Below are 111,490 nucleotides of genomic sequence, written 5' to 3'. Positions count from 1 at the left end.
AGGGGTATCGTGCTGTTTTTAGGGGCGCTCTGTTTCATCGTCTTCCTCACTGAAGGCGCAATCCTCGACTGGAGCGCGGTTTTCCTTGTCTCGAGCCGAGGGTTAGAGCCGAGCATCGCCGGCTTGGGCTACGCATCCTTCGCCGCTGCAATGACGGTGGGCCGCCTGACAGGAGATGCCATCGTTAGCAAACTAGGTGGCGTGCGCGTCGTTGCGCTAGGTGGACTTTGCGCGGCCGCAGGCATGATCGTGTCGCTTGGAATCGATGGCTGGGCCGCGTCCTTGATTGGCTACGCTCTGGTCGGTGCTGGTTGCTCAAACATTGTCCCTGTGCTCTTTACCGCCGTGGGCCGCCAGCAACGTATGCCACAGGCAGTAGCCATCCCCGCTGTCATCTCGATGGGCTACGCGGGGATTCTGATCGGTCCCGTATTTATCGGGGCGGTCGCCCATCTGAGCACCTTGTCATTCGCTCTTGGCTGCGTGATTGTTTTGCTGGTTTTTGTCAGTGCGACAGCTCGATTACTTCGCAATTAACCGAATCGTTTCAGGCGCGATTTCAGCATTGGCCATTGCGAATCGAGCTCAATCGTTCAGAAAGCCAAGAGACAGCTCGATGGATGTATCACTGAATTCTCAAAGTGACCTGCCTGGTATGTTCAAGAGGTAAAAGGTGATGCAGTCGTACTCACAGATGTCGGAACAAGAACTCCTGATACAGGGAGTGGTGATGCGGGAGGCACTCCTGCGAATCCTGGCCCGGTATTCTCAAGTGAGTAGTGTTGATGGCGTGGATACAGAAATCTGTGTTCGCTCCTTGAGCACTGCGCGCCTGGACATCGGCTTGCCTCCGTTCTCGGGCACTTCCCTGCCCGCTTGCCTGGAGCCCACGGTAGCGCGGGCATTGGCGGATGCTCCCCGAACGAATCGGGACTTCAAGATTCTGCTATCGGCTCTTGAGACCCTGTTGTCCAGTAGTCGCTGGATAAAGCGATCCGCTTCAGAAGGGGACGATGATGCGTTTGAAGAAAGGCACCGACATGCGCTGATTCTCGGCAAGGGCGCACTGCTTGAATGTTCAACTTTGACAGTGGGGTTGGCGGTAATGGAGCCCGAACTTTGCTATCCGTACCACAAGCATCCTCCGGCAGAGTTTTATGTCGTTTTATCGGAAGGTTACTGGTACCGAAAAGATGTCGGCTGGTGGAATCCCGGGCCGGGCGGCGTAGTGTTCAACCCACCATCGGCTGTCCATTCCATGAGGTCAACCGACAAGCCGTTGCTGGCACTTTGGGGACTTTCCCATGCAGTGGATTGATGCACCGACAATCCGCAGACTGCTCGACTATCCAAGCTTATGTGCCGCTTTTGCCCAGGCACATAGAGAGCCGCTGCCCGTCATCGCCGATCTATGCCTTGCGCACCCTGGTAGCGCTGATCGTTTCATGTTGCGCTCCGCTTGGAGCGAACGGCAAATGGTGGGAGTGAAGCTTGCCACCGAGTTTCCTGGCAACCAGCACCGACACCCGGCCTCCCCTTCGATTCAAGGCGTCTATGTCGCGTTTGATGGCATCACCGGCGCCCCTATATTCGTTGCTGATGGCGCGGCCCTTACGGCCCGCAAGACTGCTGCCGACTCGGCCCTGGGACTTGATCTGCTTGCGCGCCAGGATGTCCGAACGATGCTGATGGTCGGTGCCGGTGACATGGCAGGACCACTGATCGAGGCATTCACCGCGTTGAGGCCCTCGTTGCGCCAGGTTTTTATCTGGAACCGCACGCGACCTCGCGCAGAGAAGCTGGCTGCCGACCTTCAAATCCCCGACGTTGAACTCACTGTTGTCGATGATCTAGACGCGGCATTACCTGCGGCTGAAGTTATCTGCGCCGCAACCATGAGCGACCAGCCTTTGATCCGTGGCGCCCAGGTTGCTCCTGGCACTCATGTCAATCTGGTGGGTAGTTGGCTGCCGCACATGCGTGAGGCCGATAACGATGTTCTGATTCGCGGCCAACTCTATGCGAACTTTCGACCGACTGCTCTGGCAAGTGGCGAGCTCCAACTTCCGTTAGCAACCGGCGTGATCTCGGTCGACGATATAATTGGCGATCTCTTTGATCTGTGCGGTGGTAGTCCGCCTTGCTTCACCACAGATCAGATCACTGTATTCAAGAATGCCGGGGGAGCCCACCTTGACCTGTTTACGGCTCAACTACTGGCGAGACGAATGGGAATCGAACAAGCGGCGCGACGGGTCGGAAACGAGTCCACCTAGCCCTTGCTCGCGCCTCGAAGAAAAGACATTTCGATCAGTGCCACCATCCCCGACCGAGCCACACGGTCACGGCGCTCAGCATCCACCAGCCCGAACAGTATGGAAGCGAAGATCTCCGACAGCACAGGGGCGGCGATATCGATTCTGAACACACCCTCCGTCTGACCTCTCAGAAAAAACGCATCCAGTGCATCCGAGTAAGGCAACCAGCGATTACCTGCTTCTCCGTCCAGTGAGTCGGGACGCCATTGAACGATGAGGAAGACCATTATCCAAAGAGCCCATGCAGGAGCAATCCAGCCCGGGGATTTGAGACCACAACGCAAGTATTGCGTCGATTGACAGCGCTGGGGCTCGGCTAACCGACCCCAGCTTTATTTTTAGCAGGCTCAGCAGCAACCTTCCTGCCCTCAAGTGTTGGGCAGACGCCATCCACCTTTTCCCGTCTCATGGTAGCGTTCAAAGAAACTCCTTTCGGATGTCGATACTCGACCGTTCGCCAATATCCCGATAGTTCTCCGTGAGCCACGCCTCGGTCTCGCGTCGTCCGTTGTCGCGCAGTCCGCAAAGGAAGTCCCAGCCCGCGTTGTACTTGCTGGATACGCTGAGCGCGCACATCGCTTCGTCGGACCGAATGGAGTGGATCAGCATCTCCTTCATCTCGTTGCCATCGACCTTGCCTTGCTGGATGAGGTCGGTGACAAAGGCGATGGTGCGCATCTCACGCATCAGCGACGAGTTGAAGCTGATTTCATTGATGCGATTAAGGATATCGGCAGCGGTAGTGGGCACGCCCGGGCGAACGAGCGGGTTGATGTGGACGATCACTACATCGCGTGTATTGCAGTGGTAGATCAATGGGAAAATGGCCGGGTTTCCCATATAGCCGCCATCCCAGTAGTGCTGGCCTTCGATCGTGATCGCCTGGAACAATGTCGGCACACAGGCCGAAGCAAGCACCGCTTTGGCGCAGACGTCCTCGCCCGAGAAGATGCGTATCTTCCCCGTCTCGACATTGGTCGCGCACAGATAGAGATGGAGCGGGCATTGCTTTCGCAAGGCGGCGAAATCGACCTGACTCTCCAGCACCTCTCGCAGCGGATTCAAGTTGTGGCGATTGAACTGGTAAGGCGAGAAGATACGAAGCGCCACGTCCGCGAACGCGTACATGGGTGAATGGTCCAGACCGAAGCTGTGCGTCCCTTTCAGCCATGGCGTCCAGCGCAACGGGTTATGACGCTCGGCGGACTGCGCCACGGCGTACCAGAAATCGTGCAGCGCCTGGCGCGCGCCGGCCTCCTCACCCTGCAGCATGCCGTAGGCCAGCACGACGGCATTCATCGCGCCGGCACTGGTTGCGCTCACCCCTTCAATGGCAAGCCTGCCGTCCTCGAGCAACCGATCGAGCACGCCCCAAGTGAACGCGCCGTGCATCCCGCCGCCCTGCAAAGCCAGCGCGACCGGCTTACGCTCATCACTGCCCCGACGCGCTCCGTTCTTCGTAGTCATTCTTGGACTCCTCGCCGGTGCTGAGCAGCATCGGGCGCTTGGTGCGGTGCTTCGCCCCGTTACGCACTTACCGACGACACACCGATGCTCGATTCAGCGCCATGCGTCATCAATCGTTTACCCCCCCGCATGGTGCCCATGCATCGAGCAGCGCCTTGGCTTGTAGCAAATCAACGCTGTCAAAGCCTTCGGTGAAGAAGCTATAGATGTCGGCCAGCATTTGCCTCGCCGCCTCCTTGTCTTGTGCTTCCCATAACTGAGCAAGGCTCACTGTGGCTCGTAGCTCGAGTGACTTTGCCCCTTGTTGTCGAGCGACCAAGATCGCCTTTTGAAAGCATGCTTGCGCTTCCTGCTGCACGGAAGAATCCTGTCTGTCTTCGCTCTGACATTGGAGGCTAAGAGTTCCCTTGAGCCGGTACAGTTCTGCTTCGTAAAAGTGCTCGCCTGTTCTGTTCACCATAGCCAGAGCGCCGGTCACGACATCCAATCCTGCCTGCGGTTGCCCGGAGCACCCGTGAGCTGCGGCCAGCAGGGCCAGAAAATAAGAACATCCAAGCTCTGCTCCGGCTGCCTGGTAAGTGGCAATACCCTCGGTTATCTGAGCGATTCCCTCGTCAATGTTTCCCTGCTCGGCACAGGCCCAACCTTGGAGAATAGTCCCCCACGCCAAATAAAACGGAAACCCTCGTTCGAGTGAAAGCTTGATGGCGGCATCAGCACACTCTTCGGCGAGTTGTACGTCGTGCCGAAGCTGTCCCAGTATCGACGTAGCAGACAAGGTGAAGGCCAAGCCGAACGGGTCGGAAATCTTATTGGCCAGAACAAGGGCATCCCGGCCGCGCTTGCTTGCCTGATCGGGGAAACCCAAGAACCAAAGGCACCAGGTCGAAAATGTCAGGGAGTAGCCCGGATCCATACCGTACGTAATGACATGTGTGCGATGACGGTCCGGGTTGTAGAGGACACGCGCCCGCTCCTGGTGCTCAAGTGCATTGCGCAGATCACCCTGAAAAAGCAATGTCGCCCCGAGTGCCGCATGGGCTTCCACGAGCAAGTCCGGATCCTGCGCAGTTTGCGCGACACTGAACAATCGTTCACCCAGTTCGCATGCAGTTGAGTATTGCCCGCGCAACTCGTAGTAAGTCCGCAGCCCCAGCAGCGCAGGGAAAAGCGAGTCGTCGCCCACTTGCTCGCATAGCGCCAGTGCACGGGTGTAGGTGGCCTCCACCTCGGGCGCACCATAGCCTCGCACGGCCATCAAGGCTGGCCCCAGGCAGAGCAGCAACGTTAGTTCCTGATGAGCACGCGCGGGCGTGTCGGGCAAATGCTTGAGCAATTCCAGTGCCGCGCCGAGGTGACGCATCGCGTCAAGATGGGCGGAATGCTGGAGGGCCTGTTGCCCGGTACGGTGCAAGTATTCCACAGCCTTCGGGACATTGCCGCTCAGCCGGTAGTGGTGTGCCAGTTCGCTGCAGTAATCCGCTATGCGATTGGGGAACAGTGCCTCGATGGCCTGCGCCGTGCGTTCGTGCAGTGCGCTACGCCGCTCCGTGAGTAGCGAGTGGCCCGCGACTTCCTGGGTAAGCGCATGCTTGAACGAATACTCCACCTCCGGAAATGCGGGCCGCTGGTAAATGAACTCCGCGGCCTCCAGTCGGGCCAGCAGATCGTGCAAATCATCGTCCATCCTAGCGACCCGTCCATCACGGATGCGCTGGATCAGACTGAACGGAAACTCCTTGCCGATGACGGCGAGCGTCTGCAGCAATTCCTTTTGCGCAACCGGGAGCCGGTCGATACGGCCGGCGAGCACACCTTGCACGGTGGTGGGAATATGCAGCGCAGCCGGAGTTTGCTCGATCCGGTAACGGCCGGGTTCGCCGAGCAGCGATTTCTCCTCGACCAGCGTTTGGACCACCTCCTCCATAAAGAAAGGGTTGCCTTCCGTCTTATCCAGGATGAGCTGTTTGAGGGGGACAAGGGTGGGATCGTCCCCAAGCAGAGCCACAAGCAGTCCCTGGGCTTCGGCCGGGCCCAGAGGTTCGAGCCGCAGCTGGCTGCAATGGCCCCCGCGCGTCCAAACAGGCTGATACTCGGGGCGGTAGTTCACGAGGAGCAGAATCGGGGCGCTCGCCACGCGGCCGGTGAGGCACGTGAGGAATGCTTCGGTCTCTCGGTCCAGCCATTGCAGGTCCTCGAACAACAGCTCGATCGGCTGATCGCGGCTTTCGCGCACCAGAAGTTGCGTAATCGCGTCGAATATTCGATCGTGCCGGATCTGAGGATCCATTTCCGCGAGCGCCGAACTGCGTTCGCCGATACCCAGCAGATAGAGCAGGTAGGGCACGATATCCTCGAAGCCGCGCTCGAGCGTCAGAACCTTGCCCATGACCTTTTCCCGACACCGCCGCTCGTCGTCCAGGGCAGTGATCTGAAAATAGTTTTTCAGAAGCTCGATCAGCGGAAAATAGGCAAAGGCCTTGCCGTGCGACACCGAGAACGTCTCCAGCACCAGACAGCCGCGCCGCGAGCATTCCTTGAACTCATGGAACAGCCGCGACTTCCCGACCCCGGCCTCGCCTACCACCGCGACGACCTGCCCGTGGCCCGCTTTGGCCTGATCGAGCGCCTGATGCAGGAGGTCCAGTTCGACCTGGCGGCCGACGAACCTGGCCAGCCCGCGATGTGCCGCTAGTTGCAGGCGCGTGCGCAGCGCGCCGAGACCCTGCACCTCGTACACGAAGAGCGGCTCCGGGATACCTTTGACCTGGGTGGCCCCCAGAGTCCTGAACTCGAAATAGCCCTCCGCCAGCTTGTGGGTGGACTCGCTCACCAGGATCGACGATGGCGCGGCGATTCCCTCCATCCGGGACGCAATGTGGATCGTGTGCCCGACCGGATCGTAATCGGTGTGCAAATTGTCCGTTCGGATCGAACGCACTACGACCTCTCCGGTGTGGATGCCAACGCGGATTTGCAGCGGAATGCCTTTCTCCAGACGAATGCGGTCGCTATGTCGCTGTATCGCCTGCTGCATGCGCAGCGCCGCATACAAGGCCCGCTGCGGATGGTCTTCATGGGCGATGGGGGCGCCGAACAGCGCGAGGATGCCATCGCCCATCGTCTTGGCCACGTAGCCTTCGTAGTAGTGGACAGCTTCCATCATCAGCGCGACGACGGGCTCGATCAGGCGCTGGGCCTCTTCCGGATCGAGGTCGTGGATCAGCGCCATGGAGCCGGCCATGTCGGCAAACAGCGCCGTGATGGTCTTGCGTTCGCCGGAGGTTTCGCCCCGGGCTTCCATGGCTGCCTGTTCGGCGCGAATGCGTTCGGCAAGGTGGTGGGGCGTGTAATGAATGGGCGCTGGAGAAGGCCCTGTAACAGGTCGGGAGCGCGGTGATGGCGCAGCGGGTGCATCGGTCAGCGGCGCGCCGCATTCACTGCAGAATTTGGCGGTAAGGCCCGCCTCGTGGCCACAGCGCGGACAGCCGCGAGACAGCCTGGCGCCACACGCTTCACAGAAGCTGGCCCCGGAAGGATTCTCGAATCCGCAGTTTGCACAGCGCATACGACCCCCTCCCTTGCCTGGTGCCTACTACTTAACATTAGGCGCCGAACCCACTGGCGGCAAGACGCGACCGGACGAGACACTCTCCCCGGTGACTTCAACGTAACTCTCCCTGCTCCGTTCTCGATCGATATCCTGGAAATGGGCGTACCTTTTCAGATCGACCAGCCGCAGTGGGTGGTATAGCCGCGAATATCGATACCTGGATTGAAGTCGCCATCACCATTCGCTCGCGCTACTAAGCGCCACTGCCGGCTCGCTACGCGGGACCTTGCGCCCGCAAACGCAAAGTTATCGCTGTTACGGTCAGACACTTGTGTTTCCTTTTTTCGACTTGGCGGCTGACTGACTGCTGACGGAGGCTTTCTTTGCCGTCGGGCGCCGAGCGCGTAGCAATTGCTGTTCCAGGGCAACGGCGTCGAGCAGTTTGCGCATGCGTCTTGATGGCCGATTCATCTCCAACCCTCCTGGGTTTCGGTGGTGCGAATCATATGGCCGGAATGTTTCGTCAGTGTTTCAGCTGCACGAACTGGTTTTGAATCGCCGGCTCAGGCTGGTTTGACAGAGCGCCCCCCTGAGGGGTCGATTACGCTTGTAACAGCCCATCCGTGATGAAGCTACTCAGACTTTTCAATGACTGTGACACCTTGGACTACTGCGAGTACTGCAGGTCGCCTGACGGCCCAGTCGGGACATTTGAATTCTGGCAGCGCGACGGGGCTGATTCGGTCGATCTTTTGAATGACTCGGATCAAGAACGGCTCGAGCGTTTACTCGCTGCGCTCTGAACCTGTATTTGAAGGACGCCCTTACACGTCTGCCGACGCAGCGGGCAATTGAGATAGCGGAGCTGCAGCCACGTAAAATGGGGCCCGGTTTTGTTATGCACGACGGAGTGCCTAATGAATAGCATTCACGATAGGCGATGCATTTTTTGAATTGCCCGATCCTTATGAATCGATGGACTCGATAATTCCTAGCAACAATTACCGTTTTTTTTGATCGTTTTCAAAAGTAATAATCTGTTCACGATCTTGCTGGAAAAAGGTAGATGTCATGGCAAAAACTGAAAATTACACGAGTTCTGCGAAGTGGTTGCATTGGGGTATGGCACTCATCTGGATCGGCGCCTGGTTCATTGGAATCCTGGCAACTCACTGGCGCGATGAGTTCAATGCACATCATGAGCTGACATTCCTGCACAAAGCTGTGGCAAGCACGTTGCTGTTTTTGATTGTCGTGCGTATTTCTTGGAGGATTACTCACCCCGCGCCGGCTTTGCCTGAGACAATGAGTCCGCTGATGAAACGGGGCGCCTTCGTTGGCCACTTGCTGCTTTACGGAATCGCTCTGATTGGCCTACCACTCTCTGGGTGGTATTGGAGCTCGGTAGCTGATAAGCCCATCGTAGTCGCAGGGCTCTTTCTACTACCGCCCTTAGTCGATCCTGACCAGAGTCTCTATGATTTGGCGAAAGCGATTCATACCTATGTCTCCTGGCTATGTGGAGCTTTGGTGGGAGGGCACGTTCTCGTGGCACTCACGCATCACTTTGTAGAGAAAGATGAGGTGCTCAAAGGCATGCTGCCTAGCCGTAATAATCCGTAGTCTCGCGTACGAACAATTTTGCTCATGAGTTAGCCGCTCTTTCAGATTATTTAGGCCGGGCTTCAGTAACTTACAGACCTCCAGAGGTGTCAGGAGACCCAATGCACTGGCGCTTGATGCCGCTATATCTCACGCCATGCCCATTAAGAAGCCTTCGATCGACGATCGAATGGAGCAGATTTACCATGGACGCCGGTTCAACAGGAGGACTGCAATGGATCTGAAGTTCAGTCACGTAGATGTACTGGTCAAAAATCTAGACGAAGCCTGTGCTTACTACGCACAGATACTTAACGCCAGGATCTCCAAAACGCTCGTCTGGGAACGAGGTGGTCTGCACGTTCGCTACGCGATTGCGCTGATCGGTGAAGAGCGTTTCATGTTGGTACAGCCGTTGGCAGGGAACCTGAAAGAGCTATTGGATTCGTCGGGTGAGGGGATGATTTACCGCCACTGTTACTCGACACCGGACATCGAGAAAGCCTATGACGAATTGATGGTCGCCGGTGTTCAGCCAGAAGACGAAAGTGGAGAGCCATTGGCTCGCGCGAACCTGCAATCCCCGTCTGGGGCACGCATCATTTGGTTGCCCAAACGCTTCGGGCACTTCTCTATCGAGATACTGGAACACAAGGCGCTGGAGGCATTTGTCGAGGCTGCGTTTAACTGAGAAACACTGCGGTGGGCGTGGGCGTCGTGCGTACAATGCGCCCCCCCTAATTTGCTAATGTTTTCCAATGAAAAAATTGCTGTCCATAGTAACGCTGACCCTCTCGGTAATTACCCCCGCCTTCTCAAACCCTCCATCGACCTTTTCCGAAGCCAAGGTCATAGCCAAGCAGAAAATCTACCTCGACCAGGCGAACAGCTCCATGGGCGAGTTGTATTGCGGCTGCAAATGGACGTGGGTTGGCAAATCAGGTGGACGTATTGACGCTGAGTCATGCGGGCTTAAGGCCAGAAAGCAAGAGAATCGGGCAGAGCGCACTGAGTGGGAACACATAGTTCCAGCCTGGACATTCGGTAACCAACGCCAATGCTGGAAGAACGGTGGGCGCGAGCACTGTGTGGACGATGATCCTGTGTTTCGAGCAATGGAAGCAGACCTGTTCAACCTCTACCCATCTGTTGGGGAGGTGAATGGCGACCGTAGTAATTTCAACTACGGTATGGCCTCCGGGATAGCGCCGCAGTATGGGCAGTGCAAGACACGGGTTGATTTCGATCAGCGAGCTGCGGAGCCGCGTGACGAGGTTAAAGGGCTGGTCGCCAGGACAACCTTTTACATGTTCGACAGATACAACCTGAGCATGTCTCGTCAGCAGCAACAGCTACTGATGGCCTGGGACAAGCAGTACCCGGTTTCGGCGTGGGAGAAAGAGCGAGATCGACGCATTGCAGCAATCATGGGGCACCCCAATCCATTCGTGACTGGCGAGCGTCGATGGTCGCAAGGATACAAAGCGGTTGGTGATGGGGTAGTTAGCGCCCTTCCTGTTAATCCTCCGCGAGCCGCAGCCCAGCCAACCCTGGCGAGCGCGACCGGGGTAGGTACGATCATTGGTAACAGGAAGAGTCAGGTGTACCACCTCTCAATGGGGTGCCCTGGTTATGGTCAGGTGTCGGCGAAATACCAAATTACTTTTGACTCTGAATCTGGCGCCCAGGCGGCGGGATATAGAAAGGCAGGCAACTGCAAGTAGTTGCTGCTTGTTGATAGCCGGTCTCGCGAAACCAATGCCAATACCGAACATTAGGCTGAGACATGCGTCCGGTAGTTGCTATTTTCATACTTGATAACGTCATTCACTGCAGGCGGTTGGTGCTAAGGCTTGGACACCCCATCTCACACCAACCAGCCAATGAGCCAATCGCTGACTGCCAACTAGGAGTAACAAATTGCTTACCCGCCCCGACAAAGACGCGCTCCGTGCGATGCTGGAATCGCAAGTCCAAGAAAAACTGCAGCACGACCCTGACGCAGTAACGACTTATGCAGCCAAGCCTGAACCAGAGCGTAAACCGTACACAAGTAAGCCCACGGTTCAGGACAAGGCATTTCACAAAGAGCTCGAGCAGATGCGTGCAGATGCTGAAGCGGGAGTGATACATACGACTAAGCGTGATCCGGAGGACGGAGATGCTCCTAGCCTTAGGCTTGATGATTATCCGGATCTGTAAAAAGTGTCGCCGAGAATCTACCGGCTATGACCTGATAGAGAACCTCAACGGCTAGCTTTTAGCGTTTCAAGCATCGCCTCGGCGGCCAGGGTGTGGACTTTGCGGGTCGGGTGCCATTCATCCCAGTAGTAATGGGTATCTGGATTTTCACACACGGGCTTGACGTCCGGATAGGTGGCTTGGCACGGGGTATCCAGATCCTTCAACCCCACAACATCGGGTGCCGCGCGAAGCTTGTTGCTGAAGGCCAGGTGGTCAAAGTAACTGATACTAACGTGATGGGCTTTAGCCAGTGTTGTCAGCACGGCTGGCAGTTTTTGTTCGAGTATCTGCTGGTATTCTGTTGCACTCTTGACTTGATTGCCCTGCACCACAGCGGGCACATGACTCAAATCCGTAGTCCCCACGACCATCACGTGCTTCGCGCCTGCTGCAATCAGCGCCTCGGTGGCCTTCCGTATGTTCGCCACGCTGTTCTGGCTTAGCACGTCAATCGACTCTGGGCGCGAGAAGTCGGCCCATTCAAAAAAGTCGTTGGCTGAGATGAAAATGAAATAGAGCGCATTCGGATCCGCTTTGTGTGTTTCAGCGGCTTTCAGATGATCGGCGACTTGACCGAAAACCCCGGTGTCGCGAGATGGCTCCATCCAGGCATAGTAGTTGCCGTTGCCGCTCTTGGCGCCGCCAATCGCGTAGTCGGTCAAGGGTATTTTCAAAGCGTGAGCCAAGTCCTCGACGGCGGTGGGGCCATTGCTCCAGCGTCCCCTCCAATATAACGAGCCGGGTAGCTCCTGTGCATCTTTGACCTTCTGCGTGGTCAATGTTCCAGTGAAGTTTTCACCCGCACCATTGTCAGAGTAGCTGTCACCGAAAGCATAGAGATGATCGTAGCTGGGGGCGCCAAAGGCGGTTGATGCAGTCAGTGCCAATAGAGCGGCCAAGCAAGCACGTCGAGTCATTGAAAGTCTCCCGGGTTGTCATCTCAGACTACCGGCGGCGAAGTTTTTGCCTTGCGACGGTTGCGACCTATGTTTAGCCGGGTGCGCAAAGACTGTCCTGCTCGCGACAGGTGGGTAGCGGGTTAGTCCAGCAACGTCAGGCGCAGTCTTAGGTTCTGTACGAAAAATCCGAGCGACTATGAACGAGGTTAGTACGTTCGCCCAACACCCCTGCGTGGTTAAACGGGCGCCCACCTGCGCGGCAACAGCTCGGTAACCGATTTGTGATGGGTAATTTGCTTGTCCATGGGTTCGGTGGCGAGCCAGATGGAGTCGATGCGGATCACTGCGTTAACTCGCGAACGAATGCGAAAGACTTCCCGTCGTGCACTGGGTCTCCGACCGCGCGGGATCAGAGCATGACTGGCGTATAACGCCATGCTCCGTATTGCCTTCTGCTTCGGTTAACAGCATCGGCATCCCTGATTCCCGGGCTGAATAGTTGATGGCTACATCCCTGCACTATTCATCCTCGCAATGTTGATCGATGCGGGTAAGACATCCGGTCAAGTCACACCTCTAAAGTTCGGTGCCGGCTTGGCGCTCAGCCCCGACTTCAAAGCGCCTTGGCGAACACCTCACCCAACCAGTCCACAAACACCCGCACCCGTGGTGACATGTGGCGGTTGTGCGGATACAGCACTGAAACCGGCATCGGCGGCGGAGGCAGGTTGTTGAGGATTTCCTTCACCAGGCCCTGAGAAATCTGCGTTTTCATTCGGTAATGCGGGCATTGGATCAAGCCCAGTCCGGCAATCGCCGATGAGGCATAGATCTCCGCGCCGAACACCGATATCGCGCCGTCAATGGGCACTTCCTTCAGCTCACCGTCGACCATGAATTCAAATGGAAACAACTTGGCGGTAGTGCGTGAAACGTAGTTCACCGCGCGGTGGTTTTTCAGGTCTTCGAGGGTTTTCGGTTCGCCGTATTTGCGTAGATACGCGGGACTGGCACAGGTGATCTGGCGCAGATTGGCGACACGTTTGCCGATCAGCGCCGAGTCCCCCAGCGTACCGGCGCGCAGCACGCAGTCGACGCCTTCGGCGATCAAGTCGACAAAGCGGTCCGCCTCACTGATGGACAACTCGATTTCCGGGTAACGGGTCATGAATTGCGGCAACGCTGGGATAACAAAGTGCTTGGCCAGCGTGCCATGCAAATCCACGCGCAACCGTCCCTTCGGCGCCACACCGCGGAACGCCAGTTCGGCCTCTTCCAGTTCCGCCAGCAACTGCACGCAACGCAGGTAGTACGCCTCGCCATCCAGCGTCGGACGCACCTTGCGGGTGCTGCGCTCCAGCAATCGCGTGCCCAACCAGGCTTCGAACTGGTTCAGCGTGTGGGTCAGCGTCGCGCGTGGCAGGTTCAGGTCATCCGCGGCCAACGTAAAGCTGCTGCGCTCGTAGATCCGCACAAACACCTTCATCGCTTTGACTTGATCCACGTTGAACTCCTGGTCTTCGATTGTTGGTAATTATTGAACAGTAAAGCCAACTCTCGTGAATTTATCACCGGAAGTAAACATGTGAATCTAGCTCCATACCGAGCAAACCACTCATTACTTCAAAGGAATCACCGCCATGACTACTCATACATCGAAAGTTGCCATCGTAACCGGCGCCTCCCGCGGCATTGGCGCGGTCATCGCCAAACAACTGGCCAGCGAAGGTTTCGCCGTCGCCATCAACTACGCCAGCAGCGCCAGCGAAGCCTCGAAACTGGTTGTTGAATTGCGTCAGAATGGTCACCAAGCCATAGCGATCAAGGCAGATGTCTCCAAGGTTGACGACGTGCGTCGGATGTTCGACGAAACCGAAACACAACTGGGCAAGGTCGATGTGCTGGTGAACAACGCCGGCATCCTCAAGGTGCTGCCACTGGCGCAACATAGCGACGAACTGTTCGACCAGAACTTCAACATCCACGCTCGTGGCACCTTCAATACCCTGCGTGAAGCCGCGACTCGCCTGAACAGCGGCGGCCGGATCATCAACTTCTCCAGCAGTACCGTTGGCATGAACCTACCGGGCTACGCGGTGTACATCGCCAGCAAAGCGGCGGTGGAATCCCTGACCCAGGTGTTCGCCAAAGAAATGCGCGGTCGCAGCATCACCGTCAACGCCGTGGCACCGGGCCCGGTCGCGACCGACCTGTTCCTGCACGGCAAGAGCGAAGAACAGATCCAGACCTTCGCCAAGATGCCTCCGCTGGAGCGTCTGGCCCAGCCAGAAGACATTTCCCGCGTCGTTTCCTTCCTGGTTGGCCCTGATTCGGCCTGGGTCAATGGGCAAATCCTGCGCGTCAACGGCGGCCTCGTTTGAACCGTTCAACCCAACCTTGAAAGGAGTGATGATCATGAGCCACCCAGCCAACACCTCGCCCCGCACCGGGCAATCGAAACTGATGTTCACGCTGTTTTCCGCCGTCGCTGCTGCCACCGCCGCACTGGCGGCTGGTTCCAGCCTGCTGCTGACTCTGCCGGTCTGGGCGATGTTCGTCGGCTGGGTGGCGTTCTTCAGCCGCGGGCTGACCTTGCGCGATGGCCTGGTGAATCTCGGTTGTGTGCTGATGGGCATCGCCTTCGGCATGGGCGCGGCGCTGAGCATCGGTGCCCTGGCACCCACGCTCGGCCTGTTTGCCCTGCCGATCGTGGTGTTTGTCGTAGCGATGGTCGTGGTGTCGCTGCGGGCCACACGGACGATGAACAATATCGTCGCCTACTTCCTCGGCCTGATCGCCTACTTCGCCGCGCACCTGGAACCGTCCCTGGAAAGCTTCGCCGAACTGGGTGGGGCCGCCGGCCTCGGCTCCTTTGCTGGCTGGTTATCCCATGCCGTGCAACAACGTCTTCCTCGTCGTGCCTGACACCATCTTTAGCAGAGGTTATTCACATGAAATCGATCATTCTGATTACCGGTGCCTCAAGCGGTTTTGGTGCACTGACTGCCCGCGCCCTCGCCGACGCCGGTCATACCGTCTACGCGAGCATGCGTGAAACCCTGGGCCGCAATGCAACGCAGGTGGCACAAGTGCAGCACTACGCCGACCAGCATCAGGTCGACCTGCGCAGCGTCGAACTGGACGTCGCCTCAAGCGAGTCGGTCGAGGCCGGCGTCGCGAAAATCATCGAGGATTGCGGTCGGCTGGACGTGGTCATCCATAACGCCGGCCACATGTCCTTCGGCCCCGCCGAAGCCTTCACCCCGGAACAATTCGCCCAGCTTTACGACATCAACGTATTGAGCACCCAACGGGTCAATCGCGCCGCACTTCCGCAACTGCGTAAACAGGGTAAAGGCCTGCTCGTGTGGGTGTCCTCCAGCAGCGCACGCGGTGGTACCCCGCCCTACCTCTCGCCGTATTTTGCCGCCAAGGCCGCCATGGATTCCCTGGCCGTTTCATACGCCGGTGAGCTGACACGCTGGGGCATCGAAACCTCGATCGTGGTGCCGGGGGCGTTTACCAAGGGCACCAACCATTTTGCGCATTCCGGTTCGCCGGCCGACCAGGCATGTGCTGCCGAATACGACAACGGCCCTTATGCCGGGTTGCCGGAGCAAAGTCTTAAAGGACTTGCGGCCCTGGAACCGGCCGATGCCGATGTCGAGGAGGTGGCCAAGGCCATTGTCGAGATTATCGGTATGCCGGTCGGAACCCGACCGTTCCGACGTCACATCGATCCATCCCAGGACGGCGCGGAAATCGTCAACGCCATGGCCGACCGAGTGCGTGCCGAGATGTTCCGCCGCATCGGCCTGGAAGATCTGCTGCACGTCAGTCAGCCGTTACAACCTTAATCAACCGCGCCACAGCCTTTCAGTAATGCGCATTGGGCAGGTGACCAAACCTGCCCAATGCAATACGACCTGACCAATCTGTCGTGAGTCGCCTAACCCAACGTGTTCAAACACACCACCTTGGGTTGAGTCATTTCCTCGTAGGCAAAACGTACGCCTTCCCGGCCCAGGCTACCGTACTTGGAACCGCCAAACGGCATCGCATCGAAGCGGTAGTCGGAAGAGTCGTTGATCATCACTCCCCCGGCTTCGATCCTCCGTGCGGCGCTCATCGCGGTTGCCAGATCATTGGTGAAGATCCCCGCATGCAGGCTGTATTCGGGTTCATTGGCCAGTGCGATGGCCTCATCGAAACTCTCGAAGCATTGCAGTACCACCACCGGAGCGAAGACTTCATTGCGCCAGAGTCGACTGGCGTGATCGACGTTTTCCAACACGGTGGCGGCGTAGCACGATCCTTCACGCCGATGGCCGCAGAGCAACGTGGCGCCCTCTTGCAAGGCCTCGTTCACCACTTGCTCGGCATTCTGCGCGGCTTGCGCAGTAATCATGGGGCCGATATCGGTATCGGCCAGCAATGGGTCGCCGACCACAAGCGCACGGGCCTGACTGACAAAACGCTCTCGGAACGCTTCATAAATCGACGCCTGAATCAGCAAGCGCTGGGTGCCTATGCAGTTCTGCCCCGCTGCCCAAAAGGCTCCGGACACGCAACTCTCGACAGCCGCCTCAAGGTCGCAATCGCCCATGACAATTACCGGCGCATTGCCGCCCAGATCCATGGCCAGTTTCTTCAACCCGGCCGTGCGGGCGATCTGCTCTGCGGTGACGAAACCGCCGGTGAAGGAAATCATCCGCACCTCACGGGCGGCGACCAACGCCTTGCCCAGTTCCGCGCCGCCGGTGGCGACGGTAACCACTGATTCAGGCAAGCCTGCTGCGACCAGGTAAGACACCAGTTTAATGGCCGACAAGGGCGCGAGCTCGGATGGTTTGAGAATCACCGCGTTACCGCCCGCAATGGCCGGACCAAGTTTATGCGCCACCAGGTTCAACGGATCGTTGTACGGCGTGATCGCAACGATCAGGCCCAAGGGCTCGCGAGAAAACCAGCCCTGACGCGATTCGGAGCCTTCATAAGCGTCAAACGGCACCACCTCCCCGGCATTGCGCCTGGCCTCCTCTGCCGACAGCTTGAGGGTGTTGACGCAGCGTTTGACCTCCTTTTCCGCCTGTTTGAGGGTCTTTCCGGCCTCGTCGACGATCAGCCTGGCAAACACGTCGGCATCACGTTCGATGTTGATTGCGGCTTGCTCAAGAATGCGAGCCCGACGATGACGCGCTAACGCGGCGCACGCTCGTGCACCACTGCGTCCCGTCTCCAACAACTGCGGAACTTGCGATGCACAGACATTCGTTACGCTGCCGATGACGGAACCGTCATAGGCGTTAAAGACTTCAATGGGCGGCTCTACGATATCCAGAACCAGGCGCGATAATTTCACAGGCTTACTCCTGGTTGCGTGCAATGGATTGATGGATGCTGATGATGTCCGAGAGCAGCGCAAACGCTGTTTCCGTGCGCCCTGCTCCCGGCCCCGAAACTGTTACCGCACCGAGCAGTTGCGAGGTAAACGACACCGCATTGGTCGCGCCGCCAACACTGGCCAGCGGATGGTCGTTGTTCAACAGCCGCGGTTCGACACTGGCACTGATCGAGCCGTCGGCATGGCGCATCGCCGACCCGATCAGCTTCCAGCGAGCGCCGTCCTGCCGGGCTTTTTCGATGTCGCCAAGGCTGAGGGACGAAATGCCGCTGCACGTGACGTCGCTGACCGTCAGCTTCGCGTCCAACAGTTCATTCGCCAGGATCACCACCTTGAGGCGTACGTCATGACCCTCGACATCTGCCGTCGGGTCGGCTTCGGCGTAACCCAGCTCCTGAGCCTTGCTGACGGCCTCGGCAAACCCCAGGCCGCCTTCCATGCTGGTCAGCACGAAGTTGGACGTGCCGTTGAGAATTCCTTCAAAACCGACAATGGAGCTGCCGGCCAGTGCCTGCCTGGCCAGGCGGATAACCGGCGTGCCGCTCATGACCGAGCCTTCGTATTCAAAGGCGACATGCTTGCGTCGAGCCAGTGCCTTGAGCTCGGCGCCGTGCAAGGCGATCGGGCCCTTGTTGGTGGTGACAACATGCTGGCCGCCCTCCAGCGCCCAACGGCAGAACGAAGTCGCCGGTTCACCGTCCACCGGGTTGGTAAACGTGGCTTCAACAATAATGTCCGCGCCGCAATCCTTGATCACCGCTTCATTGAGGGCTGTGACGTCGCCACCCGACAGTTGCGCCAATGCACCTTTGACTGCCGGCAATTGGGCGAGCACATTGGCGTCCAGCCCTTCGCGGCCAATCACCGAACCGAGAAACAGGTCAGTCACGCCGACGATTTTCAGGGTGAAACCCAATTCTGTTTTCCACTGTTCGTTACGTTCGGCAATCAGCTGAGCCAATGCCCGGTTAACACCGCCAAAGCCAACCAGCGCCAATTTGTATTCAGTCATTTTGTTATGCCCTTGATCCGGGTGATGGGTTGTTGGGCACTAGGTTAGGGCTGAGTCCAGGGCAGTGACATAGGCCAATTTGCTCTATTTTGTGGGCGTTTTGACCACAGTCATGACATTGCTTCAGACATAAAAAAAGCCAACACAGGTTGGCTTTTGACGGTACGAAAAATGGGCTACACGACAGACGACAGCACAAAGGAGGTCACGGTGTTTTCTACACCAGGCAACGCGGCAATTTCAGTCCAGACCTTGTGCACCCGCTGCGGGCTCGCAGCGCCCACCCGCAGCATCAGGTCGAACTCGCCGCTCATGACATCGCACTGGATGACTTCCGGAATTGCCCGCAGCGCTTGCAACACTTCCGCCCCCCGCATCCGGTCGTAGCGATAAACGAAAATCACCGCGTTGATGTTCGACGTCGCTTGTCGCCCCTCCCCCGTGCGTACGGTATATCCCTGTATTACCCCGTCGCGTTCAAGTCTTTCTATACGCTGGCGCACCGCATTGCGTGACAGATTGACCTTGGCCGCCAGCTCGGCGTGTGCAGCCCTGGCATTGAGCTGTAGTTGCGCGATGATGTGTTCATCGAGAGGGTCCAGAATTCGCTTCACTTGGCCTCCTGTTGTCGCGCCTTCACAGCGCGCCGAGCAGTTCATGGATGGTATCGAGGTCGTCCGGTTGAATCCGGTAAACCTGCGCCTGTCCTAGCGTCGCGACCTCAGGGTGCAGCCCCGCCACACTGATGCCCAACTCGCCAAGCAGTGCCGCCGACTTGACCGGTGAGATTTCCCCCAGGGTCACCATTGGCGCCACCAGGCTTCGCCGATACAACCGGGCGGCCAGCACACCAGTGGCCGTATGCGGGTCGATGACGTATCCCGTGTCGCGATACAGCGAGGTGATTTCCGTCAGCGTCTGCTCATCACTGACCGCGTAGGAGTCGATGATCATCCGTGCCTGCAACCAGAACTCGTTGGCGATGACCATCTCGCCGCTGGACTCGAACGCAACCATCAGGGCACTCACCGCCTGATCGTCACGCCCGTAGAGCTCCCAAAGGAACCGTTCCAGATTGGAAAAGATCGACAGGTCCATGGCAGGCGAAAGCGTCTTGTTGGCTCGTGACCTGCTGTAGTGGTTCTTCTGAAACAACTGATGCAACGCGTCATTCTGGTTGGTCGCAACAATCATCTGGGTAATCGGCAGGCCCATTTTTTGTGCGATGTAGCCTGCATACACCTCGGCAAAACTGGCCGCCGGTACGCTGAAACCAATCGGTCGCTGGCCGCCTCCCAGTTGCAACACGGCGTGGAAGTAAAACACCAGTTGCGCCAACACACTGACCCAGTTACTGGAGTTGAAACTGATCACCTCGTACTGCGCATACGGCCATTGTCGGAACAGCCGGGTGACGATGGTCTGGCACTCGTCGAAGCTTCCGTTGACCGCGAACTGATGAACCCTTGGGTGCGCCGCTGCTTGCAAATGCTGGAGTTGGTCCCGGGGTACGCCCGCCTCCGGGTAAAACACCACCACGGAGGTGCCCTCGCAGTGCTTGAACGCCTCGATGGCCGCCAGCCCGGTATCGCCGTTGGTGGCACCGATCACCACCCCGCGACGCCCGCGCTTGCGCAGAAAATACGGCACCAGTCGTGCCTGCAATTGAGCGGCAAAATCCTTCGAGGAGCGAGTCGGCCCGTGGAACAGTTCGAGCACCCACTCGTTACGATCGACCTGATGCAAAGGCGCCAGGGAACGATGGCTGAATTGACTGCCAGCCTCTTTGAGCATGCGCTTGAGGTCTGTCTCGGGGATCGCCTCCCCCACAAACGGACTGATCACTCTGTAGGCCAGTTCGTCATAGGGCAAGGTCGACCAGTTGGCGATGTCCTGCGATTCAAACAGCGGCAGTTCGAGCGGTACGAACAGCCCACCGTCCTCGGCAATGCCAGACAATACGACCTGTTCGAAGTCGACCTGCACGGCCGAATTTCGGGTACTCACATAACGCATGGTTGGCTCCGGCCATTCATTTGAAACGATGTGCCTGCTCGACCAGCCAGGTGGAAAACATCACCGCGTCGGGGTGCTGCTCGGCCCCGGAACCGCGCACAAGGTAAAAAGACTCACTGGCTTCGATACGCTGGGTAAAGGGTTCGACCAACCGTCCGTCCTGAAGCATCTCCTCCACCATCGAGGACCGGGCCAGGGCGATCCCCTGCCCTAACTCGGCCATGCGCAAAGTGGAAATCAATGTGTCGAACTGCATGCCGGTCGAGGAGTCGACGGTGTCCGCACCGACCATGTTCAACCAGTAACCCCAACCCTCTTCGTAACCCAGAACATGCAACAGCGGATGGTGCGACACGTCCGCGGGGGCCATCAGCGGCGACCTTGCCATCAGGTCCGGCGAGCAGACCGGGAACAACGTGTCCCAGGTCAGGCGCTGCGACACCAGGCCGGGCCATTGACCGTGGCCCCAGCGAATCTCCATGTCATCCTCACCGTCCAGTTCCTTGACCCAGATATTGCTGATGTAGCGGATATCGACATGCGGATGCGCTTGGCTAAACCCCGCCAGCTTGGGTGCCAGCCAATGCACGAAGAACGCCAGGCTGCCACGCACCTTGATCGGCCGAAGTTTGTGCTGGCCAAAAATCTCGTTGGTCCCCACTGCCAGTCGCGTGATCGCATCCTGAACTACCGGCAGATAAGCCTGGCCTTCCTCGGTCAGTCCCAGGCCTCGGGGCAAGCGCTTGAACAGTGCCACCCCAAGATGGCTTTCCAGTTGGCGGATCTGCTGACTGACCGCGCCCTGGGTCAAAAACAGCTCTTCGGCAGCATGGGTGAAGTTCAAACAGCGGGCAGACACCTCGAATGCCCGCAGCCAGTTCAATGGGGGTAGCGTCTTTTGCTTCATGGCTTGAACCTCTAGGACGCCCCCTCCACCGAGCACGCTTGCCCATCCCGTCGATGCTGACTAGAACGCGTCGGACGGTTGTGCCAAGGGGGCAACCGCCAAGCGTCGCTCGCGGCTTTTGCGGGTAATGTAATACACGAAGTAGCACCAGGCGATGAAGGGCAAACCGAAGTACAACGCCACACGCTGCTCCGGATCGAACGCAATCCCGACACACGCCAGACTGCAGCAGACCAGTGCTCCCAACGGCACCCATGGATAACCCCGGACACGGAATTTCAAGTCGCGGATGTCACCGCCGTTGGCCACATAGTGACGGCGGAAAGCAATCTGGCTCGCAGCGATGCTCATCCAGACCACCACGACCGCCAATCCGGAGATCGACACCAGCGCCAGATAGATGGTGTCGGCGGCAAACACGCTGCTGAGCAACGAGGCAGCCCCACCCGCCATGCTGACGATAATGGCGTTGAGCGGCGTACCCATGCGAGTCAGGGCCGAGAACCGCTTGGGCAGATGACCCTGGTCACTCAGCGTCCAGAGCATCCGTGACGCGGCATACAAACCGGAGTTGGCGGCCGACAGCAAGGCACTGATGATCACGAAGTTCATGATATCTGCCGAATATGGAATCCCGATGTAGGTGAACACCGTGACGAATGGACTCTCTACCAGGCCGGCCTGCTCACGGGGTAACAGCGTCGCCAGGACGAAAATGGTACCTACGAAGAAGATCGCCAGGCGCAGCACGGTCGTGCGAATGGCGCGCGGCACGTTGCGCTGCGGATCCTTGGTTTCCCCAGCGGCAATACCGATCAACTCAGTGCCGGAGAAGGCAAAAGACACCGCCAATAACGTCATGGCTATCGGCATGACTCCGGTAGGAAAAAGTCCTTCGCGAGTGAAGTTGCTCAACCCGATACTGTGGCCCTGATCGATGTGCAGCAGACCGAGAATCGCGCCACCGCCGATCATCAGAAACACGATGACGGTCACCACTTTAACCAGTGACAACCAGAACTCGGTCTCAGCGAACAGGCGCACCGAAATCACATTGGTCAGAAACACCAGACCCGCAAATAGCGCACTCCAGATCCATACCGGTGTATCCGGGAACCAGCGCACCATCAAGATACCGGCGGCGGTGAATTCAGAACCGATGGCCACCGTCCAGGTCAGCCAATACAACCAAGCCACGGTATAGCCGGTACCAGGCCCGAGAAAACGGGTGGCGTAGGTACTGAATGAACCGGTTTCCGGCATCTGCACCGCCAGTTCGCCCAGGCACATCATCACCATGTAAACCATGAGCGCGCCGATGATGTAAGCAATCACCGCGCCCAAGGGCCCGGCCTGGTTAACCGTGTACCCGGACGTGAGAAACAGCCCGGTACCAATGACGCCGCCTAATGCCAACATGACAATATGCCGTGTTTGCATTTCCTGTTTAAAACCGGAACGCGAATGAAGTTGTTCTTCTTTTATGGACATGGTTGTTCTCATGAAAGTTATTAGGGCACGAATTAACGTCTGCAATGACTGACTGGGCAGAGTAAAAACAGGTCGCCACTAAGTTTTATTATTATTCCACTTCATGAACGCCCCACTCACATCCTTGCAGTGAGGTTTAACGCTAACGCTAACGCTTCAGCCTGCAACTTCGGCGCAACTTTCATTGATTGAAAGCTGCGTGTTTGATTGTGCGGGTTCGTTGCCCGCCCCCCTGACAAATGCGAACGCCTGTTTCAGGTCGTCGAGCAGATCATCAGTGTCTTCGATGCCGACAGAGATCCGCACCAGCCCTTCTGAAATACCCAGGGCCAGTCGTTCCTCCAGCGTGTTCTCGACATGGCTGGTGGTCCGGGCCGGACCGTAGATGGTTTCCACCGCGCCGAGATTGCCCGCGCAGTGGGCGAATCGCAGTCGTGGCAACAGCACCTTGACCGTGTCCATACCGCCCACCACGACAAAACTGACGATTGCACCGAAGCCGGACATTTGCGCGCACGCTACCGCATGATTCGGATGGCCGGGCAAACCGGGATAATTGACCGACTCCACCAACGGTTCGACGCAGAGGTACTCTGCCAGTGCACGGGCACTGCGTTGCTGCTGACGCATGCGCAGCACCAACGTTTTCATGCCGCGAATGATCAGGTAGGCGGAGAACGGGTCGAGCGTCGCACCGTTGATTTCCCGGTAATGACGCACCTTGGCCATCAGCAATTCGCTACCGCACACCAGGCCGCCAAGCACGTCGCCGTGGCCGCTGAGAAACTTGGTCGCACTGTGAATGACCACGTCCACACCCAGCGCCAGGGGGTTCTGATTCAACGGCGTGGCGAAGGTGTTATCCGCCACCACAATGGCGCCGACACGCTTGGCGGCAGCCACCAGACGCTCGATATCGAGTATTTTCAGCGTCGGGTTGGTCGGTGTTTCCAGATACACCAATTGGCAACCCTTGGCGATTTCACGTTCGATTTCTTCGTGATCGAACGTCTCGCACAACGTCACGTTCACACCGGTGCGCGGCAGGAACTCTTCGAAAATCTTGTTGGTGCCGCCATAGCTGTCCTTGGTCGACACCACCCGATCGCCATGGGCCAGGAAGGTGTAAAGCACGCTGCTGATCGCCGCCATCCCGCTGCTGAACGCCACGGCAGATTCGGCCAGCTCCAATTCGCGAATTTTTGCCTCGAGGGTCTCGACCGTCGGGTTGCTCATGCGGCTGTAAATAAAGCCTGGCGCCTTGCCCAACGCTACGTCGTACCAGACGTCGATATCGTCATAACCATAGGCGGCACTGACCACGATGGGGGTTTGAGTAGCATTGTAGGGATGCCTGACTTGCTCCCCGCCCCACACTGCCCGGGTCCCCGAACCCGCATTAACAAACCCTGCGCTGCCTGGTTTTTTATTCATAAAGACTACTCGCACTGAGGGTGGCGAATGTTGAGTCACTCACCGGATCTGGCGGCCAATATAGTGAAAAGCAGCGACTGCGAGAAACGATGTTATCGGTGCCAAAGGGCCGTTTTTTTTAATGGCTATGAATGCGTAGGACCAAGTGAATTACAGCTTTCGCCACAGGAAATAATCAGCCAAAAGCACTCACTCAAAATGTCGCACATTGATTATTTTGTGCCATTATGCTTGGCGCATATCTTCTTTTTTGTGCCATAGCGCCAGTCAACTAACAGAACCCTCCTAAAAGTGATGGGTTCGCTGGCACCCTCCCCCAATGACAAAACTCCCAAGGAGGCGTCATGAGCAGTGCATTGCTTGGTCCGATCAGTCAGATCGGTTATCTGGTCGAGAGCCTGGAACAGAGCATGGAACGCTGGCGACAGCATCTCGGTGTCGGACCCTGGACGCTCTTTCGCAACGTCAGCCTCGAAGGCAAGTATCGAGGTGAGCCGGTCACGGTCACGATTGATGTCGGACTTGCCTACCAAGGGGATATCCAGATCGAGTTGATCCAGGTGACCAACGATGCGAAGTCGCCCTATCGAGATGCTGAAGGCCAGCCCATTCGGGGTATGCACCATGTCGCCTGGGTGGTCGATGACTTCGACCAGACGCTTGCGCGCCTGACCGCGACCGGCTTGCAGATGGTTTTTGAAGCCAGCAACCCGGCGACACGCGTGGCCTATTTGGAAAACCAATCGGAGCCCGGAGTGCTCTACGAAGTAATCCATGGCATTGGCATGCGCGAATTGATCCAGCAGGGCATTGCGGCCGCCAGGCACTGGGATGGCACGGATGCGGTGCACATTATCGATGTGGGGGCGTGAGGGGCAGCATGTCGAAACGACTTGAAGGTAAAGCGGCATTGGTGCTGGGCGTGGCACCCGGCAACATCGGCGAAGCCGTGGCCCGACGCTATGTCGAACAGGGCGCGCGAGTGCTGGTTTCAGGGCGTCGCGCCGATGCGGTGGCGGCGGTTGCGCATTCGCTCGGGGTGCCCTGGCTGGCGTGCGATATCACCTCGCAGGCCGAGGTCGACGATCTGGTGGCGCAGAGCAAACAGTGCCTTAACGGCCTGGACATCGGCGTCAATGCCACGGGCTGGGGGCTCTTGAAACCGTTCCTGGAACACAGCCGCGAAGACCTGGAAAAAATGAACGCGGTGCAATTCACCGGTCCGTTCCAGTACTTTCAGGCGCTGCTGCGCAACATGCCGGCGGGGGGATCGATTATCCAGATCTCGTCGGTCACGGCCAGCATCATGTTCGACGACCACGCCGCGTACATGGGCACCAAGGCCGGCATCGACCACGTCATCCGCTGCATCGCCCACGAATTCGGCCAGCAGGGTATCCGGGCCAACTCCATTGCCCCCGGTGGCGTTGCCGATGCGCCGATGTCGGGTGGCGGGCTGCTGCACCCGTCTATCGCTGCCCTTTATCACCGTGAAATCCCGCTGGGGCGCAGCGGCGTATCCGCCGAAGTGGCCGATGCGGCACTCTGGCTGGCCAGCAACGAGTCCAGCTTCGTGACCGGTCAGGTCATTCATGTCAGCGGCGGTCAGACGCTGCGGCGCAACCCGTCTATTGCCGAGATCTATGCGGCGGCAACGGCGAACCCCGAGCAGCGCCTCTGACAAGCAGGTTGCCAAACCCAGGCACGGCCGGCGTTACCGGCCGTGCGACGGTTCAGGGTTTGATGATGACTTTGGCCGACTGCCGTGCCCACCACGCGGATCACCCCGGAGAACTCATGCCCCAATGGCATCGGTGCCCCATCGCGGCGAATGCCCCCGCTCTCATAGAAGCCCAGGTCACTCCCGCAAACACCGCGCGCGGCGACTTCGATCAGCACATCTGCCTCCCCCAGGGACGGCAAAGGGACTTCGTCCACCCGCAGGTCTCGAGGGCCGTGGAGTCTTACCTGTTTCATCATATGGGTCATTGTTCAGTCCTGTTGGTCGATGACGCCGATTCGGCGGCGATGTGATCCGCAGCGATGAAGGCAAAGGTCATCGCCGGGCCAATGGTCGAGCCGGGGCCGGGATAGGTCTTGCCCATCAGTGCCGCCGAGGTGTTGCCCACCGCATAGCAGCCGACAATGGCCGAGCCGTCCGGGCGTAGCACGCGCGCGCAGGCGTCGGTGCGCAGCCCGCCTTTGGTGCCCAGTTCGCCGGGATCGATGCGCAAGGCATAGAACGGTGCGCGATCGATCGGGCCAAGGCAGGGGTTGGGTTTGCAGGTGGTATCGCCGTAGTAGCGGTCGAACAGGTTGCCGCCCTTGCCGAACTGCGGATCAACGCCAGCGGCGGCGTATCGGTTCATCTGCAAGAGGGTGGTTTCGAGCCCCGCCGCGTCCACGCCGATCTTCGTCGCCAACTCCGCCGGTGTGCCGGCGCGGTAGATCACGTTGTCGAGCCAGCCGGCGGGGATCTTGCTGTCTGGCTGCACGCTGCCCGGCAGCAATACGCCGCAGGGATAGCGCTTGCGGTATTCGGCATCGAATATCAGCCAGGCCGGTGCGTTGGCCTGGGTGCGCTGATGGTCGGCATACATCGCATAGATGATGTCCGTATAGGGCGCGGCTTCATTGACAAAGCGCTGCCCCAGTCGATTGACCATCACGCAACGGGGTGCCGCACGCTCGACGAACAGGGCACGCTGGCTCGACTCCCCTGGCACCCTCACCGTCGGAGCGCCCCAGGTGTGTTCCATCAGCGCCACCGCACCGCCGACCTCCACCCCGGCGCGAATGCCGTCGCCATGGTTTATCGGCGGCGCCGCCGTCCATTGGGCCTGTGTGGGCTGGGGCAGATACAGTTCGCGCATCGCCTGGTTCGATTCAAAACCGCCACAGGCAAGCACCACACCGTGCCGCACCCGCAGGCGTTGAGTGCGCCCCTCGCGCAGCACATCGATGCCGACTACCCGGCCCTCATCCAGTTGCAATGACTGCATCGAGGTTTGCAACCACAAGGGAATACCTCGCTCGGCCAAGGCGGCGCGCAGGCTCGCTACCAAGGCATTGCCAAGCGTCAGGCGGCGATCTCGCCGGCTGCGTCGACGCCAGCGAAAATCACTCAGGTAGCGCAACGCCAGCCCAGCGGTCAGCAGCAGCCAGCCGCGCTCCTTGGCAAGGATGGTGTGGGCCTCGACCTGGGTCATGGCGATACGCCCGCCAATCAGGGTCGCCGGCGAAGCCGCCCGCAACAGCTCGAAGTGTTCACCCAGGCGTGCCGCGTCGAATGGGGCCGGCTCCATGGTGCGGTAGCCGGGCTTGCCACCCTTGCGGTCCGGGTAGTAGTCGGGGTAGCGCGGCACTGCGCGGAAGTTCGTGCGCGCCTGGCGTGCCAGGTACTCAACCATTTTCGGGCCATTGTCGAGATAGGCGTCGATGCGCTGCTGATCAAAATCCTCTCCAACCACGTCGCGCAGATAGCTGATCGCTTCGTCGTATGAATCGCTGCCCCCCAGTGCGGCAATCTGGTCGTTACACGGAATCCAGATCCCGCCCCCGGATACCGCCGTGGTGCCGCCATAGACATCACTCTTTTCAATCGCGAGTACCGACAAGCCGTTGTCGTGCGCTCGCAGCGCTGCGGTCAAGGCGCCGGCGCCCGAACCGACAATCACCACATCAAACTCATCGTCCCGGTTTGAGTCCTGCTGACTTCTCGTCATGGCTACGCTTCCCGTTAAATAGCTGGCTCTATGTCACACTATTTTGTATCTGTGCCAAAGATTGGCACGAAATGGATTTTTGTGCCATGCCATGTGAAAATCGGGCTCAATGGCTTTTCCCAAGGGCCGGGCACGATTGCCCGCCCCCCGAGCGCGTGAAGGTGCAAATGAGTCGACAATTACGCTGGGGTGATGCCAGCAGAATGGAAAACGCCAGCGATGGCCGATCGCTGATCCTGCGCGCCGCCCTCGATGCGATGATTGCCGAGGGCGCCGAGGGTTTTTCGATCGATGACGTGGCCCGCGGTGCCAACATCTCGCGCCGTACCCTGTACCGGTATTTCGGTTCCAAGAAAGAGCTGATTCAGGCTGTCGTCAGCGCAGAGAACGCTGCCTTTTTTGAGGAAATGCAACGCTCGCTGAATGAGTTCGAGGGTGACTTCGAGGCCTATCTCATAGAGTGCGTGTGTTTCTCCGTACGCTACCTGGACCGTCATAACGGCGGCTTCCACCATAGCTACCTGACGAAGAACTCAACCCTGGAGGTGTTCACCTACATCCTCGAAAACATTGCACCGATGTGGCGTGATTTGCTGGAAGAGCCCTATCGCCGCTATGTCGAGGGCCATAACGCATCCGTCGCCTCGCTGGAGAACATCATCGCGCTGATCAGTCGAATCGGGCTCGCGTACTGTCTCGTTCCTGCCGATGAACAGGCAATTCGTGAGCAATTGGCCATTCTTCAGCCGACGCTTACTTGCAGGGAAGCTCTTTGAGTAAGAGATTGATCCTGCGTTCTGGCCGAAAATTTAGCCAATCTGTTGCGTCGACCGGTTGAATCCACAGCCAAAAGCGATCGTATGTTGTGAATGGTGCGCTCAGAATGTGGAGATCGAATAACGCCCGATGCTGTGACGCAAAGCTGGGTATAGGTGCCGACGCTTTCAGCGACATCGACATCATGGTCAAGGCAGAGGTTGGAGGCTGGTTTTGATGGTAGTGACCACACGGTTACGGCCTTCGTGTTTAGCGTGATATAGGCGTTGATCGGCTGTACGCAGAATTGCCTCGATAGTGTCGCCGTCGCGGCCAGATTGCGATACGCCGATGCTAACTGTGACCACAGTTGACCGCGGCAGGCCATGAAAAGAACTATTTGCAACGGTGCTTCGCAGGCGTTCAGCAATTACGTGCGCGCCTTCAAGTGAAGTTTGAGGCAGCAGTATCATGAATTCTTCCCCGCCCACTCGGGCTACGCCGTCATATGGCCGGATCGAATCGAGGCATTTCTCCACGAAACTCTTCAGGATGTCATCGCCAACCTGATGCCCGAAGCGATCGTTGATGGACTTGAAATTATCCAGATCGAGTGCCAACACGGAGAACGGCGCACCACCGCGCTTGGTCCGGCCAATTTCGATTTCGACCCGCTCCATGAAGCGACGCCGATTATCAGCACCTGTCAGTGGATCGGTCGCCGCAAGGTGCCCGAGTTCTTGATTGGTGCGCTGGAGTTCCTGCAGGGCGCTCTCGGTGTACGCCATTGCTTCGGCAAGTCGCACCATTAACTCCTCTTGGCTGTAAATCTTCGAGAACGACCGCGTGGTGAGGAACGCTTGCACTACCCCATAGCTCAACATGAAGAATCCACCGGCGAAGATCGCATGAGCGAGCCACCACATATGGTTCCACGGACGTGCAAGGATGAAGGCGAAAGATGACAGCGCGAACGCGGTGACCGAGATGACAAAAATCATCATCAGCGGCGAACGGATACGGCGCAGCAGGAGCATTATCACGGTCAATGTGGAAAGAACGAGGGCACCACCTTCCATCGAGAGGCGCACCGAGAGATCGCTGGCGATCGGCGAATTCGCGACGTACGCCACTGCCACGTCAACCAGCAGGAACAGTCCTATCCAGGTCAACCACGGGCGGGCTTTCATTCGTTGGTCCGCGACATCTGGTGGGCGGTGGTACGACAGCATTCCGACTAACAGCAGAATCGACATAACCAGTCGAGAGGCCGGTCCATAAAGCAGGAAGAGCCAGATATTGTGGTGTGCTTGCCCAGTGAACACACCATGCAACGCGTAGATCAGTACAAAACCGAGAAAACCAAGCGTCATCCATCGCAGCAGCGGATCTCCCGATGACTGATAGCAGCGCCACGTTACGTAAGTAACAAACAAGCCTGCCAAGGTGGCTGTCGTGATCGCAATTATATGGATCAGGTGATTTTCGAATATAAGGGAGGGGTCTTGAAAGAAGTATAAGTAGCCAATCAGATAGGCCGGAACAAACGCAAATCCCACGAGCAGCAAGTAGGCGTAAATCTTGACCATGAGGCGAACAGCTTCGGGTGGCTCGCCGGTGGCGATGAGATTGCTCATGGCTCCCTCCAATTTCAATCCATTTAGCCAACACCGGTCCGGTGTTGGAGGCGCCTGCATGCCAACGGTCCCTGGCATCATTACGCAGATATGGGATGGACCGATCTATGGAATTTCAATATTAGACTCCTTACCAATTTCTGCTGCAGAAGCAGGTAAAAATGTTCACGCGAACACAATTAACCAACAACGAATGTCTCGTTATTCTCATCGGCCAAGGGTTCGCTGTCCTTCCTGAAAATCAGGTGGACACCATCCCTGGACTAGCGGAGTCAGCCAGATGACTTTGCCGGACGCGTACAGTTAATTGCCCCAGTCCTACAGCTCCCCGCCAACGCAAGCGAGAAGCGCGTCGCAGGATGAGTGTCATGGGATTGAGAGAGTCGTTAAATCTGTTGGCTATTTAGGTAAGGAACAACTGTTCTTTTACGATAAGCGAAAAGAACTAGCCTGATTCGATGGAGGCGTGTATTCACCCGTCATTAGGGCATACCTATGAACACAACCACCATAGCGACGGATTATCTGGTTATCGGCGCGGGGGCAACAGCTATGGCCTTCGTCGATACATTGCTCGATGAGTCGGATGCGAGTGTGTTGATGGTGGATCGACATGCTCAACCTGGTGGACATTGGAACGATGCCTACTCGTTCGTCCGCTTGCACCAGCCGTCTGCCTTCTATGGAGTTAACTCCTGCGAGCTGGGCTCCGGCCAAAAAGACGAATCCGAATGGGGCGGTGGCTTATATGAATTGGCCTCAGGCGCCGAGATTGTCAGTTACTTCGATCAGCTTATGCATCATCGATTCTTGCCGTCAGGTCGGGTGCAATATTTTCCGATGCACAACTACGAAGGTGATCGCAGCAATAATCATTGCATTACATCTTTGGTCACCGGCGAAAGTAACCTTGTCCAGGTGCGCAGGAAGCTAGTGGACGCGACTATTGCACAGACAGCCGTTCCTTCGACCCATCCACCGCATTACCGGATAGAGCCCGGTATACGGTGCCTACCGCTGAACGACTTGCCAAAGATCAGACAGCCTTACTTGCGTTACGTTGTGGTGGGAGGAGGAAAGACCGGCATCGATGCCTGTCTGTGGCTGCTGCAGAATGGCGTGGCACCCGGCAGGATTCAATGGATCGTTCCAAACGATCCCTGGCTGCTGGATCGCGCCAACCTTCAACCCGGCCAAGAGAATGTTGTACGGACAATCGGTAGCCTCGCGAACCAGTTCGAATCAATAGGTGCTGCAGATTCGATCCCAGACCTATTCCTCAGACTCGAAAGCGTCGGCGAACTGGTGCGCATCGATAAAGCCGTCGAACCCACCGCCTTCCGCGCTGCGACCATTTCACAGGGTGAATTGCGTGCACTACGGCGCATAAGCAATGTAGTGCGCCTGGGGCGGGTTTGCGCGATTGAAGCCAACCGTATATCCCTCGAAAGGGGCAGCATCGCTGGAGATCCCGACGCCCTTTACGTCGACTGCAGCGCAAGCGCTGTCCCAATTATTCCTGATGGAATCGTGAAAGCATTTGATGGCAATCGCATCAACTTGATGACAGTAAGCAGTTATCAGATCTTATTCAGTGCCGCAGTAATCGCATACGTGGAAAGTCACCTCGACGATCAGATGCAGATGAATAAACTATGCGGGATTGTCCCGCTACCACGCTCACCGGTGGACTGGGTCAGAATGTGGGCCGCTTATCTTGGCAATCAACGGCAATGGAAGAACCACGCGGGGTTGTCCAACTGGCTTGCGCAGTGCCATCTGCACCTTTTGCCGATAGTGATGAGAAGCCTGCAGGAGGGGGATCCTGAAAAGCTGGCAGTGTTGAACCGATTTACTGAAGCTAGAAAGAAAGCCTTGGAAAATATCCCCAGGCTCTTGCGGGCCGTAGAAGGTTCAGCGCAAGAGTCCTGAGCGAATGAATTGGGTCGGTTGTTGCCTACTCCCGCAGACAGAAATCGGCCAATAGCAGCCCTTGATGATTGGCTGCTATTGGCAAAAAGGTAGCACAAGCCGACACCGACCTACGGCGAGTGTCAGCAATGGGCCGCAAGATTTACTTCGTGACCACCAGCGCCGGTGGCTGCCAGCTGCCGTCGCCAGCGGGAAGAATCGAAGGCGGTGCGGTCTTCGGCCAGTAGAGGCGCATTACCAGAAAGACCGTGTCGTCAGGCGCGGGCAACCAGTTTGCCTCCTTAGCCTTGCCGGGGGAGTCTTTCTGGATGTACAGCGTCAGTGAACCATCCGTGTTTTTCTTCATCGCCGACAGCATCGGCGAATTGATCAGGTAACGGTTGAGCGGATTCTTGACCAGCAGCTGGCTCTTGCCGTCGTACATGGTCACCGACCAGAAGGCATTGACTGGCGGCAGTTTGCCGGCCGGGAAAGTCAGCGTGTAGTTGCGCTTGCTGGTATCCAGCGTCTGGCCGGTGCCGTCGGTGCGCGTGTTGGGATACATCGCCTCGACGGCGTCGTTGCCGTAGAGGCCGCCTTTCGCGGCACCAGCACGCTTCAGCCAGTCGGCCTTGTAGAACGTTTGGTCGCCGAAGTACGCGCCGACGTTCCAGCCGTTGATTATCTTCGTCCCGCTCGCGAGGAACTTGTCGACCTTCTCGTCACCGGCCTTCATCCCGAGCAGGACCACGGCCTTGTGCTCGAGCGAGAGGTCCTTGAATTCGAAGCTGCGACCGGGTCCCACCCCAATGCTCGCCAGCTTGGCCCGGATCTCCTGGTCGTCAGCCGATGGCGGCACATACTCCATCGCGGCCGACAAGTACTCGAAGAAGTTGGCCTTGATGCCTTCCGTCGTAGCCGGCACGAAATCAATCTTCGGCGCAGTGGGCGGCGCGGGTTGATGGAGGAAGGCGGACAGCGGCTGGACCTTGTAGCCCGCTTGCACCTTCTCGACATTCGGCATGTCCTTGGCATTGTAGAGCTGAGTCCGAATGGCGCTCACGGCGAAGGGAGTGGTCGAGGTGAAGACTTTTTTGATACCGGGAGGGGGCGCGCCTTTCCAATCGGGACCGACCACCATGTATTGGCCTGGCTCGCTGCCGGTGGCACGGCTGCCGATGTAACCGTAGTTGTAAGTGTTGCCGTCGATCATCTGCACCGAGTAGTAACGCCGCTTGTCCACTGCCGGCACCGAGATCACCATCGGCTCCGCGCGCAGGTCCAGCCAGACAAACGAGTACGGGGTGTCGCTGTTCGGAGTGATGATGGCCGTGTCTTGGTAGGTGAAGACGCGAGGCTCGTTCTTGATCTGGTTGAACGGCGCCTTGTATTGCGGGCCGCCCTTGTCCACAGCATATTCGTTCATCACGGCGTAGTTCATGACCAGCGGTAAGCCGTAAATAAAGCCTTCCTCGGCGATCGCCTTGGTCTGCTCGAGACTCGGCGCGGGTACGCCCTTGGTCACATCCGTCTTGTCTGCCTGCGTGATCGGATCGTTCTTGCTCGCACACCCCGCAAAAAGCGTTGAACCCACTACGACGAGTGCGGCAGCCATTGTCCAGCCCCGGTTAGACTTCCTGTTCATTTCCACCTCGTTAGTTTTGAGCAAGCTGGCACCGTGAGCGTTCATGGCCACGGTGAAATAATTTGAATGCTTGAAACCCTCCCGACTTTTTTCAGTAGTGCCAGGTCATGTGGGCGATCAGGGCTTCAATCCAGGCGTTGTCGAACTCGCCTGATACACGATTGCCAGACAAGGTTTTTTGCTGATCGACTGGCATGCCCCCACCCAGACCGCGACCCACTGAAATTCAGGTCTATCTCTTTACTTAGCGACTGAGTAAATCTTGTGGCGAAGCGTCTACTCACACGCTCAGGGAGTGTAGATCACAATAAGCCAGCATCCTCTTGCGCAGCTGAGCAGCTCAGATTTAGTTCCGTAATATTTACGCGCCGCCGTTACGGATCATTTGGCTTCGAGAACAGCCAATCGTGATCAGCAGCCAAAAAGCGGACAGTCAGAAATTAACTCTGGAGGTCCGCCAAAGACCGCTATGGGGCGTCTGCAGCCTGTCGCAACAGGTAGTAAACGGCCAGGAGCAGTCAGTCGTTACGGGTAGCGACGTTATCTACCAACAACGTTGAAATTCCTCATCAGCAACGCGCGCAATGAAAATAACCGTACTAGGCTATTGCGGGCGCCTTGAGTAGTAACGGGAGTTCTATCGCTGGGTTAGTTGACCCCCTTGAACTGTCCATGGGCAGGGTTGGGGGGATAACACACCAGGATTCTGGTCGTTGCGAACTCGATGTTTGAGTAGCAGCAACAAGGATCGACACTCGATAAAGGAAAGCCACTATGAAAAGGCTCCCACATCGCTCCAGGTTCTACGTTGCCTGTTCGTTACTGTTAGCGCTCAACAGTCTTGCCCAAGCCGCACAAACAGAAAAAACCAATATCCTGTTTATCGTCTCCGACGACACCGGTTATGGCGACCTCGGCCCCTACGGCGGTGGGGTCGGTCGAGGCATGCCTACGCCCAGCATCGATGAGCTGGCAGCAGAGGGCGTCACTTTTTACTCTTTTTATGCGCAACCAAGCTGCACACCTGGCCGGGCAGCCATGCAAACCGGGCGCATCCCCAATCGTAGCGGCATGACGACCGTGGCCTTCCAGGGCCAGGGCGGTGGCTTGCCGGCCGCCGAATGGACGCTGGCCTCGGTGCTGAAGACCGGTGGCTACGACACCTATTTCACCGGTAAATGGCATTTGGGTGAAGCCGACTATGCCCTTCCCAATGCGCAAGGTTATGACGTGATGAAATACGTCGGCCTGTATCACCTCAATGCCTACACCTACGCCGATCCAGAATGGTTCCCCGACATGGATCCGGAAACCCGCGCGATGTTTACCAAGGTGACCAAAGGCGCATTATCCGGCAAGGCGGGCGAAAAACCGGTCGAAGAATTCAAAGTCAACGGTCAGTACGTGGACACGCCAGTCGTAGATGGCAAACCCGGCGTGGTCGGCATTCCGTTCTTTGACAACTATGTCGAAAAAGCCGCGCTGGAGTTTCTCGACACTGCGGCCAAATCGGACAAGCCGTTTTTCATCAACGTCAACTTCATGAAAGTGCACCAGCCGAACATGCCAGCACCGGAGTTCATTCATAAGTCCATGTCCAAGTCCAAGTACGCCGACTCTGTCGTCGAACTCGATACTCACATCGGCCGCATTATGGACAAGCTCAAGGCGCTCGGGCTGGATAAGAACACGCTGGTGGTTTACACCACGGACAACGGGGCCTGGCAGGATGTTTATCCGGATGCCGGCTACACCCCATTTCGCGGGACCAAGGGTACAGTGCGTGAGGGCGGTAATCGGGTACCAGCCATTGCCGTCTGGCCAGACAAGATCAAGCCGGACACGAAAAATCACGAGATTCTCGGTGGCCTGGATTTGATGGCGACGTTCGCCTCTGTGGCTGGCGTGAAGTTGCCCGAGAAAGATCGCGAGGGTCAGCCAATCATCTTCGACAGCTATGATATGACGCCAGTACTCACTGGCAACGGCCCTTCGCCGCGCAAGGAGTGGTTCTATTTCACCGAGAACGAATTGTCCCCGGGTGCGGCCCGTGTCGGAAACTATAAGGCCGTGTTCAACCTGCGCGGCGATGATGGCGCGGCAACCGGTGGTCTGGCCGTGGACACTAACCTAGGATGGAAAGGCGCAGTAAAATACGTGGCCACCGTGCCGCAAGTCTTTGACTTGTGGCAGGACCCGCAAGAGCGCTATGACCTGTTCATGAACAACTTTACCGAGCGTACCTGGACCATGGTGCCGATCAGTCAGGCGATCGGCAAGCTCATGCAGACCTACATCAAATACCCTCCACGCAAGATGCAAAGCATGACCTATGACGGGCCGATCGAACTGTCCAAATACCAGAAATTCCAGTCGGTTCGAGAAGAATTGCAGAAAGAGGGGATTCACCTGCCGATGCCAGCTGGTAACTAGTTAATCAGGCAATGAACGGCGGCCTTATCAGAGGTCGCCACTTTGCGAGCTGACGTCATCTGCTTAGCTTTCAACGTAATGGCTAACCAGTGCGCTTTCTAGAAACTCAGGACTTAAAACATGACTTAGCGTTTTCTGAGTGTCTGCAATGGGTTGTGGATTCAACCGGTCAGGTGTGATCGGCTGTTTTCAAGTCTTTTCGCCAACCAGTACTTCGCTTTACTTCTGGCTGCACAACTCGCCCCTCAGGGTGACGGTAGATAGCTCATCACACGTGACTCGCCCATCAGTAACGGACGATTCAGTTCCGCGCTGGCGCGCAGGTACTCGGCCACCAGGGTGACCCGCTTCAGCTTGCGCAGATCTTCGCTGTAGTACATCCAGAACTGTCGCGTGACCTCCACTTCATCCGGCAGCACTTCGCACAAGCGGGGATCGGGGCCGGCAAGGAAGCAAGGCAGGATGGCCAGCGCCCGTCCTTCCAGGGCTGCGTGGTAATGGGCCACCACGCTGGTGCTGCGCAGACGGCTGTTGGCGCCGGGCATCAGGTCGTTCAGGTAGAGCAGCTTGAAGCTGAAGGCCAGGTCTTCGACGTAGGTCACGAACGGGTGGCCGGCCAGGTCCTCGCGACAGCCGATCGGCGGATGATTGGCCAGATACTCCGGCGTCGCATACAGGCGCAGGCGGTAGTCGCACAATCGCGAGCACACATAGGGACCGCGCTCGGGCCGTTCCAGGGTGATGGCGATGTCCGCCTCGCGCCGTGACAGGTTGATGAAGTGCGGGACCGGCAAAATATCCGCCGAGATATTCGGGTAGTGCTCGAGGAAGTGGCTCATCTGCGCAGTGATGAAACAGGTCCCGAAGGCTTCGGTACAGCCGATACGCAGGTGCCCGGAGAGTCCCCCGGTGGTGCCGAAAACCTGCTCGCAGGCTACCAGCAGCGTACTTTCCAGGGATTCGGCGTGGCCGACCAGACGCTGCCCCTCCACGGTCAGGACGAAGCCTGCGGTTCGCGATTTCTCGAACAACAGAGCGCCCAGGCACTGCTCCAGGGCGCGGATGCGCCGCGACACCGTGGTGTAGTCCACTCCCAGGCGGCGCGCCGCACCGCTGGCGGTGCGGGCACGGGCGACCTCGAGGAAGAAACGCATGTCGTCCCAGTTCAGCGGATTCTGCGTTGTGCTTTTTTGCATATCCATCGGGCTTTTCTGCCAATACATATGGGAAATATGCACTTATATACTCGCATCTCACCCAGCTTGGCCAGCGTCGTTTTCAGGCCAGGAAAGCCCCCCACCCCAATAATAAATATCGAGGGCTGACAGCATGAACGCATGGATAAACACCGGCTTTCACGCCGGACACAAGCAGCTGCGCAACAGCGCAATCGCGGCCACGATTCTCGTCTGCCGTTGGCCCGCCCTCCTGCACCGCCCTCTCTCCACCGCAAGGTCATCCGGGCGGCAGTAACTCCAGCACATCAGCATTCAGGTGGCGTCCCGCATCGGGTCGCTACCCGGGTACCCGTACGCCCCTCAAAAGGCCGAACAACAAAAACAACTAGAAATGCGGAGCCTCACCATGACGACTGACCATCCGACCCACGTCCAGACCTGTGCTCTGGTCAGGGCCAACCCCAAGTTCCAGCGCCTGGCGCGCCAGCGTGCACTGCTGGCCTGGTCACTGAGCGGCGCGGTCCTGGCGATCTACTACAGCTTCATCATGGTGGTGGCTTTCGCCCCTGCCTGGCTGCACCTGCCGCTGTACGACGGCAGCCACCTCAGCCTCGGCATGCCAATCGGCGTGACGATCATCCTGTTGTCCTGGCTGCTCACCGCCTGGTACGTGCACAGAGCCAACACCCGCTTCGACGTACTCAGCTCGCAGATCCTCCAGGAGTCCCGCGCATGAAACGCCTGTCCGCCCTTCTCGCCCTCAGCCCTGTGCTGGCCCATGCCGAGCCCATCATTGCGCAGAAGCAACCGCTCAACCTGCACGCCATCGGCATGTTTTTCGTCTTCGTCCTCGCCACCCTGCTGATCACCTGGTGGGCGGCACGACGCACCCGCTCCGCCGCCGATTTCTACAGCGCCGGTGGCGGTATCACCGGCTTCCAGAATGGCCTGGCCATCGCCGGTGACTACATGTCGGCGGCAACTCTGCTGGGCCTGTCGAGCCTGGTTTTCGCCAAGGGCTACGACGGCTTCGTCTACATCATCGGCTTCTTCGTCGGCTGGCCCATCGTCACCTTCCTGATGGCCGAGCGCTTGCGCAACCTGGGGCGCTACACCTTCGCGGACATCGTCTCCTACCGCCTCGATCAAACCCGCGTGCGCAGCTTCGCCGCCCTTGGATCGCTGACCGTGGTGTGCTGCTATCTGGTGGTGCAGATGGTCGGTGCCGGTCAACTGATCAAACTGCTGTTCGGTCTCGACTACCGCACGGCGGTGGTGGTAGTCGGACTGCTGATGCTGGTCTATGTGATCTTCGGCGGCATGCTCGCCACCACCTGGGTGCAGATCACCAAGGCGGTCCTGCTCCTGGCGGGCGGCACTACCCTGGTGCTGATGGCCCTGAGTCGCTTCGACTTCAGCTTCGAGACACTGGCCGCCCAGGCTGTGGCCGTGCATGCCAGCGGCGTGCAGATCATGGGCCCGGGCACCTTGCTGGCCGACCCGATCAACGCGGTGTCCTTGTCCCTCGGTCTGGTCTTCGGCATTGCCGGCCTGCCGCACATCCTGATGCGCTTCTTCACTGTGCCCAATGCCAAGGAGGCGCGTAAATCGGTGCTGTTCGCCACTGTGTTCATCGGTTTCTTCTTCCTGGTGGTCTGCGTCCTGGGCTATACCGCGATCGTCATCGTCGGCACAGATCCGCAGTACTACGTCGACGGCAAGCTCGGCGGAGCCATGATCGGCGGCGGCAACATGGTCGCCATGCACCTGGCCAAGGCGGTGGGCGGCAACCTGTTTCTCGGTTTCCTCTCTGCCGTGGCTTTCGCCACCATCCTTGCAGTGGTGGCCGGCCTGGCCCTGGCCGGTGCCTCGGCCATCTCCCATGACCTTTACGCTTCGGTATTGAAGAAGGGCTGCGCCGACGAGAAAAAGGAAATGCGCGTGTCGCGCATCGCCACCGTCTGCCTGGGCATCGTTGCGATTTCCCTCGGCATTCTGTTCGAAGGCCAGAACATCGCCTTCCTGGTCGGCCTGACGTTCGGCATCGCCGCCTCGGCGAATTTCCCGGTACTGATCATGGCCATGTACTGGGGTGGTCTGACCACCCGCGGCGCCCTCTACGGCGGCCTGACCGGCCTGGTCAGCGCCCTGGCCCTGGTGATCGGCTCGCCGTCGGTGTGGGTCGGTGTACTGGGTCATGCCCAGGCGCTATTTCCTTACGACCAGCCGGCGCTGTTCTCCATGCCACTGGCCTTCCTGGTCATAGTGGTCGCTTCCAGGCTTGACCGCAGCGAACGCGCCGACCGCGAACGCGCCGCCTATGCCGACCAGTTCGTCCGTGCCCAGACCGGCCTTGGAGCTGCCATGGCCAGCAGTCACTGACGCTGCTTTTTCCGGGGTTGACGCCCCGAGCGCGAGTCCGCTCCTTTGCTTCGCGCTTTTTTACGCCCGCCCTGCGCCGCTCGGCGCAGGGCACCCCAACAGCGCCCTTCCCTCACCAACTGCAAACTGCGTGGGAGCGGCTCGTCGACAACAAAAACAACAAAAGGCATCCAATGAAACCCACCACCCTCACCCTGTTCCTGGCCGGCAGCGGCCTCGCCGCACAGGCTCACGCCGACTTCCTGGCAGACAGCACGGCCAGACTGGAAACGCGCAACTTCTACTTCAACCGCGACTTCCGTCAGGCAAATGCCGCTCAGTCCAAGCAAGAAGAATGGGCCCAGGGTTTCCTGCTGCGCTACGAATCCGGCTATACCGACGGCATGATCGGCGTCGGTATCGACGCTCTTGGCCAGCTCGGCGTCAAGCTCGATTCCAGCCCCGATCGCGCCGGCTCCGGCCTGCTCAAACGCGATAACGAGCCGCCCAAGCGCGCCAAGGACGAGTATGGCGAACTCGGCCTGACGGCCAAGTTCAAAGCGTCCAATAGCGTGCTCAAGCTCGGCACCCTGACCCCGAAGTTGCCGGTGCTGCTGGCCAATGACTCGCGCCTGTTGCCGCAAACATTTCGCGGTGGCCAGTTGAACGTTCAGGAGATCAAAGGCCTGAGCTTCGATGCGGGGCGCGTGGATCGGGTCAACCAGCGCGACTCCTCGGACTACGAGAAAATGGCCATCACCACCACCGGCGCCAAGGGTATTGTCAGTGGCCAGGCCCGCAGCGACGCCTTCAATTTCGCCGGCCTTGCCTACCAGTGGAACGACCGGCTGAACACGGGCTACAACTACGGCGGCCTGGACGACTTCTACCACCAGCACCAGTTCAGTCTGGTCCACGTACTGCCGCTGGGCGCAGGCCAGACGTTCAAGAGCGACCTGCGCTACGCCCGCTCCACCGACGATGGCAACAGCAACATTGACAACAACGCCTTCGGCGCCATGTTCACCTATGCCCTCGGCGGCCATGCCTTCGGTCTCGGCTACCAACGCATGAGCGGCGACACCGGCTTTGCCTACGTCAATGGCAGCGACGCCTACCTGGTCAACTTCGTGCAGATCAACGACTTCGCCAACAAGGACGAGCGTTCCTGGCAGGCGCGCTACGACTACAACTTCGCGGCACTCGGCATTCCCGGCCTGACCTTCATGACCCGCTACCTGTCCGGCGACAGCATCGACCTTGGCGTCGGCAAGCCCGACGGCCACGAATGGGAGCGCGACACCGACATCGGTTACGTGGTGCAGAGTGGCCCGCTGAAAAACCTCGGTCTGAAGTGGCGCAACGCCACGGTGCGCACCGCTCACTTCGGTAACGATCTCAACGAGAACCGCCTGATCCTCAGCTATACCCTGGCGCTCTGGTAAGTACCCGCACAAGGCGGGCGCTGTTTGCATCGCTTGACGGTGCGGGCAGCGCCCGCCTTATGCATTTCTGGCGCATCAGGGATGCCGCAAGCCTGTGCTTTTTTGCACAACGCACGGGACTTTTTGAGCATTCTTATTTGATTTATGCCTGCCTATACTCGATTCAACCGCCTGGTCATGAACCAGGTCAGTCCCAATAAAAATAAACAGGGCACCCACCGTGAAGCCATTCTTGCTTGCCGTCGTCTCCCCACTTTCAGGTACCCGCGCGTGTCTCGGGAGACTCCAATGAACAACAACTGCCAACCCTTCCTGGCCGCTCGTGACTTCCTGCTGGCCCACCGTACCGACTACGCCACCGCCGTGCGTGACTTCCGCTGGCCGCAGCTGAGCGAATTCAATTGGGCGCTGGATTACTTTGACTCCATGGCCGAGGGCAACCAGGCCAATGCCCTGTGGATCGTCGAAGAGGACGGCAGCGAACAACGCTACAGCTTCCAGCAACTGGCAGCGCGTTCCAACCAGGTGGCCAATCACCTGCGTGCCCTCGGCGTGCGCCGCGGCGAACGCATCCTGCTGATGCTCGGTAACGATGTCGCCCTGTGGGAAACCATGCTGGCCGCCTTCAAGCTCGGCGCCGTCGTTATTCCCGCCACCGCCCTGCTGACCCCCGAAGACCTGCGCGACCGCATCGAGCGTGGCCATGTTTCCCACCTGGTGGTCGGTAGCGCCCATGTCGACAAGTTCGCCGGGCTGGGTGAAGGCTGCAGCCGCATCTGCGTCGGTCCGTCCCCCGCCGGCTGGATCCCGCACAGCGCCGCCAGCGATCATTCCGAGCAGTTCGAAGCAGAGGGTCGCACGCTGGCCACCGACCCGATGCTGCTGTACTTCACCTCCGGCACCACCTCCAAGCCGAAGATGGTGCTGCACAGTCACCAGAGTTACCCGGTCGGCCACCTCTCAACCATGTACTGGATTGGCCTGCAGCCGGGCGACCTGCACCTGAACATTTCGTCCCCGGGCTGGGCCAAGCACGCCTGGAGTTGCCTCTTCGCACCGTGGAATGCCGGCGCCTGCATCTTTATCCACAACGCCGCACGCTTCAGCGCGCCAGCCCTGCTCGGCGTGCTGGAACGCTACGGCGTCACCAGCCTGTGCGCGCCGCCGACCGTGTGGCGAATGCTGATCCAGGAAGACCTGGCCAGTTACAAGACTCGCCTGCGCCTGCGCGAACTGGTGGGCGCCGGTGAGCCGCTCAACCCGGAGATCATCGAGCAGATCTTGCATGCCTGGGGCCTGTTGCTGCGCGACGGCTTCGGCCAGTCGGAAACCACCGCACTGGTCGGCAACACGCCCGGTCAGCGGCTCAAACCGGGGTCCATGGGCCGTCCGCTGCCGGGCTACCGGGTGACCATGCTCGATCCTGATGGCGTGCCGGGTAACGAAGGCGAAGTGGCCCTGCCACTGGACGTACGTCCACTCGGCCTGATGCTGTGCTACGAGGACAGCCCGGAAAAGACCGCCGAAGTGATGCGTGACGGCTACTACCGCACTGGCGACACCGCACAGATCGACGAAGAGGGCTACATCACTTTTGTCGGCCGTGCCGATGACGTGTTCAAGGCCTCCGACTACCGCATCAGCCCCTTCGAGCTGGAAAGCGCGCTGATCGAGCACCCGGCGGTGATGGAAGTGGCCGTGGTGCCAAGCCCCGACCCGGTGCGCCTGGCAGTGCCCAAGGCCTATCTGATCCTGGCCCATGAAGCCCAGGGCAGCCACGAACTGGCCGGCAGCATCTTCGCGTTCGCCCGGGAGCACCTTGCGCCCTACAAGCGGGTACGGCGCATCGAATTTGTCAGCGAGTTGCCCAAGACCATCTCCGGGAAGATCCGCCGGGTGGAACTGCGGCAAATGGAAATGCAGCGCCGCCAGGGCGACGCACGTGGCCCGCAGGAATACTTCGAAGAAGACTTCCCGCAACTCAAAGGCTGAACCCCGGGCCGGCTCGCCGGCCCTCCCGAATCCAAACCCGACCGCTCGGCCAACCACGCCGAGGGGCCTCATTCGACCTAAAGAAAGCAGGCAGGACCCGTAAATGACCTCTTCCATCGTTCCCAGCGTCAAGCTTCTCATCAACGGCGAATTCGTCGAATCGCGCAGCACCCAGTGGCGCGACGTGGTCAACCCGGCCACCCAGGAAGTTCTGGCCCGCGTCCCCTTCGCCACCGCCGAGGAAATGAACGCCGCCGTTGCCAGCGCCAAGCAAGCCTTCAAGACCTGGCGCAAGACCCCGATCGGTGCCCGTGCTCGTGTCTTCCTCAAGTACCAGCAGCTGATCCGCGAGAACATCAAGGAACTGGCCGCCCTGCTCACCGCCGAGCAAGGCAAGACCCTGCCTGATGCCGAAGGTGACGTGTTCCGCGGCCTGGAAGTGGTCGAGCACGCCGCCAGCATCGGCAATTTGCAGATGGGCGAATTGGCCAACAACGTGGCCAACGGCGTCGACACCTACACCCTGCTGCAACCGCTGGGCGTGTGCGCCGGCATCACCCCGTTCAACTTCCCGGCGATGATCCCGCTGTGGATGTTTCCGATGGCCATTGCCACCGGCAACACCTTCGTTCTCAAGCCGTCCGAGCAGGACCCGCTGGTGACCATGCGCCTGGTGGAACTGGCGCTGGAGGCCGGGGTACCCAAGGGCGTGCTCAACGTCATCCACGGCGGCGTCGACGCGGTGAACCTGATCTGCGATCACCCGGACATCAAGGCCGTGTCCTTCGTCGGCTCGACCAAGGTCGGCACCCACGTCTACAACCGCGCCACCCAGAACGGCAAGCGCGCGCAATGCATGATGGGCGCGAAGAACCATGCCATCGTCCTGCCCGATGCCAACCGGCAGCAGACCCTGAACAACCTGCTGGGCGCCTCCTTCGGCGCCGCCGGCCAGCGCTGCATGGCCCTGCCAGTGGTGATCCTCGTGGGTGAAGCGCAGACCTGGCTGCCGGACCTGATCGAACGAACCAAGACCCTCAAGATCAATGGCGGCACCGAGCCGGGCACCGACATCGGCCCGGTGATTTCCTGCGCCGCCCTGGAGCGCGTCAACGGTCTGATCGCCAGTGGCATCGAAGAAGGCGCCAGGCTCGAACTGGATGGGCGCAACCCGAGCGTGCCGGGCTACCAGGATGGCAACTTCGTCGGCCCGACCATTTTCTCCGGCGTCACCACGCAAATGTCCGTGTACCGCGAAGAGATCTTCGGCCCGGTGCTGTGCGTCATGCACGCCGCCAACCTGGACGAGGCGATCGAGATCATCAACGCCAACCCGAACGGCAACGGCACTGCCCTGTTCACCCGCTCCGGCGCTGCCGCGCGTCACTTCCAGGAAGAGATCGACGTCGGCCAGGTAGGCATCAACGTGCCAATCCCGGTACCGGTCCCGCTGTTCTCCTTCTCTGGTTCGCGCGCCTCCAAGCTGGGCGACCTGGGCCCCTACGGCAAGCAAGTGGTGACCTTCTACACCCAGACCAAGACGATCACCCAGCGTTGGTTCGACGAGGACGACACCGGCGGCGCGGTGAACACCACCATCACCCTGAAATGACCTTTGCCGGCCGGCGCATGGCGTCGGCCGACGACAAGCGCGCGCAGGATTTCCTGCGCCACTGCCCCCTATCGTAAAAGGTAGCCAACATGCATATCGGATTTCTCGGCCTCGGTAACATGGGCGGCCCAATGGCCCGCAACCTGCTCAAGGCCGGCCACAGCCTGACCGTCTTTGATCCCTTCCCCCAGGCGGTCGCCGCTCTGGTGGAGGCCGGCGCCAGCGCCGCCGACTCCCCCGCCGCCGTGGCCAAGGCCAGGGTTGAGGTGATCATCACCATGCTGCCGACCGCCGACCACGTGAAGCAGGTCTATCGCGGCAAGGACGGCCTGCTGGCCAATATTGGTCCAGGCGTGTTGTTGATCGACAGTTCGACCATCGACCCGCTGAGCACCCGCGAGGTGGCCAAATACGCCCTTGCCCAAGGCAACCCGATGCTCGACGCGCCGGTATCCGGCGGCACCGGCGGCGCGGCGGCAGGCACCCTGACCTTTATGGTCGGCGGCCCGGACAGTGTGTTCGACCAGGCCCTGCCGATCCTCTCGGCCATGGGCAAGAACATCGTGCACTGCGGCGCCGCAGGCAACGGCCAGGTGGCCAAGATCGCCAACAACATGCTGCTCGGCATCTCCATGGTCGGCGTCGCCGAAGCCATGGCCTTGGGTGTGGCCCTGGGCATGGACGCCAAGGTGCTGGCCGGGATCATCAATACCTCCAGCGGTCGCTGCTGGAGCTCGGAGATCAACAATCCGTTCCCGGGTGTACTGGAAAACGCTCCGGCTTCGCGCGGCTACAGCGGCGGATTTGGCAGCGACCTGATGCTCAAGGATCTGGGCCTGGCCACCGAAGCGGCCAGGCATGCGCGTCAACCGGTCGCGCTCGGGGCTGTAGCCCAGCAGCTGTACCAGACCTTCAGCCTGCAAGGTAACGGCGGCCTGGACTTCTCCGCCATCATCAAACTGTTCCGCGGGGAAGCCTGAGCATGAGCGAGCAGCAAGCCTCGGTGCTGGCCAGCGTACGCAACCGCGTCGGCCACCTGACACTGAATCGGCCAAGCGCGTTGAACACCCTGGACCTGCCCATGGTGCGCCTGCTCTGCCGGCATCTGTGGGCTTGGGAGCAGAACCCGGAGATCGTCGCCGTGACCATTCGCGGCGCCGGTGAAAAGGCCTTCTGCGCCGGTGGCGATATCCGCATGCTGTACGACAGCTACAAGGCCGGCGATAACCAGCATGAGCTGTTCCTCGAGGAGGAGTACGCCCTCGACGAGTACCTGCATGGCTACACCAAGCCAGTGCTGGCACTGCTGGATGGTTTCGTCCTCGGTGGCGGCATGGGCCTGGCCCAGGCCGCCTCGCTGCGGGTGATTACCGAGCGCACACGGATGGGCATGCCGGAAGTCGGCATCGGGTTTTTCCCCGATGTCGGTGGCAGCTATTTCCTGCCGCGCCTGCCGGGTGAACTGGGAACCTATCTGGGGCTCACCGGCTGCCAGGTGCGTGCCGCCGATGCCCTCTATGCGAACCTTGCCGACTACTACCTGCCCAGCGAACGGCTGGCCGAGCTGGATGCCTGTCTCGACCACCTGAACTGGACCGCAGCGCCCGATGAAGACTTGCAGGACCTGCTCGCCGACATGGCCGCCGAGCGTCTTGCCGGGTCCGAGCTCAAGGCCTGTCGCCAGGCGATCGACGAGTATTTCGCCTTGCCCGATGTCCCGGCCATTCACGCCGCGCTGCAGCGCGAACAACGCCCCGAGCTGCAAGACTGGGCCGAGCAGACGGTGAAGCTGCTCGACAGCCGCTCGCCGCTGGCGATGGCTGCGACGCTTGAGTTGTTGCGTCGTGGTCGTTACCTGAGCCTGGCCGAGTGCTTCGCCCTTGAGTTGCACCTGGACTACCAGTGGTTCGACAAGAGCGACCTGATGGAAGGTGTGCGCGCCCTGATCATCGACAAGGACAAGTGCCCACGCTGGAACCCGCCAACCCTGGCAGAGCTGGTACCTGCCCGGGTGCAGGCCTTCTTCAACGACTTTCGCCCGCAGCGAAGTCGCGCCGCATGCCCAAGTCTGGGAGAAGGCTGGCTGGATCGATGACGCGGTGGTGACGCAGATGGGCGAGCTGGGCCTGCTGGGCATGGTCGTACCGGACACCTGGGGCGGCAGCTATACCGACTATGTGGCCTACGCCCTGGCCGTTGAAGAAATCTCGGCCGGCGACGGTGCCCTCGGCGCGCTGATGAGCATCCACAATTCGGTGGGCTGCGGCCCCCTGCTGAAATACGGCACCCCCGCGCAGCAGGACAGTTGGCTGCCACTTCTGGTCAGTGGCCAAGCGATCGGCTGCTTCTGCCTGACCGAGCCACAGGCCGGCTCCGAAGCGCACAACCTGCGTACCCGTGCCGAACTGCGCGACGGCCAATGGGTACTCAATGGCGCCAAGCAGTTCGTCAGCAACGGCAAGCGCGCCAGGCTGGCCATTGTCTTCGCCGTCACCGATGCGCAACTGGGCAAAAAGGGGCTGTCAGCCTTCCTGGTACCCACCGACAACCCCGGGTTCGTGGTCGACCGCAGCGAACACAAGATGGGCATCAAGGCCTCCGATACCTGCGCGGTGACCCTGAACGACTGCACCATCCCCGAGGCCAGCCTGCTGGGTGAACGCGGCAAAGGCCTGGCCATTGCCCTGTCCAACCTGGAAGGCGGCCGCATCGGCATCGCCGCCCAGGCCCTGGGTATCGCCCGCGCCGCCTTCGAGGCTGCCCTGGGCTATGCCCGTGAACGCGTCCAGTTCGGCAAGCCGATCATCGAGCACCAGAGCGTGTCCAACCTGCTCGCCGACATGCACACCCGGCTCAACGCCAGCCGCCTGATGGTCCTGCATGCGGCGCGCCTGAAAAGCGCCGGTCAAGCGTGCCTGTCCGAAGCCTCCCAGGCCAAGCTGTTCGCCTCGGAAATGGCCGAACGCGTGTGCTCCAGCGCCATGCAGATCCATGGCGGCTACGGTTACCTGGAAGACTACCCGGTGGAGCGCTACTACCGCGATGCGCGCATCACCCAGATCTACGAAGGCACCAGCGAGGTCCAGCGCCTGCTGATCGCCCGCGAACTGAGCCACTACGCGCTCTGACCCCCTCCAGCCGGACGCGACTGCCGCGTCCGGTATTGGGACAGTTTCGCGTATGAGGTGGATGAGCAAAATGCAGCCCTCCAAATCCCTATTTGCGGTGCCTGTCGACGACGCGCGCAACACGCGCTACCTGGAAACGCGGCACAAGGCGGTCGAGTTGTTCGCCAGGCATGGTTTCAGCCGGGTCAGCATGCGCGACCTGGCCACTTGTCTGGGGATCACCGCCGGCTCTATCTATAACCACATCGATAGCAAAGAGGCACTGCTGTTTGAACTGATCGAGGAGCTCTACGAAGCGTTGCTTGACGGCGCCAGCCTGTTGACCCGGCGCAAATCCGCACCCACTGTACGACTGCACGGCCTGCTTGAGGCGCACCTGCGGCTCCACGAGCGTATGGCCGCGCATTTCCGCCTGGCTGAGTACGACCTCCATTGTTTGAGCTGCGAACAGCAAGCCTCGATTCTGACCCTGCGCCGACGCTACGAAGAGCATCTGCTGGAGGCCATAGAGCAACTCACCGGTAAACCGGCTGGCGCGACTTTGCGCGCGACCATGAGCGGTATCGTTTCCCTGCTCAATCAACTACCGGCCTGGGTTGGGCAGCCCAGGGCCGGCATTGGAGCACGCCGCAAGCTGCTGCATGAGATGGTGATGAGTACTCTGCAGGGTGCATTGCGGGCAACCGAGGCCGCAGACCTGGCGGCAGTCGTTCACGGCGACGGCAGATAGGCCATCTGGTGCGACTCGCCCATCAGCAGCGGACGATTGAGCTGCGCGCAGGTGCGCAGGTAGTCGGCCACCAGGGTAATCCTCTTGAGGTTGCGCAGGTCCTCACAGTAGTACATCCAGAACTGTCGAGTGACCTCCACGTCCCCCGGCAGCACTTCGCACAGGCGCGGGTCGGGACTGGCGAGGAAGCAAGGCAGGATCGCCAGCGCGCGCCCTTCCAGCGCCGCATGGTACTGGGCGACCACGCTGGTGCTGCGCAGGCGGCTGCGCGCGCCGAGCATCAGGTCGTTCAGGTAGAGCAGCTTGAAGCTGAAGGCCAGGTCATCGACGTAGGTCACGAACGGGTGACCGGCCAGGTCCTCGCGACAGCCGATCGGCGGATGACTGGCCAGGTACTCCGGCGTCGCATACACACGCAGGCGGTAATCGCACAGCCGCGAGCACACGTACGGACCGCGCTCGGGCCGTTCCAGGGTGATGGCGATGTCCGCCTCGCGCCGTGACAGGTTGACGAAGTGCGGGACCGGCAAAATGTCCGCCGAGATATTCGGGTAGTGCTCAAGGAAGTGGCTCATCTGCGCGGTGATGAAACAGGAGCCGAAGGCTTCGGTACAGCCGATGCGCAGGTGCCCGGCGAGCCCTCCGGTGGTGCCGAAAACCTGCTCGCAGGCTACCAGCAGCGTACTTTCCAGGGTTTCGGCGTGGCAGACCAGTCGCTGCCCCTCCACGGTCAGGACGAAGCCTGCGGTTCGCGATTTCTCGAACAACATGGCGCCCAGGCTCTGCTCCAGAGCGCGGATGCGTCGCGCTACCGTGGTGTAGTCCACCCCCAGGCGGCGGGCTGCACCGCTGGCGGTGCGGGCACGGGCAACCTCGAGAAAGAAGCGCATGTCGTCCCAATTCAAGTGACCTTGCGTTGTACTTGTTTGCATATTCATCAGGCTTTCCTGCCGTACTTTGAGAGGGCCAGTGAATAAAAAGCGCGGGCCTGGGAGTGGCAAGGCGCCGCGCAACGCTCAATCGTCAGAACTGTTCGTCGGCAAGGCCGTACAGTGGCGCACTGCCGGCGCGGATGCTGGCTTCCAGACTCAGGGTCCGTGGCAGCAGGCGGGCGAAGTAGAACTCGGCGGTAGCCAGTTTGGCTGCGTAGAACGGCGGGTCCTGGTCGCGCCTGGACCGGGCCACGGCGGCCATGCGCGACCACATGTAGGCGTACGCGACATAGCCGAACAGGTGCAGGTACTCCACGGAGGCGGCGCCGACTTCGTTGGAGTTGGCTTTGGCCCGCTCCAGCAGCCAGTTGCTGAGGCCCTCCAGGCGTTCCAGGGCCTGCAGCAGTTCGCTGCCATAGGCGCTCTCGTGGTGCAGGGCGAAGTGGCGGATTTCCCGAGCGAACAGGCGCAGCGCGACGCCATCGTTGGCCAGCACTTTGCGTCCGAGCAGGTCCAATGCCTGGATGCCATTGGTGCCTTCGTAGATCTGTGCAATGCGCACATCACGGACCAATTGTTCCTGGCCCCATTCGCGGATGTAGCCATGACCGCCGAAAACCTGCTGGCCATTGATGCAGCTTTCCAGGCCGGTGTCGGTAAAAAACGCCTTGGCCACTGGCGTCAGCAGCGCAACCAGGATCTGCGCGCTATCGCGTTCGCTGGCATCGTCGGAAAACTTCGACAGATCCAGTTGTTGCCCGACATAGCTGGCAAACGCGCGGCCGCCCTCGGTCATGGCTTTCATGCCGAGCAGCATGCGTCGCACATCCGGGTGCGCGATGATTGGGTCGGCCGGTTTGTCCGGGGCCAAGGCACCGGTGGGTGCCCGACCTTGAATGCGTTCGCGAGCGTAGGTGACGGCGCTCTGGTAGGACGCCTCGGCGCAGCCGATGCCCTGAATGCCGATGGACAGGCGTTCGTAATTCATCATGGTGAACATCGCCGCCAGGCCTTTATTCTCCTCACCGACCAGCCAGCCACTGGCGCCGTCGAAGTTCATTACGCAGGTGGCCGAGGCCTTGATGCCCATCTTGTGTTCGATCGAACCGCAACTCACGGCGTTGGCCTCGCCGAGAGAACCGTCGGCATTGACCAGGACTTTCGGCACGACAAACAGCGAAATGCCTTTCGGGCCAGCAGGCGCATTCGGTAGTTTGGCCAGTACCAGATGAACGATGTTCTCGGTCAGGTCCTGATCGCCCCCGGTGATGAAAATCTTGCTGCCGGTGATCCTGTAGCTGCCGTCAGCTTCAGGTTCGGCGCGGCTGCGGATGAGCCCCAGGTCGGTGCCGGCATGGGCCTCGGTCAGGCACATGGAGCCGGCCCAGCGGCCTTCATACATCGGTGGCAGATAGAGGTTTTTCAGGGCGTCGCTGGCGTGGGCGTCCAGCGCCAGGCAGGCACCGGAACTCAATGCCGAATACAGTGCAAAACTTGAGTTGGCGCCGTAGAGCATCTCTTCGAACTGCACGGCGAGCATTTTCGGCATGCCCATGCCACCGAACCCGGTGTTGCCGGACAGTCCCACCCAACCGCCTTCGATGTAAGTCGCGTAAGCCTGTTTGAAACCGATGGGGGTGGTGACTCGCCCCTCATGCCACTGCGCGCCCTCTTCGTCGCCGCTGCGATTGAGAGGCGCAATCAGGTGCGAGGTGACTTTTGCCGCCTCCTCGAGAATGGCATCTGCCGTATCGGTGTCGATGCTGTCGGCCAAGGCTGGCAGGCGTGCCCACATGGCCGGGGCATCGAACACTTCGTGCAGCACAAAGCGCATGTCGCGCAGCGGGGCTTTGAATTCGGGCATAACGGAAACCTCGTTGGGACGCTTGTGTCATGGGCAGGGCACAGCCGAATTCGGCCTGCACGAACCCGCGGCAGCAGGTCAGACACCGGCTGCTCGATGGATGCAATGTCAGATCGGGTTAGAGCGCCTTGGCCCGGTCGCGCAAGACATACTTCTGGATCTTGCCGGTGGAAGTCTTTGGCAAGAGGGTAAAGATCACTGTGCGCGGTACTTTGAATCCGGCCAGGTGCTCGCGGCAGAAACTGATGATGTCAGCCTCGCGAACGTTCTGGTGATCCGCCTTCAAGGTCACGAACGCACAGGGTGTTTCGCCCCATTTTTCATCGGGACGGGCAACCACGGCTGCTTCCATCACACCCGGGTGGCGATAGAGCACGCCTTCGAGTTCGATGGTGGAAATGTTCTCGCCGCCGGAGATGATGATGTCCTTGAGCCGGTCCTTGATCTCGACGTAACCGTCGGGATGCCAGACGGCCAGGTCACCGGTGTGGAACCATCCACCTTCGAACGCTTCGGCAGTGGCGGTCGGGTTCTTCAGGTAGCCCTTCATGACGGTGTTACCGCGCAGGAAGATTTCACCGATCGTCTGGCCGTCACGCGGGGTCGGCTCCAGCGTTGTGCAATCGCCGACCATCAAGCCTTCCAGCGTCGGGTAGCGCACGCCCTGTCGCGACTTGATCTGCGCCCTCTCCTCCAGGGAAAACTCATCCCATTCGGCGTGCCAGGCGCAGACCGTCACCGGGCCATAGGTTTCGGTCAGTCCATACACATGAGTGACCTTGATGCCCATCTCTTCGACGGCACCGATGACTTTGGCCGGTGGCGCAGCGCCCGCGACCAAGGCATTGACCGGGTGATCGATGGCCGCTTTCGCAGATTCGGGCATGTTCACCAGTGCATTGAGCACGATCGGCGCACCGCACAGGTGAGTGACCTGATGCTCGCGGATCAGCGTGAGGATTTTCTGTGGATCGACCCGGCGCAGGAAAACGTGCACACCCGCCATGGCGGTGATGGTCCATGGGTAGCACCAGCCATTGCAATGGAACATCGGCAGGGTCCAGAGGTACACCGGATGGTTGCCTATGGCCCAGGTCATCTGGTTGCCCAATGCGCTCAGGTAAGCGCCGCGATGGTGGTAGACCACGCCCTTGGGGTTGCCGGTGGTGCCTGACGTGTAATTCAGCGAAATGGCTTGCCACTCGTCCGCCGGCCATTGCCAGTCGAATGCCGGGTCGCCTTCGGCCAACAGCGCTTCGTAGTCCAGGTCGCTCGCGGCCTGACCTTCACCGTATTCCGGGTCATTGACGTCGATCACCAGCGGCGGGTGATCCAGCATGCCAAGCGCCGCCTGGATCACATCATGGAACTCGCGGTCGGTAATCAACACTTTGGCTTCGCCATGCTGCAGCATGAAGGCGATCGCCTCGGCATCGAGGCGCACGTTGAGCGGGTTGAGCACGGCGCCGATCATCGGCACCCCGAAATGCACTTCAAGCATCTCGGGAATGTTGGGCAGCATCACTGCCACCGTGTCGTCCTTGCCGATACCGCGACCGGCCAGCGCCGAGGCCAGGCGTCGGCAACGGGTGTAGGTCTGCGCCCACGTGCGGCGAATCGAACCGTGGATGACGGCAAGGTGATCGGGATAAGTGCTGGCGGTGCGCTCGATGAAACTCAGCGGAGACAAGGCAATGTGGTTGACAGCCGAAGGCCCTAGGCCTTGGTCATAGATAGACATGTGCGGGTACTCGATGGCTGATTGTTAGCTCTATGGTTGACCTTGCAGCGCAGTCGCCGAGGTCACCTTCAAAGTCCGGATAACTTTATATAACATTCCGCCCTACATATGGAAGTAAACCTATGTAGTATAGTATATATACTATATCAACTTCTTTTAACTCCTAATCAATGCCGCCAACGCTCCAAGGCTGTTATATGCTTGGTTTCCCTGAAAAAGTGGACCCGCAATGACCCTGACGCCCGTTCGATTGCACAGTTGGTTGCGCCTGCAGCGCGAGGGTGTGTCTCTGGCCGCCCGGGCCGATGCATTGTGTCGGGCGCTGCAGGATTGCCCTGAGGTGCAACGGGCGTTTTATCTGAGTTGGCAGCCCAGTGCGCGGATCTACAGCCATGAGGGCGCCGCCCAGCATTTTCCGCCGGGACTTGGCGACCCGGCGCTGGCCAGCGACCAGTTGCTCTTCGAACATCTGGTCGAGGCAGGCCGCCTGGACCTGGCTCAAGTCCGTCAACTCGATTGCTGGTTATCCGGCCGGTTGCGCCGGGCGGCGATCAGCCATGGCCAGGTTTTTGATCTGGCCTTGCAGCCGGGCCAGCCGGGGTTGTTGCTGGTGGAAGTGCGCGAGGGCGTGAGTCTCGATTGGCTGGGCTGGGTGCAGGATTTGCTGACGACGCTGCTGAGCAGTATCAATGGCATGCTGCGTGGCTCACCGCTGCTGGGCCACGATCCGCAACCGAGTCTGTTGCTCGATGCTCAAGGCCGACCGCTGGAGTTCAACGCGGCACTGTTGGCGCTACTCGCCGAAAAGCCGTTGACCGATGTGTTGGGCTTTCTACCGGTCAATCATCGGGTGCTGGTTCGTGCCTGCCTGGACCAGCAACGCGCCGTCGAAGGCGTCGAGGCGCAGTTTGAAACACAGATCCTGATCTGGACATTTATCCCCGACCCCCAGGACAACCGAGTGCTTGCCCGTTGCCGCGACGCCACCGCTCAAGTGCTGGCGGAACGTGAAGCGGCCACCGCACGGCGGCTGTACCGGCTGATCATCGAAAACACGACCGACCTGATTTCCCGTCACACGCCGGATGGGCGCGTTATCGATGCGTCACCGGCATCCTGGACCTTGCTCGGTTACTGGCCCGAAGAGTTGCGCGGGCAAATGGCCCAGGGCCTGTTTCATGGCCAGGATCTGGCCGGCCTGGTGCAGCGCGCGCGCGATGCGCTGGAGCAGGATGGCTATCACACCATGACCTATCGCATTCGCCATCGCGACGGCCATTACCTGTGGTTCGAAACTGCCAGCCGGGCGATCCGGGAAACCTACACCGGGGCGGTGGTTGAGATCGTCAGCGTATCCCGGGACATCACCGCCCGGGTGCAAGCCGAGGAGAACAAGCGACGCCTGGCCGAAGTGGTCGAGGCCAACATCGACCCGGTGTTGTTCATCGCTCCCGAGGGCCAGGTCACTTACCTCAATCCAGCCGCGCGACGCATCCTCGGGATTGATGAGCAACAACCCATGCCGGCCCTGGCCGCGTTGTTCGCCAGCGGCGACCTTGCGCGCCTGCAACGCGATGGCTGGAGGTGCGCCGAGCGCGACGGTGTCTGGAGCACCGATGCGCGGTTGCAACCACCGGGCGGCGGCACATCGGTGCCGGTGTCGCTGGTACTGCTGGCACACCGTTCCGCCGGCGGCGAGCGTTATTACTCATTGGTCGCGCGCGACATGACCGAGCGCGAGTTGCGGGAAGTACAACAGCGCCGTCATCAGGACGAACTGGCACACACCGCACGCCTGGTCACTCTCGGTGAGCTGGCCTCGGGGATCGCCCACGAAATCAACCAGCCGCTGGCTGCCGTGGTCAATTATGCGAATGCGAGCCAGCGCTATCTACAGACGCTGGAGTCCAATCCCCAGGCCGCTGCAAGAGTGACCCAGGGCCTGGAACGCATTACCCATCACGCCACCCACGCCTCCGAAGTGATCCGGCGGTTACGCTCCTTTTTGCGCAAGGGACAGCGTCGCATGCAGGCGCTGAACTTGACCGACGTCGCCCGCGAAGCCGTGCGCTTGTGTGCCTGGGAGGCGAGTAATTGCCAAGTGACAATCGAGGATCGACTACCGGATAATCTACCCCCCGTTTATGCCGACCGCGTGTTGCTGGAACAGGTGCTGCTCAACTTGTTGCGCAATGCCATCGACGCCAACCGTGAGCAACATCCCGGGCAACCCTCTGTGATCGTGATGGCCGTGGAGCATGGCAGTGGCGCCTGCGTGGAAATCAGTGTGCGAGACCAGGGGCCGGGCGTCAGCGAGCCGGAACTGGAGCAGATATTTACCCCGTTTTACACCAGCAAGGCCGAAGGCCTGGGGCTCGGTCTGTCCATGAGCCGCAGCATCATCGAAGGTTTCGGTGGCGAATTGAATGCCCGGCGCCAGCCTGTCGGGCTGCTGATGTGTTGCCGCTTGCCGCTTGCCGGCCCAACAAAACAACAATAGGAATCAGGTAATGGCAGGTGTAACGGAGCACGTTGTGTACGTGGTCGATGATGACCAGGGCATGCTTGATTCGACGGTCTGGTTACTGGAGTCGGTCGGGCTCAAGGCCTTGCCGTTTACCAGTGGCGTCGCGTTCCTCGATGCCTGCGATGCAAACCTCGATGCCTGCGTGCTGCTGGACGTTCGCATGCCCGGTATGGGCGGGTTGAACGTGCAGGAAGAAATGCGCGTGCGCCAACTGAACCTGCCGGTCATCTTCGTCAGCGGGCATGCGGATGTGCCGATCGTGGTGCGCGCGTTCAAGGCCGGTGCCCATGACTTTATCGAGAAGCCCTACAACGAACAGCTGTTGCTGGACAGCGTGCAACAGGCGCTCAGCAACTGTGCCGCCAACCGTTCGGGCAGCCAGGACCACGAAGCCTTGCAGGCGCGCTTGCTGACCTTGACCCCGCGCGAGCGCGATATCCTGTTGCCGCTGGTGCAGGGTTACACCACCCGCGAAATTGCGGAGCAACTGGGGGTAAGTGCAAAAACCATTGATCTGTACCGCGCGCGTGTCATGAAACGCATGCAGGCCAACACGTTGCCGGACCTGGTGGGCATGGCCATCGCGGCACAGATGGTCGATCCGCTGAAGTTGCGTTGACCGGTTGAATCCACAGCCAATAGCCGTCATTCGGCATTCGCTTCCAACAATTGATAGCTAGCTGAACGGCATGGAAGGACACACTGCAACGGACACTGGATTTCAGAACTCTTAAGGTTTGCTTAAGGACTTTAAATGTCGCCGGCGGACAGACTTTCCTGAACGATCAGGAGAGCCGCCATGAACCCGCAATCGGTGATTTCAAACCATCCATGCACACTTGTACGGCCGTTGGGTGCCCTGTCCGGCTGGCAGGAGCGCCGCGCCAAGGAGCTGATGCTGCGTGACATGGGCAGCTGCGTTCGCATCAGCGAGATTGCCGAACACTGCAACCTGTCCCGTAGCCATTTTTCCCGGGCGTTCAAAAAGGTTACCGGCCACTCGCCGCAAGGCTGGCTAGTGATGATGAAAATCGAAAAAGCCAAAAGCCTGCTAATCACCTCGATGCCGATCACCGATGTCGTCTATGAATGCGGTTTCGCGGACCACTCGCATTTCACCCGCACCTTCAGCCGCCTGGAAGGGATGACACCCAGGGCATGGCGACGGGCCTTTGATCATGCAACGAGCCACCCTCGCCAGCCACCAGTGATTGATCGGGACATACCCAACTGGAGAATTCACGATAGCCTGGTCGACAGCGTGGGACAGTCGCGCGCGCAAGAGCTGCACGCGTGAACTGATCGAGATCGACAAAACGAACTCCTCCCCTTTGGCCGCTCATGCGGCCTTTTTTTTATCCGGCGCTGGCCGGTGCCAATGGCAGGTTGAAGCAAATCCGGGCGCCCTGTTCGCTGTCCTGGACCACCAGCGTCCCGCCGTGCGCGCCGATCACCGACCTGCAGATGGCCAGGCCCATTCCCATGCCGCTGCCTTTGGTGGTGTAGAACGCATCGAAGATCTGCTCGCGCTGGTGCGCGTCAATTCCGGGGCCGTTGTCCTGGAAGCAGACCTGGACATGAGCGTCCTTCACCGCTGAGCCGATGATGATGCGTCCATTGGGCAACCCTGCTCCGGCGATGGCCTCCAGCGCATTGGTGATCAGGTTGAACACCACCTGCTGGATCTGTACCGCGTCGACTGACACCGGGCATTGCGCATCGAGCCGGGTTTCCAGGCTCACGTTGCGGTTCGCCAGGTCGGTGGCGGTCAGGCGCACGACCTCACCGATCAAGTGATCGATTTGCACCGGCAACCGTTGCAACGGCACCTGTTTGGCGAGTACGCGAAGCGCCTGGACAATGTCCGCGGCGCGGGCGCTGTCCGAGCGAATGTCTTCCAGCCCCTGAATCGCCTCTTCCAGATCGGGTTGATCACGCTTGAGCCAACGCAGGCTCGCCGAGGCATTGGACACGATGCCCAGCAGCGGCTGGCTGATTTCATGGGCAATCGAAGCAGAAAGCTCACCCATGATCTTGAGGTGCGAGCTACGCGCCAGTTCCGCCCGGGAACTGCGCAAGTCCGCTTCCATCTGCGCGCGTAGCTGGTTGTCCTCGACCAGCTGTTCATACAGCTTGGCGGTTTGCAGTGACACCGCGGCCTGAGAGGCGAGAATTTCCAGCATAGTCAGGCGCTGGGCGCTGAACAGCTTGGGGACCAGGCTATTTTCCAGATAGACCAGGCCGATCAACGTGCCTTGTTTGAGCAACGGCAGGCATAACACCGACCGCACTTGGCGCTGTTGCAGATCGGTGCTGTAGGCCTCGGGACAATCGGCCTGGGCATCGTCGAGCACCAGGGTCGTGCGCGTGCGCATCGTGGCGTTGAGCACCGAGGCCGGCGCCATCTGTTCGAGCGGTTGCCCCGCGTCCAGAGCGACCCGTACATTGCCGGCTTCGACCGAAGCCGTCGCAGCCAGTTGCAGTTCGGCGCCGCTGACGATCATCAGCATGCCATTGTCGGCACCGGCCTGAATCATCAAGTGATTCATCAGGGTTTCGACCAGTCGTTCGAGCAGAACCTCCTGCGACAGTGCACGCGCCGCTTCGATCCCCACTTCAAGATCGAGGCGGACCTGGGTCACAGGTCGGACCGGTTCGAACGATGGCTCCGCACTCAGAAACGGGTGCAAGGTTTCCAATTGACGTGCCTTGCCTTCGGCGCCCCACAGGTTGTAGCAGTCGCGCGCGACACGCAGGTGGTGGCTGGCACCCGACACCAGCCCGTTGGGTAGGCAGATATCGGCCAGCTGTTCATGGGCCAGCGCCTGCTCATGGATGAAACCGGCCGCCGCCGCAGCGATCTGCGACTGATCGAAACAGCGGATGGCTACCAGTTCCTGACCGCGCAAACGGGCGATGACTCCCTCGATCAGCAGCAATTTGTTGCGGAAGGTTGTCGGATTGAGTTCGACCCACGGCAGGAACCGCTGGCGTTGCCGCTCGAGTTTTTCCAGTTTTTCCGCCACCTCGCCCGGCGCTTGCACGCTGCCCAGCGCCAGGCTGTAGAACAGGTAGTAATCGGCGAGATTGATATGCGCCGGAATGGACCAGGCCAGCGCGGCGGCTTCTTCGAAACGTCGCAATGCGTAAGGGATATCACCAAAATAAAACGCCGACATACCGGAATACAGCCACGAACAGAACAGTGTCGGTTGTGACACGCTGCGGCGATCAATGGGGCCGAACCTGTCATGTTCCGTGCCGTCCAGTTCGGCCAACGGCCGATGCAGGCGCCCGTCGCGCAGATCGGTGGCGAATGCCTGTTGCGCCAGCAGGATGCGCTCGATATCGATGTAATGAAATTGCCGCACCCACGCCAACCCATGCTCCAGTTCGCTCAACACGCCTTGCAAGGGTTCGCCCATGAACAGCAGGTCTGAGCCGATGTGGTTGCAGGCGTAACAGGACATGCCCAGGTCGCCGCCGGCCTGGCCGCACTCGAATGCGGCGAACGCCTTCTGTCGAGCGTAGGCCATCGGTCGGGTCCACGGGCTGACTTGATCGAGCGCTACCAGCGTGCCTGTGCGCCCTGCTTCATAGCCATGCTTGTCGGTGAGCTCAAGCGCTAATTCAGCAAAGGCTTGTCCGTCCACATATTCGCCATAGCGTTCAGCAATCATCACGCCATACCAGGCCAACCCGTAACCGCTGCCCGGCGTCGTGCCATGCATCAGCGTCAGTTCAACCATTTTCGCCAGATGCAACAAACTAATATCGTCGTTGACGAAGAACGAGGAAGTCAGCGTGCTGAGCAATTCCATGGCTGCTTCGACAGGCGGGTCAATCGCTTTGGGTAAATGCACCAGATCAGCGATCTGACGTGTGCCGACGAGTGCGCGTACCTGGGAAAACGCCAGGGTCAGCTGTTCCTGCGAGGGCTTGCGTTGCAGGGAAATATCCAGCAAGGCCAGACCGTTCAGCGCCTCGGTGATCGCCCCCTCGTAATCGGAGTGCAGCGTGCGCAAGGTGGCCCGTAACCGATAGGTCTTCGCTCGGTCGAGCACTGCGGTGGCGTGGGTCAGGCAATCGTCGAGGCGGTGCTGGGCACCTTCCAGATCGGCCAGGAGCATGTCGCACTCGGCAGCCAGCCATTGGGTGGCAAATGTCTGGCTGTAGAGGTTCGACCAACCTGTCTGGCCGAGCAGACTCTCGGCCGTGCGAAGATAGCCCACGGCCTGCTCGACAGCGGCGGTGTCGCGGGCGCGTTCGGCGGCTTCGACCAACAGTTCGACGAACGCGGCGCGGCGATGCGCCTCCAGTTCATCGGCGTCAATGCGCTGGAGCTGACTGGCGACTTCGAACACACGCTCATGGATCTGCTCGCCCCAATGATCAAGCATGGCGCCAGCGATACGCGCATGCTCGGCGGCGCGTCCCGCTGACGCCGCAAGCTGACAGGCCGCCTCAAGCACACGGTCATGGGGAAACACCAGTTGCTCGCGCTCACGCAGCAGAAAACCTGCATCGACCAGGCTTTGCACATCATGGGTGATCTGTTGCGACTCACACGGTAACAGCCGGTGCAGCAGTGATTCATCACAGCGCCCGCCGACATAGCCTGCCGTGCGCAGCACTTCGCGTTCCATCGGTGACAGGCGTTCGAGTCGCAGTACCATCAAGTCCGCGACGTTGTCGGCGTAGCGATAACCGTCCACCTCCTGTTGATTCCAGACCCAGCGGCGACCCTGCACGTCAAAGCGCACCAGACATTCATCGATCAATGCGCGCAACACCTGGCTGACGAACAGAGGATTGCCGGCCGTCTTGTAATGCACGACTTGTGCGAGCGCCTCAATCTCCTTTGGATCGGTGTCCAGCTCAGCGGCGATCAGCTCCGCGACCGCGGGCACCGACAATGGCCCCAGCATGACGCTTGTACAGGGCAACGATTGCTCACGGCCCAGCACCTCCAGCACTCCCCCCTCGCGCTCGAGGGCCTGCGACTCGGCCTCGCGATACGCCAGAATCAGCACCAGATGCCGGGGTCGCCGGGCGACGAAGGCCTGCAAAAACGACAGCGTCGAATCGTCCGCCCATTGCATGTCATCCACGAACAGTACCAAGGGGCGTCCCGGCTGAGCGAAGACTTCCAGTACATCGAGCAGGGTCCGGTTGGCGTGATCGAGCGCATGTCGGGCCGGCATGTTCGGTAGCTCAGGTGTGACCCCGATGACCAACTCAGCCTCGGGCGCCAGCTCCACCAGAAGCCTGCCCCGCCCCTTAAGCCGTTCGACCAGTTGCTCGCCCAGTGTCTGCAACTCCAGAGCCGGCTTGCCCAGCAACTGGGTCATCAGCGACTTGAAGATTTCTGCCAAGGGTGCAAATGGAATTTCCTGCTGCAGCAGATTGCTCTTGCCGCTGGCCCAGTAGCCGGGTGCCAGGGGCCGAACACCCTGATGGATCAGCGTCGACTTGCCGGCGCCCGGCGCACCGCCGACCAGCAGGACCCGGGCGATGCCATCGCTACCCACCTGATGCATCAGCTCGACCAACTGCGTGCGTTCGGCCTCTCGACCGAACAGCACATCGCCGCGGGCCGAGGAAGGCAACGCATCGAAAGCGCCCAGGCGGAACGCGTCGATACGCTCATGTTCCAGCCACTGCTGTTGGCACCAGGCCAGATCCGCGGCCATTGATTCGGCACTCTGGTAGCGGGCACCCGGTTCTTTCGCCAGGCCTTTGAGCAGCACCCGGCAGATGCCTTCCGGCAGATCGGCGATATGAATCGCTGGGGATTCCGGCTGGACAGCGGCGTGCACATGCAGCCATTGGGAAGGGGCGCGGGCGGTGAGCGGCAGTCGGCCGGTCAGTGCCTGATAAAGAATCGCGGTCAGCGCATAGATATCACTGCGCGCATCAAAACTGGCGGCATCGCGTCGGACCTGCTCGGGGGCCAGATAAGGCCATTGTTCCAGGCAGGGCAGTTCAACCGCGGGCGCCTCCCCGGCATGGCGGTGAAAATTCAGTAGTCTGACCGAGTCGGCAGCATCCACCACCAAGTGGTGGGGTAGCAGACTGGCATGTCGCACCTCCATCTTCTGGGCGCTCGCCAGTGCGTTGGCCGCGGCTACGGCGATAGCCAACAAGCGCGCCAGTGGCAGCCCTGTGTCACTAATTAAATCAGTCAGCGGCACCCCAGACGCGGGATAGATCAACAAAGGCCCCTCGGCCGAGCGGATGAACGCGACAGGGGCAATCGCCAAGGCCGGATCCAGGCGCAGGTGAAAATCGCGCTCCAGCCCCTGGCATATGACAGGCCGCTGAATCGGCGCCCGGGCGGCGAGCCAGCGTGTGCCCGATGCCCGATCCTGGAGCGTGAACCAGGTCAGGTGGTTTTCCCGGCGCAGTATTGTGAAGGTGCAACACTCCAGCCAGGCTTCATCGTGTGCGACATCAAGACTGTGGGAACCGGATGCTGAGAGAGGGCTGCTGGGCATAAACAATCACCGCTGAAGATTCGTTTCGGGCTGAGCCTCGGAGTATACGCAAGGCTCTGGCCCGAGGGCTGCGCTCGAGCAATCCTGTCCGTCATTGGCACCAGAATGGCAGTTGAGCGCCCCCGCCGCCTGTGGTTTTTGCGCACTGAAGTCGCCGCGTGTTATCCCTCGGGATAATTGCAATATGTCGGGCTGTCCCCTAGCGTGTAGCCCTGATGAATCGACGTTCCGGCGTCACTCCCCGTCAACGCAGTGCAGAGGAACGTATGATCCGACTCGGCCAAGCCACTATTTCCCTGGAACGGCGTGAAGCCTTTCTTGATGGACGGCCGCTGCGTGTCGGGGGCCGGGCGTTCGAAATCCTCTCGGTGCTGATGCAGGCCGATGGCCGAATCGTCAGCAAAGATGAATTGATCACACAGGTCTGGCCTGACACCGTCGTCGAGGAAAACAATCTGCAGGTGCAGATTTCCTCGCTGCGCAAGTTGCTCGGAGAAAAAGAGCTCATCCAGACGGTCCCGCGCCGAGGTTACCGATTATTGAAAGAACGTGAACCGCCCCTGCCCCTGTTCCATCCTGCGGTCCCGGGCCCCTTGGCGTCCGAGGATCCGCAGCGGATCGATCCTGACAGCGTGCAGGTGTTCATCGTGGACGATGAAGCCCTCGTGCGCACAGCGCTCAGCCGACTGCTGCGGGCCGAAGGCATCGTGCACCGGATATTCGCCTCGGCCGAAGAATTGCTCAGCGCTGACCTCGACATCGGCCCCGCTTGCTTGTTGCTGGACGTCAGCTTGCCCGAGGCGACAGGCCTGGAACTGCAATCCGCACTCGGGCGGCGCGGACTTCCGTGGCCGGTTATTTTCATGACCGGTTTTGGCACCATCCCGATGTCGGTGCAGGCCATGAAAGCGGGAGCGGTCGAGTTCCTGACCAAGCCTTTCAACGACGGCCAGTTGCTGGAAATCCTGCGCACCACCCGTCAGCGTGCAGCGACGGCGTTCGAGCAATGGCAACGCACTCAGAGTGCCCGTCAAAGGGCTACCCTATTGACCCCCCGTGAACACGAAGTGCTCCCGCTGATCGTCGCAGGTCTGTCCAACAAGCACATCGCCAACCGGTTGGGCACCAGTGAAGTCACCGCCAAGGTCCACCGCAAACACATCATGGAGAAGATGCAGACGCGCTCGCTGGTCAGTCTGGTCAGCCTGTATGGCTTGCTCAGCGCCGAGCCGGCGTTTGGCACGCAGGGTTCTTCATGACTATCGACACTGGCTGCACCGCCCCCGGATCATCCGGCAGCGTCATGATCATCGTCTGCATCGTGGACGACGATGCGTCCGTGCGCAAAAGCCTGGCCAACCTGCTTCGGTCGGCCGGATACCGCGCCCGGGTATTCGCCTCGGGCGAGGAGTTCCTGGCCCTCGAAAACTTCAATGACATCGCCTGCCTGTTGTTGGATCTGAAAATGAACGGCCTGTCAGGGATAGACGTCATGCGCGCGCTGACGCTCAAGGACAGAAAATTCCCGGTGATTTGCATGTCGGCACATTGGGATGAAGCGACACTGGCCGAATCCGGCCGTTATAAACCCATCGAATGCCTGCGTAAGCCCTTCAGCGGCGATGCTTTGCTGAGCGCTATCGAATTTGCACTTCAAAGTGAGTGTTGAAGGTTTTCCTGATAGCCGATACGGCATCTGACTAAGGCAGACGGAGTAATCATGTCCCAGGCTGGCAAGTTTGGCGGCGGGAGCTTTTTTCGACAGACCGCTATCGGCCAGAAGCAATGGGATGGACTCCTCCTCACCTCGGCATCTTGAGTGCCAGACTGAAGGTGCGAACCACAGTCAACCGTGAGAAGGAGTCCACACATGAAGCTTATGCGCATTGGGGTCGACCTGGCCAAGAACGTGTTTCAGATCCACGGCGTGGATTGTCATGAACAACCCATCTGGCGGCAATGCCTACCGCGTGATCGCTGGCTGCAAACGGTGCTGGAGAAAATCGAACCCGGCTGTGAAATCGGTATGGAGAGTTGCGGTGGAGCCCATCATTGGGCGCGACAACTACAGGATGCAGTCATGAGTCGCTACGAAGGCAAACCATTTCTAAAGCTATTGGATTTCTACGTTTTAAAATCCATCGGCAGGATTGAGCCAGAGCAATTGAACGCCTTGGCTCAACTGGAGCCCAAACTACGCGAGACCTATGCCACCCAAGGAACGTGGTTTGAGATAGTCGCCGAGCAGATGGATCTTCCAGATGAGCTTCCCAGCAATATCAACGCTGCGTGGGATTCCTATTCCAAACACATGCAGCAGAAGGGATTGACTGCCGACCCAATGGAGTTCACCTACCGATTTGTAGATACCAACCTGATCGCTAATTAAGACGTCCGCTTTTGGGCTGGCCTCGATCATCCGACCGGCCGCTATATCGGGTCGGGGCTGCCGGTCACGATCGGCAAAAATCGGCCATGTGAAGTCATTAGTAGTTGCCACGTAACCAGCATAAAAAGGGACAGACCACGATTTCAGGTAAATGCCGAGCCGTCGTGATCAGTTCCCTGTTTCCGCGCGGCCGTTTTCTATGTCTGGCACAACTACCCTGACATCGGTGGGCCTATACTTTAACGATCGGCACACTCGATGTGGCATGCAGTCGTGTTTGATGTATGGGGGACGCGTCGAGCGATCGTTCACGCAGGCCACGGCCTGCCTTCGTCGTAGGGAGGAACACATTCATGGCGCGTAAATACATCGACTGCCGCGAGTTTCCGAGCGATTCCCACTGCTCAATCGCACTGTCCGCAGACTCTGAAAACGAACTGCTCGAGGCCGCCGCACAGCATGCGGTCAGTGTTCACAAGCACACCGACTCACCAGAACTGCGTGCTCAACTGAAGACGATGTTTCACGACGGAACCCCGCCTGTTGAAGCACCGCGTCCTGCTTAGTACCCAGGGGTTTCAGAGGAGTGATTGTCATCGATAAGCACCTGCGAGGCTCATTTCGATGAGTTCCGCAGGCCTGAGGGTAGTTTTTTATGCCTGGCACAATCTGAATGACGAAGGAGATCCCCAAGGAGCTGCCGATGGCTGCTCCTTGGGGGTGCTTTGGATAGCTTGTTTAATGTGGCCGCGTGTTCATTCAAGCTAAGCTCAAGCTGATTCGACAGACTACTATCGGCCCAGCGACAGACGCCTCGGATGGCCTTGCTGTTGTCTTTTCGGAAGTTGGCGATGGTCTTGAAGTCCGGCACCAAACGCCCGGTCAGCCACATCAGCTCGACGTTACGCTGGGCTTCTCGCTCCAAACGTCGGCTCGACTGGATGCGGTTGAGATAGCCGTAGATGTAAATCTTCAGCAGGATCGCGGGTTGGTTTTGTAGTGGTCAAGCATCACCACAATGAACTCCTGCTCGACCACTTGTATGTGAGACCGAGCGCGCAAGGATCAGGGATAGGCTCTGCAGTTCTCACACAGATTTTCAAAGAGGCGGATGCGGCTGCGCGCCCTATTAAAGTTGGTGCTCTCAAAGAAAGCGCTTCGAATCGCTTTTATACCCGCCATGGCTTCCAATTCGTCGAAAGCAGTGAATTCGACAATTATTATGTTCGTCAGAGCGTTCCGCCGGTTGGCCCAGCTTGCTAGCTGGATGTGATGCACCTCGACGTACGTTTTTACACACTCTGGGCCAGAAGCTGCCTTTCACCAAGGGCAGCTATCAGCCATTCGCGGACATGCCATTGCTTTCCAGCCCCCTGAACTAGCCGCTAAAGTACTGGGCCATGGAGCTTAGAGACGAGCAATGAAACTGAACCACAGGCCAGTGAAGGCTAGCGACGTTAAAATGATCTGCGGCTTTCCTCAGAGCGCTCAAGAGTTGTTTTTCATGTTTCCAAAGGCGCACTTCCCGCTAACGGAAACGCAGTTGATTACCGCGATCTCCCAACGCTTTGACTCTACCGTCGTGGAGATCAGTGGGACTGTCGTTGGGTTTGCCAATTTCTATCGAGCTGAACGCAATGGCGTTTGCTGTATCGGCAATGTCATCGTCTCGCCGAGCGCTCGGGGCGAAGGAGTGGCGACGTTTATCGTAGAGACGATGACCGGCTTGGCATTCGAGCGTTACGGAGCCAACGAGGTGCAGATTTCCTGTTTCAACGAAAACACGGCAGGGCTGCTGCTCTACCCCAAGCTTGGGTTTGTGCCTTATGCCATTGAGGAGCGACCTTCTTTGGGAAACGGCCGATCGGCCCTCATACACATGACGCGCAGCAGAATCTCGACAGATTGAATACACAGACGATTGCTACCCTGGATGACAGGCAGAAAGCGGCCAGAGGCGGTCACAGGGATTCGCCTGGAGAACGAGTTGATTCAATGGGCATCAGAAATGACTGTGTGTGCCGATACGATGGCTGATATCTTTCCCGCGCACCAAATCGCGTCCAATCGACGCTGATCCATCAAGGAAGATAAAAACAATGAAAATATTATTCATCGCCTCGCTAGGAATTTTATCGCTAATTCAAACATCACTATCCTTCGCGGATAATGTTAATGGAAAAAATCTCTATTTACAGCGATGCACCATGTGCCACGGAATAGATCTCAAAGCAACAGGACCATTGGCTAATAAAAGCAATCCTCCTACACCTGATCTAACAACATCCGCTTTCAAAAAACGATTAAATGATTATCCGGGCGTGATTGTATCATCGATAATACTTCGTCCAAATGGAGACTTGATTCCAAAAACTTTGCGAGAGAATGGTGTAAAGCTATCGCCGTACTCATGGAGGATTAAAGATCTGCGCGATTTAAATCAATACATGAGTGGTGTGATTTCAAAAAATCGATGATTTTTGAGTTGAGAGGAAGGCACAGAAATCTAAGAGCCATTTCAGGTTTGAGGGCTTGTGGGGCAATGCCGGTGAGCCCGTCGACCTCTCGCGGGTACATCACTAATGAACAATCTCGGATTAATACAAGTTCGGGCGGCACTTCGCATCTCGCCGCAATCGACTGCGGTCGTGACAGGCAAATAGCGGCCAGAAGATGTCGTTGGAATAGCACCGCAGTTCTGTGGGAGCAACTGTCTTCACCATGCCACTCGTCACCGCCATTCGGTGCCGTCCCGCAACATGGCATTCAGCCTAATCAGTAAGACCCGCATGCAGGCAAGAGCGCGACTTTCGCGCTCTTGCCTCGCTCCCGAAGAGCGTGACCACTTTCGCCAATGAAGTCGGCTACTCCAACCCCAGTCACTTCGCCCCTGTATTTCGCAAGCACACCGGTCTTTCCCCAAGCGACTACCGGCGCCAGCGTTAGGGCTCTGCTGGCCGCAGATAGGGCTCGATAAAGCCGCAGCCAAGGATCTCGTTCAGGCGTTGCGCATCGTTCATTCGGCGAAACAGTCCAATAGTCTTCCACGGCGCGTGACCATCGACATTGGGCGCTCCCAATCCGGCCAACAGGTCGGCGATCAGTATTGATCGGGTCTCGAAAGATATGCGTGTCAGCCCGGTGCTATTGCCGACGCCGGCATGGGCATGAGCTCCGGAAAAGGCGATCAGGCTCCCCGGAGCGATATCGACGGCAATCCCCTCCTGCGGGCCGATCGCTTCCAGCAGATGCGGAATGGCTTCGTCGGCATCCACGGCATTGCGGCCGTCTCGATGGGATCGCTGCAAAATGGCGCGCATATCGAAATCTGCGCTCGAATTACCCAGCGGTCGCTGCCAGAGGCCTGGATACAAGGCGACGGTACGCCCTGCCGCGATGGGATAGATGGGCGCCCACCAGTTGGTTTGTGCATAGATATTCGACCCCCAGGTATCGCGGTGAAACGCGATGGTGGCCGTCGTGCGGGCACGCGGCGTCGACTGCCCTGGCTCGCAATGCGGCTGAAAACGCAAATGCAGGCGATCGCACGCCAGGGTATCGGGGGCGATGCCAAGGCTTTGCACGACGTCCTGCCAGCGCTGCTGGACCTCAGCCGAGCCTGCGAAGTCGTTCTGAATTTTCGCAAAGCGCTCAATCTGCTCAGGGTGGCTCAAATGGCGATGGATCTGTTGCGGCGACCAGGGATGCAGCGCGTCTTCGAGGAACGCACGCGTATATTCCACCAGCGCCGTCATGGGCTGCAGGTCAGCGAAGCGAATGATCTCGCCAGCATAGATCCGGTCATGCAATTGGCGAGCGGTGCTCGGTATGGCAAGCGAGCTGTACATGACTGGAAGTCCCCTGAAGGTGCGCCCCTGACTTTAGATCCACGCCGATTGTGGCGAAAGTGGCAGGTGGGGCGAAAAAGCGCGGATCAGACCCTGGGGACGTGAGCAACAGGCGACCTTCAAGCCATGAATGGGGCGCTTATGGCAGTTCTTAGCAGGCAGTTAACGGCCACTAACGGACATTGACCAAGGGCCGCTTTCGGCCAGAACAATCATTTGAATGCGCCGAGAAAAAACGATAAGGAGGCACAAGGATCAAAAATGATCTGGCACCTAACAAGCGTTAGATTCCCATTGTATTAGAAGACAGCCCCTTACGAGCTCATAGCCTGAGATGTTGTTTATCGTCAACGCCATGGACGATGAGAACTTCGCCTCAGCGGTCAAGGCTACGGGGCGCAAGAAACTGATCATCGCCGGGGTCACCTATGACGTCTGCACGGTCTATCCGGCGCTGAGCCTGGTGCGTGATGGTTATGAAGTACAGGTGGTTGCTGATGGCGGCGGTTCCCCTGGCGTAATGGCGGATGATATCGCCCTGCGCCGGATGGAAAAGGGCGGTGTGACGCTGACCACTACCAATCAGTTGATCGCGGAGCTCGCAGGAAGCTGGGCTACGCCCGAAGGTGGTCAGTTGGTACAAGTCCTGATGACGGCACTTCAAGGCTAAATACACCTGTGAGCGATTTGCAGAACCATGATGTGTGGTTCTGAAAATCCTCAGGTGGGCAAGAAGGCTCGCTCCTACTAGCTGTTCGAGGCTACCTCCGGCAGTTGCGGGTGCGAGCCACATTTGAGTCGACCTCTCATCGTCCGCATTGGGTTGAATCCACCGCCGAAAGCAGACGTTCCCAGGCACCTACGAAGTTATGGCGATTTAGTCTTGGTCCGTGGGAAATCAGTGCTCGCCATTAATCTTTCGTGAACATACTCCTCAAATTGTTCGGCTGGCAGTGGCGGGGAAAACAGGAAGCCCTGGTAGGTCTGGCAGCCATGCTTGACCAGAAAGGTGCGCTGAGCTTCTGTCTCCACACCTTCTGCAATCACCGAAAGCCCCAATATCTGGCTCAGGCTCACAATCGCGCAGGCGATGGCGGCGTCGTTGGGATCAACCAGCACATCTCTGATGAAGGACTGGTCGATCTTGAGTTGATCCAGCGGAAGGCTCTTCAGGTATGACAGTGACGAGTAGCCGGTTCCGAAATCATCCAGCGAAAGGCCTATGCCGATCACTTTCAACTCGATCATTTTGGCGACAGTACCTTCCATATCCTCTATCAGCAGGCCTTCGGTCAGTTCCAGTTTCAATTTCTTCGGATCGGCCCCCGTGTATCTCAGTACTTGCAGTACCTCCTCGACGAAGTCCGGATGGTGAAACTGGCGGGCGCTGACGTTCACAGCCATACCCAGTCGGGCGGTTTCCGAATGCTTTGCCCAGGCAACCAGCTGAGTGCAGGCTGCCTGCAGCGCCCAACGGCCTAACGGTAGAATCAACCCCGTTTCCTCTGCCAATGGAATGAACTCGCCTGGAAACACGACTCCGCGCTCAGGATTCTGCCATCTCATCAGTGCCTCTGCGCCAATGATACGGCCCTCACTATTCACCTGCGGCTGGTAATGAAGAAGGAATTCGTTGTCCTGCAAGCCTTGGCGCAAGTCTACTTCCAGTCTGGCGCGTGCCGTGGCAACCGCCTGCATTTCCGGATCGAAGAAGCGCATGGTATTGCGGCCCGCCGCCTTGGCGCGATACATCGCCAGGTCAGCGCGCTTCATAATATCGTCCACTGTGCTCAGCTGCCCCTGGAACAGCGCAATGCCGAGGCTGGGGGTGCTGTGATGCTCATATCCATCCAACTGGTAGGAAATGTTCAGAGAGTTGAGAATCTTTTCGCCAATAGCCTTGGCCTGGATAGCTGCTTCTGGAGGATTCTCATTAAGGCCATCCAGCAGGACGACGAATTCGTCTCCGCCCAGGCGAGCCACGGTGTCGCTCTCGCGTATGCAGCCGCAAAGGCGCAGAGCAACTTGCTGCAGCAACATGTCGCCTCTGTCATGCCCCAGCGTGTCGTTCAGTGCCTTGAAGTTATCCAGGTCAATGAGAATTATCGCGCTCGTATGCAGGCTACGGGAGCTGCCCGCCAGCAGATGCTGTAACCGGTCCAACATGAGCCGCCTGTTGGCCAGCCCGGTCAACTGATCGTAGAAGGCCAAACGCTGGACCTCTTGCTCAGCGGTCTTACGGTGGGTGATGTCAGTATTGATCGACAGAACGGATTGCGGCTGGCCATCATCGTCTCGCACCAGGGTTCGATGACTTTCGAGCGTGATGGTGCAGCCATCCCGGCGTCGAAGTGTAACTTCGTCCGCCCAGTCACCCGTTTCTATCAGGCTGTTAGTGGCCGCATTGAAAGCGGCGCTACCCTGGTAGATCAACTCCTGTGCCGATTTGCCGAGTGCCTCTTCCTTTGACAGACCGTAGAGACGCTCGGCACTTTTGTTCCAGTACAGGATGCGGTTATCCATCCCGTGAACGACAATGGCGTCCTGGGCCTTGTCCAGCAGCGATGCTTGCTGGCGGGCCTGCTTCTCGCTTTCGCGCAGCACTGCCAGATAACCTTCCCTTTCGGCTGCTTGCGACTCCATTTCGCGCCTGATCTTGCCCCCGTAGATAACGGCCGCACTGACCATCAGTAGCACGAACACCATGATCGCGTATTCGACCCGGCGCAGTTCTTCGACCGACTCAAGCTCCTCCTCCAGGAGCTTGCTTTGAATCAGGCCAACGCGATCCCGCACGGTACTGAGTGAGGCGAGCAACAGGGCAAACTTCCTGTCCATCGTTGCCATGCGTTTGCCGGCATTATCCGACTGCCCCTCCCTGAAGTAGGAAAAGATCAGCAAGGCCTCGTTCACCATTTCGACCATCGCGGCATCAATTGCACCCACCTCATCCTTCAATGCAAGGGTAAAGGCTTGTATATCTGCACTGTGTTCAGCCTCATTGGCGATCCGTACTTCCAACTGTTTTTTGGCCATTGCCAAATGCTCGTTGAAGGCGCGCAAGGCTTCATTCATGTTCCGCGATTCGGCTTCAACATTATGTGTATCGAACACATTATTGCCCGGCGCATTGACTGTGGAAGCCAGGCTGCCCAGCGTTGAATAGCTCGACAGCTGTTGGACCCACGACTGGTTTGCCTTGATGGAGCGGTGATAGGTATCGACGATCAGGTGATTCAATAGCACGCTCAGCACAACAACCAGCACGTCGAATCCCGCAAGAAAAAAGTACATGCGGTGCCATTTGGTCGAGCGCGGCTTATTTGAACTGGTGGGTATGGCTTGCTTTGCGGCGCTTTTATTCCTGAAAAAATCCATTTCACAATCTCCAAACATAATCCTTCTAAATTGACCAATAGAAGCGGTATTCGGAAACCAATTAACCTTTTGTGCCGACACCTGAACCTGAGAACACACCGCACGTAGCATTAGCCAAATTTTTTCTCTGTTCTGGATTCACGCTGGTTTTCGTGAGCGAAGCTCCCGAGACAAGCAATAGCTACCGAAGCTATACGTCTTAAGTGTCATGCCAACCAACTATTCGACACTAAGCAATGCATTTGGCGATGCTAATTTCATGGTGAAATTTTTTACTCTCGGAAGCAGTCTCTTAACATTTCGGCGATAAAACGAAATCATTTTCATTTGTTGTATTTGACATCATCGTTTCAGGTAACGATTCTCCTCGCTCTCCATTGTAGAACTGAATGTCGGCAATCACTTTTGCCAGATGTTCTGTTCCTTTCAATTTCCTCAGCCTCGTTCTGCGCCTCTGGCGAGCGTGCAGACCTTGGCCAGCATGTCTGGGGTGAGCATATCCCCGTTTTCGCAGTGCCCAGCCGCACCGTAGCGAAAGTCGATTCGATCCTGAGTGATCCCAACAGATCTAGTCCAAACCCTGCGCCTGCAGGTGCAGGGTTTGCTCCATGTCTTCCCGAGTGTCGTTGCGGATTTGCGCCCCTGAACTGGATGCTTCACGCAGAATAGTCGGGTGACATAGGCACGTTGCGGGTCATTTCCGCGCAGCCTGCCGGACTGCCTGATCAGTTTCGACAGCAGACCAAGCATAGCCACTAATTTGCCATTCTACTGTTCGCCGACTGCTCCAGGTCGGTAGCAGCCCTTGATGGTCGGCAGCTTTCGGCCAGCCCGTCAATCACAGCGTGAGTCCGTGTCCGCTATGGGTTGCAGCCCTTCGAGACAGGCAGCAATAGCCAAGAGCGGTCGTTGAGTCCCATCCGCATGAAATGACTTTCATCCCGAGCATGCTCACTTGCAAGACCGGCGCGCCACAGTTAAGGTCATGCGTCATGACTACGCCATGCATCGAATCGACCACAACCTTCACGACCGCCACAGGCGGGTCGTGGGAGGTTGTGTGAGTTAAAACAACGCATAACCCCAAAGACCCGCCAGTAATGGACCGGGTCTTTTTTTTGCCCCGGTTTTATTGGCACAAACGTAAGGAAACGCACATGTATGCACTTCTGATTCTCGACATGCAGGTAGGGCTTGTTCACGGCCCGGATAGACCTTGGGGCAGTGAAGCGCTTCTCGATACATTGAATAGGCTGATGAGAAGTGCACGGGAGACTGGCGCCCCCATCTTTCTCGCCCGCCACATAGGTCCGGCCGGGTCTCCTATCGAGCCGGGTAGTCCGCTCACCGAGCTTGTCCAGGAGTTGCAGCTAAGGGGTGACGAGGTGATTTTTGAGAAAAAACGTCCCAACGCCTTTGCTCAGACTGAGCTGGCCGGTCAGCTACGCGAACGCGGCTGTGAAGGCATCGTCGTTACAGGAATGAAAACTCAATACTGCGTAGATAGTACTTGCCGTGCTGCCCGCGATTGCGGCTTCGATGCTGTGCTCATCGCCGACGGACATACCTGCTCTGATACTCCAACGCTCAAAGCAGAGGCCATCGTTGCCCACCACAATGCAACCTTGGCGGGGCCATTCTGCCGAGTCGTTCAGGCTGAGGAATGGAGTTTCTAAGAAACTCCCCTGATCGACCCCGGCCAGGGTCGATCAGTCCGCTTGGCGCTGATGGGTTTCTTCTCCACTGGCCACTTTAGCCAAAAGCAGTCGGTGGCGATTGCAAAGCGGGGCCAACAACCGTCTCTTACCCTTGAGTATCTTTCGCAGGGGGCGATCATGAAGCGATTCATCGAAGGTGGCGATACGTGCAAATCGACCGGCACATTCTCGAACGGGTTATTGCCGACAACCCACCAACTACTGCGAAAGTATTCGCGGCAGTTGGTGCTGATTGACAGGCGGAACTGCATCACGCCCGTAGGGAAAATTGCCTATCGATTAAAGGCGGAAGGCTTGTGCAAATCGACGCCATTAAAAATGGAGCTCTGTCGATTAGTACCGATAGGTTGCCTGCACTGAAACTCCATTCGCACTATTGTCATATTTGGCACTGTATTCAGGCTGAAGACCGGAGTTGTTCGACTGTTTTACGGAAACTTTGGAATCCCAGAGATAACCATAAGCAAAGTCTATCGTCAGATCGGCATCCGGCGAATAAGCACCGCCCAAGGTCACGGCCTGGCGATTCCCAACCGGAACGCGCACGCTGCGATCGGCATTCCTGATAGGCGACGGATCATAGGCGTAGCCTGCGCGCAGCAGCCATTGTTGGTTCAATTGATAGGACGCGCCAACTGCGGTGGCCCAAGTGTCACGCCAGTTCATTTCTTCGGTCACACTTCCCAGGCCAGCCGCCTGGCCCAGGGGGGAAAGACCGCTGTTGACTGCCTCGACCTTCTTGATCCGGCTCCAACGTTTCCAGGTGGTTCCCAGGTATCCCGTCCAGCGACTATTGAAATGATGGGTGATAGACGTGTCCACGGATTCGGGCATAGTGAGGTCTATCTTGTTGTCATACTTTCCGTCCAGCGGGATAACGCTCGGGGAGCCGGAAATCTCAGTATGTCCTTCGAGTTCATAGTCAACCTTCGAGTGATAGTTAATCCCCCAACGGGTTGCCTCAGTAAAGTCAACCAAGATGCCGACGTTGTAGCCAAGCGCGGTGTCATCGCCTTTGATGGTGACCAGTGTGTCCTCGCCGTTGTTCAGGGCGCCGGTGGCCAGGTAATTCTGAAGCTTTGCATTGAAACGATTTATGGTCGGTCCGCCTCCAATGGACACGTAATCATTGATCCGATAGGCAATGGTGGGCTGCAGGGTTATTTCCTTGGTCGTGCTATAGGAACCATGGTAACGGCCCTGAAAAGTGCTCTCGTAATCATTGATCAGACCACTCGGAGCATAGAGACCCAGGCCAATCGAGAAACGATCATCAAGTGGCGTCGACATATAAACGAAGGGCACAACCCCCAACGGTACCGAGTCCCCTTTATTCGTTCCCGGGGCACTGCTCCGTGCATCACTGATGTCATCGCTCACCGAGACGACCGCGGCTCCGCCGGAAATCTCACTACGCTTCAATTTGGTCAAGCCCGCCGGGTTGCCAAAGATGGTGCTGGCGTCCAGCGCGGACGACGATCTTCCCGCATAAGCAGTTCCCGCGCTGCTTGCACTTTGTTCGTTCAAGGCAATGCCATTGGCCCCCGCGCTTGTGGAAGCGCTGAGTATTGCCGCGGCACCTGCGAATTTGATCCAGGAAGACACTTCTCGCACAGCTGAGTGACATGGGGTTGCACGGTTGCTCAGTTTCATTTCCCACCTCGTATTGTTGTTATTGATTGGTGCGCAGGCAAAGCTTCGCCTTCCGGTGCACTTGGCAGTGCCGGTTGGAGTTGATCGAAGTTGTGAAAGGCCCTGGCTGACTACTACCAGGGCTGAGGTGCCGAACTTACGCAGTCAGGATCATTTGAGCCACTCCACCTGAAAGCTATAGCGACCAAGAAGAAGGGCCAGGGACTCTTGATTCCTCCCGGCCCGGATGCACGCGACCAACCCGCGTTGTTCATGCGCAATGACCTCGATCTCGATGCCCTTCAGACACATGCGTTCCACTTCCTGCCGAACTACTCGGGTCACCTCGCGCTGCTGCAAGGCGGGTTTGAAGATCTTGCCAACCGCCGTCAATGGCAGTGCTTCAAGGATTTCGATCCGCTTGGGAATGGCCGCCCGCTCACTGATGTGGCGCTGAGCAAACTGCTCAAGTTCTTCAACATTGCAGACGTGGCCTGGTCGCAGTTGTACGTAGGCGACCGGCACTTCACCCGAATAGGCGTCCGGGCTACCGATGGCAGCAGCTAACGCCACCGCTGGATGGGCTTGCAGAGCCTCCTCGATTTGCTTGGGATCGATATTGTGGCCGCCGCGGATGATCAGCTCCTTTTTGCGCCCGGTCAGCCAGAAGTAGCCATTTTCATCCTGGCGCCCCAGATCGCCCGTATTCAGCCAGCGCTGACCATTGATGTTGATCCACAGGCCCCGGTTATGGCTTTCTTCAACATAACCCTCGAACAGGTTCGGACCCGTGATCGTGATCAGACCAACTTCGTCGGTGTCGGCGTCGCGCAGATACTCTCCAGCGTCATCGAGCATGACTGCACGCATGTCCTGGTAAGCAATCCGTATGCCGATGGAGCCAATGTAGCGCTCACCATGGGGCGGATTGATCGAGGAGACGCACGCGCCTTCCGTGAGTCCGTAGCCTTCGAGGATCTTCACCCCGGTCCGGCATTCGAATTCCCGGAAGAGCTCAACCGGCATCGGTGCGGCGCCACACATGGCAAAGCGAAGGCTGGAGAGGTCGCGCCCCTCCAGTTCATTTTGCAAAAGCGCGGAATAGACGGTTGGAACGCCAGAGAATAGGTTAATACCGAAGTGTTCAACCATCTCCCAGAAACGTGGGATAACACCCTCTCCTCGATAGCCTTGCGGCGTGCCGAGGATGACATGATCACCTTGGGTCCAGGGCATCAAGCCTGTCACCAGCTGTGCGTTCACATGAAACAGCGGCAACCCACAGAAAATGACTTGACCGCCACTACGTGGCTGCAAGTGTGCGGTCACGGCCCACGCATTGAAGACCTCCGCCCCATGCGTGCGCATCGCAATTTTGGGCAGCCCGGTGGTGCCGCCGGTGCAGAAATAAGAGGAACGCTCCTCAGGGCGCAATTGCCGGTCGCTCTTCAGGTGCGTGCCTGGCTGAGCATCCATCAACGTTTGTAATTCGTGAATCGTGGCCCCCCTGTGCACCTCACGTTCTTTCTGTGCCAGGGATTCAAGCGATTCACGCTGAGCTACATCAACATAGGGTCCCATACCAACCCAAACGACGTGCTTGACCTCGGGAAGTTGATCCAACTGCGAGGCCAACTTAGGCCATAGGTCACTGCCCGGCGTCGGTGCGAGCGTTACCACCACGCTGGCCTTGGCGGCCCGCAGCAAGGCAGCCATCTGTTTGGCTTCCTGCAGTGGGTTGATCGCCATGACGACACCGGCCGCTTCACCCCCCCAGATGGTGAAGTGAGTTTCCGGCAGGTTGGGCAGGATGAAGGCCAGCACTTCACCCGGGGTAATGCCCAGGTCGTGGAAAGCATTCGCCGCTCGAGTGATATCTTCGACGAGTTCGGCATAGCTCCATTGGTGGGTGTTCCTGAAGCAGGTAGCGTCGGCGAAGAAACTCAGTGCGGGCGCATTGGGAGAACGTTCGGCTGTACGCGCCAGTGCTTCATAGGTGCTGGAAGCCAAGCCACGTTCCGACAAGGGGACTCGTTCGAGACTTTCAATGTCGTTCAGGGTCTGCACAACCATTAGGCTTCCCCCACGACTCGGTTGCGTTGCACTCCGAGGTCGATGACGCCATCGGCGCTGCGAATACGCGCCTCAACCACGTCACCTGCCTTGAGATATTGCGTCCGGCCCTCCTGCGCCTTGAGGAAAAGCTTCCACTTGGTGGCTTCTGGCATCAGGGCCGCAATGCGCTGTTTGGCAGGCGAAGGTACCGTCAGAGCGCAGCCGGCAGGAGTACCGGTGGCGATCAGGTCGCCAACGGCGAGATCTTGCACTGAGGAGAGTTCGGTAAGGGTTTCAGCCGGACCGTAAACCAGGTTGGCCGTGCTGTCGTTCTGTCGCACCTGGTCGTTGACCGTCAGGCGCAGCTGCAGCTCTTTCAGGTAATGAATGCTCGTGGCATCCAGAAGGCAGAGGTACGGGCCGACCGGACCGAAAGTGCGGAAGCTCTTGCCCTTGTAGAACTGCATCTGGGGAATCTGAATGTCACGAGCCGAGTAGTCATTGACGATGACGACACCTGCAATGAACTCATGCAGATTGGCGTCGGTGACAGAAACAGAGCTGGTGATCGCGCGTTTCATCACAAGCCCCAGTTCAATTTCGTAGTCGAGAAAGCGCACGGTGCTCGGCTTGATCAGGACGCTGTCTGCGGCCACCAGGCAACTGGTCGCCTTGGTGAAGATCATGTTGAATTTCTTCGCATCCGGGTCCATGCCCGACTCGATCATGTGCTGACGATAGTTGGCGCCCTGGCAGAGGAACTGCTGGTTACGGGTCACCGGAGACAGCAGCTTTACTTCGCCCTCCTCCAGCTCAGGGCCTTTCAGTTGAGCGAGATCGTCGATGCTGTTCTGGTTGATGAAGTCACCGGTGGTTTCAAAAGCACCGGGAACCACCGTGATATGGCCTTGGCGTAGCACGCCCCAGTGGATACCGTTCTCGAATTCAAAGCGGACTACGTGTACAGCAGACATTGAAGGTACTCCTGGAGCAGCGTTTGTCCCGCGCTCGATGGCGCGAGAACTGTGGTGTTGTTCTGAGGGTGGGCTGGCGACGCTGTAGATCAACGATCCGCCGGCGATCAAGGCACCGGCTTTGAGTACGTCTCGCCGGCCATATCGTGTAGCGTTGCCCGACATGGCGGCCGCTCTACCCGAACATCCGCATCAGCGTGATCAACTTGCGAATCGTTAAGTCCGGGCTGCGCCGCAGGTTGCGGATCAGGGCTCGTACATTGCTGAAGCTCATCCTGGGTTTTGTAAAACTCTTGGGCATACGCTGCCCCCACTGCGCCATAGCCTCGGGACTCACGGGATGGATGCCCGTAGGATGTATGGTGGTAAAAACATCACCGTCGCAGTAGTGTTCGTGCTTATCACCCCAAGGGTCTTGCCAGTAATCGAAGATCTGACTGCCCAGGATGTGCCGGCCGATTCCCCATGAGTGCTCCCAACCCCGCTCTCGCAGGACCCGTTGCCCCATGCCCACCGCGTCTGCGTCGACAACTTCATAGGCGCTATGGCTGTAGGTCGCCATGAACCCCTGCGCGATCGCGAGCGTATGGTGATCCGCGGGGGTTTCACCGAGATCAAGGCGCATGAAGGCGACAATGGGGGTCCCGTCGGGGAGTACCTGCACATCGCTGGGAATAAACCCGAAATGCTGGGTATACCAGGCACAGGTCGCTTGGTAGTCGGCCACCTCCATTACGATGTGACCAAGTTTGATTACTTCAGGTGGTGCAATCGGTGGGCGCTGCGTGGCGTTGATTCGCGATTGCTCTTGCGCCAGATTCCAAGGAAGTGGGGCTCTGTGTGCCAGGGTTTTACTTGGCGTCTGGCCACAAACTGCTTCGACGGTAAACCCTGAAGGATCGGTCAGTCTGAGGTAATGCCCGCCGCCAGGATGTGTCGATGTCTGGATCGATGACGCACCTGGAATTTGCGTCAGCTTTTCCAGATCCTTGAGCGATTGGACTGCCAGCCCGAACCCGACAAAGCATGCATTTTCTGCACGGTGGACACGGTAACAATAGGGAGCCGGTTCAGTGCCGCGCAGATAGAGCGTTTCGGCGTTCTGATGACTGACGGTCAGGCCGAAGTCTGTCAGGAAATGCGCCGCCTCATTCAAGTCCGGCCTTTGAAAGATCAGGTGAGTCAGACCTTGGGCTTTAACCGTCGGTTGCGGATGCCGGACAGGCTGTTGTGTTGCCAACTGGGGCATTTCATTTTTGTTATTCATTGTTCTTGTTTTCCAGTTTTCAGGGCAAAGCGATCCCCGAACCCCTGAAAATTCCAGGGGTGTTTTTTGTTGAGTCGGTTACCGCGCTCAGTCGAGAGGAGGAAGTGCCGGCAACTCTTTGGTTGCCAGCGCTCTAGCCTCCTCGAGAGACACACCCAATGCCCGCAGCACGAGTTCCGCTGTGTCAGATCCCGATTCGCGCCACGTTCTGTGCCCTTCCAGCACCAGAAAAATCGATCCCAGGACGCTGCTGGAAATCAGCGTCAGTACTGAGAGCAATTGCTCCTGCGCAAACGTGTAGCGCCCAGTGGAAAGCCCGCTCAGAAGATCCGTAGTCGCTTGGCTGCTGAACATTTCGCGCAACGAAGAATTGCTCATGGCGAATTTATGGATGAAGGCCCCCCACTGGGAGTCCTCGTGCGCTCGACGAATGAACAATCGAATGCCATTGGCAAGACGCTGAGCCGGATCAGAGAGGGAATTGAAGCTCTTGTTGACGCGCTCATGCATCTCCTTCGCGAGATGGCTGGCGACCGCCTCGAACAGGCTTTCCATGCTGTCGATGTTGCTATAGACCGTTCCGCGCGCCACGCCTGCCTCTTGCGCGAGGTCGAGAATGTTCACTTGTGAGGTGCCTCTTTCAGCGAACAGGCGAAAGGCGGCTTGATGAATGCGGCGCTGTGTTGGATTCAGGGATTCCACGGTTCTCTCTCCAGGATTACCTTATGGATCGATTGAACACTTGCGTTCATTTTACGTCAACACTATTTTTTAGCATGTTGGATTTTCCGTCCAATAACCGACCGTAAACCTAACAATATGGACGCCATGATCGATGTCATCGGGTCAATAAAAGTCCTGCACATTGACATAATTGAACACGCGTGTTCAATTATATTGGCCGAATTTTTATTAATTGAAGGACAGAACATGACCGGCTCAAAGCTCTTCAAACCGCTTCGATTGCCCAACGGCACGGTGATTCCAAACCGAATCGCCAAGGCTGCCATGGAGGAGAACCTAGCCAATGAGGATCACGCTCCTGGGGAAGCGCTGGTTAAGCTCTATCGGCGCTGGGCGGAGGGTGGTGCCGGTCTGATCATCACTGGCAACGTCATGGTTGACCGCCATGCCTTGACCGGACCGGCTGGTGTGGTGCTTGAGGACGATCGCAACCTGGGCCAATTCAGGCTATGGGCCGATGCTTGCCGAAGTCGCGGAGCCCAGGCCTGGATGCAAATCAATCATCCCGGACGGCAGCTATTGGCTTCCATGGGGCAATCGGCACGGGGCCCCTCCGCGGTGGCTGTCGACATTCCCGGACTATCAAAGGCTTTTGTGCCGCCCAGGGCCTTGGATGAGCAGGAGATCGAAGAGCTGATTGAGCGCTATACCCATGCCGCAGCGCTAGCCGAGCGTGCCGGATTCACCGGCGTGGAGATTCATGCAGCGCATGGCTACCTGTTCAGCCAATTCCTTTCGCCCTTGACCAACCGGCGTAGCGACCGCTGGGGTGGCAGCCTGGAAAATCGTGCGCAAATTCTCCTGCGAACCATCGACGCAATACGTCAGCGAGTGGCACCGATCTTTTGCGTCGCTGTGAAGCTCAATTCCGCGGACTTTCAGCGAGGCGGTTTCGATGCCGAAGATGCGGCTCGGGTGGTGGAAATGCTCAACGCCAAGGCGGTCGACCTGGTCGAGTTGTCGGGTGGCAGCTACGAAAGTCCGGCAATGCAGGGGCAGACCCGCGATGGCAGCCGCTTGGCTCGAGAAGCCTATTTTCTCGAGTGCGCGGAGAAAATAGGAGAAATAGCGCGCATGCCGCTGATGGTCACCGGCGGCGTGCGCAGAAAGGAGGTCGCGGAGCGAGTGGTGAGCGGCTCGGTGTCGATGGTGGGGCTTGCCACCGCGTTGGCAATCGAGCCGGCCCTGCCAAGCCAGTGGATGGCAGGTCAGGACACCGAAGTGGAGCCCATCGTCGTGCGTTGGAAGAACAAGGCGCTGGCATCGCTTGCAGTGGCGTCGGTGGTCAAGAAGCAACTCGGCTTGTTGAGCCAAGGCAAACAGACAAAACCCAGGACGTCGCCACTCATGGCATTGATCGGCAATCAGCTGAAGTCTCGTCGCCAGGCGAAGAACTATCGGCAATGGATTGGCCGGGTTTAGCCTAATGCCAGTCAGTTAAGGCGCAAAACCTGTGGGAGCGAGCTTGCTCGCGATAGCGGACTGTCAGGCAACGCAGGTGTCGACTATGCGATCGTCATCGCGAGCAAGCTCGCTCCCACAGGAGTTGCGGTGTTCAAAGCGTTAACTGACTGGCATTAGGGCTTAGCCGGCCGATGATGACATCAGGACTAGGGTAGCGGCTTACCGGCGATTCTCTTGGCTCTGGCAGGTGTTACGCCCAGAGCCTTGAGAATCATCTCGGCGACCCGCTGGTCGTGTTCCGCCACTACACGCCCTTCGACAACCGAGCGCATGGCGCCGGTTGTGCACGATACGACCATGTCCAGGGCGATCCCCTCGTCCTCATAAGCGAAAGCCCCCGCGCGCAGCCCCTCACGCAGGTCGCCCAGCACATGAGCAGCCAAGCGCGAGCGCATGGCCTGATCGGAATGGATGATGCGCAGCAGCGCGTTGGCCCATTGATGGTCGTACGCGGCCCGGCATACGAACATGCGCACACCAATCGAAAGTCGCTGTGCACCGCAGTGCACGCCCGAACTCAGGGCGGAAATGGCATCGGAGAACTCACTCGCCATGGCGATGCCAACCGCCTCGAGCACTTCGTCGCGCGTTCGAAAATAGTTGTAGATGGTGCCGTTGGATACCGCGGCCTCCGAGGCGACATCGAGCAGTGCAATCTCCCCCACCTCCTTACGTGCGACAAGACGCAATGCCGCATCCACCAGGCCGCGACGGGTGCGTTCACGCTTCTTGTGGCCCCGAGTGAGAGGCTCTTGCTCAGTTGCTTCTGAAGGAAAAGTGGGGGAAGGCATCTTCAGGCTCTTAATCGAGGGGGCTCGTTAATGGTAATGGAAACGCTATCGGCTGTGGCGTCGGCGCTAGCCAACAGGTCCATACAGTCTCGAACAAGACTGCCTGCCTCTACTCCGGGGGCGTGGTGCATGATGATACGGTCGGGGCGAACCGCAACCAGCGTGCCTTTGGCAGCCAGCGGCAGGATGCCATGGTTCAGGTCTTCGATGAAGTCGCAAGTGCTGTCGGAGCGCTGACCGCAGGGTCCGATCTGCAAGAAGTGGCCTCCCATTTTGTCCCAGGAAACGACCTGAGCAGCGGTCAGCAGTGACAACGGGTCAACACCGAATCCAACCAGGGTCAGGTTGGCTCCAAGAGCATCGTCGCTCAGTTGGATCTGCTGCTGCATGTTGCGAACCCAGGCTTGGGGAAACAGACTGCCACGAACCAGCTTGTCGCCACGACGATGCTGCACGAACAGACCCTGTTTGAAGATGTTCTTTGGCTTGATGTCCAGCTGCTCGAAGTACTTTCTGGTAGCGGGAGTCAACGCCAGCGTGCGCATCAGGCCGTGGATGAAGAAAGCTGCGACCTTGTTTCTCGGCATCACCAGGCGGCCCATGAGTTTCGCCAGATTGATCATCGCCTGGGCATGGGGGCGACGCTCTACGTCATAGGTTTCGAGTACTGAAGGCGCGGCCTGGCCGCGAAGGACCCAGGCCAGTTTCCAGGCAAGATTGGCTGCATCGCGCAGTCCCGCTACGAGACCTTGCCCGACAAAAGGGGGGGTGATGTGGGCTGCATCTCCCGCAAGAAAGATGCGTCCCTTGCTGAATCTGTTGCAGCAGCGCGCGTGGAACCGATACACCGCCTTGCGCTCGATTTCCAGCTCCTGCGGATTGATCCATGGCGCGATCAGTCGGGCTATGCTTTCGGGGCTTTCCAGCTCTTCCCGGGATTCGCCCGGGTGTAGCATGAACTCCCAACGCTCCCTTCCGCCGGGAGCGGGCATGTGCGGCGTTGGACGCCGTGGATCACAGATAAACTCAACGTGATCGATGGCTGACTTATGCCGATTCCTGGCATCGACAATCAGCCAATCCTCACCATAGGTCTGCCCTTCGAATTCCTGGCCAATCAGTGCCCTGACCCTGGAGCTTGCGCCATCCACACCTACCAGGTATTGGGCGCGAACGGGATACGTCTGACCATCATCGCCCCGTACGGTGGCGACCACACAATCTGATTCCTCGACCAGGTTCTCGAGCTCGAATCCTCCCAGGCTGGTCACTGTCTTCAGCCGGGAAACCTGGCTGCGCATCGCGTGTTCGAGGTCGGGTTGATAGAAAGTCACCAGTTTGGGATGGCCGTCGATGCATCCCGCGGTATTGGCCCGACCGAATTGCCCGAGGACCGGGGAGTGCATCCTCACTTCAGGGATAGCGATCTTCTCGAAAGCGTCTTCCGACAATCCGGCGAGTTGCAGGATGCGAAGCGCCTCGTTATCCAGAGCAATGGCACGGGGCATCAGCAGGACCTCATGGGTCTTGTCCAGTACCAGTGTCTTTACCCCATAGCGGCCGAGCAGCGCCGCGATTGTCGCCCCTACCGGACCGTTACCGACGACCAGCACATCGACAGCGGTGGGAGGCAGTTCGGTAGCTTTCTTGTTGTTGTTCATCTCGAGCCCTTGTTGTGATTGAAGTCGTGAGACGTAGAGATCTCATCGTCAGGCAAGGTGAAGGTAAGTAATATTGAGGAATATTTCAATATTGATATTTTTGTCATTAATGTTCTGGGATCATTACCGCACCGTGACGAGGCCATATGAGCTATGCCGAGGGCCAGTTTCCGACCGGTGAGGCTTGGCTTCTGAGTCGATCAGCGTTGTTATTGGAGTGACCACGTGCCATGCCTCACGAGGGCACACCCATGTTTTAGTCTTCAGGAATCCAACGTGGCGCGTCCGCAGTCCCATCCGAATCCAGTCCAGCTCTGCTTCGTCGAGTTCAAGCTCGACGAGGCCAACGCGTGCTTGTTACGTAACGGAGAAGCCGTGGCGTTGGCGCCAACGCCCTTCACCCTGCTGTGCGCACTTGCACGCCAACCTGGATCGCTGGTGACCAAGGATGCCTTGCTTGATGCCGTGTGGGGGCATCGGTTCGTCAGCGATTCAGTACTGAAGACGGCCATCAGCGATCTGCGTAAGGTGCTGGGCGACGACCCCAGGCAGCCCCGCTTCATTGAGACTGTGTCGCGACGCGGCTATCGCTTCATCGCCGCGCCCTCCCCTGCGCCTTCGATGCCGTCGGCACCCGCTACGGTGCCAGCGGCCGAAGCGTATCCATTACCGACATTCATTGGTCGCACCGACAAGCTTTCAAGACTGCAGCGGGCATGGGAACGGGCTTACGGCGGGCAACGTGCAGTGCTCTGGCTTGCCGGAGAACCGGGGATTGGCAAGACCACGTTAATCGAGCATTTCCTCGCCAGCCTTGGCGGCATTGCCTGCGCACGCGGCCATTGCGTGGAGCACTACGGCACCGGCGAGCCGTACCTGCCGGTGTTGGAGGCGTTGGCCGATCTGTGCCGCAGCGACCCTGCCCTGCCGACGCTGATGCGCGCCGTGGCGCCGACCTGGTTGCTGCAACTGCCGTGGCTGAGCACCGCGCAAGAGCGAGACGCGTTGCGGCGCGAGCTTGCCGGCATCGGTCCGGATCGCATGTTGCGGGAAATGGGTGAACTGCTGGACCGTTACACCGAGCAGCGGCCGCTGTTGCTGATAACCGAAGACCTGCACTGGAGCGATCGGGCGACGGTCCAGCTCATCGACTATGTGGCGCGGCGACGTGGCCGCACTCGGCTTATGTGGCTGGCGAGCTTCCGCGTCGCCGAGGTGGTCGCGCTCGATCATCCGCTCAACTCGTTGCGCCACGAACTGCGCCTGCAACGTCTGTGCGAGGAAGTGGTGCTCGATCCATTCTCGGAAACCGAGGTCGCTGACTATGTCGCGCTGCGTTCGGCCTCTCTGGCCCGCGATGAAGCCTTCGTGCGTGCCCTGCACGAGCGCACCGACGGTGTGCCGCTGTTCGTGTCGTCAGTCATCAGCGAAGTGATGGACACCACGGACGACGACGCCACCATCGAGGCCCGGCTGGCGGGGATGGCGGTTCCCGAGAACCTCGCGGCCATCATTGATCACTACATCACCAGGCTCGGGCCGGAGCAGCTTGCGCTGCTCTCGGCGGCAGCGGTATACGGAGTCGAATTCCGGGTTGAGACGGTTTCGCTGGCCCTCGAACGCGACCTCGCTTCTGTGGTCCACACCTGCGAGGAACTGGTGCGCGAGCAGGTGTGGCTCACGCGGTCGCGGGCCGCCGAACCCGAGGAGACGGTGGAGCAACCCTACTCGTTTCGTCATGCCCTCTTCCGCCAGGTACTATACGACCGCACGCCGCGCTCATTGCGCACCCACCTCCATCGCCAGGTTGGCACTGCCCTCGAACGCGAGCGCATGACCGGCGTGCCGGTTGCTGCCTCGGAGCTGGCGACGCACTTCGACCGGGCCCGGCAGCCGATGATCGCGCTGCGCTATTACGCCGAGGCCGCAGAAGCCGCGCTGCTGCACTTCAGCCCGGCCTTGTGCATCGGTCTCACTGAGCGCGCATTGGTCCTGCTGCGGCAGGCACCAGAAGGGATGGAGCGCGATGCACTCGAAATTACCTTGGCCACACTGCAGGGGGTGTCGGCCTTCCACACGTTCGGTGTCGGCAGCGAAGCCAGGAACGCGTTCGAACGCGCGTACACGCTGCTAACGAATGTACCCGAGCATCCAATGCGCGGTCGCCTGCTGCACGGATTCGGCTATCTGCTCGGTCTGCGCGGCGACTATGCGCTGGCGCTGGAAGTGGCGGAACGCGCCGAAGCCCTCTCGTGCGAGGCGAACGATCCAGTGCTCATGCTGGTGGCGTGCATCGTGCAGGGCGAGGTGCACCATCTCCAGGGTCGCACGCAGACAACCCGCAGTTGGCTAGAGCGCGCCCTCGCAATCGCCGAGCCGCTGGACATCGGGACGAACGAGATCTTTGCGGTCGATCCTCAAGTCATGCTGCACGGTATGCTGGCCATAGAACTCGTGCGTTCTGGCCTGGTTGAGCAAGGCCGGGCCCACATGCAGCGGGCGCGGACCCGCGCGCAAGCGCTTCGCCAGCCTATGACGTGGCTGGTCGCTGCCTGGCAGGAGGTGCTGATCGAGGTGCGGCTGGGGAACCATCAGCGTGTAGCCGCGCTGGCTGACGACATGCAGAAGTTAGTCGATGAGTATTCGCTCGCACTGGGGCGAACGGCTTGTCGCTGGTGGCGCGGCTGGGCCGACGCGCGCAACGGTGCACCGCGCGACGGCTACCGTCGCATCCGTGAGGCCTATGAAGAACACACCGGGCTTGGAATGCGCTCCGGTGCCAGCGAGGTGCTCGGCTACGCCACCGAGGCACTGCTGCTCGCAGGTGATTGCACCGCAGCGCAAGTCGAGCTGCAGGAAGCATTTCGGGTGGGCGAGGAACTGGGCGAGCGCGTATACCTGCCACAGCTATTGCTGCTGGAGGCAGCGATCTCGCGAGCACAGGGTCAGCCCGACGCCGGCATCGTTGCGGTGCGGCGCGCGGTTGAAGAAGCTCGCGCACAGGAAGCACCGTGGCTGGAGATGCAAGCGCTGGTCGAACTGTGCGAGCACCCTGACGCTACGGCCGAGGACCAACAGGCATTGGCCACGCTGGTTGACCAGTCACCCGAAACTGACGCAACCGAGCTGGCGAAACGCGCACGCTCGCTGATTCACGCGGCCAAGCCGGCTTGAAGCAACGCGATTTCTCTGCGGTAAGGGTTACTGTCCCGACCGAAGTCTGACCTTTCGCTTACGACTCGCCCCAGGGAACCGCTTACGCTGTCGTCGAACTTTCCTGCCCCCTGGCCTGCGATGATCCTGAACCCTGAATCCAAATACCCGAGCCGCCGCTCGTACGTAGTGAAGCTGCGTAGCGACACCGCGCCGGGGGCCCTGGTGGGCCGCCTCGAAAACCTGGTCACCGGACGACAGCGCGAGTTTTCGTCAGCCGAAGAGCTGCTGGAGTCGATTGCCTCGGACCTCGCGTTGGCAGCCGGCGAGCACACGCCAGATGCCGACGGCGAGTGACGTCTCCCACATGAATATGCGCTCGATATGGCGACCGAACGGCGACCCTTCGCTGACGACTTCGCGCACCCCGGGCCATACGCTGATGCCACCTCGAATCTTCACGAGTCCAATGCGATGCCGCGACTTCCAGCTTCCTTTCCACTGCCCCTTCACACCGCTCGGACAACCTTGAAACGGGCCGAGCGCCCGGCCGGGCTCGCCGTTGCGGCCGCCCTTGCCACTTCGATCGCCCTCGCCCTGGCCGGTTGCTCCACGCCGGTCGTCAAGCCGTCGGTCGACCTGCCGAGCAACTTCGCCGCGAGCACGGCCTCCGAAATGGAACCCGAGGCGGCGTGGTGGGAGGTCTACCACGACCCGTTGCTGACGGATCTGGTGCACCGGGCAGCGCGCGAGAACCGCGACGTCAAGATTGCCGCCGAGCGCCTGCGCGCGGCGCGTGCCGGCGAAACCGTCAGCCAGTCCTGGCTGCTCCCGAGCGTCGGCGCATCCGTCTCCGGCAGTGACCGCCGCAGCGGCTACAACTTGGCCACGAAACAGGGCTATCCGGATACCAGGACCACCAGTGTGGGTCTGGACGTCTCGTGGGAACTCGACCTGAGCGGCCGTCTGCGCGCCGGCGCAGCGGCGGCTGACGCCGATGCGCTGGCCGCGGAACACAGCATGCGTGGAGTGCGCCTGCTGGTGATGAGCGACGTGGTCAGCAACTACTTCACACTGGTCGGTGCGCAGCGCCAGGTCGCGACGCTTCGCGCAATCTCAGCGATGCAGGACGAGACGCTGCGTCTGGTCACCGCACGTCAACAGGTCGGGCTGGCATCCGCTTTCGACGTCGAACGCGCGCAGACCGACGCCTTGTCGGCGCGGGCGCAGATTCCGCCGCTGGAAACCCAAGTGGCGGTGGCACGTCACCGTATCGCAGTGCTGACCGCAGACCAGTCTTTCAACACCACAAACATCCAGCCTTCAAGCGGTGATTTGATCGACGTGCCCGAGGCCAAGCCCGGCCAGCCCGCCGAGTTGCTGCAACGCCGACCTGACGTACTGGCGCTGATGGCACAACTCGACGCCGCCAATGCTCGTCGCCAGCAAGCGAAAGCTGAGTGGTTCCCGCAGCTCTTTCTCGGCGCTTCCTTCGGCCGCCAGGGTCTCAACCTGAACGGTGCCGATCTCGGCGCTGCGCGCTTCACCAACGTCGCGGGCCTGTTGGCGATGCCGCTCTTCAACGCCGGGCGCACGCAAGCGATCAACGAAGCGGCCGAAAGTGCTCAACAAGAGGCGCTGCTGCGCGCGGAAGACGGCATCGTACGGGCGCTCGAGGATGTGGAAAACGCCCTCGTCACGCTTGCGCAGGAACGCCGCCGCTCGGGGTCGCTGCAATTGGCCGCCGCGTCCTCTGAGGCTGCACAGAACCGCGCCCAGTCGCTGTATAACCGCGGGCAAATCGACCTGTTGCCACTGTTGGATTCGCAGCGGGCACGCCTGGCGGCACGCCTGAATTCCAACGAAAGCAACACCCGCCTGCTGCTCGATAGCGTGCAGCTCTACAAGGCACTGGGCGGGGGCTGGCAGGTGTTCGAACAACCCTCCAACCCAACCGCATCCGCCAAAGCCGACCGGCCACCACTTTCCTAAGAATCTGTCGTTTTCCAAAGAGGAACCGTCTTGAAGAATTCCCTTACTACGGTCGGCGTTTTGGCCGTCGCCGCTATGCTTTGCGCGTGCAGCCCGGATCAGCCGTCCGTGCAGGCACCACGACCGGTACGCACCGTTGAAATTAGCTACGACAATGCCCGCGAAAGCAGCCGATACGTGGGCACCGTGCAATCGCGGCATGAAGTCGACCAAGCCTTCCGCGTAGGCGGCAAGGTCGCGCAGCGCAAGGTCGAGGTAGGCCAGTTTGTGCGCGAAGGCGACGTACTGGCTGTGCTGGACGACAGCGACTACCGCCTCGCTGAGGAAGCGTCGAGACAACAGTGGACGATTGCTGTCGAGCAGACGCGCCAGGCCGACTCGGACCGCCAGCGCCTGACTGCGTTGAAGGCTGACGGCTCGGTCAGTGCGGCCGACAACGAGCGCGCGCAGACCAATGCTCAAACCGCGCATGCGACCGCCGAGGCCGAGGCGCGAAAACTTGAGCTCGCGCGCAACCGGCTCAAATACACCGTGCTGCGCGCCTCCCGTAGCGGTGTTGTCACGGCTGTGCGCTTCGAGGCAGGCCAGGTCGTGGCGGAGGGCCAACCCGTGGTCTCGGTTGCGAATCCGGATGAATCCGAGATCGTCATCGACGTGCCCGAGGATCAGTTGTCCGTCTTCAAGGACGCGCAGTTCAAGGCCTCGTTGGCCAGTGCGCCGAACGAGGTCTTCGATGTCACGCTGCGCGAGCTATCGCCGCAGGCTGCGGCGCAGACGCGCACCTATCGCGCGCGGCTTAAGCCAATGCAGGCGCTGCCGCTGGGCGCCACCGCCACGGTGATGGCCGAGCGAGTCATGACAAGTGTCTCTGTGGCGGCAGTGCCAGCCACTGCCCTGACGCAAAACGGCGGCCAGCCGGCGCTGTGGGTGGTCACGCCCGCGGGCAAGGATCCGGTAGGCATCGTCGAACTGGAGCGTGTGGCGGTGTGGGGCTACCGCAACGACGAGGTGCTCGTCTCCGGGCCGCAAGCCGGCGTATTGGTCGTCACCGCCGGCGTCCAGAAGATGGCATCCGGCCTGAAGGTCGCGCTCCCCGGTACAGAGATTATTGACGCAAACATCACGCAGCAGGCCGCCCGATGAACAACTTCAACCTCACCGACTGGGCGCTGCGCCATCGCGCCATCGTCCTGTTCATGCTCATCATTGTCGCGGTGGCCGGTGCCTTCAGTTTCACCAGGCTCGGTCAACTCGAGGATCCGAACTTTTCCGTGCCCTCCATGACCGCCATGGTTATCTGGCCGGGCGCCACCGCCCAGCAATTGCAGGACCAGGTCCTCAATCGCATGGAGAAGAAGTTCGAGCAAATCGACAACTTCGAAAAGGTGGTCACCTACGCGCGGCAAGGCTACGCAGGCATGACGCTCACCGTGCGCGGCGGAACCTCCAAGGCTGACCAGCGCGAGGCCTGGTACCAGGCGCGCAAGAAACTCAACGACCTGAGCCTCGAGATGCCTGACGGCGTGATCGGCCCGATCCTGAACGACGAGTACGGCGACGTGTATGGCCTGATGTACGCCATCAAGGGCGACGGCGTCGGCCACGCCGACCTGTCGGACGCGGCCGAAGACATCAAGCGCCAGATGCTGAAGGTGCCGATGGTCAAAAAGATCGATCTCATCGGCAAGCAGGCCAAGCGTGTCTACGTCGAGTTCTCGCACGAACGCCTGGCAGCACTGGGCATTACACCGTTGGCCATCGCCGAAAGCCTCAAGAGCCAGAACGCCCTGTTGCCCGCAGGCCAGATCGACACCCGCGGCGACCGCGTCATGGTACGCGTAAGCGGCCAGTTCGCCAGCGAAGAGGCTATCCGCAACGTGCCCATCGCCGCAGGCGGCCGGCAGATCAAGCTCAGCGACATTGCGACCGTTACCCGTGGCTTTGAGGATCCGCCGACCTACACGGTGCGCCACAACGGCCAGCCAGTGCTGATACTCGGTATCACGATGACCAGCGACGGCAACATCGTGGACCTAGGCAAGGCGATGGACACGGCTGTCGCCAGGATCCAGTCGGAACTTCCCCACGGCGTGGAGCTGGAGCTCGTGGCCGACCAACCCACCACGGTGAAGGATGCTATTCACGACTTCGCGCACGCGCTGGCCGAGGCGCTGATCATTGTGATCGCGGTGAGCCTGGCCAGCCTGGGCTGGCGCGCCGGCCTCGTGGTCGCGACCACGGTGCCGCTGGTGCTGGGCGGCGTGGCGCTGGTGATGCTGGCGATGGGCTGGAACCTCGAGCGCATCTCGCTCGGCTCGCTGATTATCGCGTTGGGACTGCTGGTGGATGACGCCATCATCGCCATCGAGATGATGGTGGCGAAGATGGAAACCGGCATGGACCGCGTGAAGGCCGCCGCCTTCTCCTATCAGTCTACTGCCATGCCGCGCCTGACCGGCGCACTCATCACCGTCGTGGGCTTCCTGCCGATCGGCCTCTCGAAGTCCACCACCGGCGAGTACGCGGGCGGCATTTTCTGGATCGTCGGCGCCGCGGTGCTGTTCTCGTGGATCTGCTCCGGCATCTTTACGCCGTACCTGGCGGTCAAGATGCTGCCCAACGACTTGGGCAAGCACCAGCATGGTGATATGTATGACACGAAGTTCTACCGCAGCCTGCGCCGCCTGATCGACGCCGCCATCGAGCGCCGCTGGGTGGTCATCGGTGCAACGTTTGGCGCCCTGGTGCTTGCTCTGGCCTGTATCAAGCTAGTGCCGCAGCAATTCTTCCCCAACAGTTCGCGTCCTGAACTGGTCATTGACCTGCGCGTCAAGGAAGGCGCCTCGTTCGCCGCGACCACCGAGCAGGTCAAGCACATGGAGGAGATCCTGGCGAAGGACGAGGACGTGCGTTTCTATACCGCCTACACCGGCGCCGGCGCACCGCGCTTCTATCTCTCGCTCAACCCCGAGCTGCCGAATCCGGGCTTTGCCCAGTTCGTTGTGATGACCAAGGATCTGGACGCGCGCGAGCGAGTACGTGCGCGGCTGGTGGCCTCGGCTGACCAACAATTTCCACAGGCGTGGGTGCGCGTGACCCGGCTCGAGTTGGGGCCACCTGTCGGCTACCCGGTGCAGTTCCGCGTCGTAGGCCCCGATACCCAGGTGGTGCGCCAGATTGCCCGCGACGTGGAGAAGGTGGTTGGGGCCAACCCGAAGGTGCGCGACCTTCAGCTCGACTGGAACGACCCGGTGCGCACGCTGAAAGTGGCGCTCGATCAGGACAAGGCGAGCGCGCTTGGCCTCACGCCGGCCGACGTGTCGCTGGCGACCCAGACAGTGCTGAACGGCGCAACCCTGTCGCAGCTGCGTGAGCGCGAGGACCTGATCGACATCGTGGCCCGTGCCGTGCCTGAGGAACGCTTGAACCTCGACACACTGAAAGACATTAACCTTTACACACGCCAGGGTACGGTAGTGCCGCTGTCGCAAATCGCACAGGTGCGCTCAGAACTGGAAGAGCCGGTACTGTGGCGCCGCAACCGCGACATGGCGATCACGGTGCGTGCCGACGTGAAGGATGGCGAGCAAGGTGTATCGGTGACGCAAGAAATCCAGCCGTTGCTCAAGGATATCGAAGCGAAGTTGCCGTCGGGCTACCGCATCGACGTGGGCGGCGCGGTGGAGGAAAGTGACAAGGCCAACAAGGCGCTGCTGGCTGTGGCCCCGCTGATGATGGTCACTATCCTTCTGCTGTTGATGCTGCAACTGCAGAACTTCTCCCGCATGTGGATGGTGGTGCTGACCGCGCCGCTGGGCCTGATCGGCGTTGTGCCGGCGCTGCTGGTGTTCCAGTCGCCACTGGGTTTCGTCGCGATCCTGGGCATCATCGCACTGGGTGGCATGATCATGCGCAACGCGGTGATCCTGATCGATCAAGTGCAGATCGAGATCGCCGAAGGGCGCGACCCGTGGAATGCTGTGCTGGATGCCGCCATTCACCGCGCCCGTCCGGTAATGCTGACGGCGCTGGCCACTGTGCTCGCAATGATCCCGCTAACGCGCAGTGTGTTCTGGGGGCCGATGGCAATTGCGATCATGGGTGGCCTGACCGTGGCGACGCTGCTGACGATTTTTTTCGTCCCGGCGTTGTACGCCGCATGGTTCAAGGTGGGTCGCCAGACGGCCGCTGGCACCCTGCCGGTGAACTCGCCATCGCCACCGCGCAAAACCGGTTGTCCAGCGTGAACCGGACCACCGCCGCGCTTCGCGGTGATCAGTCTGTAAAAGTGCCGAGTCCGAGCAAGGCGATGGAATGCGGCGCACCAGTGTTCGTCACTCGGTGCCGCAAGGCCAAAACATCGCTCGTTCACCACCAGCGGTGCGAGGTGTTCGTCATGGATTAAGCCAGGGCAACAGCGATGCAATCAGTGCGATCCGAATCGAATTGCCCTCTTTGGCTGTGAATTCTCAATACTGGTATCCAGCTTTTCTTCATACGCTGGATCGGGATGGGATGAGGACGACTAAATCTGTATCACCTATGTCGACACCAGCCTGTGAAAGCAGCGTAGTAACCTGGCCACGGTGATGGGTCTGATGGTTGAAGAAATGCATCACCAGGCCGTAAAAATCCTTGTCGGACACTACACCCTTCAAGCTGGCGTAATGGAGGGTGTGGTCGAGATCGGACTCTGTAATAGAGTTAGCCCATTCGACGATTATCTGATCAAGCCTCTCTCGATACACTGAGAGTTCTCGAATAGTAGAGAACAACGCTTGGTCAAGGTTTTTCGGATCAGAAAGTCGCCTCACCGGCTCCAATGCCGAGTGGTTCGCTGGATGTTTGGCGAATCGCTTTAGCCACACAGTGTCTCCGGCTGCCACGTGGTTTAGCGTCCCGAGAATCGACCTGAAGAACGCTTTTCTATCAGCTGAGAGCTCATCATCGGACAAGCACCTGGCCGCTCCATAGATCTTTTCGTTCATCCATTTGTTATAGGTCGCCATCAGGCAGATATGGCCGGTACGGCTCATGTGCTCATCCTTTGAGTGGGTATTTGGTACGCAGTAGAGATCGCTATTCCTCCGATACTCACGGGTCGCCCCCTAAGAGGTAACCTTCGACATTTTCTATGGATAGGGCTTCGAGCAACACCTGCTCCAGGATGGCAAAAAAACATTTGATGTGGGCCTGCTTTAATGCCTGAGGCCGGGTCACCAGATAGACCTCCATATCTGGAAGGTGGAGATCCGGGAACAACCCGATCAGATCTTTCGCCAGTATACGGGGCAGTACGGCCACCCCCATACCTCGCCTCACCGATTCGAGCTGCACGGCGAACGAGTTCACGCTGATCTGCGCGCGGTCCAGACCACCGGCCTTTGCCGCACGCATTTGCGGCAACATGTCCAGCGGGGGAAGCAAAGCAACATTGACCGCAGTGGCCGGGGTCACCCCTGGAAACCGCTTCAGATAACCAGCATCAGCGAAGACACCGTAGGCGAGCCGGCCTATTGGTCGATAAATCAGCGACGGCTCACCCAGATGAGCTGTACGTACAGCAATGTCTGCCACACCGCGGACGATCTTGTGAAAGTCGGCTGTTACCATCAGCTCCACCGAGCAACGCGGGTGCAGAGAAGTGAAGCGACTCGCGGCCTCCAGCACACAAGACGAGAACCCCTCTCCTGCACTGACCAGGACACTGCCAGATAGCTCTGTGTGTAGCTCGGATATGCCAGCAGCGGTTTGACGCCTCAAGCCAGCTTCCGCTGCCAGGGCAACTTCCACGAGGGATTGGCCCCGCGAGGTCAACCAGCATCCTTCAACGCCCCGCTCGACGAGTGGCTCGCCCAGTGCGACCTCAAGTTGGGTCAGGCGGCGGGACACGGTAGACGCCGCGATACCCAGCAACTGGCCAGCTTGAAGGAAGCTGCCTCGCCGCGAGACTGCCAACAGCAGACGAAGATCGTCCCAATTTGCTTGCAACGCCATGCGTCCTGTCCTCCCTGGTCTGCATATGTGCAAATCCATTATGCAGTAGTCGCTGTTTTTCGGGAGAGGCCTCAAAGGTATATCTACAGGCCCTCGAAACGAATGGAATGAACTGTATGACTACTGGCCCCAACGACTATGCGGAACGCGCCTCAAGAGCCTTCAATCGCCGTGATGTGGAGGCGATGCTTGCGTTGGTTTGCGAAGACTTCATCTACCTCGATGGTATGGGGATTCAAACCGGTCGCGAATCCATGCGCAAACGAGAGACTGCGCTGTTCGAAGCGTTCCCTGACGCCCAGGTGACCTTCACCCCATTCATGGTCGCTGATGATCTTTTAGCGCTGACTGCCTTACTGACCGGCACCTTCGCCGCACCCCTGGTGCTGCCAGGCCGGGTGATTCCACCCCATGGACGCCATATTACCGTGCACTACGCCGCACACTTCACCTTCAGAAACGGGCTGGCCATCCGTGAAGAGGCCTTCTTCGACAGTGCGGTGTTGATGCCGTTAGCCGAACAGGGTGAGGGTTGAGCCATGCGCAGCGCATTTGTTACTGGAGCAACCGGCTTGCTGGGCAACAACCTGGTGCGTGAATTGGTCGCTCGTGGCTACACGGTCAAAGGCCTGGTCCGCTCAAGAGCCAAAGGTGAACAGCAGTTCAACAATCTGCCGGGGGTGGAGTTGGTCGTGGGTGACATGGCCGATGTCGACGCATTCGCGGCATCGCTGCAAGGCTGCGATACGGTGTTTCACACCGCGGCGTTCTTTCGCGATAACTACAAGGGTGGCAGGCACTGGAAGGAACTCGAAAAAATCAATGTCGCCGGTACGCGGGACCTGATTCACCAGGCCTACCGCGCCGGTATACGACGGTTCGTCCATACGTCTTCCATTGCCGTGCTCGACGGCGCACCTGGCTCGTCCATCGATGAGACATGTCTGCGGGCCGACGCCGACGCGGATGACTACTACCGCAGCAAGATCCTCGCCGACCGTGTCGTCTTGTCGTTCCTGGAAGCACATCCCGAGATGCATGCCTGCATGGTCCTGCCCGGTTGGATGTGGGGTCCTGCCGACATTGGCCCGACCTCCTCGGGACAATTGGTCAACGATGTCGTGAACGGCAAGTTGCCCGGGCTGATCCCTGGCAGCTTCTCCGTTGTCGATGCCCGTGATGTGGCATCGGCACTGATTGCTGCCGCCGAACATGGCCGACGAGGTGAGCGCTATCTCGCGGCGGGCCGGCATATGACGATGCGTCAACTGGTCCCTGTTCTAGGACGTATCGCGGGCGTCAAGACACCCGTTCGACAACTACCGCTGCCCTTTCTATACACCCTGGCGACTGTGCAGGAGATCTATGCGCGCCTGACCGGCAAGCCCATTCTGCTGAGCATGGCCACGTTGCGCCTGTTGATACGAGAGGAGTACCGCACCTGCTTCAACCACCGCAAGAGTGAACAGGAGCTTGGCCTGAGTTTCCGGGCGCTAGAGCTGACAATCACTGACACCGTGGCGTGGTACCGTGATCACGGCTGGTTTGAAAACCACAGTGCGCGCGCCTCGAAGAAAAAAAGCTCATCGGTCACGGTCGACAACTGACTTTCGCAGACGGGATTACCCTCTGGTCCAATAGCCGATAATCTCGAGCCTCATGGTGCGGTTTTGTGCGGGTACGGGAGGCGTACCTTGAGTTCCCGAAACCGCACTTGCTGGTCATTTACCACACACCAGAACAAGGACGTCAATTTGTGAACAGGGAAATAATCCTGATGCGTCACGGCCAGCCAAAACTGGCCGCAACCGACAAAATCTCAGCGCTCGAGATGAAAGACTGGATCGAGCAATACGACCGATCCGAAATTACCCACCACCCGGTCCCCCCTGCCAGTATGCAACTCGCCGCAACAGCCACGGTGATTGTTTCAAGCAGCGCGCCTCGTGCGCTGACCTCCGTCCAGGCGCTCGGCCTGAAGCCTGCACTGGTCGACGCACTTTTCTGCGAAGCACAACTACCTTGTGGTCATTGGAAACTGCCACGGCTATCGCCGTTTACCTGGGCATTTATCCTTCGAGTCTTATGGCTGTGCGGTTACTCACGCAACGTCGAATCCGCCGGCACTGCGAGGATGCGCGCCAGCGCGGCAGCCAAACGATTGCAGTCCCTTGCCAGCGATGGACCGGTTCTGCTGCTCGGTCATGGCTTTATGAATCGAATGATCGCCAATCAACTGGTGGCCGACGGATGGGCTCGCCAAAAAGGTAACGGCAGCCAGTATTGGAGTGCGACCGTGTATCAGTACGGCGGTGTGTAAGAGGCGCCAACGGGTCGGCAGAGATGCCTGTTAAATGCAGCATCGATGACGTGCGCCGGTACCGGCGCCTGGATATCGGAAGGAGCAGCGCGGCCATTAGTTTTCATTGATAATCGGCACGCTGCAGCTGCATTAAGGGACGATTCATTCAAGGGAGAGAAGTCGTGTCAGCCACATCTGGGAACAGCAACATTTTTCGCCTGGCAACCGCCCAGGCATTGGCGGGTGGTAACTCTGTCATCGTCTACGCAACCGGCGCTATCGTGGGAGACATGCTTGCACCGGATAAAGCATTGGCGACGCTGCCTATCTCCATTTTTGTCGTGGGCATGGCGAGCTGCACTCTACCTGCCGGTGCGATTGCGCAGCGCTATGGGCGCAGTCTCGTGTTTATGCTGGGAGCGTTGTGCGGCATCCTGATGGGAGTGCTGGCTGCGATTGGCATTTATTTGTCCTCCTTTTTCATTTTCTGTGCTGCGATGCTGTTGGGTGGCGCTTATGCCGCTGTGGTGCTGACGTTTCGTTTCGCCGCCGCAGAATGCGTTCCAGAAAACAGGCAGCCCTGGGCTCTTTCAATCGTCATGGCTGCCGGGCTAGTGGCGGGTGTACTAGGTCCACAGACGGTCACCTATACGATGGACCTATGGGAGTCACACCTGTTTATCGCTACTTATGTTGCAGCCGCATTAATGGCAGTGGTTTCGGCGGCGGTGCTGCTAGGTGTCGATTTGCCACGCCATGAGGCGGCTGTTCGTACTCCAGGTCGCCCGCTTGCGGTGGTTGTTCGGCAGCCTCGACTCATCAACGCCATGCTCTGTGGTGTCATTATTTACACCTTGATGAATTTCCTGATGACTTCGGCCCCACTAGCCATGAAGCATGAGGATCTTTCACTGGAATCATCGAATCTGGCATTGCAGTGGCACGTCATTGCTATGTACGCACCCAGTTTTTTCACTGGAAATCTGATCCACCGTTTTGGGGCAAACCGCGTTGTGTTGATGGGGTTGATGTTAACCGCCGCTTCTGTTGCTGTCGGGCTTGCCGGCGTGCAGTCCTACCACTTTTATCTATGTTTGGTGCTTCTAGGGATTGGTTGGAATTTCGGTTTTGTCGGCGCCTCTGCGCTCGTCCTTCAGTGCCATAAAACAAGCGAAAGAAACAGTGTCCAGGCGCTCAATGATTTCATTGTCTTTGGCGCCATGGTACTCGGCTCGTTTGCATCGGGAGGTATATTGAATCGATACGGTTGGACCGTTATCTGTGCGCTTGCCTTTGTACCTGTGCTGGTTGCGATAGCGACGTTGATGTTGAGCGAGCATCGCGTCAGGTATTCAACTCAGGAACGCACAAGCTAGTTCCGCGGGACTGGCTTAGCCTCCGGACCATGATTCGATTCACGCTGGATAACCGGTTTTGCGCAGTGGCGATGGCGAGCGCACCTTGTTCAACTTGCTGACGCCTCCTTTGTGTGAGGAAAAGCGTAGCAGGCAGCAAAAAGCCCGCTCAGTGGCGGGCTTTCTGTACGGGGTCAAATCCTTTTGTTCGTTCAATCTGCGCTCCATTCTGTGAGCGTTTCGTGAAAAGCATGTCGCAGATACGAAAAAGCCCGGCGTCGGCCGGGCTCTCTGTAGATGGGCCAAATCCCTTTGGCTGACCGCATTGTGCGTGACGGGTGTTACGGATGCATGACAGTGCAGATACGAAAAGCCCCGCGCGGGTGTGTTAAGGCGCATATTGCACCGCTGCTGATTCTGTCTAGCCGATTGCAGGCTGCTGCCAAACGATCTAATGGTTGGTGCCGGATAAAGCATAGACTGAAAAGTAACCTTCTCCGCCAAGGTCAAGGGTAAGGTGATCTAGCGTGCAATCGTTACACGCTCCTGATTTTACGCGCTATAGCATGAGTCTCTTGGTTGGCTCCTGTTGAGGGTAGCCACCATGCTTTCCAGTCTAGAGCTTCGATACCTGATCGAGAGAAGCTTTCTCCCGATGTATTGCGCATGCTCAGTTTCATCTGACAACTGTCTTACTGTTCGTATCTACAGTCCAGAGACAGGCCGGATAGATCTTTTCTCTACCGGCATCCCCTGTTCCGAGCTCAACAGCAATCGTGCAATAGAGAGTATGCTCGCCAACCTGCGCAATGATCTCAACGCACATACCGAGCAACTTTCGCTCGTGAGTAATCATTGAGCCCCAGAACCCCGAGCCAGCAACGCTTATGGCCAGGGTCGGTGTCGCGTCTTTTTACTTAGACAACTCCTCGGCGCCGGCAACCATGGTCAAGTATGTTTTAGCAGCTGCAGCAAACCTTCCACATCAGCTAGCGCTGGAGCATGGGCTCCGGCATGGCGGCAAGATATGGATGCGCAAGCCGCTGAAAATTGCAGGCGCTCTCTCAAGTCCACGATCCCCAGCAACTGCGCAGCCAGCCAACCAGCCATACAAGCGTCTCCTGCTCCAACCGTGTCTTCCACCTTCACGGCAATCGCCGGCTGATCGAGTTGGCTGTCCGGGGTGTGGAGAATCATCCCGTGTTCTCCTCGGGTAAAAAGGATCTGCGCCTGAGGATTAAGAGCGCGAAGCTCATCCATTGCCTGGTGTTCTGTCAGCCCTGGATAAATTTGCCGAAGGTCTTCATCGGAAAGCTTAATCATGTCAGCAAGGGTGGTCATCGTAGGGAAGGTCTGCTCCCGATAATGGCTATCCATTAAATTGCGCCAGTTCGGATCATAGCTAATCCGTTTACCGGCTTTTTTGGCCTGCTGAGCAACTTTAACCAGCTTGTCTGCGAGTGGCTGTCGAGCCAAACTGATGCAGCTGAAATGACACAGCTCTGCTTGGTTGATCCATCCTTCGGGCATCAGATCTGGATCAAAAAACAGATCGGCATCTCCAGCAAAAAAGTATCTTGGGGGACGGCTCGATGGAACGATGGCGACCAAAGGATCTCGGTCTACCCGTTGGATAAACCTCATATCCAATGCTGCTGCTTCCGACTGCGAAACTATCTCGTCACCCAGTGAATCCATGCTCACCGACCCAGCAAAAGCACTGCTGACACCCAAGCGACTTAGCGCTCGTGCAACGTTCCAGGGAGCACCACCTGGGTAGCCCTTCCACTGTCCAGGAGTGCCTTGGACAAGATCGGTCAGGGCTTCGCCAAACACTACTGCGCGAGGCAATACCATCGTCATTTCCTCAATTTTTTGTCGTAGGGAACTGCTGGCTGATCAAAATCGACCGGTAATCACTTACTCAATGCGCTTTGATGAAAGGCAGGGTTTGTTGAAGTTAGAGAAGTTTTCATAGCCAACTTCAAAGCAGATGTTGGCCGGACGCGTTCAAGTATTAAAACCAGGTTTCCATTTGTATACCGTATTGCCATACACCTCCGGCTTTGAAGTCCGTCATGCCAAAGGAGTCTGTGGTACTGAATCTGTCCAGATCCGAAGACCAGTTCATGAAGCTTGCGAACACTCGCAATTCGGGACGTGTAAGAAGATCTCCAACCTCAGGTTTGAATGTCGGGGCGACAGTGAATTTCCAAAAGTTACCGTCGACCGCATTACGTTGTAGATAGTCCTTCGGGTCGAGGTTCATGGTTTGCCAGCTTATTTCGTAGGCCATCTCGAAATTGCTGTTGATTTTATTGGCCAAACGCACGTTCAGGGTCAGCCAGCGGTAGTCGTCACCCTTGACGTATCTATCCTTGCTCTGTTCGGCCAGCAAGCTGGGCCCGATGCGCCAGTCAGGCGCAAGGGGTGTCTCACCGTAAAGTGCCAGACGCAGAGCGCGGGCATCGTCGATGAGTTCGCCATCCGAGCCGATGTTCTTGACCTCAGCTCCCAGACCTTGCCCATAGAGCAGCGCCGTTTTGAAGAAGCCTTCCCTGCCGAAAAAGTTTCTCTGGTGATTGGCCAGCATGCTGTGCAAGCCGGAATCCGCAGGCGTCAAACCCGCTGCATTGGTGCGGGTAGCGAAATCGTTTTTCTTTGCGCCGATGGCATTGAACATCCACTGCCACTGACCATCCTCGAAGAACTGGTTGGAGGTCAGGATGTAGCTTTCCACATCGGCACTAAGATCGCCTTGACTGAAATCCCCGTAGTTACGCCCGATCAAAGAGTAGTTCGAACGCCAATTCTTGTTCATCTGCATATCGTAGATTCCACCCCCGGTGCCGGCCAGATAGACAACGTCCGAGTCCAGCCAGTGGATATCGAAATTATCTCTATCGAATCGCTTGCCTGCCCACAGGGTGGCGTTCTCGAACACTGAATTGCCCTTGAACGCAGCGACATGGTCAAGCGCTGTGAATACCTGGCGCACGTTCAGTTTGCTTTCGTCGGCCGTCCAGTCATTGGAACTTTCCACACCATCGGCGATGGAGACCGTGAATTTGGAACGGGTGCCGTTTTGCGCATAGATTTCTTTCGACAGGTCTATACGCATGTAGGTGTCGTCCTCGTTACCGAGTCGCCCGACTGCACCACCGACTGAACCGGCAGGAGTTTCATAAGGGCCGCCACGACCACCACCCAGCCGATCGTTGATCAACAATCCGGAGCGGGCGTAGCCGTTGAAGCTGAACCCATCAGTGAGGTGTCCGGTACTGCCCTCTTTCTCCAGGCTTTGCTGACGGGCTTCGAGTTTTGCCAGTCGGGTATCCAAAGCGGGCGCCGAAATTACTGCCGCAGTAGACGCGGCGGGCTGCAAGGGAGGAGTGGCGAGTTTGATCTGCTGCAATTCCCTGGCAAGTGCCTGGGTTTGCTGCTCGGCTGCGGCTGCACGCTTTTCCGCGGCGCTGGCACGGGCTTCAAACGCGGCCATGCGTTCTTCCAGAGTAGCGGCCTGAGAGGTCGTCACCGAGGTGCTGAGCACGCCTGCGAGTAGCCAGCTTGATGCTTTCTGCATGTGGATTTCCTGTTTTGTTTTTATTGTTTTGTTCCCGCGACCGGCCATTTTTCATGAGTTGCGAATTGTCGCAATCGACGAAAAAAAAGATGCCTCATCGCAAATACGCTGCTACATTTGGCGATGTTAACGTTAACTTTTCTAAAAACAAAAATAAAGAGGGCTTTATGAAACTGCTCAAATCTCTCCTTCCAGCAGCACTACTCACCCTCTGTGCCGGGCTTCCATCCGTCTCGAGTGCAGCCGATTTGACGATCTCCTGCGGTGCCGTGGGTGCGGAATTACAACTCTGCAAGGAGGCTGTCGAGGCATGGTCGAAACAGACCGGCAACCACGTCGAGGTGGTTTCCACGCCTAACTCGGCGACCGAGAGGTTGTCGTTCTACCAACAGATCCTCAGTGCGCAGTCCTCCGACATCGACATCATTCAGATCGATATGGTGTGGCCAGGGATGCTAGCCAAACATCTGCTGGATCTGCGCGAGGCGCTTCCCGCCAACGCGACCCAAGGCTACTTCCAGGCACAGGTCGATAACGCCACGGTGAACGGACGGCTGGTGACGATGCCGTGGTTCACCGACTCAGGCCTGCTGTATTACCGCAAGGACTTGCTCGATAAGTACGCCAAGCAGGTTCCCCAGACCTGGGAGGAAATGACCGCTACGGCCAGGGCTGTTCAGCAAGCCGAGCGCAACGCCGGGAACCCCAATGCGTGGGGTTACATCTTTCAGGGGCGCGCCTACGAGGGCCTGACGTGTAATGCACTGGAGTGGATCAGCAGCCAACCGGAAGGCGGACTGGTCAATCCACGAGGTGACATCGTGGTCAACAGCCAGGCCTCAAGAACAGCGTTGACCCTGGCGAAAAGCTGGGTGGGAGACATCTCCCCGCGGGGCGTACTCAATTACACCGAGGAAGAAGGCCGGGGTGTATTCCAATCGGGAAATGCGCTGTTCATGCGTAACTGGCCTTATGTCTGGGCTCTGGTGCAAAGCCAGGACAGTGCCGTAAAAGACAAGGTCGGGGTCGCTCCCCTGCCCCGCGGCGGCGAGACCGGCAGCCATGCCTCCACCCTCGGTGGCTGGGGCCTGGCGGTATCGCGTTACAGCGCCCATCCAAAACTTGCCGCAGAACTGGTGAGCTACCTGACCAGTGCCCAAGAGCAAAAACATCGTGCCCTGATAGGCGCCTACAACCCGGTTATCGAGTCGCTGTATCAAGACCCCGAACTGCTCGCGGCAATGCCTTATTACGCTCAGCTGCACAGCATTCTCAACGATGGGGTGATGCGTCCCGCCTCCATCACTGCCGATCGCTATCCAAGGGTCTCCAATGCGTTCTTCGATCGAGTGCATGGCGTGCTGGCGGGCGAGTTGCCTGTCGATCAGGCGCTGGCCGAACTGGAAAGCGAACTCACGCGCATCAAACGCCGGAACTGGTAAGCCACAAGGAAGGAAATCACCATGTCTGTCTCTACTACTGCCCCCTGTGACGAGCTCCTGCTCACCAGGGAAACGCCCGTACAACGTCGCCGAGTACGCGCCGCCTGGCTATTTCTGACACCGATGCTGCTGTGTCTGGCCCTGGTGGCAGCCTGGCCGCTGCTCCGAACATTCTGGTTCAGCCTGACCGACGCCAACCTGGCGGACACCAGTGGCGGATCCTTCGTAGGCTTAAGCAATTATCTGTTCCACAACGGTTCCACTTGGTCGGGCATCCTGGTCGATCCTCAATGGTGGAACGCGGTGCGCAACACCTTGCATTTCACCGTGGTGTCGGTGGGACTGGAAGTCGTGCTGGGGCTGCTGGTGGCGTTGCTGCTGAACATCAAGTTCACCGGCCGTTCCCTCGTACGTGCGTTGATTCTGATTCCCTGGGCGATTCCTACCATTGTCTCGGCGAAGATCTGGTCATGGATGCTTAACGACCAGTTCGGCATCATCAATCACCTGATGCTGAGCCTCGGCCTGATTGACGCGCCCCTGGCCTGGACGGCGGATGCGGACCTGTCGATGTGGGCGGTGATCATCGTCGACGTCTGGAAGACCGTCCCTTTTGTCACGCTGCTGATGTTGGCGGCCTTGCAGATGTTGCCGAGCGATTGCTACGAGGCCGCCAGGGTCGATGGCATTCATCCGCTGAGGGTGTTCTGGCGTGTCACGCTTCCCCTGCTGATGCCCGCCTTGTTGGTCGCGGCGATCTTCCGCATCCTCGACTCGCTGCGGGTGTTCGACGTGATCTATGTGCTGACCTCGAACTCGTCGAGCACCATGAGCATGTCGGTGTATGCCCGCCAGCACCTGGTGGAGTTCCAGGACGTCGGTTACGGCAGCGCGGCCTCGACGCTGCTGTTTCTGGTGGTTGCGGTCATCGCCATGCTTTATCTCTACCTCGGACGCCGTCAATTGGAGGTCCGGTCATGAGCCCGCGCCTACTGAAAAAAACGTTGTTGCGCCTCGGGTTCTGGTGCCTGATCGGGGTGTTGCTGCTGTATGCGGTCTTCCCTTTCTACTATGCCATCGTGACTTCGCTGAAACCGTCCAGCGCCTTGTTCGAGGTGAGCTACTGGATCGATAACCCCGATTTCTCCAATTACGCGGCGGTACTCCACCAAGCCTCATTCCTGCGGGCCATCGGTAACTCGCTGGTGGTTGCGTTGTGTGTGGTGACGCTGGCGCTGTTCCTCAGCCTGACCGCCGCCTATGCCTTGGGCCGGGTGAAGTTCCGTGGGCGTGGCACGGTGTTGATGATGGTGCTTGGCGTGTCGATGTTTCCCCAGGTCGCGGTGCTGTCGGGGCTGTTCGAAGTGATCCGCGCGCTGGGCCTGTACAACACGTCCTGGGCGTTGATCCTGAGCTACACGATTTTCACCCTGCCCTTCACCGTTTGGGTGCTGACCACGTTTATGGGGCAACTGCCCCATGAACTGGAAGAAGCGGCAATCATGGATGGCGCGTCCCCCTGGGTCACGCTGACCCGGGTGCTGTTGCCGCTGCTCTGGCCCGCGCTGGTCACCACTGGCTTATTGGCCTTCATCGCCGCGTGGAACGAGTTCCTGTTTGCCCTGACCTTCACCCTCACCGACACGCAACGCACGGTGCCGGTCGCCATCGCCCTGATTTCCGGTGGCAGCCCCCATGAGCTGCCTTGGGGATTGTTGATGGCCGCCTCGGTGCTGGTCACCGTCCCATTGGTGATTCTGGTGCTGATTTTCCAGCGCCGAATCGTTTCCGGTCTCACTGCCGGCGCGTTAAAGGGTTGATGCCCAACAAAGACAAGGAACAGCATCGTGATCAAATTGAAACTGGACAACGTGAACAAACAATTGGGCGGCGCGCGGATTCTTCGCGACGTCAGCCTGGAAATCGCGGCGGGTGAATTCGTGGTGTTCGTCGGCCCTTCGGGCTGCGGCAAGTCGACCCTGCTGCGTCTGATCGCCGGACTGGATTCGATCTGCGGCGGCGACCTGCTGATCGACGGGCGTCGCGTCAACGACCTGGAGCCGCGCGAGCGTGGCGTCGGCATGGTGTTTCAGTCTTATGCGCTGTACCCGCACATGAGCGTCTACGACAACATCAGCTTTGGTCTCAAACTGGCCAAGACTGAAAAGAACAGCCTGCGCGAGCGTGTGCTGAAAACAGCGCAAATCCTTCAATTGGACAAACTGCTGCAACGCAAGCCAAAAGAACTGTCTGGAGGGCAGCGCCAGCGTGTGGCAATGGGCAGAGCCATGGCGCGTGAGCCGGACATTTTGTTGTTCGATGAGCCGCTCTCCAATCTGGATGCATCCTTGCGGGTGCAGATGCGCAACGAAATCGCCCGGCTGCATGATCGACTGGGCTCGACCATGATCTACGTCACCCACGATCAAGTGGAAGCGATGACCCTGGCCGACAAAATTGTTGTACTCAATGGCGGTCGCGTAGAGCAGGTCGGCTCACCGCGCGAACTCTATGAGCGCCCAGCGAGCCGTTTTGTCGCCGGTTTTCTCGGTTCGCCCAGAATGAACTTTCTGACGGCGCGCCTGCATGCCCCGGGTGAAACCAGCCTGGTCGATACTCCCGTCCTGGGTATGACCTCCCTGCCCTTCGACAGCTCGAACCTGGCGGCGGACGCCCCGCTGAGCCTGGGGATTCGCCCGGAACACGTGTCGCTCAAGGCGGCGCTGGGAACTGCCGGCGTCGTCGTGACCGGGGTCGAATACCTGGGCAGTGAAACCTATGTGCACCTCGATACAGGTCAGGACGAGCCACTGATCTGTCGTTGTGAGGTCAACGCCGGATGGCAGGTGGGCGATCAGGTCGAACTGCAGCTGGAGTTCGGCAATCTGCACCTGTTCGACGCCGACGGCACTGCCTTGAGTCGCCACCCACAAGCCATTGAAACCCTGCTGGATGACGTCTCTCTACGCTCAGTCCGAGCACGCGCCCTATGACCTTATCTTTGAATACCATGAGCGACCCAATGTCTTCTTCCCTTGACCTTGCGCAGCGCGCACTGGGTGACGGCCTGTCTCGCGTCATCCAGGATTATCGACCCGGTTATCATATTTCCCCCCCGGCAGGCTGGATGAACGACCCTAACGGGGTAGTGTACTTTCGTGGCGAGTATCACGTGTTCTATCAGCATTACCCCTTCGACGCGAAATGGGGCCCGATGTATTGGGGCCACGCCAAGAGTGCCGATCTGGTTCATTGGCAGCACCTGCCCATTGCGTTGGCACCCGGCGATGACTTCGACCGTGACGGATGTTTTTCCGGTAGCGCAGTGGTGTGTGGAGATACCCTGGCACTGATCTACACCGGACACACTTGGCTGGGGGAAGTGGGTGACGAACGCTCGATCCGCCAAGTCCAGTGCCTGGCCACCAGCACCGACGGCATCCGGTTCGTCAAGCATGGCGCCGTCATCGAGAACGCGCCGCAAGACACGATCATGCACTTTCGTGACCCCAAGGTATGGAAGGAGGATGACTATTGGTACCTGATTGCCGGCGCGCGTCTGGGTGATAAACCGCTACTGCCGCTATACCGTTCCACGGATCTGCACGCCTGGGAGTTCCTTGATTATGTGTCCAGCGGCAGCGAGGGCGATGGCTATATGTGGGAGTGCCCGGATCTGTTCCGACTGAACGGGCGCGATGTGCTGCTGTACTCCCCCCAGGGCATGCAACCCGAGGGTTACGAACGGCTCAACAAGTACCAGACCGGTTATCGAGTGGGCCGACTCGACAGCGAATGGCACTTCACGGGCGGGCCTTTTATCGAGTTGGATAACGGCCACGATTTCTATGCCGCACAAACGCTACTGGCCGCCGACGGTCGGCGCCTTGTGTGGGCGTGGCTCGACATGTGGGAAAGCCCGATGCCGAGCCAGGCCCATCACTGGTGCGGCATGCTCGGTTTGCCGCGCGAACTTGAACTGTGTGCCGATCGCCTTTGCGTGTATCCGGCACGGGAGCTCACCGCACTGCGCAAGGCGCCATTGCCAGGCACGCCCTGGTGGGATGAGTCGGGAGCCCGATGGGTGCGGGAAATGAATGGCGACAGTCTCGAAATCCATGTGCAGCTGGATTTGCTCGGCTGCACCGACGGCCATCTGGGAATCGCCTTGCGTTGCAGCGATGATGGCCGTGAAGAAACCCTGCTCTACTACGATGCATCACTGCATCGCCTGGTGCTTGATCGCAGCCGCTCGGGTGCGCAAGTCACAGGCCAGCGCAGCGTATCGATAGACCCGACACAAGAGCGACTGGAACTGCGCGTGTTTCTCGATCGCTCGTCCATCGAGGTGTTCGACGAAAACGGGCGCTTCAGCCTCAGCAGTCGCCTCTATCCGCGGCCCGACAGTCTGGGCGTGAAGCTTCTGGCAAGCGGGAGTGGCGGGCGTGTCTCGATTCCCAAGGCATGGCCTCTCGGCTCTGGATGGCTATGAGCGGCGGATGGCTATGAGCAACGTCATTCGAGTCGCGAGAAGCCCGGGCCCTGTGTCATGATTCTGCGTCAACCTGACCGGCCTCACCTCGCATGACTTCAGTGAAAGACGTTGCACAGCTGGCCGGCGTGTCCCTGATGACGGTTTCTCGAGCGCTCAATAACCCGGAAAAACTGAGCCCCGAAACCCTTCTGCGGGTGCGTCGTGCCATTGATGAACTGCAATTCGTACCGAGCCTGTCGGCGCGCAAAATGCGCGGCGACAACCTCCAGTCGCGAACTATCGGAGTGTTCGCGCTGGACACCGCGACCACACCGTTCGCGGTCGAACTGTTGCTGTCCATCGAACAGACCGCACAGCAAGCCGGCTGGAATGTCTTTATCCTCAACCTGTTGAGCAACCCGCCCACCGACCAGAACATCGACCTGATGTTGTCGCACCGTCCCGACGGGTTGATCTTCAGCGCCATGGGGTTTCGCCAGGTGTGCATTCCCGAGCGCTTGAAAAGCAAACCCCTGGTACTCGCCAATTGCCTGGCCGATGACAGTCACCTGGTCAGTTATGTGCCGGACGACGAATCGGGGCAGTATCGCGCCGTACATCACGCGTTGAGCCAAGGCTATCGGCGCCCTCTGTGTATCAATCTGCCCAAACAAAGTCTGGCCTGGGGCCTGCGACAAAAAGGCCTGCAGCGTGCCTGTCAGGCATTCGGCCTGGCGCCTGACGCACTGCTGCAATACGACCTTTCCGATCATGATGCCTATGGTGAAACCGCAGCCATCCTCGACCGGCACATCATCGAGGGTCGTCCCCAGTTCGATGTTCTGATCTGTGGCAACGACCGCATTGCCTTTTGTGCCTATCAGCTATTGTTGGGCCGTGGCCTGAAAATTCCCGACGATGTCGCCGTGCTCGGCTACGACAACATGATCGGTATTGCTGAGCTGTTCATCCCGCCGCTGACCACGGTGCAACTGCCGTACTACGAGATCGGTCGCAAGGCTGCCCGGCACCTGATCGAGACCCTCGACGTATCGGGAGCCCAGCCAGTTGATTGTCCATTGGTGGTCAGGGCATCGCTATAAGATTTAGTTAATTCGGTGATAGCGCGCCCGCTTGCTTTCGATTTGCCACTGGCCTGTCACCGACCGCTTATGGCCCAGAGTGTGTAAAAACGCTCATGGCCTCATCGCATTCGATCATCGACGCTCGTTGACTGAGCGATTGCGCAGTCAACGCCGCGGCGTCGCATCAGTCGCGACCTGGAACACGTCAACGCTGTTTTTACAGCTTTGGGGATGGTCCAAAGTCAGCCTTTTTAGGCCGATAGCGCCTTCATCAATCTGTGGGCACCGATAATTTTCATGACCCGTTTCAAGTTGTAGGCGAGCACATTCAAGCTCATCTCCACACTCACCCCGGCCAGCTTTCGCGTCAGGAAGTGCGCCGCACCCATCCATTGTTTGAGCGTCCCGAAGGGATGCTCATCGAGCTGAGTTGATCGCGGTCGGAACCGACGTTAGTCACCTCATGCGCAACGATCAAATGGTGCTGAGTATCGACCGCTGTCTGCACGTTGTAGCCGACGATTCCCGTGCCACGCGTCATCATGGAGCGGCTGTCGGGATCGGTCAGTGAGACCTGTTTATCCGGCGATTCGTTGAGCTGAATTTCGATCGCCTGAAGCTCTTTCATCTGAGTTTTTAGCTTGGCGATTTTCTCTTCCAACCGCACGGTGCTGGGCTCGGTAGCTGCGGGTTCTTGCCGATCGGCAGCATCGAGTGCCGCCAGGTAACGGCTGATGCTCGATTCAATTTCTTCCATTCGCCGCTTCAGTTTGGCGTTGGTGAAATTGCGGTCGCGGTTGTTGACTGCTTTGAATTTACTGCCATCGATGGCGACCAGATTTTCTCCGAACAGTCCCAACTGCTGACACAGCACAACGAACTGGCGACAGACGTCTCGGATGGCCTTGCTGTTGTCCTTTCGGAAGTTGGCGATGGTTTTGAAATCCGGCATCAAACGCCGGTCAGCCACATCAGCTCGACGTTGCGCTGGGCTTCTCGCTCCAAACGTCGGCTCGACTGGATGCGGTTGAGATAGCCGTAGATGTAAATCTTCAGCAGGATCGCGGGGTGGTAAGCAGGCCGGCCAGTATCGGCTGGAATGGCACCTTCAAAACCCAGATTGACCAGGTCGAGTTCGTCGACAAAGACGTCGACTACGCGCACCGGATTGGTATCACTTACGTAGTCGTCGAGGCTCTCGGGAAGTAAGGTGCTTTGACCTCGATGCTCACCTTGAATAAAGCGTTTCATGGGCGATCCTTGCGATGAAGTCCTCAGAAATCATAGCAAGGGTTCGCGGAGGCGTTTTTACACACTCTGGGCCGATTGCTGCCTTGGAGAAGGACAGCTATCGACAAAGAAGCTCCTCCCGGTAAATGACCGGGCGAAACTTCATGCTCGCCATGGCTTTTTTGTAGTTTATGAAGCGATCATGGTTTTGTGAGTGTCGATCAGATGCTGCACCACACTTGGATCGGCCAGGGTGGATATATCCCCCAACCCATCATATTCAGCCGTCGCAATCTTGCGCAGAATCCGCCGCATGATCTTGCCCGAGCGAGTCTTCGGCAGCCCCGGCGCCCACTGGATCACATCCGGCGAAGCAATCGGGCCGATCTCCTTGCGCACCCAGTTTTTCAGTTCCAGGCGCAGCTGCTCGTTCGGCTCTTCACCGTTTTTAAGGGTGACATACACATAGATGCCCTGCCCCTTGATGTCGTGCGG

Annotated in this window: 87 protein-coding genes and 8 pseudogenes; 56 read left to right on the top strand and 39 right to left on the bottom strand. The window is 58.9% G+C overall.

From position 1 onward, the window contains the following. From AC1D1M_RS28315 to AC1D1M_RS28305, 3 genes are all read left to right on the top strand, one after another. A partial coding sequence (locus tag AC1D1M_RS28315; protein WP_477778232.1) for an MFS transporter occupies positions 1-537 on the top strand: 537 nt, incomplete at its 5' end. Positions 538-676: 139 nt separating this feature from the next. Continuing rightward, a complete protein-coding gene (locus tag AC1D1M_RS28310; protein ID WP_477778240.1) occupies positions 677-1,318 on the top strand; it encodes a dimethylsulfonioproprionate lyase family protein in 642 nt (213 codons plus the stop codon). Further along, on the top strand, positions 1,305-2,276 hold the full coding sequence (locus tag AC1D1M_RS28305) for an ornithine cyclodeaminase family protein (protein ID WP_477778231.1): 972 nt from the start codon (positions 1,305-1,307) through the stop codon (positions 2,274-2,276). Before AC1D1M_RS28310 ends, AC1D1M_RS28305 begins: the two co-directional genes overlap by 14 nt. Here AC1D1M_RS28305 and AC1D1M_RS28300 read toward each other — a convergent pair. The 4 genes and pseudogenes from AC1D1M_RS28300 to AC1D1M_RS28285 form a co-directional block, all read right to left on the bottom strand. Beyond that, a pseudogene (locus AC1D1M_RS28300) lies at positions 2,273-2,548 on the bottom strand (transcriptional regulator); the annotation flags it as partial. The gene AC1D1M_RS28305 and the pseudogene AC1D1M_RS28300 sit on opposite strands and share 4 nt — an antisense overlap. A gap of 187 nt (positions 2,549-2,735) precedes the next feature. After that, positions 2,736-3,785, bottom strand: a complete 1,050-nt coding sequence (locus AC1D1M_RS28295; RefSeq protein ID WP_477778230.1) for a patatin-like phospholipase family protein — start codon at positions 3,783-3,785, stop codon at positions 2,736-2,738. 109 nt (positions 3,786-3,894) lie between these two features. After that, complete coding sequence (locus AC1D1M_RS28290; RefSeq protein WP_477778229.1) at positions 3,895-7,353, bottom strand: adenylate/guanylate cyclase domain-containing protein; 3,459 nt, start codon at positions 7,351-7,353, stop codon at positions 3,895-3,897. 306 nt (positions 7,354-7,659) lie between these two features. Then, positions 7,660-7,809, bottom strand: coding sequence for a hypothetical protein (locus tag AC1D1M_RS28285; protein ID WP_477778228.1), 150 nt, complete (start codon positions 7,807-7,809; stop codon positions 7,660-7,662). A gap of 155 nt (positions 7,810-7,964) precedes the next feature. Between AC1D1M_RS28285 and AC1D1M_RS28280 the strand changes: the two genes are divergently transcribed. The 5 genes from AC1D1M_RS28280 (at position 7,965) to AC1D1M_RS28260 (ending at position 11,142) form a co-directional block, all read left to right on the top strand. Next, positions 7,965-8,141: a DUF7693 family protein gene (locus AC1D1M_RS28280; protein ID WP_477778239.1), complete on the top strand. Its 177-nt coding sequence runs from the start codon at positions 7,965-7,967 to the stop codon at positions 8,139-8,141. Positions 8,142-8,409: 268 nt separating this feature from the next. After that, entirely contained in the window at positions 8,410-8,961 is a 552-nt protein-coding gene (locus AC1D1M_RS28275) for a cytochrome b (protein WP_477778227.1), read from the top strand. A gap of 214 nt (positions 8,962-9,175) precedes the next feature. Further along, a complete protein-coding gene (locus tag AC1D1M_RS28270; protein WP_477778226.1) occupies positions 9,176-9,631 on the top strand; it encodes a VOC family protein in 456 nt (151 codons plus the stop codon). A 67-nt stretch (positions 9,632-9,698) separates the two neighbouring features. After that, entirely contained in the window at positions 9,699-10,664 is a 966-nt protein-coding gene (locus AC1D1M_RS28265; RefSeq protein ID WP_477778225.1) for an endonuclease, read from the top strand. Between the two features lie 196 nt (positions 10,665-10,860). Further along, positions 10,861-11,142, top strand: coding sequence for a hypothetical protein (locus AC1D1M_RS28260; protein WP_477778224.1), 282 nt, complete (start codon positions 10,861-10,863; stop codon positions 11,140-11,142). A gap of 44 nt (positions 11,143-11,186) precedes the next feature. On the opposite strand, the gene AC1D1M_RS28255 is transcribed toward AC1D1M_RS28260, so the two are convergent. Beyond that, positions 11,187-12,101, bottom strand: coding sequence for an SGNH/GDSL hydrolase family protein (locus AC1D1M_RS28255; protein WP_477778223.1), 915 nt, complete (start codon positions 12,099-12,101; stop codon positions 11,187-11,189). 595 nt (positions 12,102-12,696) lie between these two features. Then, positions 12,697-13,587 (bottom strand): LysR family transcriptional regulator, encoded by an 891-nt coding sequence (locus AC1D1M_RS28250; RefSeq protein WP_477778222.1) that lies wholly within the window; start codon positions 13,585-13,587, stop codon positions 12,697-12,699. 136 nt (positions 13,588-13,723) lie between these two features. On the opposite strand from AC1D1M_RS28250, the gene AC1D1M_RS28245 reads away from it, so the two are divergent. The 3 genes from AC1D1M_RS28245 to AC1D1M_RS28235 are packed head-to-tail and all read left to right on the top strand — an operon-like array spanning position 13,724 to position 15,940. Further along, positions 13,724-14,464: an SDR family oxidoreductase gene (locus AC1D1M_RS28245; protein WP_477778221.1), complete on the top strand. Its 741-nt coding sequence runs from the start codon at positions 13,724-13,726 to the stop codon at positions 14,462-14,464. Positions 14,465-14,498: 34 nt separating this feature from the next. Next, positions 14,499-15,008 (top strand): DUF1097 domain-containing protein, encoded by a 510-nt coding sequence (locus tag AC1D1M_RS28240; protein WP_477778220.1) that lies wholly within the window; start codon positions 14,499-14,501, stop codon positions 15,006-15,008. A 26-nt stretch (positions 15,009-15,034) separates the two neighbouring features. After that, entirely contained in the window at positions 15,035-15,940 is a 906-nt protein-coding gene (locus AC1D1M_RS28235) for an SDR family oxidoreductase (protein ID WP_477778219.1), read from the top strand. A gap of 92 nt (positions 15,941-16,032) precedes the next feature. Here the strand turns inward: AC1D1M_RS28235 and AC1D1M_RS28230 are convergent, their stop codons facing one another. The 7 genes from AC1D1M_RS28230 to AC1D1M_RS28200 all read right to left on the bottom strand — a co-directional run bounded on the left by AC1D1M_RS28230 (position 16,033) and on the right by AC1D1M_RS28200 (position 24,347). Next, positions 16,033-17,445 carry an aldehyde dehydrogenase family protein gene (locus AC1D1M_RS28230; RefSeq protein ID WP_477778218.1) on the bottom strand — a complete coding sequence of 471 codons (1,413 nt, stop codon included), beginning with the start codon at positions 17,443-17,445 and terminating at the stop codon, positions 16,033-16,035. A gap of 4 nt (positions 17,446-17,449) precedes the next feature. Beyond that, positions 17,450-18,499 (bottom strand): homoserine dehydrogenase, encoded by a 1,050-nt coding sequence (locus tag AC1D1M_RS28225; protein ID WP_218497897.1) that lies wholly within the window; start codon positions 18,497-18,499, stop codon positions 17,450-17,452. Positions 18,500-18,675: 176 nt separating this feature from the next. Further along, the gene (locus tag AC1D1M_RS28220; RefSeq protein WP_477778217.1) at positions 18,676-19,113 is read right to left on the bottom strand and encodes an Lrp/AsnC family transcriptional regulator; all 438 of its coding nucleotides are present in this window, start codon (positions 19,111-19,113) and stop codon (positions 18,676-18,678) included. Positions 19,114-19,135: 22 nt separating this feature from the next. After that, the gene (gene thrC, locus AC1D1M_RS28215) at positions 19,136-20,515 is read right to left on the bottom strand and encodes a threonine synthase (RefSeq protein WP_477778216.1); all 1,380 of its coding nucleotides are present in this window, start codon (positions 20,513-20,515) and stop codon (positions 19,136-19,138) included. Positions 20,516-20,531: 16 nt separating this feature from the next. Then, positions 20,532-21,422 (bottom strand): LysR substrate-binding domain-containing protein, encoded by an 891-nt coding sequence (locus AC1D1M_RS28210; RefSeq protein ID WP_477778215.1) that lies wholly within the window; start codon positions 21,420-21,422, stop codon positions 20,532-20,534. Positions 21,423-21,482: 60 nt separating this feature from the next. Further along, the gene (locus AC1D1M_RS28205) at positions 21,483-22,913 is read right to left on the bottom strand and encodes an amino acid permease (protein ID WP_477778214.1); all 1,431 of its coding nucleotides are present in this window, start codon (positions 22,911-22,913) and stop codon (positions 21,483-21,485) included. A gap of 156 nt (positions 22,914-23,069) precedes the next feature. Further along, complete coding sequence (locus AC1D1M_RS28200; protein ID WP_477778213.1) at positions 23,070-24,347, bottom strand: cystathionine gamma-synthase family protein; 1,278 nt, start codon at positions 24,345-24,347, stop codon at positions 23,070-23,072. Between the two features lie 344 nt (positions 24,348-24,691). Here AC1D1M_RS28200 and AC1D1M_RS28195 point away from each other — a divergent pair, with 344 nt between their 5' ends. Further along, positions 24,692-25,219, top strand: a complete 528-nt coding sequence (locus tag AC1D1M_RS28195) for a VOC family protein (protein ID WP_477778212.1) — start codon at positions 24,692-24,694, stop codon at positions 25,217-25,219. An 8-nt stretch (positions 25,220-25,227) separates the two neighbouring features. Beyond that, a complete protein-coding gene (locus tag AC1D1M_RS28190; protein ID WP_477778211.1) occupies positions 25,228-26,028 on the top strand; it encodes an SDR family oxidoreductase in 801 nt (266 codons plus the stop codon). On the opposite strand, the gene AC1D1M_RS28185 is transcribed toward AC1D1M_RS28190, so the two are convergent. Both AC1D1M_RS28185 and AC1D1M_RS28180 read right to left on the bottom strand, forming a co-directional pair. Next, on the bottom strand, positions 25,989-26,336 hold the full coding sequence (locus tag AC1D1M_RS28185) for an alcohol dehydrogenase catalytic domain-containing protein (RefSeq protein ID WP_477778210.1): 348 nt from the start codon (positions 26,334-26,336) through the stop codon (positions 25,989-25,991). The genes AC1D1M_RS28190 and AC1D1M_RS28185 overlap by 40 nt on opposite strands. After that, positions 26,333-28,072 carry an FAD-binding protein gene (locus AC1D1M_RS28180; RefSeq protein ID WP_477778209.1) on the bottom strand — a complete coding sequence of 580 codons (1,740 nt, stop codon included), beginning with the start codon at positions 28,070-28,072 and terminating at the stop codon, positions 26,333-26,335. The genes AC1D1M_RS28185 and AC1D1M_RS28180 overlap by 4 nt, the downstream gene beginning before the upstream one ends. 167 nt (positions 28,073-28,239) lie before the next feature. On the opposite strand from AC1D1M_RS28180, the gene AC1D1M_RS28175 reads away from it, so the two are divergent. Then, a complete protein-coding gene (locus AC1D1M_RS28175) occupies positions 28,240-28,848 on the top strand; it encodes a TetR/AcrR family transcriptional regulator (protein ID WP_477778208.1) in 609 nt (202 codons plus the stop codon). 189 nt (positions 28,849-29,037) lie between these two features. Here the strand turns inward: AC1D1M_RS28175 and AC1D1M_RS28170 are convergent, their stop codons facing one another. Continuing rightward, on the bottom strand, positions 29,038-30,465 hold the full coding sequence (locus tag AC1D1M_RS28170) for a GGDEF domain-containing protein (RefSeq protein WP_477778207.1): 1,428 nt from the start codon (positions 30,463-30,465) through the stop codon (positions 29,038-29,040). A 495-nt stretch (positions 30,466-30,960) separates the two neighbouring features. Here AC1D1M_RS28170 and AC1D1M_RS28165 point away from each other — a divergent pair, with 495 nt between their 5' ends. Beyond that, on the top strand, positions 30,961-32,397 hold the full coding sequence (locus AC1D1M_RS28165; protein WP_477778206.1) for an NAD(P)-binding protein: 1,437 nt from the start codon (positions 30,961-30,963) through the stop codon (positions 32,395-32,397). A 142-nt stretch (positions 32,398-32,539) separates the two neighbouring features. Here AC1D1M_RS28165 and AC1D1M_RS28160 read toward each other — a convergent pair whose 3' ends face one another. Further along, positions 32,540-33,991 (bottom strand): DUF1254 domain-containing protein, encoded by a 1,452-nt coding sequence (locus tag AC1D1M_RS28160; RefSeq protein ID WP_477778205.1) that lies wholly within the window; start codon positions 33,989-33,991, stop codon positions 32,540-32,542. 804 nt (positions 33,992-34,795) lie between these two features. On the opposite strand from AC1D1M_RS28160, the gene AC1D1M_RS28155 reads away from it, so the two are divergent. Further along, the gene (locus AC1D1M_RS28155) at positions 34,796-36,454 is read left to right on the top strand and encodes an arylsulfatase (RefSeq protein ID WP_477778204.1); all 1,659 of its coding nucleotides are present in this window, start codon (positions 34,796-34,798) and stop codon (positions 36,452-36,454) included. Between the two features lie 245 nt (positions 36,455-36,699). Here AC1D1M_RS28155 and AC1D1M_RS28150 read toward each other — a convergent pair whose 3' ends face one another. Continuing rightward, positions 36,700-37,650 carry a LysR family transcriptional regulator gene (locus AC1D1M_RS28150; protein WP_477778238.1) on the bottom strand — a complete coding sequence of 317 codons (951 nt, stop codon included), beginning with the start codon at positions 37,648-37,650 and terminating at the stop codon, positions 36,700-36,702. Positions 37,651-38,038: 388 nt separating this feature from the next. Here AC1D1M_RS28150 and AC1D1M_RS28145 point away from each other — a divergent pair, with 388 nt between their 5' ends. The 9 genes from AC1D1M_RS28145 to AC1D1M_RS28105 all read left to right on the top strand — a co-directional run bounded on the left by AC1D1M_RS28145 (position 38,039) and on the right by AC1D1M_RS28105 (position 48,900). Next, entirely contained in the window at positions 38,039-38,368 is a 330-nt protein-coding gene (locus AC1D1M_RS28145; protein WP_477778203.1) for a DUF485 domain-containing protein, read from the top strand. Further along, positions 38,365-40,014: a cation acetate symporter gene (locus tag AC1D1M_RS28140; protein WP_477778202.1), complete on the top strand. Its 1,650-nt coding sequence runs from the start codon at positions 38,365-38,367 to the stop codon at positions 40,012-40,014. Before AC1D1M_RS28145 ends, AC1D1M_RS28140 begins: the two co-directional genes overlap by 4 nt. Before the next feature lie 173 nt (positions 40,015-40,187). Continuing rightward, positions 40,188-41,438, top strand: a complete 1,251-nt coding sequence (locus tag AC1D1M_RS28135) for an OprD family porin (RefSeq protein WP_477778201.1) — start codon at positions 40,188-40,190, stop codon at positions 41,436-41,438. Between the two features lie 288 nt (positions 41,439-41,726). Further along, positions 41,727-43,430: an AMP-binding protein gene (locus tag AC1D1M_RS28130; RefSeq protein ID WP_477778200.1), complete on the top strand. Its 1,704-nt coding sequence runs from the start codon at positions 41,727-41,729 to the stop codon at positions 43,428-43,430. Positions 43,431-43,533: 103 nt separating this feature from the next. After that, the gene (locus tag AC1D1M_RS28125; RefSeq protein ID WP_477778199.1) at positions 43,534-45,042 is read left to right on the top strand and encodes a CoA-acylating methylmalonate-semialdehyde dehydrogenase; all 1,509 of its coding nucleotides are present in this window, start codon (positions 43,534-43,536) and stop codon (positions 45,040-45,042) included. A gap of 89 nt (positions 45,043-45,131) precedes the next feature. Continuing rightward, complete coding sequence (gene mmsB, locus AC1D1M_RS28120; RefSeq protein ID WP_477778198.1) at positions 45,132-46,022, top strand: 3-hydroxyisobutyrate dehydrogenase; 891 nt, start codon at positions 45,132-45,134, stop codon at positions 46,020-46,022. Positions 46,023-46,024: 2 nt separating this feature from the next. Beyond that, entirely contained in the window at positions 46,025-47,137 is a 1,113-nt protein-coding gene (locus tag AC1D1M_RS28115; RefSeq protein ID WP_477778197.1) for an enoyl-CoA hydratase/isomerase family protein, read from the top strand. Beyond that, a complete protein-coding gene (locus AC1D1M_RS28110) occupies positions 47,046-48,170 on the top strand; it encodes an acyl-CoA dehydrogenase family protein (protein ID WP_477778237.1) in 1,125 nt (374 codons plus the stop codon). Before AC1D1M_RS28115 ends, AC1D1M_RS28110 begins: the two co-directional genes overlap by 92 nt. Before the next feature lie 52 nt (positions 48,171-48,222). Further along, complete coding sequence (locus AC1D1M_RS28105; RefSeq protein WP_477778196.1) at positions 48,223-48,900, top strand: TetR/AcrR family transcriptional regulator; 678 nt, start codon at positions 48,223-48,225, stop codon at positions 48,898-48,900. Here AC1D1M_RS28105 and AC1D1M_RS28100 read toward each other — a convergent pair. The 3 genes from AC1D1M_RS28100 to AC1D1M_RS28090 form a co-directional block, all read right to left on the bottom strand. Further along, positions 48,882-49,838 (bottom strand): LysR family transcriptional regulator, encoded by a 957-nt coding sequence (locus tag AC1D1M_RS28100; protein ID WP_477778195.1) that lies wholly within the window; start codon positions 49,836-49,838, stop codon positions 48,882-48,884. The genes AC1D1M_RS28105 and AC1D1M_RS28100 overlap by 19 nt on opposite strands. Before the next feature lie 85 nt (positions 49,839-49,923). Next, positions 49,924-51,696: an acyl-CoA dehydrogenase C-terminal domain-containing protein gene (locus AC1D1M_RS28095; RefSeq protein WP_477778194.1), complete on the bottom strand. Its 1,773-nt coding sequence runs from the start codon at positions 51,694-51,696 to the stop codon at positions 49,924-49,926. Between the two features lie 118 nt (positions 51,697-51,814). Further along, the gene (locus tag AC1D1M_RS28090; RefSeq protein WP_477778193.1) at positions 51,815-53,437 is read right to left on the bottom strand and encodes an acyl-CoA synthetase; all 1,623 of its coding nucleotides are present in this window, start codon (positions 53,435-53,437) and stop codon (positions 51,815-51,817) included. 229 nt (positions 53,438-53,666) lie between these two features. Here AC1D1M_RS28090 and AC1D1M_RS28085 point away from each other — a divergent pair, with 229 nt between their 5' ends. The 3 genes from AC1D1M_RS28085 (at position 53,667) to AC1D1M_RS28075 (ending at position 57,261) form a co-directional block, all read left to right on the top strand. Beyond that, positions 53,667-55,937 carry a PAS domain-containing sensor histidine kinase gene (locus AC1D1M_RS28085; RefSeq protein WP_477778192.1) on the top strand — a complete coding sequence of 757 codons (2,271 nt, stop codon included), beginning with the start codon at positions 53,667-53,669 and terminating at the stop codon, positions 55,935-55,937. A 10-nt stretch (positions 55,938-55,947) separates the two neighbouring features. Next, positions 55,948-56,583, top strand: coding sequence for a response regulator transcription factor (locus tag AC1D1M_RS28080; protein WP_477778191.1), 636 nt, complete (start codon positions 55,948-55,950; stop codon positions 56,581-56,583). A 180-nt stretch (positions 56,584-56,763) separates the two neighbouring features. After that, on the top strand, positions 56,764-57,261 hold the full coding sequence (locus AC1D1M_RS28075) for a helix-turn-helix transcriptional regulator (protein WP_007982174.1): 498 nt from the start codon (positions 56,764-56,766) through the stop codon (positions 57,259-57,261). A gap of 58 nt (positions 57,262-57,319) precedes the next feature. Here the strand turns inward: AC1D1M_RS28075 and AC1D1M_RS28070 are convergent, their stop codons facing one another. Beyond that, positions 57,320-62,374, bottom strand: coding sequence for a trifunctional serine/threonine-protein kinase/ATP-binding protein/sensor histidine kinase (locus AC1D1M_RS28070; protein ID WP_477778236.1), 5,055 nt, complete (start codon positions 62,372-62,374; stop codon positions 57,320-57,322). Positions 62,375-62,727: 353 nt separating this feature from the next. Here AC1D1M_RS28070 and AC1D1M_RS28065 point away from each other — a divergent pair, with 353 nt between their 5' ends. The 4 genes and pseudogenes from AC1D1M_RS28065 to AC1D1M_RS28050 all read left to right on the top strand — a co-directional run bounded on the left by AC1D1M_RS28065 (position 62,728) and on the right by AC1D1M_RS28050 (position 65,416). Continuing rightward, positions 62,728-63,720: a response regulator gene (locus tag AC1D1M_RS28065; RefSeq protein WP_477778190.1), complete on the top strand. Its 993-nt coding sequence runs from the start codon at positions 62,728-62,730 to the stop codon at positions 63,718-63,720. A gap of 44 nt (positions 63,721-63,764) precedes the next feature. Continuing rightward, positions 63,765-64,130 carry a response regulator transcription factor gene (locus tag AC1D1M_RS28060; protein ID WP_477778189.1) on the top strand — a complete coding sequence of 122 codons (366 nt, stop codon included), beginning with the start codon at positions 63,765-63,767 and terminating at the stop codon, positions 64,128-64,130. Positions 64,131-64,331: 201 nt separating this feature from the next. Next, a pseudogene (locus AC1D1M_RS28055) lies at positions 64,332-64,532 on the top strand (IS110 family transposase); the annotation flags it as partial. A 671-nt stretch (positions 64,533-65,203) separates the two neighbouring features. Then, positions 65,204-65,416, top strand: coding sequence for a DUF1059 domain-containing protein (locus tag AC1D1M_RS28050; RefSeq protein WP_008001113.1), 213 nt, complete (start codon positions 65,204-65,206; stop codon positions 65,414-65,416). A 236-nt stretch (positions 65,417-65,652) separates the two neighbouring features. Here AC1D1M_RS28050 and AC1D1M_RS28045 read toward each other — a convergent pair. Continuing rightward, positions 65,653-65,838: pseudogene (locus AC1D1M_RS28045) on the bottom strand (transposase); the annotation flags it as partial. Here AC1D1M_RS28045 and AC1D1M_RS28040 point away from each other — a divergent pair. The 3 genes and pseudogenes from AC1D1M_RS28040 to AC1D1M_RS28030 form a co-directional block, all read left to right on the top strand. Continuing rightward, positions 65,826-66,113 (top strand): annotated as a pseudogene (locus AC1D1M_RS28040) (GNAT family N-acetyltransferase); the annotation flags it as partial. The pseudogenes AC1D1M_RS28045 and AC1D1M_RS28040 sit on opposite strands and share 13 nt — an antisense overlap. A 157-nt stretch (positions 66,114-66,270) precedes the next feature. Then, on the top strand, positions 66,271-66,759 hold the full coding sequence (locus tag AC1D1M_RS28035; RefSeq protein WP_477778188.1) for a GNAT family N-acetyltransferase: 489 nt from the start codon (positions 66,271-66,273) through the stop codon (positions 66,757-66,759). Between the two features lie 190 nt (positions 66,760-66,949). Further along, complete coding sequence (locus AC1D1M_RS28030; RefSeq protein ID WP_477778187.1) at positions 66,950-67,327, top strand: c-type cytochrome; 378 nt, start codon at positions 66,950-66,952, stop codon at positions 67,325-67,327. Between the two features lie 254 nt (positions 67,328-67,581). On the opposite strand, the pseudogene AC1D1M_RS28025 reads toward AC1D1M_RS28030, so the two are convergent. Then, positions 67,582-67,685, bottom strand: a pseudogene (locus tag AC1D1M_RS28025) (IS110 family transposase); the annotation flags it as partial. Between the two features lie 3 nt (positions 67,686-67,688). On the opposite strand from AC1D1M_RS28025, the gene AC1D1M_RS28020 reads away from it, so the two are divergent. After that, entirely contained in the window at positions 67,689-67,796 is a 108-nt protein-coding gene (locus tag AC1D1M_RS28020; protein ID WP_477778186.1) for a helix-turn-helix domain-containing protein, read from the top strand. On the opposite strand, the gene AC1D1M_RS28015 is transcribed toward AC1D1M_RS28020, so the two are convergent. Beyond that, positions 67,793-68,698 carry a hypothetical protein gene (locus tag AC1D1M_RS28015; protein WP_477778185.1) on the bottom strand — a complete coding sequence of 302 codons (906 nt, stop codon included), beginning with the start codon at positions 68,696-68,698 and terminating at the stop codon, positions 67,793-67,795. The two genes, AC1D1M_RS28020 and AC1D1M_RS28015, sit on opposite strands and share 4 nt — an antisense overlap. Before the next feature lie 337 nt (positions 68,699-69,035). On the opposite strand from AC1D1M_RS28015, the pseudogene AC1D1M_RS28010 reads away from it, so the two are divergent. After that, positions 69,036-69,368: pseudogene (locus tag AC1D1M_RS28010) on the top strand (isochorismatase family protein); the annotation flags it as partial. Positions 69,369-69,565: 197 nt separating this feature from the next. Here the strand turns inward: AC1D1M_RS28010 and AC1D1M_RS28005 are convergent. Continuing rightward, positions 69,566-72,076, bottom strand: a complete 2,511-nt coding sequence (locus AC1D1M_RS28005) for a putative bifunctional diguanylate cyclase/phosphodiesterase (RefSeq protein ID WP_477778184.1) — start codon at positions 72,074-72,076, stop codon at positions 69,566-69,568. A 1,157-nt stretch (positions 72,077-73,233) separates the two neighbouring features. Between AC1D1M_RS28005 and AC1D1M_RS28000 the strand changes: the two genes are divergently transcribed. Next, entirely contained in the window at positions 73,234-73,752 is a 519-nt protein-coding gene (locus AC1D1M_RS28000; RefSeq protein ID WP_150755275.1) for a cysteine hydrolase family protein, read from the top strand. A 375-nt stretch (positions 73,753-74,127) separates the two neighbouring features. On the opposite strand, the gene AC1D1M_RS27995 is transcribed toward AC1D1M_RS28000, so the two are convergent. From AC1D1M_RS27995 to AC1D1M_RS27975, 5 genes are all read right to left on the bottom strand, one after another. Then, a complete protein-coding gene (locus tag AC1D1M_RS27995; RefSeq protein WP_477778183.1) occupies positions 74,128-75,447 on the bottom strand; it encodes an outer membrane protein transport protein in 1,320 nt (439 codons plus the stop codon). 150 nt (positions 75,448-75,597) lie between these two features. After that, complete coding sequence (locus tag AC1D1M_RS27990) at positions 75,598-77,499, bottom strand: acyl-CoA synthetase (RefSeq protein WP_477778182.1); 1,902 nt, start codon at positions 77,497-77,499, stop codon at positions 75,598-75,600. Beyond that, positions 77,499-78,455: a fumarylacetoacetate hydrolase family protein gene (locus tag AC1D1M_RS27985; RefSeq protein WP_477778235.1), complete on the bottom strand. Its 957-nt coding sequence runs from the start codon at positions 78,453-78,455 to the stop codon at positions 77,499-77,501. Before AC1D1M_RS27985 ends, AC1D1M_RS27990 begins: the two co-directional genes overlap by 1 nt. 175 nt (positions 78,456-78,630) lie before the next feature. Continuing rightward, entirely contained in the window at positions 78,631-79,722 is a 1,092-nt protein-coding gene (locus AC1D1M_RS27980; protein WP_477778181.1) for a VOC family protein, read from the bottom strand. Positions 79,723-79,809: 87 nt separating this feature from the next. Continuing rightward, positions 79,810-80,424, bottom strand: coding sequence for a TetR/AcrR family transcriptional regulator (locus AC1D1M_RS27975; protein WP_477778180.1), 615 nt, complete (start codon positions 80,422-80,424; stop codon positions 79,810-79,812). Positions 80,425-80,652: 228 nt separating this feature from the next. Between AC1D1M_RS27975 and AC1D1M_RS27970 the strand changes: the two genes are divergently transcribed. Beyond that, complete coding sequence (locus AC1D1M_RS27970) at positions 80,653-81,888, top strand: NADH:flavin oxidoreductase/NADH oxidase family protein (RefSeq protein ID WP_477778234.1); 1,236 nt, start codon at positions 80,653-80,655, stop codon at positions 81,886-81,888. A 188-nt stretch (positions 81,889-82,076) separates the two neighbouring features. Here AC1D1M_RS27970 and AC1D1M_RS27965 read toward each other — a convergent pair whose 3' ends face one another. Together AC1D1M_RS27965 and mhpA are read right to left on the bottom strand one after the other, a co-directional pair. After that, positions 82,077-82,721 (bottom strand): TetR/AcrR family transcriptional regulator, encoded by a 645-nt coding sequence (locus AC1D1M_RS27965; RefSeq protein WP_477778179.1) that lies wholly within the window; start codon positions 82,719-82,721, stop codon positions 82,077-82,079. Positions 82,722-82,723: 2 nt separating this feature from the next. Next, positions 82,724-84,382, bottom strand: a complete 1,659-nt coding sequence (gene mhpA / locus AC1D1M_RS27960; protein ID WP_477778178.1) for a bifunctional 3-(3-hydroxy-phenyl)propionate/3-hydroxycinnamic acid hydroxylase MhpA — start codon at positions 84,380-84,382, stop codon at positions 82,724-82,726. Between the two features lie 276 nt (positions 84,383-84,658). Between mhpA and AC1D1M_RS27955 the strand changes: the two genes are divergently transcribed. The 6 genes and pseudogenes from AC1D1M_RS27955 to AC1D1M_RS27930 all read left to right on the top strand — a co-directional run. Then, positions 84,659-87,556 carry an ATP-binding protein gene (locus AC1D1M_RS27955; protein WP_477778177.1) on the top strand — a complete coding sequence of 966 codons (2,898 nt, stop codon included), beginning with the start codon at positions 84,659-84,661 and terminating at the stop codon, positions 87,554-87,556. A gap of 120 nt (positions 87,557-87,676) precedes the next feature. Then, positions 87,677-87,892: a hypothetical protein gene (locus AC1D1M_RS27950; protein WP_477778176.1), complete on the top strand. Its 216-nt coding sequence runs from the start codon at positions 87,677-87,679 to the stop codon at positions 87,890-87,892. Positions 87,893-88,009: 117 nt separating this feature from the next. Next, entirely contained in the window at positions 88,010-89,527 is a 1,518-nt protein-coding gene (locus AC1D1M_RS27945) for an efflux transporter outer membrane subunit (RefSeq protein ID WP_477778175.1), read from the top strand. A 30-nt stretch (positions 89,528-89,557) separates the two neighbouring features. Further along, positions 89,558-90,670 (top strand): efflux RND transporter periplasmic adaptor subunit, encoded by a 1,113-nt coding sequence (locus tag AC1D1M_RS27940; protein ID WP_223542262.1) that lies wholly within the window; start codon positions 89,558-89,560, stop codon positions 90,668-90,670. Beyond that, on the top strand, positions 90,667-93,774 hold the full coding sequence (locus tag AC1D1M_RS27935; protein ID WP_477778174.1) for an efflux RND transporter permease subunit: 3,108 nt from the start codon (positions 90,667-90,669) through the stop codon (positions 93,772-93,774). Before AC1D1M_RS27940 ends, AC1D1M_RS27935 begins: the two co-directional genes overlap by 4 nt. Then, a pseudogene (locus tag AC1D1M_RS27930) lies at positions 93,729-93,886 on the top strand (integrase domain-containing protein); the annotation flags it as partial. The gene AC1D1M_RS27935 and the pseudogene AC1D1M_RS27930, both read left to right, overlap by 46 nt. 134 nt (positions 93,887-94,020) lie before the next feature. On the opposite strand, the gene AC1D1M_RS27925 reads toward AC1D1M_RS27930, so the two are convergent. Both AC1D1M_RS27925 and AC1D1M_RS27920 read right to left on the bottom strand, forming a co-directional pair. Beyond that, positions 94,021-94,563 carry a DinB family protein gene (locus AC1D1M_RS27925; RefSeq protein WP_223616218.1) on the bottom strand — a complete coding sequence of 181 codons (543 nt, stop codon included), beginning with the start codon at positions 94,561-94,563 and terminating at the stop codon, positions 94,021-94,023. A gap of 58 nt (positions 94,564-94,621) precedes the next feature. Beyond that, positions 94,622-95,524 carry a LysR family transcriptional regulator gene (locus AC1D1M_RS27920; RefSeq protein ID WP_477778173.1) on the bottom strand — a complete coding sequence of 301 codons (903 nt, stop codon included), beginning with the start codon at positions 95,522-95,524 and terminating at the stop codon, positions 94,622-94,624. Positions 95,525-95,640: 116 nt separating this feature from the next. Between AC1D1M_RS27920 and AC1D1M_RS27915 the strand changes: the two genes are divergently transcribed. From AC1D1M_RS27915 to AC1D1M_RS27895, 5 genes are all read left to right on the top strand, one after another. Continuing rightward, positions 95,641-96,060: a nuclear transport factor 2 family protein gene (locus AC1D1M_RS27915; RefSeq protein WP_159389643.1), complete on the top strand. Its 420-nt coding sequence runs from the start codon at positions 95,641-95,643 to the stop codon at positions 96,058-96,060. 3 nt (positions 96,061-96,063) lie between these two features. Beyond that, positions 96,064-97,131: an SDR family oxidoreductase gene (locus tag AC1D1M_RS27910; RefSeq protein ID WP_477778172.1), complete on the top strand. Its 1,068-nt coding sequence runs from the start codon at positions 96,064-96,066 to the stop codon at positions 97,129-97,131. A 170-nt stretch (positions 97,132-97,301) separates the two neighbouring features. Beyond that, positions 97,302-97,844 (top strand): histidine phosphatase family protein, encoded by a 543-nt coding sequence (locus tag AC1D1M_RS27905; RefSeq protein ID WP_477778233.1) that lies wholly within the window; start codon positions 97,302-97,304, stop codon positions 97,842-97,844. Positions 97,845-98,008: 164 nt separating this feature from the next. Further along, positions 98,009-99,202 (top strand): MFS transporter, encoded by a 1,194-nt coding sequence (locus tag AC1D1M_RS27900; protein WP_477778171.1) that lies wholly within the window; start codon positions 98,009-98,011, stop codon positions 99,200-99,202. A gap of 583 nt (positions 99,203-99,785) precedes the next feature. Beyond that, positions 99,786-100,040: a DUF1652 domain-containing protein gene (locus AC1D1M_RS27895; RefSeq protein ID WP_477778170.1), complete on the top strand. Its 255-nt coding sequence runs from the start codon at positions 99,786-99,788 to the stop codon at positions 100,038-100,040. 89 nt (positions 100,041-100,129) lie between these two features. On the opposite strand, the gene AC1D1M_RS27890 is transcribed toward AC1D1M_RS27895, so the two are convergent. Further along, positions 100,130-101,038, bottom strand: coding sequence for a carbohydrate kinase family protein (locus tag AC1D1M_RS27890; protein ID WP_477778169.1), 909 nt, complete (start codon positions 101,036-101,038; stop codon positions 100,130-100,132). Between the two features lie 160 nt (positions 101,039-101,198). Next, positions 101,199-102,764: a carbohydrate porin gene (locus AC1D1M_RS27885; RefSeq protein WP_477778168.1), complete on the bottom strand. Its 1,566-nt coding sequence runs from the start codon at positions 102,762-102,764 to the stop codon at positions 101,199-101,201. Positions 102,765-102,931: 167 nt separating this feature from the next. Between AC1D1M_RS27885 and AC1D1M_RS27880 the strand changes: the two genes are divergently transcribed. The 6 genes from AC1D1M_RS27880 (at position 102,932) to AC1D1M_RS27855 (ending at position 109,783) form a co-directional block, all read left to right on the top strand. Then, positions 102,932-104,206: an ABC transporter substrate-binding protein gene (locus AC1D1M_RS27880; RefSeq protein ID WP_477778167.1), complete on the top strand. Its 1,275-nt coding sequence runs from the start codon at positions 102,932-102,934 to the stop codon at positions 104,204-104,206. A 21-nt stretch (positions 104,207-104,227) separates the two neighbouring features. Continuing rightward, entirely contained in the window at positions 104,228-105,187 is a 960-nt protein-coding gene (locus AC1D1M_RS27875; protein WP_154980007.1) for a carbohydrate ABC transporter permease, read from the top strand. After that, complete coding sequence (locus AC1D1M_RS27870; protein ID WP_015095827.1) at positions 105,184-106,026, top strand: carbohydrate ABC transporter permease; 843 nt, start codon at positions 105,184-105,186, stop codon at positions 106,024-106,026. The genes AC1D1M_RS27875 and AC1D1M_RS27870 overlap by 4 nt, the downstream gene beginning before the upstream one ends. Positions 106,027-106,053: 27 nt before the next feature. Then, positions 106,054-107,199, top strand: a complete 1,146-nt coding sequence (locus AC1D1M_RS27865) for an ABC transporter ATP-binding protein (RefSeq protein ID WP_477778166.1) — start codon at positions 106,054-106,056, stop codon at positions 107,197-107,199. Beyond that, positions 107,196-108,698 (top strand): glycoside hydrolase family 32 protein, encoded by a 1,503-nt coding sequence (locus AC1D1M_RS27860; RefSeq protein ID WP_477778165.1) that lies wholly within the window; start codon positions 107,196-107,198, stop codon positions 108,696-108,698. The genes AC1D1M_RS27865 and AC1D1M_RS27860 overlap by 4 nt, the downstream gene beginning before the upstream one ends. A gap of 92 nt (positions 108,699-108,790) precedes the next feature. Next, positions 108,791-109,783, top strand: a complete 993-nt coding sequence (locus AC1D1M_RS27855; protein WP_477778164.1) for a LacI family DNA-binding transcriptional regulator — start codon at positions 108,791-108,793, stop codon at positions 109,781-109,783. A 233-nt stretch (positions 109,784-110,016) separates the two neighbouring features. Here AC1D1M_RS27855 and AC1D1M_RS27850 read toward each other — a convergent pair. Then, a pseudogene (locus AC1D1M_RS27850) lies at positions 110,017-111,016 on the bottom strand (IS1182 family transposase). Positions 111,017-111,184: 168 nt separating this feature from the next. After that, the coding region (locus tag AC1D1M_RS27845) for an AMP-binding enzyme (RefSeq protein WP_477778163.1) at positions 111,185-111,490 on the bottom strand (306 nt) is incomplete at its 5' end.

The organism is Pseudomonas sp. P1_F7, from assembly GCF_056405655.1.
The sequence above is the reverse complement of the archived record's forward strand: the minus strand, read 5'-3'. Positions and strand labels throughout refer to the sequence as shown.

Bases quoted from the DNA above. Each gene is read 5' to 3' on its own strand.
- AC1D1M_RS28150 (WP_477778238.1), bottom strand. From the start codon at position 37,650: ATGCAAAAAAGCACAACGCAGAATCCGCTGAACTGGGACGACATGCGT.
- AC1D1M_RS28170 (WP_477778207.1), bottom strand. From the start codon at position 30,465: ATGAGCAATCTCATCGCCACCGGCGAGCCACCCGAAGCTGTTCGCCTC.
- AC1D1M_RS27880 (WP_477778167.1), top strand. From the start codon at position 102,932: ATGAAACTGCTCAAATCTCTCCTTCCAGCAGCACTACTCACCCTCTGT.
- AC1D1M_RS27995 (WP_477778183.1), bottom strand. From the start codon at position 75,447: ATGAAACTGAGCAACCGTGCAACCCCATGTCACTCAGCTGTGCGAGAA.
- AC1D1M_RS28125 (WP_477778199.1), top strand. From the start codon at position 43,534: ATGACCTCTTCCATCGTTCCCAGCGTCAAGCTTCTCATCAACGGCGAA.
- AC1D1M_RS27925 (WP_223616218.1), bottom strand. From the start codon at position 94,563: ATGAGCCGTACCGGCCATATCTGCCTGATGGCGACCTATAACAAATGG.
- AC1D1M_RS28155 (WP_477778204.1), top strand. From the start codon at position 34,796: ATGAAAAGGCTCCCACATCGCTCCAGGTTCTACGTTGCCTGTTCGTTA.
- AC1D1M_RS28090 (WP_477778193.1), bottom strand. From the start codon at position 53,437: ATGTCTATCTATGACCAAGGCCTAGGGCCTTCGGCTGTCAACCACATT.
- AC1D1M_RS28285 (WP_477778228.1), bottom strand. From the start codon at position 7,809: ATGAATCGGCCATCAAGACGCATGCGCAAACTGCTCGACGCCGTTGCC.
- AC1D1M_RS28275 (WP_477778227.1), top strand. From the start codon at position 8,410: ATGGCAAAAACTGAAAATTACACGAGTTCTGCGAAGTGGTTGCATTGG.
- thrC (WP_477778216.1), bottom strand. From the start codon at position 20,515: ATGCGTTATGTGAGTACCCGAAATTCGGCCGTGCAGGTCGACTTCGAA.
- AC1D1M_RS27920 (WP_477778173.1), bottom strand. From the start codon at position 95,524: ATGGCGTTGCAAGCAAATTGGGACGATCTTCGTCTGCTGTTGGCAGTC.
- AC1D1M_RS27915 (WP_159389643.1), top strand. From the start codon at position 95,641: ATGACTACTGGCCCCAACGACTATGCGGAACGCGCCTCAAGAGCCTTC.
- AC1D1M_RS28145 (WP_477778203.1), top strand. From the start codon at position 38,039: ATGACGACTGACCATCCGACCCACGTCCAGACCTGTGCTCTGGTCAGG.
- AC1D1M_RS27855 (WP_477778164.1), top strand. From the start codon at position 108,791: ATGACTTCAGTGAAAGACGTTGCACAGCTGGCCGGCGTGTCCCTGATG.
- AC1D1M_RS28180 (WP_477778209.1), bottom strand. From the start codon at position 28,072: ATGACGAGAAGTCAGCAGGACTCAAACCGGGACGATGAGTTTGATGTG.
- AC1D1M_RS27965 (WP_477778179.1), bottom strand. From the start codon at position 82,721: ATGCCTTCCCCCACTTTTCCTTCAGAAGCAACTGAGCAAGAGCCTCTC.
- AC1D1M_RS27980 (WP_477778181.1), bottom strand. From the start codon at position 79,722: ATGAATAACAAAAATGAAATGCCCCAGTTGGCAACACAACAGCCTGTC.
- AC1D1M_RS28270 (WP_477778226.1), top strand. From the start codon at position 9,176: ATGGATCTGAAGTTCAGTCACGTAGATGTACTGGTCAAAAATCTAGAC.
- AC1D1M_RS28200 (WP_477778213.1), bottom strand. From the start codon at position 24,347: ATGAATAAAAAACCAGGCAGCGCAGGGTTTGTTAATGCGGGTTCGGGG.
- AC1D1M_RS28060 (WP_477778189.1), top strand. From the start codon at position 63,765: ATGATCATCGTCTGCATCGTGGACGACGATGCGTCCGTGCGCAAAAGC.
- mmsB (WP_477778198.1), top strand. From the start codon at position 45,132: ATGCATATCGGATTTCTCGGCCTCGGTAACATGGGCGGCCCAATGGCC.
- AC1D1M_RS28075 (WP_007982174.1), top strand. From the start codon at position 56,764: ATGAACCCGCAATCGGTGATTTCAAACCATCCATGCACACTTGTACGG.
- AC1D1M_RS28205 (WP_477778214.1), bottom strand. From the start codon at position 22,913: ATGTCCATAAAAGAAGAACAACTTCATTCGCGTTCCGGTTTTAAACAG.
- mhpA (WP_477778178.1), bottom strand. From the start codon at position 84,382: ATGAACAACAACAAGAAAGCTACCGAACTGCCTCCCACCGCTGTCGAT.
- AC1D1M_RS28005 (WP_477778184.1), bottom strand. From the start codon at position 72,076: ATGGATTTTTTCAGGAATAAAAGCGCCGCAAAGCAAGCCATACCCACC.
- AC1D1M_RS28030 (WP_477778187.1), top strand. From the start codon at position 66,950: ATGAAAATATTATTCATCGCCTCGCTAGGAATTTTATCGCTAATTCAA.
- AC1D1M_RS28085 (WP_477778192.1), top strand. From the start codon at position 53,667: ATGACCCTGACGCCCGTTCGATTGCACAGTTGGTTGCGCCTGCAGCGC.
- AC1D1M_RS28000 (WP_150755275.1), top strand. From the start codon at position 73,234: ATGTATGCACTTCTGATTCTCGACATGCAGGTAGGGCTTGTTCACGGC.
- AC1D1M_RS27985 (WP_477778235.1), bottom strand. From the start codon at position 78,455: ATGTCTGCTGTACACGTAGTCCGCTTTGAATTCGAGAACGGTATCCAC.
- AC1D1M_RS28165 (WP_477778206.1), top strand. From the start codon at position 30,961: ATGAACACAACCACCATAGCGACGGATTATCTGGTTATCGGCGCGGGG.
- AC1D1M_RS28185 (WP_477778210.1), bottom strand. From the start codon at position 26,336: ATGACCCATATGATGAAACAGGTAAGACTCCACGGCCCTCGAGACCTG.
- AC1D1M_RS28265 (WP_477778225.1), top strand. From the start codon at position 9,699: ATGAAAAAATTGCTGTCCATAGTAACGCTGACCCTCTCGGTAATTACC.
- AC1D1M_RS28245 (WP_477778221.1), top strand. From the start codon at position 13,724: ATGACTACTCATACATCGAAAGTTGCCATCGTAACCGGCGCCTCCCGC.
- AC1D1M_RS28105 (WP_477778196.1), top strand. From the start codon at position 48,223: ATGAGGTGGATGAGCAAAATGCAGCCCTCCAAATCCCTATTTGCGGTG.
- AC1D1M_RS28160 (WP_477778205.1), bottom strand. From the start codon at position 33,991: ATGGCTGCCGCACTCGTCGTAGTGGGTTCAACGCTTTTTGCGGGGTGT.
- AC1D1M_RS28295 (WP_477778230.1), bottom strand. From the start codon at position 3,785: ATGACTACGAAGAACGGAGCGCGTCGGGGCAGTGATGAGCGTAAGCCG.
- AC1D1M_RS28135 (WP_477778201.1), top strand. From the start codon at position 40,188: ATGAAACCCACCACCCTCACCCTGTTCCTGGCCGGCAGCGGCCTCGCC.
- AC1D1M_RS28190 (WP_477778211.1), top strand. From the start codon at position 25,228: ATGTCGAAACGACTTGAAGGTAAAGCGGCATTGGTGCTGGGCGTGGCA.
- AC1D1M_RS28195 (WP_477778212.1), top strand. From the start codon at position 24,692: ATGAGCAGTGCATTGCTTGGTCCGATCAGTCAGATCGGTTATCTGGTC.
- AC1D1M_RS28225 (WP_218497897.1), bottom strand. From the start codon at position 18,499: ATGACTGAATACAAATTGGCGCTGGTTGGCTTTGGCGGTGTTAACCGG.
- AC1D1M_RS28240 (WP_477778220.1), top strand. From the start codon at position 14,499: ATGAGCCACCCAGCCAACACCTCGCCCCGCACCGGGCAATCGAAACTG.
- AC1D1M_RS27870 (WP_015095827.1), top strand. From the start codon at position 105,184: ATGAGCCCGCGCCTACTGAAAAAAACGTTGTTGCGCCTCGGGTTCTGG.
- AC1D1M_RS27875 (WP_154980007.1), top strand. From the start codon at position 104,228: ATGTCTGTCTCTACTACTGCCCCCTGTGACGAGCTCCTGCTCACCAGG.
- AC1D1M_RS27895 (WP_477778170.1), top strand. From the start codon at position 99,786: ATGCTTTCCAGTCTAGAGCTTCGATACCTGATCGAGAGAAGCTTTCTC.
- AC1D1M_RS28235 (WP_477778219.1), top strand. From the start codon at position 15,035: ATGAAATCGATCATTCTGATTACCGGTGCCTCAAGCGGTTTTGGTGCA.
- AC1D1M_RS28035 (WP_477778188.1), top strand. From the start codon at position 66,271: ATGAAACTGAACCACAGGCCAGTGAAGGCTAGCGACGTTAAAATGATC.
- AC1D1M_RS28255 (WP_477778223.1), bottom strand. From the start codon at position 12,101: ATGACTCGACGTGCTTGCTTGGCCGCTCTATTGGCACTGACTGCATCA.
- AC1D1M_RS28015 (WP_477778185.1), bottom strand. From the start codon at position 68,698: ATGTACAGCTCGCTTGCCATACCGAGCACCGCTCGCCAATTGCATGAC.
- AC1D1M_RS28280 (WP_477778239.1), top strand. From the start codon at position 7,965: ATGAAGCTACTCAGACTTTTCAATGACTGTGACACCTTGGACTACTGC.
- AC1D1M_RS27950 (WP_477778176.1), top strand. From the start codon at position 87,677: ATGATCCTGAACCCTGAATCCAAATACCCGAGCCGCCGCTCGTACGTA.
- AC1D1M_RS28310 (WP_477778240.1), top strand. From the start codon at position 677: ATGCAGTCGTACTCACAGATGTCGGAACAAGAACTCCTGATACAGGGA.
- AC1D1M_RS28115 (WP_477778197.1), top strand. From the start codon at position 46,025: ATGAGCGAGCAGCAAGCCTCGGTGCTGGCCAGCGTACGCAACCGCGTC.
- AC1D1M_RS28080 (WP_477778191.1), top strand. From the start codon at position 55,948: ATGGCAGGTGTAACGGAGCACGTTGTGTACGTGGTCGATGATGACCAG.
- AC1D1M_RS28100 (WP_477778195.1), bottom strand. From the start codon at position 49,838: ATGAATATGCAAACAAGTACAACGCAAGGTCACTTGAATTGGGACGAC.
- AC1D1M_RS28305 (WP_477778231.1), top strand. From the start codon at position 1,305: ATGCAGTGGATTGATGCACCGACAATCCGCAGACTGCTCGACTATCCA.
- AC1D1M_RS28095 (WP_477778194.1), bottom strand. From the start codon at position 51,696: ATGCCCGAATTCAAAGCCCCGCTGCGCGACATGCGCTTTGTGCTGCAC.
- AC1D1M_RS28050 (WP_008001113.1), top strand. From the start codon at position 65,204: ATGGCGCGTAAATACATCGACTGCCGCGAGTTTCCGAGCGATTCCCAC.
- AC1D1M_RS27905 (WP_477778233.1), top strand. From the start codon at position 97,302: ATGCGTCACGGCCAGCCAAAACTGGCCGCAACCGACAAAATCTCAGCG.
- AC1D1M_RS27890 (WP_477778169.1), bottom strand. From the start codon at position 101,038: ATGGTATTGCCTCGCGCAGTAGTGTTTGGCGAAGCCCTGACCGATCTT.
- AC1D1M_RS27935 (WP_477778174.1), top strand. From the start codon at position 90,667: ATGAACAACTTCAACCTCACCGACTGGGCGCTGCGCCATCGCGCCATC.
- AC1D1M_RS28210 (WP_477778215.1), bottom strand. From the start codon at position 21,422: ATGAAGCAAAAGACGCTACCCCCATTGAACTGGCTGCGGGCATTCGAG.
- AC1D1M_RS28290 (WP_477778229.1), bottom strand. From the start codon at position 7,353: ATGCGCTGTGCAAACTGCGGATTCGAGAATCCTTCCGGGGCCAGCTTC.
- AC1D1M_RS27945 (WP_477778175.1), top strand. From the start codon at position 88,010: ATGCCGCGACTTCCAGCTTCCTTTCCACTGCCCCTTCACACCGCTCGG.
- AC1D1M_RS28175 (WP_477778208.1), top strand. From the start codon at position 28,240: ATGAGTCGACAATTACGCTGGGGTGATGCCAGCAGAATGGAAAACGCC.
- AC1D1M_RS27885 (WP_477778168.1), bottom strand. From the start codon at position 102,764: ATGCAGAAAGCATCAAGCTGGCTACTCGCAGGCGTGCTCAGCACCTCG.
- AC1D1M_RS28130 (WP_477778200.1), top strand. From the start codon at position 41,727: ATGAACAACAACTGCCAACCCTTCCTGGCCGCTCGTGACTTCCTGCTG.
- AC1D1M_RS27910 (WP_477778172.1), top strand. From the start codon at position 96,064: ATGCGCAGCGCATTTGTTACTGGAGCAACCGGCTTGCTGGGCAACAAC.
- AC1D1M_RS27990 (WP_477778182.1), bottom strand. From the start codon at position 77,499: ATGGTTGTGCAGACCCTGAACGACATTGAAAGTCTCGAACGAGTCCCC.
- AC1D1M_RS27860 (WP_477778165.1), top strand. From the start codon at position 107,196: ATGACCTTATCTTTGAATACCATGAGCGACCCAATGTCTTCTTCCCTT.
- AC1D1M_RS27970 (WP_477778234.1), top strand. From the start codon at position 80,653: ATGACCGGCTCAAAGCTCTTCAAACCGCTTCGATTGCCCAACGGCACG.
- AC1D1M_RS28065 (WP_477778190.1), top strand. From the start codon at position 62,728: ATGATCCGACTCGGCCAAGCCACTATTTCCCTGGAACGGCGTGAAGCC.
- AC1D1M_RS28140 (WP_477778202.1), top strand. From the start codon at position 38,365: ATGAAACGCCTGTCCGCCCTTCTCGCCCTCAGCCCTGTGCTGGCCCAT.